Source organism: Paenibacillus planticolens (assembly GCF_013141725.1).
Taxonomy (GTDB): Bacteria; Bacillota; Bacilli; order Paenibacillales; family NBRC-103111; genus Paenibacillus_E; species Paenibacillus_E planticolens.
On record NZ_WHNZ01000017.1, the window covers coordinates 57672 to 173014 of the forward strand.

119 protein-coding genes, 1 pseudogene and 1 other annotated feature (2 of these 121 cut by a window edge) are annotated in these 115343 nt (G+C 45.6%); of the genes and pseudogenes, 35 read left to right on the plus strand and 85 right to left on the minus strand.

Going from position 1 to position 115343, the window contains the following annotated elements; all coding sequences use genetic code 11:
• The 6 genes from GC097_RS08950 to GC097_RS08975 all read left to right on the plus strand — a co-directional run.
• Positions 1–2444 carry the 3' portion of a 1,4-alpha-glucan branching protein domain-containing protein gene (locus GC097_RS08950; protein WP_171682994.1) on the plus strand. 379 nt of this gene lie to the left of the window's left edge, so 2444 of the gene's 2823 nt are visible here — the last part of the coding sequence; the start codon falls outside the window, past its left edge; it ends in the stop codon at positions 2442–2444.
• A 12-nt stretch (positions 2445–2456) separates the two neighbouring features.
• A complete protein-coding gene (locus tag GC097_RS08955) occupies positions 2457–4865 on the plus strand; it encodes a sugar phosphate nucleotidyltransferase (RefSeq protein WP_171682995.1) in 2409 nt (802 codons plus the stop codon).
• Positions 4866–4939: 74 nt separating this feature from the next.
• Complete coding sequence (locus GC097_RS08960; RefSeq protein WP_216625716.1) at positions 4940–5152, plus strand: hypothetical protein; 213 nt, start codon at positions 4940–4942, stop codon at positions 5150–5152.
• 111 nt (positions 5153–5263) lie between these two features.
• Complete coding sequence (locus GC097_RS08965; protein WP_312875638.1) at positions 5264–5821, plus strand: DUF4912 domain-containing protein; 558 nt, start codon at positions 5264–5266, stop codon at positions 5819–5821.
• Between the two features lie 53 nt (positions 5822–5874).
• Entirely contained in the window at positions 5875–8796 is a 2922-nt protein-coding gene (locus GC097_RS08970) for a 1,4-alpha-glucan branching protein domain-containing protein (RefSeq protein ID WP_312875643.1), read from the plus strand.
• Positions 8797–8947: 151 nt separating this feature from the next.
• On the plus strand, positions 8948–10912 hold the full coding sequence (locus GC097_RS08975) for a glycoside hydrolase family 15 protein (protein ID WP_171682999.1): 1965 nt from the start codon (positions 8948–8950) through the stop codon (positions 10910–10912).
• Between the two features lie 340 nt (positions 10913–11252).
• Here the strand turns inward: GC097_RS08975 and GC097_RS08980 are convergent, their stop codons facing one another.
• From GC097_RS08980 to GC097_RS34680, 14 genes are all read right to left on the minus strand, one after another.
• Complete coding sequence (locus GC097_RS08980) at positions 11253–11636, minus strand: glycine cleavage system protein H (protein WP_171683000.1); 384 nt, start codon at positions 11634–11636, stop codon at positions 11253–11255.
• 81 nt (positions 11637–11717) lie between these two features.
• Positions 11718–12266, minus strand: coding sequence for a peroxiredoxin (locus GC097_RS08985; RefSeq protein WP_047681044.1), 549 nt, complete (start codon positions 12264–12266; stop codon positions 11718–11720).
• 430 nt (positions 12267–12696) lie between these two features.
• Positions 12697–13041, minus strand: coding sequence for a hypothetical protein (locus tag GC097_RS08990; protein ID WP_216625722.1), 345 nt, complete (start codon positions 13039–13041; stop codon positions 12697–12699).
• 186 nt (positions 13042–13227) lie between these two features.
• Positions 13228–14307, minus strand: a complete 1080-nt coding sequence (leuB, locus tag GC097_RS08995) for a 3-isopropylmalate dehydrogenase (RefSeq protein WP_171683001.1) — start codon at positions 14305–14307, stop codon at positions 13228–13230.
• 650 nt (positions 14308–14957) lie between these two features.
• Positions 14958–16154 carry an aminotransferase-like domain-containing protein gene (locus GC097_RS09000; RefSeq protein WP_171683002.1) on the minus strand — a complete coding sequence of 399 codons (1197 nt, stop codon included), beginning with the start codon at positions 16152–16154 and terminating at the stop codon, positions 14958–14960.
• 92 nt (positions 16155–16246) lie between these two features.
• Complete coding sequence (locus GC097_RS09005; RefSeq protein ID WP_171683003.1) at positions 16247–17794, minus strand: 2-isopropylmalate synthase; 1548 nt, start codon at positions 17792–17794, stop codon at positions 16247–16249.
• Between the two features lie 330 nt (positions 17795–18124).
• Positions 18125–19117, minus strand: a complete 993-nt coding sequence (gene ilvC / locus GC097_RS09010; protein WP_171683004.1) for a ketol-acid reductoisomerase — start codon at positions 19115–19117, stop codon at positions 18125–18127.
• A 196-nt stretch (positions 19118–19313) separates the two neighbouring features.
• Complete coding sequence (gene ilvN, locus GC097_RS09015; protein WP_167067652.1) at positions 19314–19805, minus strand: acetolactate synthase small subunit; 492 nt, start codon at positions 19803–19805, stop codon at positions 19314–19316.
• Positions 19802–21547, minus strand: coding sequence for a biosynthetic-type acetolactate synthase large subunit (gene ilvB / locus GC097_RS09020; protein ID WP_171683005.1), 1746 nt, complete (start codon positions 21545–21547; stop codon positions 19802–19804). Before ilvB ends, ilvN begins: the two co-directional genes overlap by 4 nt.
• 654 nt (positions 21548–22201) lie before the next feature.
• A complete protein-coding gene (gene rplT, locus GC097_RS09025; RefSeq protein WP_127455519.1) occupies positions 22202–22561 on the minus strand; it encodes a 50S ribosomal protein L20 in 360 nt (119 codons plus the stop codon).
• A gap of 47 nt (positions 22562–22608) precedes the next feature.
• Entirely contained in the window at positions 22609–22812 is a 204-nt protein-coding gene (gene rpmI, locus GC097_RS09030) for a 50S ribosomal protein L35 (RefSeq protein ID WP_171683006.1), read from the minus strand.
• A 30-nt stretch (positions 22813–22842) separates the two neighbouring features.
• Positions 22843–23343 (minus strand): translation initiation factor IF-3, encoded by a 501-nt coding sequence (gene infC / locus GC097_RS09035; RefSeq protein ID WP_167067530.1) that lies wholly within the window; start codon positions 23341–23343, stop codon positions 22843–22845.
• Between the two features lie 52 nt (positions 23344–23395).
• Positions 23396–23541: a sequence feature (ribosomal protein L20 leader region), on the minus strand.
• A gap of 30 nt (positions 23542–23571) precedes the next feature.
• The gene (locus GC097_RS09040) at positions 23572–24807 is read right to left on the minus strand and encodes a glycosyltransferase family 2 protein (protein ID WP_171683007.1); all 1236 of its coding nucleotides are present in this window, start codon (positions 24805–24807) and stop codon (positions 23572–23574) included.
• Positions 24808–25105: 298 nt separating this feature from the next.
• Positions 25106–25240 (minus strand): hypothetical protein, encoded by a 135-nt coding sequence (locus GC097_RS34680; protein WP_281364270.1) that lies wholly within the window; start codon positions 25238–25240, stop codon positions 25106–25108.
• Positions 25241–25633: 393 nt separating this feature from the next.
• Between GC097_RS34680 and GC097_RS09045 the strand changes: the two genes are divergently transcribed.
• A complete protein-coding gene (locus GC097_RS09045) occupies positions 25634–26161 on the plus strand; it encodes a phosphatase PAP2 family protein (RefSeq protein ID WP_171683008.1) in 528 nt (175 codons plus the stop codon).
• A 5-nt stretch (positions 26162–26166) separates the two neighbouring features.
• Positions 26167–27294: an MGDG synthase family glycosyltransferase gene (locus GC097_RS09050; RefSeq protein ID WP_171683009.1), complete on the plus strand. Its 1128-nt coding sequence runs from the start codon at positions 26167–26169 to the stop codon at positions 27292–27294.
• Positions 27295–27361: 67 nt separating this feature from the next.
• Here GC097_RS09050 and trmB read toward each other — a convergent pair whose 3' ends face one another.
• From trmB to GC097_RS09065, 3 genes are all read right to left on the minus strand, one after another.
• Positions 27362–28093 (minus strand): tRNA (guanosine(46)-N7)-methyltransferase TrmB, encoded by a 732-nt coding sequence (gene trmB / locus GC097_RS09055; RefSeq protein WP_171683010.1) that lies wholly within the window; start codon positions 28091–28093, stop codon positions 27362–27364.
• 75 nt (positions 28094–28168) lie between these two features.
• Positions 28169–28378 carry a hypothetical protein gene (locus tag GC097_RS09060; RefSeq protein WP_171683011.1) on the minus strand — a complete coding sequence of 70 codons (210 nt, stop codon included), beginning with the start codon at positions 28376–28378 and terminating at the stop codon, positions 28169–28171.
• Between the two features lie 367 nt (positions 28379–28745).
• Entirely contained in the window at positions 28746–29393 is a 648-nt protein-coding gene (locus GC097_RS09065; RefSeq protein WP_171683012.1) for a WGxxGxxG-CTERM domain-containing protein, read from the minus strand.
• A gap of 152 nt (positions 29394–29545) precedes the next feature.
• Here GC097_RS09065 and mnmL point away from each other — a divergent pair, with 152 nt between their 5' ends.
• The 3 genes from mnmL to GC097_RS09080 all read left to right on the plus strand — a co-directional run bounded on the left by mnmL (position 29546) and on the right by GC097_RS09080 (position 32195).
• Positions 29546–30505 (plus strand): tRNA modification radical SAM protein MnmL/YtqA, encoded by a 960-nt coding sequence (mnmL, locus tag GC097_RS09070; RefSeq protein ID WP_171683013.1) that lies wholly within the window; start codon positions 29546–29548, stop codon positions 30503–30505.
• Between the two features lie 66 nt (positions 30506–30571).
• A complete protein-coding gene (gene mnmM / locus GC097_RS09075; protein WP_171683014.1) occupies positions 30572–31150 on the plus strand; it encodes a tRNA 5-(aminomethyl)-2-thiouridylate-methyltransferase MnmM in 579 nt (192 codons plus the stop codon).
• A gap of 79 nt (positions 31151–31229) precedes the next feature.
• Positions 31230–32195 carry a type I phosphomannose isomerase catalytic subunit gene (locus GC097_RS09080; protein WP_312875639.1) on the plus strand — a complete coding sequence of 322 codons (966 nt, stop codon included), beginning with the start codon at positions 31230–31232 and terminating at the stop codon, positions 32193–32195.
• A gap of 92 nt (positions 32196–32287) precedes the next feature.
• On the opposite strand, the gene GC097_RS09085 is transcribed toward GC097_RS09080, so the two are convergent.
• The 6 genes from GC097_RS09085 to GC097_RS09110 form a co-directional block, all read right to left on the minus strand.
• On the minus strand, positions 32288–33787 hold the full coding sequence (locus tag GC097_RS09085; protein ID WP_171683016.1) for an IMP dehydrogenase: 1500 nt from the start codon (positions 33785–33787) through the stop codon (positions 32288–32290).
• A 96-nt stretch (positions 33788–33883) separates the two neighbouring features.
• Positions 33884–34309, minus strand: a complete 426-nt coding sequence (locus GC097_RS09090; protein ID WP_376768378.1) for a pyridoxamine 5'-phosphate oxidase family protein — start codon at positions 34307–34309, stop codon at positions 33884–33886.
• Positions 34310–34448: 139 nt separating this feature from the next.
• Positions 34449–36212 carry a B12-binding domain-containing radical SAM protein gene (locus GC097_RS09095; RefSeq protein WP_171683017.1) on the minus strand — a complete coding sequence of 588 codons (1764 nt, stop codon included), beginning with the start codon at positions 36210–36212 and terminating at the stop codon, positions 34449–34451.
• Positions 36213–36312: 100 nt separating this feature from the next.
• Complete coding sequence (locus GC097_RS09100; RefSeq protein WP_171683018.1) at positions 36313–36537, minus strand: hypothetical protein; 225 nt, start codon at positions 36535–36537, stop codon at positions 36313–36315.
• 132 nt (positions 36538–36669) lie between these two features.
• Positions 36670–38208, minus strand: coding sequence for an alpha/beta fold hydrolase (locus tag GC097_RS09105; protein ID WP_171683019.1), 1539 nt, complete (start codon positions 38206–38208; stop codon positions 36670–36672).
• 118 nt (positions 38209–38326) lie between these two features.
• On the minus strand, positions 38327–39298 hold the full coding sequence (locus GC097_RS09110) for a hypothetical protein (RefSeq protein ID WP_171683020.1): 972 nt from the start codon (positions 39296–39298) through the stop codon (positions 38327–38329).
• Positions 39299–39522: 224 nt separating this feature from the next.
• Between GC097_RS09110 and GC097_RS09115 the strand changes: the two genes are divergently transcribed.
• Positions 39523–40533, plus strand: a complete 1011-nt coding sequence (locus tag GC097_RS09115; RefSeq protein ID WP_171683021.1) for an RluA family pseudouridine synthase — start codon at positions 39523–39525, stop codon at positions 40531–40533.
• 16 nt (positions 40534–40549) lie between these two features.
• Positions 40550–41506, plus strand: a complete 957-nt coding sequence (locus GC097_RS09120; protein WP_171683022.1) for a D-2-hydroxyacid dehydrogenase — start codon at positions 40550–40552, stop codon at positions 41504–41506.
• 403 nt (positions 41507–41909) lie between these two features.
• On the opposite strand, the gene GC097_RS09125 is transcribed toward GC097_RS09120, so the two are convergent.
• The gene (locus tag GC097_RS09125) at positions 41910–42749 is read right to left on the minus strand and encodes a 1,4-dihydroxy-6-naphtoate synthase (RefSeq protein ID WP_171683023.1); all 840 of its coding nucleotides are present in this window, start codon (positions 42747–42749) and stop codon (positions 41910–41912) included.
• A 1-nt stretch (position 42750) separates the two neighbouring features.
• The gene (locus GC097_RS09130) at positions 42751–43389 is read right to left on the minus strand and encodes a futalosine hydrolase (RefSeq protein ID WP_171683024.1); all 639 of its coding nucleotides are present in this window, start codon (positions 43387–43389) and stop codon (positions 42751–42753) included.
• Positions 43390–43577: 188 nt separating this feature from the next.
• Between GC097_RS09130 and GC097_RS09135 the strand changes: the two genes are divergently transcribed.
• The 11 genes from GC097_RS09135 (at position 43578) to GC097_RS09185 (ending at position 49097) form a co-directional block, all read left to right on the plus strand.
• A complete protein-coding gene (locus GC097_RS09135) occupies positions 43578–44186 on the plus strand; it encodes a DUF2087 domain-containing protein (protein ID WP_171683025.1) in 609 nt (202 codons plus the stop codon).
• A gap of 120 nt (positions 44187–44306) precedes the next feature.
• Positions 44307–44681, plus strand: a complete 375-nt coding sequence (locus tag GC097_RS09140; protein WP_171683026.1) for a type II toxin-antitoxin system RelE/ParE family toxin — start codon at positions 44307–44309, stop codon at positions 44679–44681.
• Positions 44682–44743: 62 nt separating this feature from the next.
• Positions 44744–45040, plus strand: coding sequence for a helix-turn-helix transcriptional regulator (locus GC097_RS09145; RefSeq protein ID WP_171683027.1), 297 nt, complete (start codon positions 44744–44746; stop codon positions 45038–45040).
• Between the two features lie 223 nt (positions 45041–45263).
• Positions 45264–45368 (plus strand): YjcZ family sporulation protein, encoded by a 105-nt coding sequence (locus GC097_RS09150; RefSeq protein WP_171683028.1) that lies wholly within the window; start codon positions 45264–45266, stop codon positions 45366–45368.
• A gap of 126 nt (positions 45369–45494) precedes the next feature.
• Positions 45495–46511, plus strand: coding sequence for a glycosyltransferase family 2 protein (locus GC097_RS09155; protein WP_312875640.1), 1017 nt, complete (start codon positions 45495–45497; stop codon positions 46509–46511).
• Position 46512: 1 nt separating this feature from the next.
• Positions 46513–46962 (plus strand): GtrA family protein, encoded by a 450-nt coding sequence (locus tag GC097_RS09160; RefSeq protein WP_246294088.1) that lies wholly within the window; start codon positions 46513–46515, stop codon positions 46960–46962.
• Positions 46963–46982: 20 nt separating this feature from the next.
• Complete coding sequence (locus tag GC097_RS09165; RefSeq protein ID WP_171683030.1) at positions 46983–47273, plus strand: alpha/beta-type small acid-soluble spore protein; 291 nt, start codon at positions 46983–46985, stop codon at positions 47271–47273.
• Positions 47274–47377: 104 nt separating this feature from the next.
• Positions 47378–47821: an Hsp20/alpha crystallin family protein gene (locus tag GC097_RS09170; protein ID WP_171683031.1), complete on the plus strand. Its 444-nt coding sequence runs from the start codon at positions 47378–47380 to the stop codon at positions 47819–47821.
• Between the two features lie 156 nt (positions 47822–47977).
• The gene (locus tag GC097_RS09175; RefSeq protein ID WP_171683032.1) at positions 47978–48196 is read left to right on the plus strand and encodes a hypothetical protein; all 219 of its coding nucleotides are present in this window, start codon (positions 47978–47980) and stop codon (positions 48194–48196) included.
• A gap of 9 nt (positions 48197–48205) precedes the next feature.
• The gene (locus GC097_RS09180) at positions 48206–48736 is read left to right on the plus strand and encodes a hypothetical protein (RefSeq protein ID WP_171683033.1); all 531 of its coding nucleotides are present in this window, start codon (positions 48206–48208) and stop codon (positions 48734–48736) included.
• A 10-nt stretch (positions 48737–48746) separates the two neighbouring features.
• Positions 48747–49097 (plus strand): hypothetical protein, encoded by a 351-nt coding sequence (locus GC097_RS09185; protein ID WP_246294089.1) that lies wholly within the window; start codon positions 48747–48749, stop codon positions 49095–49097.
• 20 nt (positions 49098–49117) lie between these two features.
• On the opposite strand, the gene GC097_RS09190 is transcribed toward GC097_RS09185, so the two are convergent.
• From GC097_RS09190 to GC097_RS09220, 7 genes are all read right to left on the minus strand, one after another.
• Positions 49118–49387, minus strand: a complete 270-nt coding sequence (locus GC097_RS09190) for a hypothetical protein (RefSeq protein ID WP_171683034.1) — start codon at positions 49385–49387, stop codon at positions 49118–49120.
• A gap of 20 nt (positions 49388–49407) precedes the next feature.
• A complete protein-coding gene (locus GC097_RS09195; RefSeq protein ID WP_281364273.1) occupies positions 49408–49650 on the minus strand; it encodes a spore germination protein in 243 nt (80 codons plus the stop codon).
• 198 nt (positions 49651–49848) lie between these two features.
• Complete coding sequence (locus tag GC097_RS09200) at positions 49849–50157, minus strand: 50S ribosomal protein L33 (RefSeq protein ID WP_171683036.1); 309 nt, start codon at positions 50155–50157, stop codon at positions 49849–49851.
• 174 nt (positions 50158–50331) lie between these two features.
• On the minus strand, positions 50332–50556 hold the full coding sequence (locus tag GC097_RS09205) for a DUF1128 domain-containing protein (protein WP_171683037.1): 225 nt from the start codon (positions 50554–50556) through the stop codon (positions 50332–50334).
• Positions 50557–50684: 128 nt separating this feature from the next.
• Positions 50685–51341, minus strand: a complete 657-nt coding sequence (locus GC097_RS09210) for a TetR/AcrR family transcriptional regulator (protein ID WP_171683038.1) — start codon at positions 51339–51341, stop codon at positions 50685–50687.
• A gap of 53 nt (positions 51342–51394) precedes the next feature.
• The gene (locus GC097_RS09215) at positions 51395–52036 is read right to left on the minus strand and encodes a YigZ family protein (RefSeq protein ID WP_171683039.1); all 642 of its coding nucleotides are present in this window, start codon (positions 52034–52036) and stop codon (positions 51395–51397) included.
• Between the two features lie 166 nt (positions 52037–52202).
• Entirely contained in the window at positions 52203–53558 is a 1356-nt protein-coding gene (locus tag GC097_RS09220; protein ID WP_171683040.1) for a glucose-6-phosphate isomerase, read from the minus strand.
• 125 nt (positions 53559–53683) lie between these two features.
• Here GC097_RS09220 and GC097_RS09225 point away from each other — a divergent pair, with 125 nt between their 5' ends.
• Positions 53684–54970: an NAD(P)-binding domain-containing protein gene (locus tag GC097_RS09225; RefSeq protein WP_171683041.1), complete on the plus strand. Its 1287-nt coding sequence runs from the start codon at positions 53684–53686 to the stop codon at positions 54968–54970.
• A gap of 52 nt (positions 54971–55022) precedes the next feature.
• A complete protein-coding gene (locus GC097_RS09230; protein WP_312875641.1) occupies positions 55023–55760 on the plus strand; it encodes a DNA-binding response regulator in 738 nt (245 codons plus the stop codon).
• 265 nt (positions 55761–56025) lie between these two features.
• Here the strand turns inward: GC097_RS09230 and GC097_RS09235 are convergent, their stop codons facing one another.
• From GC097_RS09235 to GC097_RS09255, 5 genes are all read right to left on the minus strand, one after another.
• Positions 56026–56163, minus strand: a complete 138-nt coding sequence (locus tag GC097_RS09235; protein WP_246294090.1) for an N-acetylmuramoyl-L-alanine amidase — start codon at positions 56161–56163, stop codon at positions 56026–56028.
• Positions 56163–56612: a glycoside hydrolase family 73 protein gene (locus GC097_RS09240; RefSeq protein ID WP_171683043.1), complete on the minus strand. Its 450-nt coding sequence runs from the start codon at positions 56610–56612 to the stop codon at positions 56163–56165. Before GC097_RS09240 ends, GC097_RS09235 begins: the two co-directional genes overlap by 1 nt.
• On the minus strand, positions 56609–57007 hold the full coding sequence (locus tag GC097_RS09245; protein ID WP_171683044.1) for a phage holin family protein: 399 nt from the start codon (positions 57005–57007) through the stop codon (positions 56609–56611). Before GC097_RS09245 ends, GC097_RS09240 begins: the two co-directional genes overlap by 4 nt.
• 176 nt (positions 57008–57183) lie before the next feature.
• Positions 57184–58011: a minor capsid protein gene (locus GC097_RS09250; protein WP_171683045.1), complete on the minus strand. Its 828-nt coding sequence runs from the start codon at positions 58009–58011 to the stop codon at positions 57184–57186.
• A 238-nt stretch (positions 58012–58249) separates the two neighbouring features.
• Positions 58250–58657: an ArpU family phage packaging/lysis transcriptional regulator gene (locus GC097_RS09255; RefSeq protein ID WP_171683046.1), complete on the minus strand. Its 408-nt coding sequence runs from the start codon at positions 58655–58657 to the stop codon at positions 58250–58252.
• 165 nt (positions 58658–58822) lie between these two features.
• Here GC097_RS09255 and GC097_RS09260 point away from each other — a divergent pair, with 165 nt between their 5' ends.
• The 3 genes from GC097_RS09260 (at position 58823) to GC097_RS09270 (ending at position 60298) form a co-directional block, all read left to right on the plus strand.
• Positions 58823–59227, plus strand: coding sequence for a helix-turn-helix domain-containing protein (locus tag GC097_RS09260; protein WP_171683047.1), 405 nt, complete (start codon positions 58823–58825; stop codon positions 59225–59227).
• A 74-nt stretch (positions 59228–59301) separates the two neighbouring features.
• Positions 59302–59955 carry an ImmA/IrrE family metallo-endopeptidase gene (locus GC097_RS09265; RefSeq protein WP_171683048.1) on the plus strand — a complete coding sequence of 218 codons (654 nt, stop codon included), beginning with the start codon at positions 59302–59304 and terminating at the stop codon, positions 59953–59955.
• The gene (locus GC097_RS09270) at positions 59930–60298 is read left to right on the plus strand and encodes a hypothetical protein (RefSeq protein ID WP_171683049.1); all 369 of its coding nucleotides are present in this window, start codon (positions 59930–59932) and stop codon (positions 60296–60298) included. The genes GC097_RS09265 and GC097_RS09270 overlap by 26 nt, the downstream gene beginning before the upstream one ends.
• Before the next feature lie 252 nt (positions 60299–60550).
• Here GC097_RS09270 and ppnP read toward each other — a convergent pair whose 3' ends face one another.
• The 4 genes from ppnP to GC097_RS09290 all read right to left on the minus strand — a co-directional run bounded on the left by ppnP (position 60551) and on the right by GC097_RS09290 (position 65379).
• The gene (gene ppnP / locus GC097_RS09275) at positions 60551–60868 is read right to left on the minus strand and encodes a pyrimidine/purine nucleoside phosphorylase (RefSeq protein WP_167052090.1); all 318 of its coding nucleotides are present in this window, start codon (positions 60866–60868) and stop codon (positions 60551–60553) included.
• Positions 60869–61096: 228 nt separating this feature from the next.
• A complete protein-coding gene (gene tkt / locus GC097_RS09280) occupies positions 61097–63118 on the minus strand; it encodes a transketolase (RefSeq protein WP_171683050.1) in 2022 nt (673 codons plus the stop codon).
• Positions 63119–63309: 191 nt separating this feature from the next.
• Positions 63310–64209 carry a formyltetrahydrofolate deformylase gene (purU, locus tag GC097_RS09285; RefSeq protein ID WP_171683051.1) on the minus strand — a complete coding sequence of 300 codons (900 nt, stop codon included), beginning with the start codon at positions 64207–64209 and terminating at the stop codon, positions 63310–63312.
• Between the two features lie 42 nt (positions 64210–64251).
• A complete protein-coding gene (locus GC097_RS09290) occupies positions 64252–65379 on the minus strand; it encodes a deoxyribonuclease IV (RefSeq protein ID WP_171683052.1) in 1128 nt (375 codons plus the stop codon).
• A 127-nt stretch (positions 65380–65506) separates the two neighbouring features.
• On the opposite strand from GC097_RS09290, the gene GC097_RS09295 reads away from it, so the two are divergent.
• Positions 65507–65935, plus strand: a complete 429-nt coding sequence (locus tag GC097_RS09295) for a DUF2621 domain-containing protein (protein WP_171683053.1) — start codon at positions 65507–65509, stop codon at positions 65933–65935.
• 422 nt (positions 65936–66357) lie between these two features.
• Here GC097_RS09295 and GC097_RS09300 read toward each other — a convergent pair whose 3' ends face one another.
• Positions 66358–66786 carry a hypothetical protein gene (locus GC097_RS09300; RefSeq protein ID WP_171683054.1) on the minus strand — a complete coding sequence of 143 codons (429 nt, stop codon included), beginning with the start codon at positions 66784–66786 and terminating at the stop codon, positions 66358–66360.
• 135 nt (positions 66787–66921) lie between these two features.
• On the opposite strand from GC097_RS09300, the gene GC097_RS09305 reads away from it, so the two are divergent.
• Complete coding sequence (locus tag GC097_RS09305; protein WP_171683262.1) at positions 66922–67290, plus strand: helix-turn-helix domain-containing protein; 369 nt, start codon at positions 66922–66924, stop codon at positions 67288–67290.
• Positions 67291–67508: 218 nt separating this feature from the next.
• On the opposite strand, the gene GC097_RS09310 is transcribed toward GC097_RS09305, so the two are convergent.
• Entirely contained in the window at positions 67509–68015 is a 507-nt protein-coding gene (locus GC097_RS09310) for a tyrosine-type recombinase/integrase (RefSeq protein WP_171683055.1), read from the minus strand.
• Between the two features lie 243 nt (positions 68016–68258).
• On the opposite strand from GC097_RS09310, the gene GC097_RS09315 reads away from it, so the two are divergent.
• On the plus strand, positions 68259–68633 hold the full coding sequence (locus GC097_RS09315; RefSeq protein WP_171683056.1) for a hypothetical protein: 375 nt from the start codon (positions 68259–68261) through the stop codon (positions 68631–68633).
• Positions 68634–68675: 42 nt separating this feature from the next.
• On the opposite strand, the gene GC097_RS09320 is transcribed toward GC097_RS09315, so the two are convergent.
• Complete coding sequence (locus tag GC097_RS09320; RefSeq protein WP_171683057.1) at positions 68676–69542, minus strand: metallophosphoesterase; 867 nt, start codon at positions 69540–69542, stop codon at positions 68676–68678.
• Between the two features lie 221 nt (positions 69543–69763).
• Here GC097_RS09320 and GC097_RS09325 point away from each other — a divergent pair, with 221 nt between their 5' ends.
• Complete coding sequence (locus GC097_RS09325) at positions 69764–69925, plus strand: anti-repressor SinI family protein (RefSeq protein ID WP_171683263.1); 162 nt, start codon at positions 69764–69766, stop codon at positions 69923–69925.
• A gap of 19 nt (positions 69926–69944) precedes the next feature.
• On the opposite strand, the gene GC097_RS09330 is transcribed toward GC097_RS09325, so the two are convergent.
• From GC097_RS09330 to GC097_RS09395, 15 genes and pseudogenes are all read right to left on the minus strand, one after another.
• The gene (locus tag GC097_RS09330) at positions 69945–70286 is read right to left on the minus strand and encodes a helix-turn-helix domain-containing protein (RefSeq protein WP_171683058.1); all 342 of its coding nucleotides are present in this window, start codon (positions 70284–70286) and stop codon (positions 69945–69947) included.
• 165 nt (positions 70287–70451) lie between these two features.
• Entirely contained in the window at positions 70452–70802 is a 351-nt protein-coding gene (locus GC097_RS09335) for a helix-turn-helix domain-containing protein (protein WP_312875642.1), read from the minus strand.
• 389 nt (positions 70803–71191) lie between these two features.
• Positions 71192–72277 carry an acyltransferase family protein gene (locus GC097_RS09340; protein ID WP_171683060.1) on the minus strand — a complete coding sequence of 362 codons (1086 nt, stop codon included), beginning with the start codon at positions 72275–72277 and terminating at the stop codon, positions 71192–71194.
• Between the two features lie 32 nt (positions 72278–72309).
• Positions 72310–73437: a DegT/DnrJ/EryC1/StrS family aminotransferase gene (locus GC097_RS09345; RefSeq protein ID WP_171683061.1), complete on the minus strand. Its 1128-nt coding sequence runs from the start codon at positions 73435–73437 to the stop codon at positions 72310–72312.
• 86 nt (positions 73438–73523) lie between these two features.
• Complete coding sequence (locus GC097_RS09350) at positions 73524–74162, minus strand: acetyltransferase (RefSeq protein ID WP_171683062.1); 639 nt, start codon at positions 74160–74162, stop codon at positions 73524–73526.
• 15 nt (positions 74163–74177) lie between these two features.
• On the minus strand, positions 74178–74774 hold the full coding sequence (locus tag GC097_RS09355) for a sugar transferase (protein WP_171683264.1): 597 nt from the start codon (positions 74772–74774) through the stop codon (positions 74178–74180).
• Between the two features lie 102 nt (positions 74775–74876).
• Positions 74877–75707 (minus strand): annotated as a pseudogene (locus GC097_RS35430) (glucosamine inositolphosphorylceramide transferase family protein); the annotation flags it as partial.
• A 153-nt stretch (positions 75708–75860) separates the two neighbouring features.
• Positions 75861–76895 (minus strand): UDP-glucose 4-epimerase GalE, encoded by a 1035-nt coding sequence (gene galE / locus GC097_RS09360; RefSeq protein WP_171683063.1) that lies wholly within the window; start codon positions 76893–76895, stop codon positions 75861–75863.
• A 23-nt stretch (positions 76896–76918) separates the two neighbouring features.
• Entirely contained in the window at positions 76919–77992 is a 1074-nt protein-coding gene (locus GC097_RS09365) for an EpsG family protein (protein WP_171683064.1), read from the minus strand.
• Positions 77993–78013: 21 nt separating this feature from the next.
• Positions 78014–78898 carry a glycosyltransferase family 2 protein gene (locus GC097_RS09370; RefSeq protein WP_171683065.1) on the minus strand — a complete coding sequence of 295 codons (885 nt, stop codon included), beginning with the start codon at positions 78896–78898 and terminating at the stop codon, positions 78014–78016.
• A 4-nt stretch (positions 78899–78902) separates the two neighbouring features.
• Positions 78903–80012 (minus strand): glycosyltransferase family 1 protein, encoded by a 1110-nt coding sequence (locus GC097_RS09375; protein WP_171683066.1) that lies wholly within the window; start codon positions 80010–80012, stop codon positions 78903–78905.
• On the minus strand, positions 79997–81151 hold the full coding sequence (locus GC097_RS09380; protein WP_171683067.1) for a glycosyltransferase family 4 protein: 1155 nt from the start codon (positions 81149–81151) through the stop codon (positions 79997–79999). Before GC097_RS09380 ends, GC097_RS09375 begins: the two co-directional genes overlap by 16 nt.
• A 9-nt stretch (positions 81152–81160) precedes the next feature.
• Positions 81161–82036 (minus strand): UTP--glucose-1-phosphate uridylyltransferase GalU, encoded by an 876-nt coding sequence (gene galU / locus GC097_RS09385; protein WP_171683068.1) that lies wholly within the window; start codon positions 82034–82036, stop codon positions 81161–81163.
• 17 nt (positions 82037–82053) lie between these two features.
• Positions 82054–83883: a polysaccharide biosynthesis protein gene (locus GC097_RS09390; protein WP_171683069.1), complete on the minus strand. Its 1830-nt coding sequence runs from the start codon at positions 83881–83883 to the stop codon at positions 82054–82056.
• Positions 83884–84302: 419 nt separating this feature from the next.
• On the minus strand, positions 84303–86720 hold the full coding sequence (locus GC097_RS09395; protein WP_171683070.1) for a right-handed parallel beta-helix repeat-containing protein: 2418 nt from the start codon (positions 86718–86720) through the stop codon (positions 84303–84305).
• Positions 86721–86947: 227 nt separating this feature from the next.
• Here GC097_RS09395 and GC097_RS09400 point away from each other — a divergent pair, with 227 nt between their 5' ends.
• On the plus strand, positions 86948–89107 hold the full coding sequence (locus tag GC097_RS09400; RefSeq protein ID WP_171683071.1) for a right-handed parallel beta-helix repeat-containing protein: 2160 nt from the start codon (positions 86948–86950) through the stop codon (positions 89105–89107).
• Positions 89108–89188: 81 nt separating this feature from the next.
• Here the strand turns inward: GC097_RS09400 and GC097_RS09405 are convergent, their stop codons facing one another.
• The 25 genes from GC097_RS09405 to GC097_RS34685 all read right to left on the minus strand — a co-directional run bounded on the left by GC097_RS09405 (position 89189) and on the right by GC097_RS34685 (position 112485).
• Entirely contained in the window at positions 89189–90361 is a 1173-nt protein-coding gene (locus GC097_RS09405; RefSeq protein WP_171683072.1) for an acyltransferase family protein, read from the minus strand.
• Between the two features lie 35 nt (positions 90362–90396).
• Positions 90397–91500, minus strand: a complete 1104-nt coding sequence (locus GC097_RS09410; RefSeq protein ID WP_171683073.1) for an acyltransferase — start codon at positions 91498–91500, stop codon at positions 90397–90399.
• A gap of 35 nt (positions 91501–91535) precedes the next feature.
• Positions 91536–93092, minus strand: coding sequence for a lipopolysaccharide biosynthesis protein (locus tag GC097_RS09415; protein WP_216625711.1), 1557 nt, complete (start codon positions 93090–93092; stop codon positions 91536–91538).
• 20 nt (positions 93093–93112) lie between these two features.
• Positions 93113–94297: a glycosyltransferase gene (locus tag GC097_RS09420; protein WP_171683074.1), complete on the minus strand. Its 1185-nt coding sequence runs from the start codon at positions 94295–94297 to the stop codon at positions 93113–93115.
• Between the two features lie 16 nt (positions 94298–94313).
• On the minus strand, positions 94314–95426 hold the full coding sequence (locus GC097_RS09425; RefSeq protein ID WP_171683075.1) for a polysaccharide pyruvyl transferase family protein: 1113 nt from the start codon (positions 95424–95426) through the stop codon (positions 94314–94316).
• Positions 95423–96658 carry a glycosyltransferase gene (locus GC097_RS09430; RefSeq protein ID WP_171683076.1) on the minus strand — a complete coding sequence of 412 codons (1236 nt, stop codon included), beginning with the start codon at positions 96656–96658 and terminating at the stop codon, positions 95423–95425. Before GC097_RS09430 ends, GC097_RS09425 begins: the two co-directional genes overlap by 4 nt.
• Positions 96651–97256 (minus strand): acyltransferase, encoded by a 606-nt coding sequence (locus GC097_RS09435; RefSeq protein WP_171683077.1) that lies wholly within the window; start codon positions 97254–97256, stop codon positions 96651–96653. Before GC097_RS09435 ends, GC097_RS09430 begins: the two co-directional genes overlap by 8 nt.
• Before the next feature lie 25 nt (positions 97257–97281).
• Positions 97282–98019: a glycosyltransferase family 32 protein gene (locus GC097_RS09440; protein ID WP_246294091.1), complete on the minus strand. Its 738-nt coding sequence runs from the start codon at positions 98017–98019 to the stop codon at positions 97282–97284.
• Between the two features lie 192 nt (positions 98020–98211).
• Positions 98212–100029 carry an ABC transporter ATP-binding protein gene (locus GC097_RS09445; protein WP_171683079.1) on the minus strand — a complete coding sequence of 606 codons (1818 nt, stop codon included), beginning with the start codon at positions 100027–100029 and terminating at the stop codon, positions 98212–98214.
• A complete protein-coding gene (locus tag GC097_RS09450) occupies positions 100029–101201 on the minus strand; it encodes a nucleotidyltransferase domain-containing protein (protein ID WP_171683080.1) in 1173 nt (390 codons plus the stop codon). The genes GC097_RS09445 and GC097_RS09450 overlap by 1 nt, the downstream gene beginning before the upstream one ends.
• Before the next feature lie 18 nt (positions 101202–101219).
• Complete coding sequence (locus tag GC097_RS09455) at positions 101220–101669, minus strand: lasso peptide biosynthesis B2 protein (RefSeq protein WP_312875644.1); 450 nt, start codon at positions 101667–101669, stop codon at positions 101220–101222.
• Positions 101659–101967 (minus strand): lasso peptide biosynthesis PqqD family chaperone, encoded by a 309-nt coding sequence (locus GC097_RS09460; RefSeq protein WP_171683081.1) that lies wholly within the window; start codon positions 101965–101967, stop codon positions 101659–101661. Before GC097_RS09460 ends, GC097_RS09455 begins: the two co-directional genes overlap by 11 nt.
• Positions 101960–102901, minus strand: coding sequence for a phosphoenolpyruvate carboxykinase (ATP) (locus tag GC097_RS09465; protein ID WP_171683082.1), 942 nt, complete (start codon positions 102899–102901; stop codon positions 101960–101962). Before GC097_RS09465 ends, GC097_RS09460 begins: the two co-directional genes overlap by 8 nt.
• A gap of 94 nt (positions 102902–102995) precedes the next feature.
• Positions 102996–103130 (minus strand): paeninodin family lasso peptide, encoded by a 135-nt coding sequence (locus tag GC097_RS09470; protein ID WP_171683083.1) that lies wholly within the window; start codon positions 103128–103130, stop codon positions 102996–102998.
• Positions 103131–103146: 16 nt separating this feature from the next.
• The gene (locus GC097_RS09475; protein ID WP_171683266.1) at positions 103147–105090 is read right to left on the minus strand and encodes a lasso peptide isopeptide bond-forming cyclase; all 1944 of its coding nucleotides are present in this window, start codon (positions 105088–105090) and stop codon (positions 103147–103149) included.
• 166 nt (positions 105091–105256) lie between these two features.
• Positions 105257–105703 carry a signal peptidase I gene (locus tag GC097_RS09480; protein WP_171683084.1) on the minus strand — a complete coding sequence of 149 codons (447 nt, stop codon included), beginning with the start codon at positions 105701–105703 and terminating at the stop codon, positions 105257–105259.
• A 28-nt stretch (positions 105704–105731) separates the two neighbouring features.
• Positions 105732–106001 (minus strand): PqqD family protein, encoded by a 270-nt coding sequence (locus GC097_RS09485; protein WP_171683085.1) that lies wholly within the window; start codon positions 105999–106001, stop codon positions 105732–105734.
• A gap of 73 nt (positions 106002–106074) precedes the next feature.
• Complete coding sequence (locus tag GC097_RS09490) at positions 106075–106245, minus strand: hypothetical protein (protein WP_171683086.1); 171 nt, start codon at positions 106243–106245, stop codon at positions 106075–106077.
• 12 nt (positions 106246–106257) lie between these two features.
• On the minus strand, positions 106258–107979 hold the full coding sequence (locus tag GC097_RS09495; RefSeq protein WP_171683087.1) for a hypothetical protein: 1722 nt from the start codon (positions 107977–107979) through the stop codon (positions 106258–106260).
• A 21-nt stretch (positions 107980–108000) separates the two neighbouring features.
• Entirely contained in the window at positions 108001–109284 is a 1284-nt protein-coding gene (locus GC097_RS09500) for an efflux RND transporter periplasmic adaptor subunit (protein WP_171683088.1), read from the minus strand.
• Between the two features lie 24 nt (positions 109285–109308).
• Positions 109309–109974 carry a CpsD/CapB family tyrosine-protein kinase gene (locus tag GC097_RS09505; RefSeq protein WP_171683089.1) on the minus strand — a complete coding sequence of 222 codons (666 nt, stop codon included), beginning with the start codon at positions 109972–109974 and terminating at the stop codon, positions 109309–109311.
• Positions 109955–110716 carry a YveK family protein gene (locus tag GC097_RS09510; protein WP_171683090.1) on the minus strand — a complete coding sequence of 254 codons (762 nt, stop codon included), beginning with the start codon at positions 110714–110716 and terminating at the stop codon, positions 109955–109957. The genes GC097_RS09505 and GC097_RS09510 overlap by 20 nt, the downstream gene beginning before the upstream one ends.
• 184 nt (positions 110717–110900) lie before the next feature.
• Entirely contained in the window at positions 110901–111200 is a 300-nt protein-coding gene (locus GC097_RS09515) for a response regulator transcription factor (protein ID WP_171683091.1), read from the minus strand.
• Positions 111197–112222, minus strand: a complete 1026-nt coding sequence (locus GC097_RS09520) for an HD-GYP domain-containing protein (protein WP_171683092.1) — start codon at positions 112220–112222, stop codon at positions 111197–111199. Before GC097_RS09520 ends, GC097_RS09515 begins: the two co-directional genes overlap by 4 nt.
• Before the next feature lie 137 nt (positions 112223–112359).
• Positions 112360–112485 (minus strand): hypothetical protein, encoded by a 126-nt coding sequence (locus GC097_RS34685; RefSeq protein ID WP_281364277.1) that lies wholly within the window; start codon positions 112483–112485, stop codon positions 112360–112362.
• Between the two features lie 226 nt (positions 112486–112711).
• Here GC097_RS34685 and GC097_RS09525 point away from each other — a divergent pair, with 226 nt between their 5' ends.
• Positions 112712–113137, plus strand: a complete 426-nt coding sequence (locus GC097_RS09525) for a collagen-like protein (RefSeq protein ID WP_246294118.1) — start codon at positions 112712–112714, stop codon at positions 113135–113137.
• A 157-nt stretch (positions 113138–113294) separates the two neighbouring features.
• Here GC097_RS09525 and GC097_RS09530 read toward each other — a convergent pair whose 3' ends face one another.
• A protein-coding gene (locus GC097_RS09530; RefSeq protein WP_171683093.1) for an S-layer homology domain-containing protein crosses the window boundary here: on the minus strand, positions 113295–115343 show its 3' portion. Its footprint extends 825 nt past the window's final position; the window shows 2049 of its 2874 coding nt (coding positions 826–2874); the start codon falls outside the window, past its right edge — the gene reads right to left on this strand; its stop codon occupies positions 113295–113297.

Sequence of the window (115343 nt, forward strand, 5' to 3'; positions counted from 1 at the left end):
AGAAACTGTATGAGAGCTATAACGGTAATATCATTGTTGCCTTTAAACACTATCAAGCGTTGGAACAAATTGAAATTGTACCTTCCGCCGCGACCCACGCTTATCTGCCGTTGTTGAAAACGGAGGAGTCCATCCGTGCGCAAATTTTGACGGCCGTCAAAGAATATGAGCGTTATTTCGATCGAAAGCCGCGCGGCTTCTGGCTGCCCGAATGCGGCTATACGCCAGGGATTGAGCGCGTGCTGGACGAGGCTGGAATTCAATATGTTTTCACAGATTGGACGGCTGTTGCTTTTGCTTCCCCGCAGCCCCATCGCGGGCTGTTAGCGCCTCTGATGGCAGCATCACATGGCTTGACCGCCTTTCCTTGCGATCCGGAATCCGCTCAGCAAGTAACTTCCGCCGAGCATGGCTACAGCAGCGACTTTCTTTACCGGGACTACTACGCAGGTAGCGGTACTGGCTTCAAATACGACCGGAATACAAGCAATGGCAGCCTCAAAGTGCCCTATCACCCGGCACTCGCCTTAGCGAAAGCAACCGAGCATGCCGAAGATTTTCTCCAGCATCGCCAGAAACAAGTGCAGCAGGGGCTGCGCTGGATGGACCGAAAACCGATTATCGTGTCTGCCTATCCTGCGGAGCTGTTCGGTCATTGGTGGTATGAAGGTCCCCACTTTCTGGAACAGCTCTGCCGCAACCTATTTCTCGATCAGACGACGCTCAAAATGGTCACGCCCAGCGAATACTTGGAGGAATATCCGACGTCGGGCGCCGGCCGGTTGAACGAATCCAGTTCAGGTCGCAACCATAGTTCGGAAGCATGGCTGCAAGAAAGCAATCACTGGATCTACCGCCATCTTCACGAAGCCGAAGAACGGATGATCCGGCTGGCAACAAAACAGGAGCACCCCAGCCCTTCTGACAGCATGAGCGTCGAAGTGCTCAAGCGAGCTTTGAATCAAGCGGCCAGAGAGCTTATGCTGGCGCAAAGCAGCGATTGGGCGTTCATGATGGACTCGCAGTCCTTAGCTGATTGTGCGATTCGCCGAACCAAGACGCATCTTGGCTGCTTCCATCAGCTATGCGATCAGGTGGATGCGGGAGAGGTCGATGAGATTCTTCTTGCTGACCTGGAGGAAAGAGACCGCTGCCTTCCGGATGTCACGTACGAGACGTTCATCAACTTCTCTCCCCCTTCACCCGTGCCTATTCTTCCAAGCTGGAGTGAATGGGAAACGTTGCAAGAGGAGACTAAGCACCGTCCCAACGTGTTCATGCTGGCCTGGGAATATCCGCCCAAGCAGGTCGGCGGTTTATCCAGAGCCGTCCATGAACTATCCGAGGCGCTTGCCGCTCGCGGAGAAATCGTCCATGTCATCACGACTTCGTGTGAAGGCGCGCCCGGTTTTGAGAAAAAGAACGGCGTTTATGTCCATAGATTGCCTGTTCTGCATTCCGGCGACACTTCTTTTTATCACTGGACCTTCGAAATGAATCTTGCGATGACCGACCATCTGGTCAAATGGAAAGAAAACGGCGGACGCATCGACCTTTTGCATGCGCACGATTGGATGGTCTTCCACGCCGCAAGGGAAATAAAAATGAGCTATGGCATCCCGCTCTTTGCCACAATCCATGCCACGGAGTGGGGACGAAATCAAGGAAACCTGCATACGGACTTGCAGCGGAAAATTCATCAGATCGAATGGAAGCTGACGTACGAGGCTAATCGCGTCTTTGTATGCAGCTCCTACATGAAAGATGAAGTTGTACGCATATTCAGCCTGCCTGCGGATAAAGTCGCTGTTCATCCGAACGGGATTCAGCTCCCCCCGTCATCCGGTAAGGCAGCTTCGAAACGGCCTCATGAGCTTATGAAGCAGGATAAAGTCATTTTCTATATCGGCAGGCTTGTTTTTGAAAAGGGCATTCACACGCTCATAGGCGCCATGCCGAACATCCTGTCTCTGGTGCCGCACGCCAAGCTCGTTATAGCTGGATCAGGGCCGATGGAAGCTGAACTGCGGACGCAAGCGGCTCATTTGGGAGATCGCGTCTTGTTTACCGGTTTTATTGATGACAACTACCGCGTTCAGCTCTACCAAAGCGCAGACGTTTGTGTCATTCCCAGCTTATATGAACCTTTCGGTATTGTGGCTTTGGAAGCGATGGCTTACCGCAAACCGATCGTGCTCTCTGATACAGGCGGTCTGGCCGAGATCATTCGGCATGGCGTGGATGGGTACAAGGCTTTGCCGGGACACACCGATTCACTCTCTTGGCATATTACCGAAATGCTCCTAAATCCGAAGTTGGCCGCCAAAATGGCCGAAAACGCCTACCAATGGCTTCAAACAAACTACCAATGGAGCCAAATCGCTGCACATATTCAGGAGGAGTACCGCCAGCTGACCTATGATTTATCCGACATTCACATTTAAGGAGGCCCCACTATGAAGGCTGTTATTATGGCTGGAGGCAAAGGCACGCGGCTTCGGCCCCTTACTTGCCATCTTCCCAAACCCATGGTGCCTCTCCTGGGAAGACCGTGCATGGCTTATATTATTGAACTGCTTCAAAAACACGGCATTCATGACATCGCGGTCACGATGCAGTATAAACCTGAAGTCATACGCGACTTTTTTGGCGACGGAGAAGCTTTTAACGTGAATCTTCACTATTTTGAAGAAACGAGTCCGCTCGGCACGGCCGGAAGTGTCAAACAGGCACACGATTTTCTGGACGATACCTTCGTGGTCATTAGCGGGGATGCTCTAACCGATTTCGATTTGGAGCAAGCACTTGCTTTTCATAAAGAAAAACAAGCCAAGGCCACGCTGCTCCTGACCCGTGTCCCCCACCCGCTCGAATACGGCGTTGTCATGACCGATCAGGATGGGCGGATTACCCGGTTTTTGGAGAAACCAAGCTGGGGTGAGGTGTTTAGCGACACGGTAAATACGGGTATCTATATTATGGAGCCAGAGACGCTGGAGCGAGTGCCCCTGGGACAAGAATTTGACTTCAGCCAACAGCTCTTCCCAACTTTGCTCCAAGAGAACAATGGGCTTTATGGCTACATTAGCCCCGGCTATTGGATGGACATCGGCAATTTGCAGCAGTATCGCCAAACCCAGTTTGATATGCTCGACGGCAAAGTTCGGCTCCAAATTCATGGCACCCAAATTCGACCGCACGTGTACATAGCGGATGATGTTGAGACTAGCGACACCGCCCGCGTCGTTGGGCCTGCTTACATCGGCAAGGGGAGCAAGCTCGAAGACGAGGTAGAGCTTGGGGAATACTGCATCTTGGGCGAGAATAACCGCCTAGCCAAGGGCAGCAAGCTTACGCGCAGTGTGTTATGGGACCATAATCATATCGCGCCAAACAACGAGTTGGCCGGCTCCACACTGACCAGCCGCATTGTTTGTAAAGAGGCATCGTATTTGGGAGAAGGTTCGGTCGTCGGCAATCATGTCGTTATCGGGGAGAAGAGCCGCATTGAACCTAACGTGAAAATTTGGCCTCATAAACAAATCCGCGACAAGTCCCGCCTTCATACTTCTTATATATGGGGGGAGCATGCGGCCAAAACGTTATTCAAAACTCGCGGAGTAAGCGGTCTTCCCAATCTGGAAATAACGCCCGAGATGACCGCAAAATTCGGCACAGCCTACGGAGCAACCTTGGCCGCCGGCAAAACGCTGACCGTAAGCTGCGCCCCACACGGCTTCACCCGGCTGCTAAAGCGCGCCTTGACAGCAAGTCTGCAATCTGTCGGCACGCAAGTCATCGATTTGGGCGATTGTTTGGTTCCGGCGGCTTCGTTCGCCATTCGCCGCTTAGGTGCGGCAGGAGGCATCCATCTGGAGTGGTCAGGCCAAGAGGACGAGCATTGCCACTTGGCATGTATGGACGCAGAGGGACTGCCTATCCCGAGATCCGCCGAGCGCAAAGTAGAAAACAGCTTCTGGCAGGAGGATTACGGCCGGGCATCCATGAATAAGCTTGGCGGCTATAAAGACGAAACGCACTGGTTTCAAACGTATATCAGGACGCTCGCGGAAGAAATCGCAGACGAAGGGGAAGCATTGCCACTACCGGCTTTGCGGATCGTCGTCCAAGCCAGTACATGGCTTCAGCCCTATCTCGTGCCATTCTTCGAGAAATTGGGGATCGATGCGATTCATGTGACCGCGGCAAATTGCCAGCAGCCTCTCCCCCTTTTCACATCGCTAGCCGGAGCCAGTCTTGGTATGCATATCGGGGATGACGGCCGTACGCTGCAGCTTGTGACGGAGAAGGGAGAGACCGTCGATACCGATGTGCAAACGGTTTTCCTGTATCTTTGCTACTTGCACAGCCGGCCCGGAGCAACGATCGGCGCCCCCGTCAGCGCACCTGAGCTTCTTGAAAGCATTGCGGAGGGGCTCGGCGCCACGATTGTTCGCACCAAGGAATGGGAACGCTCCATTCTCGAAGCTACGCCCCAAGCGCGGATGCATCCGTTGTTCGACTCGCTTTTTGCCGTCGGACTTGTTCTGCTTCATTTGGGCAGAACCGGCCTACCGCTCTCGGAGCTGCTCGCTCTGATTCCGAGCTTCTACCTTCACCGCGAGCAAATTGATTGTCCTTGGGACGCCAAGGGAGAAGTGATGCGCAGCATGATGGAACGGACGAAGGATACACCTGTCGACTTGGTGGACGGCATCAAGTTTTATCATGACAATGGCTGGATTTTGCTGCTGCCGGATAGCGATGATCCCGTTTTCAGGCTTGTCGCCCAGTCTCCGAATCCCATTCTTGCCCAGCAGCTTGTCCATTCCTATCGCAACCACATTCTAAATGTGCTTCAATAAGCATAACTATATGACAGATATATCCACTGCGGGTGTTTCCGAAGACTTACGATGAAGGGGAGAGCGGCGTGAATATGATTCCGAGTGTTTCCAGGCAGATCGCTTTTGTACAGTATGACGATCAATCTTCCAGTATGACGGTTCAATACCATACCGGTTTCAAGGCATCTTATACGAATATTAATCCGGATGACTATCGGTTGATTTTAAGCTCCGTCAATCGCTACGATTCTTTAATGAGACTTACGGAAACCCGATACATGGAAGGCCAGTCTCCAATCAAATAAAGCCTATACGGAGATCTCCCCTTTATGACAAGGCGGAGATTTTTCGTTTCCCGGGCGTGTATGCTACAATGTTGTCCAAAGGTCTAAAGCAGCTTATTTCCCAAAGAAAAGGTGAGTTTGATTCCTACCCAAGCCCTCTCTGCCCATCCTAATGACAGGGATACACTTCACTTGCTTGTTCAATCATGGGCACATGTTTTTGCCTATTGGCAGCTTTCCTCCAGAAAAATGAAAATGGTGCAGGACCACTTCGGCACAGACTGGCTTCTGCTGCAACCGACCTTGCGCTTTTATGAAGCGCCCGAACAAGCTGCCGGCTCTCATGGAACGGCTAACGTTTCAGAGCTGCCGCTTCCCCCAGGTCCATGCTGCTTCCTAAGCGGTTTTCTGTCCGGACGGCACTACTTCGCTGAACTCGGCATTAAGAATGATCAGGGACATTTTCTCCCGCTGCTGCGTTCTAATACGATTCTGACTCCCCATATACATACGAATCAAGAAATTCCTTCAAACGAACTCACACCGAACAACCTTGTTACTTACCGGCCTACCGCCGTTTCCATTGAGCTGGTAACATCTAAAACATATGAGCATTTCTCTGCCTACAGCGTGTACCTACCCAAGAGCGCATTCCCGGCAAATACGGAATTCGGAGGCGATATTGATTGAGCACAAACGTACACGGTTATGTTGCTTTGCTACTGCATGCCCATATCCCTTACGTGCGTCATGATGAAGCCGACATCACTTTGGAAGAACGTTGGTTTTTTGAAGCGGTCGTCGACAGCTATCTCCCTTTGATCGAAATGATGGATCGACTGCTGGAGGAGGGCGTGCCCTATGCGCTGACCTTATCCTTATCTCCTCCGCTGCTCGCCATGTTGGAGGATGCCGGCTTACAGAAGAGGCTTCGCAAGCATCTGGCCTCCCTGTGCGAGCTGGCGCAGCGCGAAGTCATCCGCTTATGGGGGCATGCCGAATTCGGCGCTACGGCGAGGCTTTACGCCGATCGCTATCATCGGCTGCTCGCTTTGTACGATCGCCTGCGTGGCGATCTGATCGGTAAATTCCGTAGTCTGAGAAGCTCAGGCTGCTTAGAACTCATCACGTGCGCCGCAACGCATGCCTTCTTGCCCCTGGTCAAGAATGACGCCGCACTGCGCGCGCAGCTTGAAGCCGCCGTCCAGGAATTCCGGCGGCACTTCGGGTCCGCTCCGGCCGGCATCTGGCTGCCCGAGTGCGGCTATACGCCTGCGGTGGAGCCCCACCTGGAGGCGCTGGGGCTTCGCTATTTCGTTGTTGATGCGCATGCGTATGCCGGAGCGCCAACAAGCGTTCCGCTGCGCACGCCAAGCGGCGCATGCGCCTTTGCCCGGGACCTTGATGCCGGCGCTCAAGTATGGAGCGCCGAAAGCGGCTACCCGGGCGACCCCGACTATCGCGAGTATTACCGCGATATCGGCTTCGACCTCGGCGCAAACGGCGGCGCCGAGTGGGAGTACTTGAAGCCCTATGTGCTGCCGGACGGCGCACGCATTCATACGGGCTTCAAGTACTACCGCGTCACCGGCACGGGTGACGCCAAAGCGCCCTACCACCCGGCGCAGGCCGCGCAGAAAGCTCAGCAGCATGCTGAGCATTTCGTCGCCAGCCGGGTGGCGCAGCTTCGCCGCCTCGCGGAGGAGCGCGAGGCGGGTGTTGGCGGCAGTGCAGCGCAGCCGCCTCAGCCGCCGGTCATCGTATGTCCATACGATGCCGAGCTGTTCGGACACTGGTGGCACGAAGGCCACCAGTGGTTGGAGGCAGTGCTGCGCGGCCTTGCGGCTGCGCGCAGCGATCGTGTCGTCGTGTCTGCGACGACACTAGGCGGCTACGCGGCCGCCCATGCGCCGACTCCGGCAGCCGTGCTGCCGGAGTCGAGCTGGGGCCGCGGCGGCTACGCCGAGGTCTGGCTGCAGCCGCGCAGCCAGTGGGTGCATCCGCTGCTGCACGCTGCGGAGGATCGGCTGGTGCTTGCTGCGCTCAAACACCGCAAAACCGAGCTGCTCAGCCCCCTGCAGATCCGTGCGCTGAATCAAGCCGCGCGGGAGCTGATGCTCGCGCAAAGCAGCGACTGGACATTTATTCTGGACGCTGAGACGGTGACCCATTATGCGGTGAAACGCATTGAGACGCATATCGCGTCTTTCCATAAATTGTTAGACACATTTGAAAACGATACGGACATTTTTTCAATCAGAAAGCTCTCTGAACTTGTGACAGCCTTAGAGCGGAAATCCCCTTTTTTGCCGGAAGTCCATTACCGTCTTTATCAGCCTGCTGCTGTAAGTTTTTTTCGTGATTCTTCAGGTGAGCTTTCGACTCCTGTTCCATCACAACCCGACACTGTACCGCCCATGCGCATTCTCATGCTTGCTTGGGAATATCCGCCCCATGTCATCGGAGGTCTTGCCAGAGCCGTCAACGACTTATCCGTACAGCTTGCCGCCGCCGGCCATGAGATTCATGTCGTTACCTGCCTTGCACCCGATTGTTCGCCTTATGAGCGGCTGGATGGTGTGCATGTTCATCGTGTTGAAGTGCTTTCCACTCCGGAGTCCCTTCATTTCCTGGACTGGGTGTTTCAGATGAATCTAGCCTTTTCCGACAAAATCCTGCGCTTATGCGCTCAAGGTGTACAATTCGATATCGTTCATGCGCACGATTGGCTTGTGTATTATGCCGCCAAAGAGTGCAAGGATGCCCTGCAGCTCCCGCTTCTGGCTACGATTCACGCGACCGAATCCGGGCGCAATATGGGTAAGCTCGACACACCTGTACAAAAACGCATACACGCTTTAGAACATAAGCTCGCAAACGAAGCCGATCACGTCGTGGTCTGCAGCCCTTACATGCAGCAAGAGGTCATGCACCTTTTTCATATTCCTTTTCATAAAATGACCCATATCCCTAATGGCGTTATGCCCTTTCGGGTACCTGCCGCTTGCGACTCGACATCTAACCGGAAGCTTTCTCAAGCGCTTTCGCTCTCTTCGGTTTCGCCTGGTGATGCGCTCCCTCCCATCCTTGCTTTCCTCGGAAGGCTAGTCTATGAGAAAGGCGTGCACATCCTTATATCCGCCATGCAGACCGTGCTCAAGGAATGTCCTGCCGCTCGTCTGGTTATTGCCGGCACAGGCCCTGAGCTAGAGGCGCTCCAGCAGCTTGCCGCTCCGTTTGGCGACCATATCCGCTTCACCGGATTTTTGGGTGAAACCGACAAAAGCCTGCTTTTGCATAGAGCAGATCTCTGTGTTTTCCCAAGCCTGTATGAACCGTTCGGCCTTGTTGCTTTGGAAGCGATGGCCAGCGGCACGCCGCTGATCGTATCGGATACGGGAGGTCTGTCGGGCATCGTGGAGCATGGCATTAACGGGTACAAGGTGCCTCCGGGGGATGTAGGCCTGCTGGCTTCGCACATCGTGCAGCTTTTACAAAATCCCGCTGCTGCCGCCGAACTCGCTGCGGACGCTTTAATCAAAGTAAGGGACCGCTTTGGGTGGGAGCAAATCGGCGCCATAACGTTATCTACTTATGCGACATTGATCAGCGCTCATGAAGAGCCATCAGGTATATTCCTGCATCAAAAGGAAATAATCAAATAATATGGGTAACTATGCCAATTGAAAGCGTGCCCAGTCGAAATTTTCAGAATTTTTTCAAAGAATCATTGATTCCTTGGTAATTATTAGGTAACCTATTGGCAGGCCTTTATCTGAAATCGACAATTAAACAACGAGTGGGGAAGTGATTGTATTGCCTAGACATCTGGTCATCGGAAACGGAAAATTTCTTATTAACCTCGATCAGCATTCCTACATGCGAGATCTGTACTATCCTTTCGTAGGCCAGCTTAATCATATTGGCGGCTATCAATGCCGTGTAGGTATTTGGGTCGACGGTGACTTTGCCTGGCTGAATTCCCCCGAGTGGCAGTTCAAACTTGGTTATGTGGAGGATTCTCTCGTCACGGAAGTGACCGCTACGCATCCCGGTCTTGGCGTCACCTTGCTTATGAATGACGGCGTACATCAGCGTGAGGATATCTACATCAAGCGCATTCAAATTACGAATCACAAATCTACCGTTCGCGAAGTGAGAATGTTCTTTAACCAAGACTTGCTCATTAATGAGACCGAGGTTGGCGATACCGCTGCCTTCTATCCGCTCACGAATACGGTATTCCACTATAAAAAAGACAGATATTTCATGTTCAACGGCAGTACGGGAACAGAAGGCATTTTTCAATACTCTACAGGTGTCAAAAGATTTTATAACGCCGAAGGCACGTGGCGCGACGCGGAAGACGGGCATTTGATGGGCAATGCCATCGCGCAGGGCTCTGTTGACAGTACGATCTCGTTTCGACTCTTCGTGCCGCCTAACGCCAACCAAACGCTCTACTACTGGATGGGAGCAGGCAAGAATCTGGAAGAAGTTAAGAAGCTTGATGCGTATGTCAAAGACAGCCACCCCGGGAAGCTTTTGGACCGCGTAACGGTCTACTGGCAGCGGTGGGCCAATAAAATTGAGCGCGATTATTACGACTTGAATGCGGATGTACAGCGCCTATTTAAACAAAGCCTGCTGCTCGTCAGGACGCAAACCGATGTGAACGGCGCCATTATCGCCGCCAACGATTCTGACATCATGCAGAGCAATCGAGATCATTACAGCTACATGTGGCCTCGCGACGGTGCTTTAATTGCTTACTCCATGTCGATGGCGGGCTACCAAGGAATGATTATTCCTTTCTTCAATTTCTGTGCGAACGTGCTGTCACCTGAAGGTTACCTCCATCATAAATACAATCCGGACGGCACCGTGGGCTCCAGCTGGCATCCTTACATCCATTCCGGACGGGTCCAGCTCCCGATTCAAGAAGATGAAACGGCCCTTGTGTTATTCGCGCTTTGGGCAGATTTCCAGAAAAATGGAAGCCTGGAATTTGCGCAATCGCTCTACCGCAACCTCATCCGCAGAGCAGCCAGATTCATGTCCACTTACATTGATCAGGAATTGAATCTGCCTAAGCCGAGCTACGATCTGTGGGAAGAGCGCTACGGGATTTACACGTTTACGGCATCAGCTGTATATGGCGGACTGATTGCGGCTTCGAACTTTAGCAATCTTTTCGGGGATGAAGAGCGCAGCAACCGATACAAGCATACAGCTGAGAAAATTAAATCCGGTATTCTCAAGCATCTATGGGACGAGAAGGAAGGCCGGTTCGTACGCGGATTGTACATGGAGGACGGCGAATGGGTCAAAGATATGACGCTGGAAAGCTCCGTTTACGGCATCTTTGAATTCGGAGTTCTGCCTGCGGACGATGAACGTGTGGTCAGCACGATGAAAGCGAATAAAGCTGGTCTTACGATCAAAACAGCCGTCGGTGGTTCCGCCCGTTATCATCATGATTATTACTTCCAACGCTCTACCGATATCGAAACTGTGCCGGGCAATCCTTGGATCATTTGTACGCTCTGGATTGCCGAGTGGGAAATCGAGTATGCCAAAACGTTGGCCGATCTCGAAGCCCCGCGCCAAACGTTGGAATGGGTCGTCAAACACGCCATGGAAAGCGGCGTCCTCTCGGAGCAATTGGATCCATTCACTGGCGATCCGGTTTCCGTCGCGCCTCTTACTTGGTCGCATGCGACTTATGTGCTCACCGTTGTGAAATACTTGAACAAGTACAAACAGCTCGCCAAGCAGTAATTATGTTGAACCGCGGAGTTGACACTTTGGGATAAAGTGCTGGCTCTGCGGTTTTTTTGCAGGCTGCCCCGGGTTCATTGGACGGGATCCATTGAGATGACCCTGCAGACGGGTAATATCTGCTTCTTGTTGGACGGAATCCAGTGAAGCCCAACGTTTGAGGCTAATATGGTACAAAATGGGCCCCTTACATTGGATTTCGTCCAGTGAGAGGGGCTTTTCAGCCCCTGAATTTGACTCTTCATTGGAAAGCGTCCAATGTAAGACTTCAGCAGGCCGCGCCAATCAAAAAACCGCAAGACCCTGTTAAAGCAGTCTTGCGGTCCTACCTGTTGTTCCCTCACTCCAATGCATAATCAGCCTCGTACGTCCCCGCGTCCAAAAGCTGCTCCATCTCCGACGGCTCGCTGCATGCCATGCGAAACAGCCAACCTTTCTCATACGGCGATTCAATTAGCATCATCGTCGCTCGTTCCAGCAGCATGTTGACGGCAATGACTTCGCCTGATAGCGGGGCTAGCAGATCATGCTCGCTTTCGGCGGTCTCCAAGGAGCCTGCATAATGGCCTTGCTCCAGCACCGCGCCGCGCTCCGGAAGCTCGATAAATAAAACCATCCCCCACGTTAGCAAGCCGGTTTCCGTCAGGCCAATGACAGCCTCATTCCCTTCTTGGCGTATCCAATAATGATCCCTCGTATACTGCAAATGCGTAGGTACGGTCATATTCATTCTCCTTCATGAAGAAAAAGCTCCCCCGCCGCATTCGCATGCCAGCTAAGAGGAGCTTCTCTATGTATGAAAAGCTTATTTTACGACAAGGTTTTTGTCGCCTGGTTTCCAGTTCATTGGGCACAATCCGCCGGATTGAAGCGCTTGAAGGACACGAAGTGTTTCTTCTACGCTGCGGCCTACGTCGTTGTGGTTAACAACTTCATATTTCAATTCGCCTTCTGGATCGATGATGAACAGACCGCGAAGCGCGATACCTTCTTCTTCGATTAGAACGCCGTAGTCACGTGCTACGGATTTCGTGATGTCAGCAGCAAGCGGGAACTCCAATTTGCCAAGACCGTTGTCGTTGATTGGTGTGTTGATCCAAGCTTTGTGCGTGTGGATGCTGTCGATAGAAACGCCAAGAATTTCAGTGTCCAATTCTTTGAATTGAGCAGCCGCATGACTAAGCGCTGTGATTTCTGTCGGACAAACGAATGTGAAGTCCAATGGGTAGAAGAACAATACTAACCATTTGCCTTTGTAATCTGACAAAGATACTTTGCCAAACTCTTTACCGTCACCTGTAGCTGTCTCCATTGTAAAATCTGGAGCTTGTTTACCAACTAAACGCTCTGCCATGTGTATGATTCCTCCTAATATCTATCTTATTCGTATAAAATGGTATCATTCGAGTAGATGAAAGTCAATAATTAGACAGCATACTACATAATAATTACTTTAAAATATGGAGGCTCCTTGAACATGCCATCTTCCGCTCACTTTTCCGCACTTTTGGACGTTCTCCTCCCCTTAACCTAGTGGCAGAAAAACCGTCATGCAACGCCGATGCGGGCTCTCTATGTTGTACTTTGTACAACATTAATGCCCTATTTAGGGCACGGCGCTCCTCTATATTGTACTTCGTACAACCATTTTGGCTTGAAACCGTTCTCCTTTGGTCTATTACGTTCAAATGATTGCACTTTGTACAATGAAGGAAGGCATTATATGGATTAGACCGCTTCTATGTTGCGCAAAATGCAATATAGACTACGGTGTTAAAAAACCTCTAGGTGAAAACGCGCCCTCCATCCGATTGCCCCTTCCTTGTAATTGGACTTGGATTGATTCTGGTTCTAGTTGTGGTATTGGCACTGTGTACTGTTTCTGGTATTGGTATTGGTTCTGGTTCTGGTTCTGGTTCTGGCTCTGGTTTTGGTTCTGGTTCTGGTTCTGGTTCTGGCACTGTGTACTGTTTCTGGTATTGGTATTGGTTCTGGTTCTGGTTCTGGTTCTGGTTCTGGTTCTGGTTCTGGCACGGGCACTGTTCTGCTTCTGCTTCTGCTTCTGCTTCTGCTTCTGCTTCTGCTTCTGCTTCTGCTTCTGCTTCTGCTTCTGCCTCTGCTTCTGGCACTGGCACTCGCACTCGCACTCGCACTAGAACTGGCCCTGGTTCCGGCCCTACTCCGACACTCTCACTGCTTCTCGCACTTCCTCCAGTCCTGGCACTGGTCCTGCCCTAAACAAACCCACCCCAGCGCCACAAAAAAAAAGCTCACCCACATAAGCATAGAATGCTTATGCGGGCAAGCTCTTATTATTATTTGCGCATAGCGTCAACAATCAGTTGGCCCATAGCCAGCGTTCCGATTGCTTTGCTCTTATCGACGGCGATGTCGCCTGTGCGGTGACCCGCATCAAGCACTTCTTTCACGGCGCGTTCGATGGAATCCGCTGCATCGTGGTAACCGAACGTCAGGCGGAACATCAAAGCAACGGAAAGGATCGTTGCGATTGGGTTAGAAATTCCTTGGCCTGCGATATCAGGCGCGGAACCGTGTACCGGCTCATACAAGCCGAAGCTGCCTTCGCCAAGGGAAGCGGATGCCAGCATCCCGATGGAGCCCGTCAGCATCGCAGCTTCGTCACTCAGGATGTCGCCGAACATGTTCTCTGTCACGATGACGTCGAAGGAGGACGGACGGCGAAGCAGCTGCATCGCACAGTTGTCTACAAGTACGTGCTCAAGCTCAACATCCGGATAATCCACAGCAATGCGGTTCACCGTTTCGCGCCATAGGCGGGATGTTTCCAGAACGTTTGCTTTATCGACGGAAGCAAGCTTTTTGCGGCGCGTGCGTGCAATATCAAACGCTTGACGAGCAATACGCTCGATTTCCGAAACATTGTATGCGCAAGTATCTACCGCTTCTTGACCGTTCGCAGTTTCACGACGGAATTTCTCACCGAAGTAGATACCGCCCGTCAATTCACGAACAACGATCAGATCCGTACCTTCAAGAACTTCCGGTTTCAATGTGGAAGCCTCTTTCAAGCAGTCGAAGATGAACGCCGGACGAATGTTGGAGAACAAGCCAAGCGCTTTGCGAATCCCGAGAAGACCAGTCTCCGGACGAGTCTCTTTCGGGTTGTTGTCCCATTTAGGTCCGCCTACTGCCCCTAGAAGAACAGCATCTGCGGATTGACAAACCTTCAATGTTTCTTCCGGAAGCGGTGTGCCTGTCTCATCAATGGCAATTCCGCCGAACAAGGCATGCTCGGTTTCAAATTGATAACCGAATAGCTCCTCGGTGCGTTTCAATACTTTTTCCGCTTCTGCAACGACTTCTGGACCAATGCCGTCTCCAGCGATTACAGCAATTTTTTTCACATCTGCCATGACTGTCATTCACTCCTTAGAATAGTAAAGCTGCTAGGTAAGCATCTCTATCGACTATATGATGCTCTCATTGTAACACAAGATAATCCTTTTCATTAGATATAAAAGCTATTGCTTTAATAGGTTTCTCCTATAACAAAAAAAGACCCATTGAACGAGCTGCTCGGCCGGAAGAGCCGCCGCCTTTTAATTGGCTGGATCGAGTACCCAACCTCCGAGTTTTTTGGTAAGGCGGAGCCTTACTCGCCGAGCCCAATCAACAGCAATCCTGTCAGCACACCCAGCGCTCCTCCAATTTTCGACTCGCTTATTTTCAACTCTGTCAACCGTGCTGCTTGCCTGATATGCCGGCGGCCGCGCACAGACCTTTTACTTAAATCATATCGCTTGTAGGAACTACAGGCCGCTATTTGAGCTAAATGGGCGGCTTTCAGACGCTAAGCGGAACTACAGGGCTTTATTTGCCCATCAAAGCGTAAATGGCACCCAACATTGATATAATAAAGGATCATAGTTCCCCTTTGCCGGAGGAAATGTGCGATACATGGAAAATAACGGATCATAGTTCCTTCTCGTTCCATCCTCACATAGAAAAAAGAAAAGAGCTGTCCACTAGGTCATTCTTAACCCGGCAAGACAGCCCTATTCTTTTAAACGCTTTGCAAGTAAGATTCCATGGCTTTCGCCAGCTTTTGCATGCCGAGAATTGTGTTCTCGCGATCTGTATGCGTGTAGTTCAGGCGCATGGTGTTGTACTGCGGATTCTCCGCATAGAAGGTGGAGCCGGGAACAAAAGCCACGCCTTCTTTTACCGCAATTTTCAGCAGATCTTCTGCGCGAATATGCGGCGGAAGCTCCACCCAAATGAACATGCCGCCCTTCGGATCTTCCCACTTCAGACCTGGCCAGTTCAATTCCTTCAAAAGGCCTGACATGAATTTCATCCGATCCAAATACTGCTCACGGATTAAAGAAATATGTGCATCGAGATCGAAGTGCTCTAGCAGATGATACAGCGTTTGCTGATCAATCGTACTGGAGTGCAGATCTGCGGATTGTTTAAAACGGGCGATTTGACGAATCAGGTTTTCGTCTCCCATCACCCAGCCCGTCCGGAAAGCAGGCGCTACCGTTTTGGAGAAGGTGCTCGTGTACACCACATTCCCGCCTTCGGCTTTACCGCCTAGCGAGAAGATGGATGGGTAGGTTTCATTTTCATCAAATTGAATTTCCCCGTACGGGTCATCCTCAAGAATAAGCACATCCGCCTCGCGGCAAATATTCAGCAAGCCTTGACGGCGTTCCAAGCTCCATGCCCGGCCTGCCGGATTCGAGAACGTAGGAATGACATAAACCAGCTTCGGATTGTGCTGCGCCACTTTGGCGGCCAGATCTTCGAGAATCATGCCGTCGTTGTCGCTGTCGACCGAATAAATTTTCGCGCCTTTGGCTTGAAATACTTGAATCGCCGCCAAATACGTCGGTCTTTCGACCAGGATGACATCGCCTTCATCAATGTATACGCGCGTCAACAAATCGATCGCTTGCTGGGAACCTGTCGTCAGCAGCATCTCGTCCGGTGTGACGATCATATTTTTGGCAGCCATGCGTTTGCATAACGACTCGCGCAGCGGCTTGTACCCTTCGGTCAATCCATACTGCAGCGCTGACTTCCCGCCGCCGACAACTCGTTTAAACGCCTCACTCACCGCGTCCAATGGGAAAAACTCTTCAGCAGGCAATCCGCCGGCAAAAGAAATGATCGAGGAGCCTTGTGTCAGCTTAAGAATTTCTCTTACTGCCGAGGATGAGAAGCCTTCTAGCGATTTAGAAAATCGATATTTCATATATGGACGCATCCTTTCGCATTTGCAGAAAGCACCCCTCCTCTAGTTTGGAGGTGAGGTGCTTATCCGGTAGTCCCTTGGACCCTGAGTAATTATATCAAAGTAACATTGCTTCTGTTGCTTGTTGGGGTTTTGCGTTTCTCAATGAGTCTGTTCACAGCGTCCAAGTAAGCCTTGGCGCTTGCTTCCAGAATATCTGTCGAGATGCCTCGTCCTTGAACGGACACATCGTTCTGTTTCAGAACGACATGCACTTCGCCGAGCGCATCTTTTCCGTGAGAAACGGACTTAATGGAATAGTCATCCAGCTCGACGTCTTCCTTCGTCGCTTTATCGATCGCGTTGTAAATGGCATCGACAGAACCGTTGCCCACAGCGCTTTCCGCCACTTCGCTGCCGTCTTGGAAGCGAACATGCACGGTTGCTGTCGGCGTCATCTGGTTGCCGTAAGCCACTTGAAGCGTGCCCAGAGCGAAAACTTCCGGCGTTTCGATCAGTTTCTCTTCGATCAGCGCGCGAATATCTTCGTCTTCCACCTGCTTCTTGCGGTCAGCCAAATCTTTGAACTTGCCGAACGCTGCGTTCACTTGCTCCTCTGCCAAATCGTAGCCGAGGTCGATCAATTTCTCGCGGAACGCATGGCGGCCGGAGTGTTTGCCCATCACGAGCTTGCTTTCCTTGACCCCAATGGTTTCCGGGGAAATAATCTCGTAGGTCGTTTTCTCTTTGAGCATCCCATCCTGATGGATGCCCGACTCATGTGCGAACGCGTTAGCGCCGACGATCGCTTTATTGCCTGGCACCACCATGCCGGTCAGCTTGCTGACCAAACGGCTGGTGCGGTAGATCTCGTTCAATACAAGCGATGTTTTCGCTTGGTAGAAGTCCTGGCGTGTTTCCAGCGCCAGCACGACTTCCTCGATCGAGGTGTTCCCTGCTCGCTCGCCAATGCCGTTGATGGTGCCTTCGATTTGGTCGGCACCATTCAATACCGCCGCTAGCGCGTTGGCTGTCGCCATGCCAAGGTCGTCATGGCAGTGTGCGCTCAGCTGGATTTTCTCAATGCCTGGGACAGTGTCCTTCAGCATTTTGAAAATATTCCCGTAGTCGTACGGCGTCATATAACCGACTGTATCTGGAATATTCACAACCGAAGCCCCGGCACGGATAGCCATTGCCGTCACTTCCGCGATGAAATCGAGCTCCGTGCGGCCGGCATCCTCGAGTGAAAACTCGATTTTGCTGAAATACTTCTTCGCATATTTAATCGCGGCTTCCGCGGTCTCCAGCACTTGGTGCTTCTCCATCTTCAGCTTATGCTTCCGATGGATCGGGGACGTTGCCAAAAATAAATGAATACATGGGTCCTGAGCGCCCTGCAGCGCTTCGCGAACGGCCTCGATGTCCGTCTCTTTCGAGCGGGACAGGCCGATCACTGAGGCGTTCTTAACGGCTCTCGCTACGGCATTAACGCCTGCCAAGTCACCAGGTGATGCAGCCGGGAAGCCGGCCTCCATCCGATCGACACCCAGCTTCTCAAGTTGAAGCGCGATTTCGACCTTCTCCTGTGTGTTCAGGTTCACGCCTGGCGATTGTTCTCCGTCTCTGAGCGTTGTATCAAAGATGTAGATTTTGCGCACCATGGTCACCTCCTAAAAGATTTCTAGCAAATGGATTAAAACCTACTTCAAACTGCCGACCGTTCCGTTCTTCAGCATTTGTCTCCGATCGTTTCTTGAAAACTTGTCCCCTCATCTAAATTAAACAAAAGGTTGGGACATGTTTTCAAATACGAACGCTTCGCTTCTCCGACAAACACTGAGCCCTCCACTGAGCAATTCCAAGAAGGTTTTAAAAATTTACAGATAAATTTTTACTCGTCTAAATAGTATTCACAGGGAGTGACTGGGAAATTCTCCTCATTCACTCCCTGTGGGATGTATAACTATATGATTCAATAAAGCGTTACATTACTTTTTGATCCAGTGCATCATTTCACGCAATTCGGCACCAACAACCTCGATCGGGTGTTGAGCTTCGTTGCGGCGAGTCGCGTTCATGAACGCGAAGTTGGATTGGTTTTCCAAGATGAAGTCGCGAGCGAATTTACCTTGTTGGATATCTGTAAGAACAGCTTTCATTTCTTTTTTCGTTTCAGCTGTAATGATGCGAGGTCCTGTTACATAGTCACCATACTCCGCTGTGTTGGAGATGGAGCTGCGCATGGAGGAGATTCCGCCTTCATACATCATGTCAACGATCAATTTCAGTTCGTGCAAGCACTCGAAATAAGCCATTTCAGGTGCATAACCAGCTTCAACCAAAGTTTCGAAACCTGCTTTAACAAGTTCAGACGCACCACCGCAAAGAACGGCTTGCTCACCGAACAAATCAGTTTCTGTCTCTTCGCGGAAGGAAGTTTCGATAACCCCTGCACGCGTACAGCCGATACCTTTTGCATAAGCAAGTCCGATTGCTTTCGCGTTGCCAGTAGCGTCTTTCTCGATCGCGATCAAGCCAGGAACGCCGAAGCCTTCAACATAAGTACGACGTACCATGTGACCTGGGGATTTAGGAGCAACCAAGAATACATCCGTACCTTCAGGAGCTACGATTTGACCGAAATGAATGTTGAAACCGTGGGAGAACATCAAGGCTGCGCCTTTTTTCATGTTCGGTTGAATGGACTCACGGTATACGCGAGCTTGTGTTTCATCCGGCATCAAGATTTGAATCACGTCAGCGCGTGCTGCTGCTTCTTCAACGGATACCACTTCGAAACCGTCATTTTTAGCTGCGTTCCAAGAACGGCCTTCACGAAGACCGATGATTACGTTCAATCCGCTGTCACGCAAGTTTTGTGCTTGTGCGTGCCCTTGGGAACCATACCCAACCACTGCGATTGTTTTACCTTTAAGTACCGCTAAGTCTGCATCTTTTTCATAGTAAGTAGTAACTGCCATTTCGTATAAATCCTCCTTTGATATGATGAATCCGTATTGTCTACCCCTTGAGTGGGTGTTTCAACGGTTACCCCTGCTGCTTGGTCGGACAGTTGACCAGGTCAACGACCAGCCTTTTAAAGCGCTAAAGAGTCCACCGCTCAAAGCCCCACTCAAGGAGGCTTGCCTACTTTTTCACATTGCTGTATTTGATGATTTATCTAACTGAGCCCCGAATCATGGCCGTTGCTCCCGTACGGGAAAGTTCACGAATGCCATAAGGACGAAGCAATTCTACCATTGCATCTATTTTATCTGAATCTCCCACAACTTGCACGATAATTGACGCTGGGCCAATATCGACAACCGCTGCACGGAATGTTTCAACAATTCCGAGAATTTCAGGACGCATGATAGGTTCTGCATTTACTTTAATGAGTGCAAGCTCTCTGGCTACCATCGGGTTTGAGCTGAGGTCGACCACTTTGATAACGTCGATCAACTTGTACAGCTGCTTGGAGATTTGCTCCAGCGTGCTGTCATCCCCCGTTGTTACGATAACCATCCGGGAAAGTCCGAGTTCTTCGGACTCCCCTACCGTAATACTTTCAATATTGAAGCCTCGGCGTCCGAACAAACCGGAAACGCGCTGCAGAACACCGGGCTGATTGTTTACGAGTACGGAAACTGTATGTTTAGTTGTCGTCATTCCGAATCCCCCATTAACATATCGCTAATTGTATCGCCCGCTTTAACCATTGGGAACACGTTCTCTCCTTTTGGTACGACGAAATCAATCAAGACCGGTCCAGGTGTATCAAGTGCTTCCTGCCATACTTTTCTTGCTTCTTCCTTCGTCGTTGCGCGCAAGCCCTTAACGCCGTATGCTTCCGCAAGTTTCACGAAATCCGGGCTGCCGGCCAGATCGATATGGCTGTAGCGGTTATCATAAATGATTTCTTGCCATTGGCGAACCATACCGAGTACTTGGTTATTCAAAATAACAATTTTCACCGGGATGTTGTTAATTGCACAGATAGCAAGCTCTTGCGCACACATTTGAACGCCGCCGTCACCGTTGATGGAAACAACCAGTTTATCCGGGTTGCCCATTTGTGCGCCGATCGCGGAAGGGAAGCCAAAGCCCATCGTACCGAGTCCGCCGGAAGTTACCAGAGAGCGCGGGTTTTTGAACTTGTAGAACTGAGCAGCCCACATTTGATGTTGACCGACGTCCGTTGTTACGATCGCTTCGCCTTTCGTCGTCTCGCTAATCATTTCAACAACGAATTGCGGTTTCAGTTCTGTTTCCGTGTCGCCGTATTTCAGCGGGAACTTCTCTTTGTTCGCTTGAACTTCAGCAATCCATGCTGCGCTCTTCGCAGGCTTAGCTTTTTGATTGGCCAAAGCCAGAACAGCTTTCACATCGCCGACGCACGGGATATCGGTTTTCACGTTTTTGCCGATTTCCGCAGGATCCACATCGATATGAGCGATTGTTTTCACCCTAGGAGCAAAACCGTTCAAGTTCATCGTCACACGGTCATCGAATCTCGAACCGATGGAAATCAGGAGGTCCGCATTCTGAATGGCAGTGTTCGCTGTATATGTTCCGTGCATCCCCGGCATGCCGAGCCATAGCTCGTGTGCGCTTGGGAAGCCGCTGAGTCCGAGCAACGTCGTTGCCACCGGAATTTGCGTAGCATTCACGAACTCGATCAATTCTTGGGATGCGTCTGCGTAAACAACGCCGCCTCCTGCAATGATCACCGGACGCTCTGCTTCTTCGATCGCTTTCAGCAGCTTGTCGACTTGCAGCTTGTTCGGCTGCACCGTTGGATTGTAGCCGCGGATGTTTACATCCGATACCGGTTTAAATATCGTTTTATGAGCGGAGACATCCTTTGGTATGTCAATGAGAACCGGACCTTTACGACCTGAGTTCGCAATATGGAACGCTTCATGAATGATGCGCGGCAGATCGTTTACGTCTCGAACCAAGTAGCTGTGTTTCGTAATGGGCATTGTAATCCCCGTAATATCTGCTTCTTGGAAAGCGTCCGTACCGATAAAGTTTGTTGCAACATTCCCTGTTATAACGACGAGCGGAACGGAATCCATATATGCGGTAGCTATCCCAGTGACGAGGTTCGTAGCCCCCGGCCCTGATGTAGCGATACATACGCCAACCTTGCCTGTGGAACGTGCATATCCATCGGCTGCGTGAATGGCTCCTTGCTCATGTCTTGTTAACAGGTGATTAAAATCGGAAAAGCCATGCATCGCATCGTAGATGTACAAAACAGCGCCGCCCGGATATCCAAAGACGCAGTCCACACCCTCCAGCAATAGGCTTCTTAGCAGAATTTCGGAGCCTGTGATCAGGTCCGGTTTCATCAGCTTGTCAATCAGTTCTTCTTTTGACCTCTTTGGTTCAGTTTGAACATTCATTGTGATCCTCCTCTCAAAAAGTAAGTTCATGTCATGCCTCGAGCTTTCTTAGACAATAAGAAAAACCCCTGTTCATCCCGCACACGCACATAGCGTGCTAAACGGGACGAAAGGGGTTTAAGCTTCCGTGGTACCACCCAAATTTGCTACGCGCCTCACAGCACATAGCCTTAGCAGGTATGTTCGAAAAGAACAATACCCTCAGCACGATAACGTGTGCTTTTCCGATTCTCCCTACGCTTGCAGCCAATGCCGTAAGTTTCAGGAAAACAGCTCCGAGGTGACTTCGTACGTAAGGGATTAAGGCGATGGTTTCAGCAAGCCCAACGCTCTCTGCGCATAAGTGCCCTTATGACTTCTTCCTCTTCATAGCCGATTCATTCGTGTAGATCATCAGATAAGATGATTTAGAGATTATTATATGCATCCCCGAAGCATTAGTCAATAGCAGAAAAAATAAAAGAAGCGGAATTGAGGGAATATATCATCAATTCAGGAAATAAAGGCTTCTGCCAGTAGGCTTAGGACATGCTCATCTTGAGCTCGCCTCGATTCAAAGGCCGCATAACCAATGGGTACGCTGCGCTCACCCCAATCCAAAATAAAAAAGCTTGCCCCCTTACGGGGACAAGCTTTCAGAACGCTAAGCGAAGCTTACGCGTTTACTTTTGCTTTTGCAGCTGTTGCCAAATCGTTGAACGCTTTAGCATCGTTTACAGCCAAATCAGCCAAGATTTTGCGGTTGATGTCGATACCAGCCAATTTCAGGCCGTGCATCAATTTGCTGTAGCTCAAGCCGTTTTGACGAGCGCCTGCATTGATACGAGTGATCCACAGTCTGCGGAAATTACGTTTCGTTTGGCGACGGTCACGGTAAGCATACACTAAAGATTTCATTACTTGCTCTTTAGCTGTTTTAAATAAACGGTGTTTAGAACCGAAATAACCTTTTGCTAGTTTCAAAATTTTCTTACGACGGTGAGCGCGAATAAATCCGCCCTTGACTCTTGCCATTGTGAACTACCTCCTGGGATATATAAATGATGTTCGAATGCTAAAAATTAACCTTTGATAAGTGTCAGTTGTTGTTGCAAACGACGTACATCGCCAGGAGCCATAACTGGGTTCGTGGACAAAACGCGTTTTGTACGTGAAGATTTACCGGAAAGCAAGTGGTTCTTACCTTGCTTGTATCTCATCACTTTGCCTGTGCCAGTAATTTTGAAACGGCCTTTCAGGCTGCTGTGTGTTTTCATTTTCGGCATGGTGTAGTTCCTCCTAATTTAGTATATCGCCTACGTTGTCGCCTTCGGCGTTAAGATCATGATCATGCTTCTTCCCTCAAGCTTAGGAGCGCGCTCCTGTGAGGAAATGTCTGCTGTTTCAGTAGCCAGACGTTCAAGCACTCTGCGACCAATCTCCGAGTGCGCTATTTCACGCCCGCGGAATCTGACGCTGGCTTTTACTTTATCGCCATCGCCAAGAAATTTAACCGCGTTGCGAAGCTTCGTTTGGAAGTCATGTTCATCGATCGTCGCGCTTAAGCGAATCTCTTTGATATCCACGATCTTCTGATTCTTACGAGCTTCTTTCTCTTTCTTCTGTGTTTCATAACGGAATTTACCGTAATCCATGATGCGGCATACAGGCGGCTTCGCCGTCGGTGCCACGTTCACTAAATCCAAGTTCGCGTCGAGTGCGATTTGAAGAGCTTCGCGAATCGGCGTAATGCCGAGTTGTTCTCCGTCCGCCCCGATCAGGCGTACTTCCTTCACACGAATCTCATCATTAATCATATGGTCTTTGCTAATAGTGTTCCACCTCCAAAAAGTATGTACCTCTCTATCCAATATAAAAAAGATGTGGGCACTGGTAACGGCCCACATCTTCATCAATAACAGGTTTAAGCAACCTATTGAGCATTCTTGATGATTCATTCAAACCAGCCAACGGGTTGTCGGTCAGGTGAGAAGCGGGCGCTTCTGCTTTTACTTGAAGTATAATATCATCTCGGCGATGAAAAGTCAACTCACTTGTTTGCTTTTCATTTCATCCAGGCGAATGACACGCGTATGCTCCGTGTGGCTCCATTGTTTGTTGTTCTGCGTGAAGAACGCATAGAACGTAATCGGCCACCAAGACAGCATAAACACGGGATATAAAATTAAATATTTATATACTTTGCGGGGCGCCTTCTCAATTAGCATCGAGAGCGGCAGCAGCACATAGATCGCGATGCTCACGGAGTTGAAGAAAATCGGGTTGATGTCAGCCAGCATTGGCGTACCCGCCCACCCCGGCGTTACGGATTTGATCCATAGCAGCACGGAGATAATCGCTCCGAAGAAAAAGTTATATACGTTGGCAGAGTAAACAGCCGCGTCGATCTTCGTCCAGCTGCCTTCTTTGATTCCTTGCCACAACAGTGGAAAGAAGTAACGCTTAGCTACGTCAAAGTGTCCTTGCATCCAGCGCAAACGCTGTTTGGCGGAAGCTTTGAACGTAAGCGGCTTCTCGTCGTAAACAATAGCTTCGTAATTGTATGTCGGTCTGATTCCCATCTTGATGCAGCGCATCGAGAACTCCAAATCCTCTACAAGACTCGTAGCTCCCCAACCGATCTGCTTCAGGAGCTTGGACTCAAAACACATGCCCGTACCACCCAAATAGTTGGCAAGGCCCAAGTTCGTGCGGGGCATCTGCCAGAAGCGGTTTGCAAAGTAGTACGAAATCGCGTAAGAACCGGTAACCCAGGAATCGTTCGGATTCTTGCTGTCCAGGTAAGCTTGAATCACTCTGGAGCCGGTGCAAAGATCATTGTTCATGTGAAGCAGGTAGTCCGGGCTGGCGAGATTGTCGGCATCGAACATAACAACCGCGTCGTACTGACGTTCACGCTTCCAAAGCTCTTTCAGCATCCATTCGATCGCATAACCCTTGCCTCTCAGGTTCGGGTTGTGCCTTTCCATAGCGTAAACACCGTGACTGCGGGTAATCTCCGCCGTATTGTCCGTACAGTTGTCACAAATCACGAAGATGTCATAAAGCTCTTTGGGGTAATCCAAAGCCTTCAGATTTTCAATCAGTGCGCCAACGACCTGCTCCTCGTTATGTGCTGCGACCAGAACAGCAAACGATTTTTGCGGCGCAAACTTCTGTTTGTTTCTAGGACGGTACCATCCAAAGAACGTTAAAAATAACTGATACGCACCGACAAGCGCCAAGCCAATCTGAAACGTAAGCACAATCTTGTCAAGCATGAAGCAAAGTCCCCCTTTTTGTTTATGCACACAAGCTATCTTTTTATATGCGTAGTGCGCAATTATGTACAGGTGAATTAACCGTTCTTGATTTTCCTCTCTTTCCCCCTATTTGTCAAAGTCTGCTTAGAACGAAAAATAGCCGGTTCTCTGAGATTTAAGGGGAACGTGCACACACTTTGCAGCAAGTGCTTGAAATCAGATCGTTAATGTCCTGTTTTCAACGTTTTTCATTTTATTGTGTACAAAAAGTTCACCATTTAGACCAACAGCAACCCCTCGTGTGATTCGGGTTTTATTATAATTCACCCGGGCTTACCCTGACAACTTTTGCCGATCCTGCCGTAAAACGGCTGATGCCGATGAAATTCAAGATGAAATTCAAGGGATCCTTCATAACATTCGTTCTGCTTTCAGGCAAAGAGTCCGTCATAAGCCAATCTCATTCTTAAGGACTGCAACTGCCCGACATAAAGCATAACGGACTCATGGATCCAGATGCCATATGACCTAAGTACTGACTTTCGTTCGGGCAGTTTCAACCAGAAACGTCTTGCATCGACAGCTTATTCAAAAAATCCCAAATTGAAAGGGCTTGCATTATGGATGCTATAGGCATTAAGGAATGGGATAACACTGCGGCATTTAGGATACAATGTAAAAGGAATACTATTCCATTGTTTCCATGATTTTATCCATCGCGAAGCAACCTGAAAAATGTAAACATCACTTTCTTAACATTTATTACTGCGTTAATCTCTTTTTAATAAATGTTCATTATAATTTGAAATAGCTGGTATCTTAAACCCGAAGGAGGCTACTGCTCATGAGCAAAGTCGTGAACTGGCTTCAGCATCATGAAACTCGCATGTTTCACTTTGTGAATCAACGTATTCAGCACTTCTTCCTGGATCATTTCTTTTCTACAATCACGCATCTGGGAGGAGCTACGGCTACGATTGTCATTTCTCTCTGCTGCGCTTTATTTGGGCAAGGACATCTGAAAACCGCAGGCATTCAAGCTCTCATCGCCCTAACAATCAGTCATATACCGGTTGCCGTAATCAAAAAGAAATATCCGCGGCTGCGGCCTTATCTGGTGCATCCCCAAGCGATAACTTACAAAAATCCATTAACGGATCATTCCTTCCCGTCCGGACATACTACCGCCATCTTTTCCATCATCATTCCAATTATGACAGCCATACCTGTTCTTGGCGTTATCCTTCTGCCGCTTGCTCTCATCGTCGGCGTATCGCGTATCTATCTAGGGCTGCACTATCCATCCGATTGTCTAGTCGGGTGTCTGATCGGTACGGCGACAGCTTTAACAACCATAGCTCTATGGGGGTAAAATGAATGAATGCTGTGCAGGGTAAAAAACGGGTGCTCATCCTCTCGGAAGGCTTCGGGGCCGGTCATACGCAAGCAGCCTATGCGCTCGCTGTCAGCTTAGAGAAGCGGTGTGCGAATATTGAAACGCGTGTATTGGAGCTGGGGGCTTTCCTGCATCCGACAATAGCGCCATGGATTTTCCATGCCTACAAAAAGACACTGACCGCAAGCCCCAAACTCTACGGCCGGTTATACCGCTCCCAATACAAGAAATCGTTAAACCGGTTGACGCAATTGGCGCTGCACCGCATTTTTTACGCGCAGACTGCAGAGATTATCCGGAATTGGGCGCCGCAGGCTATCGTCTGCACCCATCCTTTTCCGAGCGTCGTCGTTTCCCGATTGAAAAGGGCCGGCCTTGACATCCCGCTGTGCACCGTCATAACGGATTATGACGTACACGGGACTTGGGTCAGCAGTGAAGTGAACAAATATATGGTCTCGACAGAAGACGTCAAAAATAAACTGCTTGGCCGGGGCATCCCCGCCGCTCAAGTGGAAATCACAGGAATCCCCGTTCATCCGAGTTTCCGGGAGGCGCACGATAAAGCAAAGATCCGGCAGCAGTTCCAATTGGCTGCGATGCCTACGGTTCTCGTCATGGGAGGCGGCTGGGGCTTAATCGGCGGCGATTCCCTCAGTGAGCATCTCGTCACGTGGAGAGACCGTGTGCAGTTCATATTTTGCCTCGGAAATAACGCTAAAACGTTAGCCAAGCTCACCGCTGATGCCCGTTATCAGCATCCGAACATCCGGCTGCTCGGATTTACGCCGGACATCGACAAATTAATGGAAGTTTCGGATTTGCTCGTTACGAAGCCGGGTGGGATGACCTGTTCAGAAGGACTTGCCAAATCCATTCCGATGCTGTTCTATGATCCGATTCCGGGCCAGGAAGAAGAGAACGTGCTTTATTTTACCGAGCAAGGCTTCGGTGAGCCGATCCGGTCGGCAGATACCATTGCCAACTGGTTGACGATGCTCGTCAGCCGCTATACGGATGTGCAGGCCAGACGTGTTTGGAACTACCGCCAAAGAATGAATATGCCTTCGGCTGATTGTTCGGAGGTTATTCTCCAAGTGCTCGGCTAACCATAGCTTTACGCAAAAAAGGCCCCCGTTCTGCTGAAATAGAGCAGAAGGAGAGCCTTTGTATGCGTTATTCCGCTTTCGGTTTGCTTAATTGGTCTAGATGCGAAGCAAGCGCGTCCTGACCGATCACAACTTCACAGCGGTGAATGTTCATGCCTTGTGTAGCGAACTTGGTTTCATATTCCGTCATAACATGGTCCGGGTGAAACCCGTCCGCATGAAGATTTAAGGAAATATTCCGCATTCTGAGTCCCATATCGGCAAAAGAATTGAGCGAGAATTCGAAGAGCGATTGCGAATCGGTTTTCAAATGAATTTCGCCGTTTGCATTCAAAATCTGCTGATATTTGGTCACAAAGCCCGGGTGCGTCAATCGTCTGCGAGCATGCTTTTTCTTCGGCCATGGATCGCTGAAGTTCAAATAAACCCGCTCCAGTTCTCCTTCGGCAAAAGCTTCTTCAATGTGTTCAATATTGAACAGCATCAGCTTCAAGTTCGGAATGCCCGGCGCAGACTCCGTCTCTTCCTCGGACTTGATCTCATGAGCGATCTTCGCCTTCTCACTTGCTTTGCGGATAAGCTCGTCGTACATATCGACGCCAATGAAATTAACATCCGGATACTTCTTGCTCATTTCACTGATGAAACGCCCTTTCCCCATCCCAAGCTCAGCATGAATAGGGTTGTTGTTGCCAAATAACTCGGCCCATTTGCCTCTATAATCTTTAGCATTGAGAACAACGAGTTCCTTCTGACGTTCTATATCTTCTCTAATTCCTTTTCTTCCCCGTAACCGCATCTACAATTTGCCTCCTACACGTACAAGCTATCGAATACAAATCATAGACCATTCCAGGGAAAAAATCAAAGGGAATTACACTTCCAGTTTATGATATTCAATGGTTGAGGACGTAGCGGGGAATAGCTTGCGCTCTAAAGAACGAAGCACTTTTTGCCGGGCTTCCTTCGATATATTCGGATCGGCCACATACTTCACGCCACTGCATAGAACGAAAGCTTCCTTAACTGTCAGTTCAACGGACAAGGTTTCTGTTGATAAAGATGACAAGGTTGATACCGTCATGATTTGGTTCACCTGCTTTCCTTTTCAGCTTTTAATCCTAGTTTTGGTTAGGACTAAACTCTTTATGCTTGGCAGATCGTGGCTAATAAAAAACAAGACTGTCCCCAGTCATTTCAATGACTTTTGGGACAGCCTTTTGTACAGTTATGTGGTCATAATAAGGGAGAAAATTCCCTCTAATTTGGCTGCAGAAGCTTGTCAGATCCATTTAGCCGGAGAAACTCCATCTATTTGCGCAGATTTCGTGAGAACCTATTAAATCCGGTCAAATTAACGGGAGGTTTTCCTTCTACTTCCCTGAGAGGTCATCTTTTGAGCAATTTAGAAGGAGATTTCCCTGTTAAATTAGTGCCCCACACAATCGTTCTTACTTATAGCTCTCATCTCTTCGTTTATTGCTTCCCCGTAGACCAGCCAGCCCCAGCAGTCCTACCAGACCAAGCCATCCCCAATTCGTACCCGTGTTAGTAGGTGTAGTCGCATAAGTACGATAAGAGGTCGTATCATAATTGCCGCGGTTCGTTGCCGTTGTTCCTGTCGTACTCATTCGGTCCATGAGATTGTTGCCATAACCGTTAATTTGGCCCATAACTCCTGTACCGGTCGTACTTTTTCCCGTATACGTGTTTGTGGTTGTTCCGCTCGGTCTGTACGTTCCATCGTATTTGCCCGGATACGTAGTAGTTGTCGGAGCAAGTGGAGTTGCAAGCGGGGTCGCGTTATACGTATTCGTATTGGTCATCGTCCCCGTTCCGTTCAATAAACCCGTTCCCGCGCTAGTCCCCGTCGTAGCATCATAATTGCTGCCCGTATAGCCCGATGTTGTCGTAGTTCCCGTCCCCATAGTTCCAGTAGTTCCACTAGTTCCCGTAGTTCCCATAGTACCCATAGTTCCCGAAGTTCCCGTGTGCGTGTTCATTGTCGGTGTACTCATGTTTGCGTGCGCCCCAACTGCCCCAAAGCTCAATGCTGCCGTCAAAGCTACCGTTAATGACACTGTACGAAACTTTTTCACTTGTTCATTTCCCCTCTCGGCATATGATCGTCATGCAAAGTTATCATGCTCCGATAAGCCCTATTTTAACGGGGAAGTTGGTGGAAAGGCAGGGGTCGCTTTCATGTTTAATTTTCGCTACAATAGGGTGGAAGGAAAGGAGTACGAACCTGATGTCTACATTGATACAAGAATCACCCCAACTATGGGGGGATAAACGTTTCCATACATGGAATTATGAAATGCGCGAAGCTTTCGGCGGCAAAGTATTCAAAGTGATGCTCGATGCAGGCTTTACTTGTCCGAACCGCGACGGCAATATTGCGACCGGCGGTTGTACATTTTGCAGTGCGAGAGGCTCTGGGGATTTTGCCGGAAGCCGCCGCGACGACCTCGTTACCCAATTCAACAAAATCAGAGATCTCCAGCATCTGAAATGGCCCGAGGCTAAATATATCGGCTATTTCCAAGCCTATACGAATACGTATGCGCCTGTGGAGCAGCTGCGCGAATATTATGAGGTCATTTTACAGCAGCCGGGCGTTGTCGGCTTATCCATTGCCACCCGACCGGACTGCCTGCCCGATGATGTTATCGAATATTTGGCGGAGTTGAATGAACGAACCTACTTATGGGTTGAAATGGGCCTTCAGACCGTTCACGAATCTACGTCTCAGCTCATTAACCGCGCCCATGACACCCAGTGCTACCTCGATGCCGTCGCTAAGCTCCGTAAGCATAATATTCGCACGTGCGCGCACATTATTTACGGATTGCCGGGAGAAACGCACGAAATGATGCTGGATACCGGCAGAGCCGTCGCGCAGATGGATGTACAGGGGATCAAAATTCATTTGCTTCATTTAATGCGTAAAACACCGATGGTGAAACAATATGAAGCCGGCTTGCTGCAATTTCTTGAAAAAGATGAATATGTGAAACTCATCGTCGATACGCTTGAGTTTTTACCGCCGGAAATGATTGTTCACCGGCTAACAGGGGATGCTCCGCGGGATCTGCTGATCGGACCGATGTGGAGCCTCAAAAAATGGGAAGTGCTGAACAGCTTTGACAAGCTGTTGAGGGAACGAAACACTTGGCAGGGCAAGTATTGGAAAGGCAAGGCCAACTGACCAAAAGCTTTGGGATCAAACCCAAATCATTATGGCAAGCACAAACAGCACGGAGGCTATTTTCGCATGGGTTTTGTTTCTGTTTTAGGTTTTGCTCATCAACTTATCGGGCAGCGCGTTCAGCCGGGCGATACGGTCATTGACGCGACCCTCGGCAACGGCGTAGACACCGTCTTTCTCGCGAAGCTGGCAGGCCGCCGGGGCCGCGTGTACGGCTTCGACATTCAGCAGCAAGCGCTGGATCAAACCAAGATGCGTCTGGAGAAGGAGCTCCCGGACGCATCTTCTTCTGTGCACTTGAGCTTATGCAGCCATGCGCTCATGGAGACGGCTGTGCCGGAAGACCGTCATGGCAAAGTAGCCGCGGTCACATTCAACCTCGGCTACCTGCCAGGCGCCGATCCGGCAACGATCACCAAGCAGGAATCTACCCTTCCTGCTTTGGAAGCGGCTCTCCGCCTGCTCCGCAAAGGCGGCATTGTAACCATCGTGCTGTACAGCGGACACGATGGAGGCTCAGAAGAAGCAGCAGCGGTCGAAGCTTGGGCACAGCGGCTCCCGCTCGCCGCTTATCAAGTGCTGCGCTACCAATTCATGAATACAAGCGCGCATGCGCCCTATCTTTTAGCTTTAGAAAAAAGATAGACCCATGATATAATGCTAGATAGTGATTAGCACTATTTTGCCATTATACAGAAGAATTATAGAGAAAGTAGGGATAGCAGTGAAATCATACCCGCTTCAATTTCAACCTGAAATGAAAGAACGCGTCTGGGGAGGCAGAGCCCTGGAGAAGTTCGGCTTTCAACTACCGGAAGGCGCGATTGGCGAAGGCTGGATGATCGGCGATCACCCGAACGGAACAACGAAGGTCATTAACGGAGAGCTCGCAGGTCTAGGATTAGACGAAATTCGCGAGAAATTCGGTAAAACGCTATTCGGAACTAAAGGATTTTCCGAAAAAAACGGCCGTTTTCCCCTTCTCATCAAGCTTCTGGATTGTGAAGACGACCTGTCCGTGCAAGTTCACCCGAACGATAATTACGAGAATTTGGCCGCCGGTGAGCTGGGCAAAACCGAAATGTGGTACATTCTGGACGCAAAGCCCGGAGCCAAAATTATATACGGCATGAAGGAAGGCGTAACACGCGAAAGCTTAGCGCAAGCTATTAGCGAGAACCGTATTCTAGACTGTCTGCAGGAAGTTCCTGTTGAAGCAGGCGATTCTTTCTACATCCCTGCAGGAACCGTTCATGCGCTGGGCGCCGGTGTTCTGGTTGCCGAGATTCAGCAAAATTCGGACACTACCTATCGCTTATACGATTACAACCGTCCCGGGTTGGATGGCAAGCCGCGCGATCTTCATATTGAAGATTCACTGAATGTCATCGCCTATGAAGGTTCAGGCTCCACCCGGATGAAAACGAATCTGAATGAAACCGGCACATGGCTGACGCTGGCCGAGTCTCCTTTTTTCATCGTGGAAAAAGGTCTTGTAGGCCCCAAATGGGAGCTAAGCACATCCCCTGAAAGCTTCGTGATCCTCGTCATCGCAGAGGGCAGCGGAACGCTTCAGTGGGAAGATGGCAGCATCTCCACCAAACCGGGGGATTGCTTCTTGCTTCCGGCCAACCTGGGCAGCTATGCGCTTGAAGGCGGCATGACCGTTATACGCAGCTACCTGCCTTAACGCCTTATCCTTTAACCGCAGCGTTGCAAAAAAATAGCGCTCCAACCGTCATCATTACGATACGGTGGAGCGCTTTTTTTATGGCTGCTGTTCTATTCTTCCGACAAAGAGCTTTCTTTTAAAATAACATCATGCGCTCCGCCCTCTACCAAGCTGGTCGCCGAAACAAGTGCAATTCTCGCTTTGCTTCTCAGCTCTTCCAGGCTCAATGAACCGCAGTTGCACATTGTGGACTTGATTTTGCCAATCGTCTTGTCCAGATTCTCCTGCAGGCTTCCCGCATACGGCACATAGGAATCGACGCCTTCTTCAAATAAAAGCTTGCTTTTGCCGCCTGTATCGTAACGCTGCCAGTTGCGGGCACGATTGGAGCCTTCGCCCCAGTACTCTTTCACGAAGTTGTTGCCTACTTTCAGCTTTCTGGTAGGGCTCTCGTCGAAACGGGCGAAATAACGGCCCAGCATGACAAAATCAGCGCCCATAGCTAAAGCCAGCGTTACATGGTAGTCATGTACGATACCACCATCGGAACAAATCGGAATGTAAGTGCCTGTTTCTTTAAAATACTGATCTCTGGCTTCGACGACTTCCATAATGGCAGACGCTTGGCCGCGGCCAATCCCTTTCTGTTCCCGGGTGATACAAATCGAGCCTCCGCCGATCCCTACTTTCACGAAATCCGCTCCGGACTCCACTAAGTACAGGAAGCCTTCCCGGTCGACAACGTTGCCGGCTCCTATTTTCACATTGAAATTCTCTTTGACATATTGAACCGTTTCACGCTGATATTCGCTGTAGCCGTCGGATGAATCGATGACCAAAATGTCAACGCCCGCTTCAACGAGAGCAGGAACTCTGTCTTTATAATCCTTGGTATTGATTCCCGCCCCAACAATGTAGCTTTTGTTTCCGTCGAGAAGTTCCATCGGATTTTCTTTATGCTCATCATAATCTTTGCGGAAAACAAGCGTTTCCAGCCTCTGCTGATCATCCACGATCGGCAAACAATTGAGCTTGTGATCCCAAATTAAATTGTTCGCTTCCGACAAGGAAATTCCCGATTGACCGTAAATCAATTTATCGAACGGTGTCATGAACTGATGAATCGGACGATCCAGCGGATCGCGGCTTTTCCGGTAATCCCGTCCTGTTACAATACCGAGCAGTACGCCATTCGCTGTCCCATCGTCTGTAATCGCTACTGTGGAATGGCCTGTTTCTTCTTTCAATGCCAGCACATCGCTTAATGTATGATCGGGCGTCAAGTTGGAGCGGCTAACGACGAAGCCTGCCTTGTACCCTTTCACTTTCCGTACCATCTGCGCTTCCGATTCAATCGACTGCGAGCCAAAAATGAATGAAATCCCGCCACTACGTGCCAAAGCAATCGCCATTCCGTCATCGGAAACAGCCTGCATGACAGCAGATGAAAACGGGATATTGAGCGAAATAGCCGGCTCCTCACCTTGATTAAATTTCACAAGCGGGGTCTTGAGCTTTACATTCGCCGGTGTACAAGCCTTCGTTGTAAGATTAGGAATTAACAGAAACTCGCTGAATGTGCGGGATGGTTCTAAGTAATACGTGGCCACTTTACAATTTCCTCCTCATCGATCCATAGGTAAATTTTTTCAATCTTATCATTGAACCTCACCTGTGGTCAATGGTTATTTCAGGAAAGCTTATCTTTACCCCGTCCAAACCTGCGGTTCATCTTCTCCGTTCATGTATTCCATGTGGGAAGGGGTAATCTCAAGCACGACGTAATTGGGATCATGCGGCCCCTCGAACCACTTGGTCATCTCGCCCGTCCAAAGCTTTTCACGAAGGGCATTATTCTGGGTAATCGCAGCTGTCGCTTGGATCTGTACAATATCCGAAGACTTTTTCCCATCGTAACCGACCAGGATATGCACATTCGGGTTATCCTTCACCTCGTCTATTTTATCCGTCTTGCGGTTCGTAGCCAGATACAAAGTCAGTCCTTCATGGAAAAGCGCCATGTAACGGACTTTCGGTTTCGCTCCTTCTACGGTGGCAAACGAGCAAATTTTATTAGCATCCAGAACTTTCTCAATCTGATCTTCCAATTGTTTATTCTTCATTTCAATCATATCAGCACATCTCCTTTCAGGTATCAATCAGCAAACAGTCAATGGGTCAACTACCCTAGATTACCCTGAAAAGGGACGGTTTTATGCGAAAAAGCCCCGCTCCTTATCATCGTGATGATGACGGAAGCAGGGCCTTTAGTTATACGGTCGCAGTCTCGTGCAGCGGCATGCTGTAGCAGCTAGCCGGAAGCTGGGCATCCGGCGGGAAGTGCACAACGAGCAGCTCCCGGCTGGAGGTGTCCATCCTACCTGTTTGCAGATACGTCTGCAAACCGAAAGGCAGCACCTCGACCATCACATGCTTGTGAAGGTCTTTCTCGCTGATGCGGAGGCGATGGAAGTCGCCGCTTACGAGCTCCGGCTGCTCGGCCAACAGCTTGAGATAGGCATTCTGTTCGGACTTCTCCAGTGTGAAGTCCCACCAAATTTTACGCGGCTTATATTTATGTCCGAGGAAATAATCCAGCTTCATGAGACCAAGGATGATAGGCATATTCTTCGCTTCGCGATGAAGGAGAAACTCCCGCAAGCGGGTAAACAGATCCTCGAGCTGATGCCCGATTTTCTGCCAGCCGCGGCCTTCCCAGAAATCGCCGAACTCTTGAAAGAAGTCGAATGCCGACGCAAATTCGTTCGCGATCAAATATTTGACCGTGTGGTCCATACGGTGCGCGTTCCAATATTTCTCCAGCACGTCCTCCACCCGTTTGATACGAATGAGATCCGTGAACGGCAGGATGTCATTGCCCAGAATTTCATACGGCGCATGATCCATGTACACATAGCCGTACTTATGCGCGTCTTTGCGCATACCGGTGCCGCGCAGCATTTTGAGGAATCCGAGCTGCAGCTCCTCTGGTCCCAGCTCAAACACATCGTTAAATGTTTTGCGGAACGAATGATAGTCCTCTTCCGGCAAGCCGGCGATAAGATCGAGATGCTGATCGATTTTCAAGCTGTTCTTTACCTTGGAGACGGTACGGCTCAGCTTCATGAAGTTTTGTCTGCGCTGCACCAGCTCATTGGTGGTGTCATTCGTCGACTGTACGCCGATTTCAAAGCGGAACGTGCCCGGCGGCGCATTTTCAGCCAAATAATCCAGCACTTCCGGCCGCATGATGTCCGCCGTAATTTCGAACTGGAACACGACGCCGCGATGATTCGCGATCAGGAAATCGAATATTTCCATGGCATAGTCGCGCTTGATATTGAACGTCCGGTCGACGAACTTGATCAGCTTCGCGCCGGAATCAATTAAGTACATAATGTCCGACTTCGTCCGCTCCATGTCAAAGTAACGCACGCCGACTTCGATACTCGACAGGCAAAATTGACAGGAGAACGGGCAGCCTCGGCTCGTCTCGAAGTACACGACGCGGTTGGCCAGGCTCGGCAAGTCTTCTTTGAACCGGTGCGGCGACGGGATGTCGCTTAGATTCAGCTTCGGTCTGCCCGGCATAAGCACGACTTCCTCGCCTTTACGGTAAGCAAGCCCGTACACAAAGTGATATTTGCGCGTCGTCGAAATTTCCGTCAGCAGGTGGTGGAAAGTCTCTTCCCCTTCGCCCATGACGATAAAATCGACTTCCGGAATGCGTTCCATCCAGTAGTCCGTGTCATAAGAAACCTCAGGACCGCCGAGCACGATGAGGATTTCGGGCCTGATTTTCTTAATCATTTTGATAATATGAATCGTTTCTTCAATGTTCCAAATGTAACAGGAAAAGCCCAGCACGTCCGGCGCCTTTTGATACAGGTCGGAGACGACGTTCATCACTGGGTCTTTGATCGTATATTCGGTAATCTCAACATCAAAATCCTTTTCGCAGAACGCTTTCAAATAGCGCAGCGCCAAGGATGTATGAATGAATTTGGCATTCAGTGTCGTTACTAGTACCTTCATTGTAAAAAGACCTCGTTCTATTCTCGTTTATCGTTCCCTCTAATTCTACACGAAAACCGAGGAAATACAAAGAAGCGAAGAAAGGCACATTCCGGAAAGGTTACAGCACCATATCATCGTCCACGAGCGGATTCTCATAGGGGAACTGCAGATAGGAGGCTTCCTGGATGGCATTTTTCCAACGTTCGGCATGAGCGTGCAGCTGCTGCTCGACTTCTTGAATTCTTAGCTGCAAATCGCCGCCAGCCTCAGCCGTTCCGCTGTGCAGTGCGTGCTGCAGGGACGAACGTTCTTCGAACCACTGCGTTAATTGATATAAAAGCATAGGGAAAACCACCTTTCTCACACGTAGGACAGTATAGATGTAAGTATTCCCTGTGCGGTGGGCGGGCATACAGCGGGCACTAGATCCCCTGCAAAACAAACAAAAAGAACGCAGCCGCTGCCTGCGCTCTCCTCATTCATCTTCGCTTAAATAATAATTTGCCAGCTTTTTATATTCGGATGCTTTCAGGCAGTTATTCCTCTTCTCCTCCTGCTCGGACATCCAGGCTGCCAGAACACCCAACCTTAATTCCGTGCTTGCTTTTTTCTCAATAAACCATTGGTCAAAAATTTCAGGCATAATTTCTTTCTGACGCATGGATGCAAACAGTCGCTCGCAACTGTCGTACTTTGCCCCTCCGTTGTCATCTAGAAGCATAGTCCGTCTTATATGATCAAAAAAATCGAGCAGATCGCATTCGATATTACACTGGAGATACAGATTTTGCCGATCTGTTTTCAAGATGGAATCTTGATGATAGGTAACCAGCTTTTTCAAATAATTAATATACACTTTCAAGTTTTTTAGAGCGGTGGGTAACGGAACCATTGGAAAAACCGCATCGCACAGATCTTCTCTTGTTGAAGAAGGCTGCACAACCAGATGCGCAAATATGTTTTTGGCATACCGTTTGTTCCAGCCATCCAAAATCTCCCGGCCATTCAAGGTTACGCGAAAACCATGCAGCAGTTCTACTTTCAGCACGGGTTCCGTATTTCTTTTACTAATGAATATGGTTTGTAAAAATGAATCCTTCAAGTGTTGGATCGAATTCATAAAGTGTTGGATCGAATTCATATTTTCCGATTGGTACGTGATTCTCGCTCCCGCCTGGGTGTGCATCTCTCTTTGGATAAAGCTCTTGATCCACTGAACCGTCACAGCAGGCTGATCGATGAATACCGCATTCCCGGCATTTGGAACGACATAAAACGTAGAATGCGGAATAAGCCCGGACGTCATATTTTGGAAAGAAGGCGGATAAACTGTATCACACTCCCCTGCAAGCAGCAAAGTGGGACTTTGGATAGCTGCTAGTTCGTTTATTGGCCGTTGTTGGTTTTGAAGCTTAAACATTTTTGCGTACATCTCGGCAGACACATTCAAATACATGTTGTACAAATGCTGGGCTTCCTCATGCTCAAAGGCGAAGACCGTTAAGGAAGGCACGAGAAAATTTTGGAGTATGTAGGGAATTCCATATTTTTCAACTAGGGCAATATAGTTCTCGACGACGACGTTCCCATCCTCCGGAAACAGCACATTAATCGAGATGAGGACGAGGCACTTCACTAAATTCGGATACCGGGCAGCAAAGCAAACCGCCAAGGACCCTCCAAAGCTATGTCCCAGCAGGTGAAAAGCCTCTATGTTCAAATGCTCGATCAGCGCATAAAGATCATCGGTATAGAGATCCCATGAAACTTCGCCAGGGATTGATTCGCTTTGTCCGCATCCACGCAGGTCAACGAGCAGAAGATGATAATCCTCTTTTAACCCGTCAATTATGTGTCCCCATCGTGAGGAGTTAAAACCGTTTCCATGCAAAAAAACGATCGTTTCATCGGAGCTGCGTGCAGATGGGATAAGTTCGTAGTAAAGGCTAACTCCATTGACGTGCGCAAAAGACACCCAGTCACCGCCCTTCCATACTATGTTAGGTTCTATCATATAAGGAAAGGGATATTTAAACAATATGACTAGCTGTACAAAAATATTTGGAGGTTTCAACCTTTCAAAACTAAAAAGCGCAATCCGCAGATTGCACTTCACAAGGAAACTTCCTACTTTAATTGGCGATGCGCAGCGATGTTTTAACAATGACCATGGCATTGGCAATCGTGACTCTGTAGCCTAATTTAACCGCCTCGGACACAAGTGTCAGAGCTTGATCCTGATTCAGTCGGGAGGCCGGAAAAAAGGTTCGGTAGATGGCAAGCACATCCTCATGCACCTTGTCCAAAATTTCAAATGGAGGAAGCACAGCCTTATAATACTCATCAATGAAAGCATCGCTATCAATGAAAACATCCTCTGCGGGCAGCATGTAGCCCCTTGCTTCCAGCACCATTTTGGCAATACGATTGCCTTTAATCGCTGCATAACAAACAATATTGTCTCTCAGCAACCGAGCCTCGGCCTGGTCTAACGCGCGCAGCTGCGGCATTTCTCCTGTGAGGAAAACCTCCCACATTGTTTCCAGCATAACCTGTGTATTTTGTAAAAGCGTGTCTGCTTTGTCATCTATCGCGACTTTGGCTTTTAATAATATCGTTTCGCTGTTATCATTTAACGTCGTATTCACAATCGCCATATACGAGTCCAGCTTGGCTTGGTTGCGTTTGAATGCCGCTCTTTCTTGAGCCACCGCGCCCTTCTCCAACTGCTCGTTTACAGTCTGAATGATTTCTTTCTGCTTGCTTACATACCAAGAGAAACGGCCCGCACCTTGCTCAAAGGATCCTTCAATCCAAAAAACAGGACGCCTGTCGATCGTGTCGATCCCCCAGTCCGTTATACTTAGCAGCGGAAAAAGCGTCATCGCTTTTTTATTTTGGTGAAGGAATGCGATATAATGATTCGTCACCGCAAGATTGCCCTGTCCTTGCTCAAGGAAATAAGCATCTGTAAGGAAATGCGGCGTTTGTTTGGTTTGCTCCCGAACATTCGTGACTGCTCTCGTTCTATGCAAAAATTGAATGCCTTGCAAGAAGATCCTGCGTGTGTATCGAAACGTTAAGAACTCCCATGAATTTCCCATTTTGAAAAGCACCCGCTTTCATCTGTGTGAGAAGCATCATCTTGATGTAATTGCTTTTATCATACCTTTTTGGGGGTTACACAAAAGTTACAGGGAGGCGCCTTCTGCTTAGGCGCAAGGGAAATTAACCGGCTACGTTTCTTTTGTTTTTGCTAACATGATATATTGATAGAAATACACGATTAGATCGGCATGCGTATGTATTGAAAAAGGAGGTCATTGCTATGAACAAAAAACAAAGCAATCATCAAAGTCCAAGAAAAAACCAAAATCATAACCCCAAGCTCAAAATCAGCAAGAACCAAACGCATAAACCTGTTACAACCAAAGCAGCCACGGAGGGAAACACACGCCAATATACGGTTAAGGAGCCTACGGAGCTGCTGCCCTTTTTATTAGAAAAGCTTTCCGGCGTAGGTCGTAATTCGGTGAAAGCTACCTTGGCCCGTGGGCAGGTTTCCGTGAACGGAAAAGCCGTCACCGCCTATAATCACCCGCTGAAGCCCGAGCAAACAGTAACCATCAGCAAAGAGAAAATCGTAGAAAATATTCCGCTGGCCGGAATGTCCATTCTGCATGAAGACGAGGATGTCATCGTCATTCAAAAGGATTCGGGGCTTCTATCGATCGCCACCAACCCGGAGGAAAACCAAATTACCGCCTATCGCCAGCTCACGGCGCATGTGCGGAACCATGATCCGAAGGCCCGGATTTTTGTCGTGCACCGGCTCGACCGGGATACGTCCGGCGTCATGATGTTCGCTAAGAACGAAAAGGCCCAGCAGCACCTGCAAAATACATGGCAAGAGAGCGTGAAAGAGCGCACTTATGTAGCCTTGGTAGAAGGCATGGTCAAAAAGCAAGAAGGAACCATTTCTTCCTGGTTGAAGGAGCATGCAAAATCTCTCAAAATGTATTCGACGTCTTATCCGAATGACGGCCAGCATGCCGTTACGCATTACAAAACGTTGCAAGCGAACCGCAGCTTCTCCCTGCTTGAAGTCAATTTGGAAACGGGACGAAAAAATCAAATCCGCGTCCATATGCAGGACATCGGGCACCCTGTAGTCGGCGATAAAAAATATGGCTCGAAAACAAAAGAAATCGGCCGTCTCGGGCTCCATGCGCGCGTGCTTGCCTTTTTGCATCCGACAACAGGCCAACTGCTGCGTTTTGAAACGAACATTCCGAAGGTATTCATGAACCCTTTCCGTGAAATGCCGGCAAAAAAATAATAGGAGACGGTAGAAGATGCGAATTGTTGTGCTAGACGGTTATACATTAAATCCCGGCGATTTGGATTGGGATGGCTTACATGCACTTGGAGAAGTAGTTATCTATGACCGTACGGCTGAAGATCAAATTGTAGACCGTGCGGCGGACGCTGACATCGTGTTAACGAACAAGACGCCGCTCTCCGCAGCCACGCTTGAGCGGCTGCCGAAGCTCCGTTATATCGGCGTCCTTGCGACGGGCTATAACATCATTGACTTGCAAGCGGCTAAGGAGCGCGGCATCCTTGTGACGAATGTTCCTGCTTACAGCACGCAATCAGTAGCTCAGTTAGTATTTGCTCTACTGTTGGAGTTTTGCCATCGGGTACAGCAGCATAGCGACAGCGTCGTGAACGGGGAATGGTCCAGCTCGGTCGATTTCAGCTACACGGTATCTCCGCTCATGGAGCTAAGCGGCAAAACCATAGGGCTCATCGGGCTAGGCCAAATCGGCAAGCAAACCGCGTTGATCGCACAGGCGATGGGGATGAAGGTGCTTGCGACAGGCAGCGGCAGACGGACGCCTGAGCCGGTCGAGGGTCTTACTTGGGTGGAGCTGGATGAGCTTCTCCGGCATTCCGATGTGATCTCTCTCCATTGTCCTTTGACACCGGAGACCAAAGAACTTATACAAGCTGAGCGAATTGCACTTATGAAGCCTACGGCAATATTGTTGAATACGGCAAGAGGCGGCCTTCTGAATGAAGCCGATGTAGCGCAGGCTCTGAACGAAGGGCGTCTGGGCGGAGCCGGGCTTGACGTGTTGACGTTAGAGCCTCCGGCGCCGGACAATCCTTTGCTGCATGCGCGCAATGTGCTTATCACCCCGCACATTGCCTGGGCTACGAAAGAAGCACGAGCTAGGCTGATGGCCACTGCCGTCGGCAATGTGCGCGCTTATATTGACGGGCAGCCTCAGAATTTGATTGGGTAAATAGAAAGGGGACCGAGATTCCATGGTTGTTGGAATTTCGGTCCCCTTTTGTGTGCCTTGTGGGAACTACAGGGCGTTATTTGGCCTGGACTGGGGGAAATAGGGGACAAGACGGAACTAGAGGGCGCTATTTCCACTTTGTAGGCTGCATTCCGCCTGTAAAAGGCCACATAGCGGACTTCAGTTCCCATTGACGGCGATGCGCCCGGCTTTTCGCCTAAATAAGGGATCGTAGGGGCCGCATCAGCTGCTCAATCTCCGGGGCTGAGGCTTTTTCTCTGGCTTAAGCTTGTTTTACAGCGTTAACGTGGCACTTTTCCGCATCTGCGACACTTTAACGCTGTTTTTCGGCGTCTCAGCTGCTTGAACCTTCGGATTTGGGACTCTCCGTCTCGAAACGTTGCTATTTCAATAATGCCGCATAATCCATCTGCGGCACTATTCCTGCCTCTGCCGCCCGCTGAAGCAAGGTCAAGACAGCGCCATAGCCGTCATCGCCGAGATTAGCGGTGAACTCGTTCACATAAAGGTCGATGTGCGCTTGCGCGACCTGAGGGTCCATCTCCTGCGCGTGCTGCATCACGTAGTCGCGCGAAGCTTCCGGATGCGCCCACGCGTATTCGACAGAGGCGCTTGCCCAGCCCGCAAGCGCCTCCAGATCCATCGAGCGCCGCGCGACAATGGCGCCGAGCGGAATCGGCAAGTTGGTATCCTCTTCCCACCAACTGCCCAAATCTTTGAGAAGCGCTAACCCGTACGACGGGTATGTAAAACGCGCTTCATGAATCACGAGGCCGGCGTCGATAAGGCCGTCACGTACGGCTGGCATGATCTCGTGAAACGGCATGACCACGATTTCACCGACGCCGCCGGGGACGTTCTGTGCCGCCCACAGGCGGAACAGCAAGTACGCGGTCGAGCGCTCGCTTGGCACGGCGACCCGGCGGCCGCTGAGCTGGGCCGGGTCAGGCGTTTTGCCGCCGGACTGAGTCAGCACCAGCGGACCGCAGCCTCTGCCCAAAGCGCCGCCGCAAGGCAGCAGGGCATACTCCTCCAGCACCCATGGGAGTGCGGCGTAAGAGATTTTGAGCACATCGGGGCCAGTGCCCTCTGCGGCCAGCCGATTCGTAATGTCGATATCGGCATATAAGACATCCAGTTCTGGTGCGCCGGGAATTAAGCCATGCGCCCATGCATGGAAAACAAAAGTATCATTTGGACAAGGTGAATACGCAATTTTCATCTTAAAGCACCTCCGCTAGGACTGAACTTGCTGCTTCTAAAGCTTTTAAAGCATCGCCGATGCGCCAGGCATCGCGATCACGGGGACCTACCGCGTTGGAAATCGCGCGGATTTCGATCACAGGCACGCCGCGCAGCGCTGCGGCTGTCGCAATGCCGAAGCCTTCCATGGCTTCGGCTGCGGCTCCCGGCACGCGTGCCGCTAGCAGAGCCTGCGTAGCGGCCGTCCCGGTGGCTGTCGCTACCGTGAGCACCGGCGCAGTGCGCGCGCTAAGGCCGGCGGCTGCGAGCGCCGCCGTCAACCGCTCGGCTATGTCCGCGGCGACGCTGATGCGCGTCGACCCGAAGCCGAGATCATCCAGGGAGCTGAAGCCGTCCAGCAGCTCCACGCCAAGATCCGCGGCGATGATCTCGCTCGCGACCACAAGCGATCCGATCTCCGCTTGTCCGGGGAATCCGCCGGCAATACCGGCGATAACTACCAAATCATATTGTGCCGCGGCGAGCATCATTGCGCCATTAGCGGCTGCTGCCGCAAGTCCTACGCCGGCCAAGGCGAATTCAAACCGGCTGTCATGGCCAAGTCCACGCTGTACGGCGTCTCTTTCAGGCGCTACTGCCGTCATAATTAGTACACGCATTGTTAGGCCTATCCCCTTTTTAATCAATCACCATGATGAACGCTATATAGATTATTTTACATGACCAGGACCAAATAAGAAACTTTTTGAACATTTCCGCCATAGCCGTATTGACTTCCCCATCTAATTTAATTATCATCTAATTAGATTAATGTCTAATTAGATAGAGACAAGGAAGTGCTGCCGCCATGCAGTTAGATAAAATTATCACCTACCACAAAGCGCTCTCCGACGCGACGCGTATACGCATGCTCATTTTGCTGGGAGAAGGAGAGTTGAACGGTCAAGTGCTTGCCGATAAGTTGGGGGTTACGCCCGCTACCATCACCCATCATGCCGCTAAGCTTCGCGAGGCCAGTCTCATTCATGAACGCCGAGAAAAGAACACGATTTACTTTGCCTTGAACGAATATTTTATTCGCAGCAACGCCAGCGCTACATCTGATCTCATTTTCAAACATCAGAAAGGAGAGTCATCGCTACCCATGAAAGATACAGACGCCAATCATAACCTCAAGCAGTCCGTCATTCGCAACTTTATCACGCAAGACGGCAAACTTAAACATATCCCTGCACAGCTCAAAAAGAAGCTGATCGTGCTGGAGCACTTCATCGGACAGCTCGAAAAGGGGCGCACGTATACCGAGAAGGAACTTAACGAATGGATTAAAAACTACCATCCCGATTTCGCAACGATTCGCAGGGAATTTATCATGCATCAATTTATGTTCCGGGAAAACGAAGTGTATGAATTGAATCCGCCTGAGATGTGGGCCAAGTGGGAAACCTTATCTTGATCGGCTAGGCAACAATACACATGAGCATTTTAAAGCACTTGAACAATTATAACGCAAATGTTATAATATAACAAAAACGTTATATTCGAAACGTGAAAACAAAATAAACGAGGTGCATTCATGTATAAGATTATTCTTTACGAGGATGCCCGCGGCTACTGTCCATTTCTTGATTTCCTTAATACTCTCGATATTCAAGCAAAATCAGATAAAAAAGCAGCTGGTCTAAGAAAAAAGATTAACTACTGCATTGATTTGATTCAGTTCGGGGGTACTCGCGTCGGAGAAAAGTTTACCAAACAAATTGACGGCAAACTATGGGAACTTCGCCCGGACGATCATAGAGTTTTCTTCTTCATGTGGAATGGGAATCATATTGTACTGTTACATAGCTTCCGCAAGGAAACTCAAATAACTCCACAGCATGAGATCGAAAAGGCGATAAAAGAAATGAATGATTGGACAAAGCGCATGGGGCTTGGAGGAGATAGATAAGTGCCTCCCGTCTCCATTGATACCTTTTTTATTTTATAAATATAGAAAGGGGTGATATACACATGCGTAATTGGGACGATGTTAAGTTTAACAGCTCGTCTGTCCCAGAGGAGGAGCTTCGGGCCTTAGAATTTACAGCCATGCTCGTAGCGAAGATAATTCTGAGAAGAAAAGAGCTCGGTATGACCCAAACACAATTAGCTGAAGCGACAGGTCTAAAACAGTCTGCAATCGCGAGAATAGAAAGTGCAAAAAGTATCCCGCGTATCGATACAATTCAAATATTAGCTAAAACTCTGGGAATGAAACTAGACCTGATCATTGATGAAGAAGCTGCCACAGCAATGGCTTATGCTTAAGCGTCATTTATCATCAAATCGTTATACCAAAGCATAGCCTAAATTCCCAAGCGCGTCGGAATTTGGGCTTTATGCTTTGGCGGGCAGTATCCTGTCTCAGTAACGCCACCCGCTCGAACACTAAAATGGACACGTCCCCAATTAAAAAAGGCGAATCAGGACATTCATCCATACGCCCTCTAGATGAATGACATATATTGATTTTGTGAAGGCAGGGATAGACATGAGTTGTGGAATTGTAACACCCTATTACAATGGCGCGGCTGTAGTCCTCGTTTTATTCATCCTCTTGGTTATCGTTCTTAGTACTTTTGGTTTTGGCTGGTAAAACAGGATAGCGGCTGAGACGATGAATTCGTTTCGGCCGCTTACTTTTTTGTGAGCTTTTACGCTATAATGAAAGCCTACAGCATGCTTTGCATGTATGACCTATTTAGGATGGAGACGAGGATTTGTGGCTACTCCGATTTTGACCATTGTGGTCCCTTGTTATAACGAAGAAGAAGTTCTTCCGGAAACGGTATTCCGGCTTAGCGGCGTGCTTGACGCCCTCATCTCGGATCAACTGGTTGCAAGCACCAGCACTATGCTCTTGGTTGATGATGGCAGCAAGGACGCTACTTGGTCGCTTATCGAACGTTTTCACGCCTCCAACTCCTTCGTTACCGGGCTTAAGCTGGCCCGCAATGCCGGCCATCAAAGCGCCTTGCTTGCCGGTCTCATGCAAGCCAAAACTTATTCCGATTGCGTCGTATCCATCGATGCCGATCTGCAAGACGACACCGACGCTATTCGCGAGTTTGTCCTCAAATTCCGCGAAGGCTACGATATTGTATACGGTATCCGTCAGGACCGATCCGCAGATACCTTTTTCAAACGGGCGACTGCGCAAGGCTTCTATAAGCTGATGACTTCCCTTGGGGTGAAAATTCATTACAACCATGCGGATTTTCGCTTAATGAGCAAGCGCACTCTCGACAATTTGGAGAAATTTCAAGAGGTTAACTTATTCCTGCGCGGCATGGTGCCCTTGCTGGGCTTCCCGTCCACTCAGGTGTACTATGACCGGAAAGAACGATTCGCCGGAGAATCCAAGTATCCGCTGCGCAAAATGCTGGCCTTCGCTTTCGACGGCATCACCTCCTTCAGCGTGACACCGATCCGCTTCGTAACCGTCATGGGTTTCGTCCTGTTCCTACTCAGTGTGTGTGCCGGCATATACGCCATTATCGGGAAAATGCTGGGAGCCAATGTCACCGGTTGGACTTCGCTAATCCTGTCTGTCTGGTTCATCGGCGGGGTACAGCTTCTGGCGCTCGGCTTAATTGGCGAATACATAGGAAAAATATATAAAGAAGTGAAGCAGCGGCCGCTTTTTGTCATTGAAAAAGAATTGAAAGGGAGCGCACAGGAACAAGCGGAGATGCCTGTAACAGCCCCGTCCATCCCTGCTGCTACGGTCCGTCGATAACATGGTACAACGTTTACGGGCTTTGTTGTCAGGCAGCTTCATCCGTTTTCTACTTGTCGGCGTGTTCAATACGCTGGTAGGTCTCTCCGCCAGCTTCGCTTTCTTTAATTTGCTGCATCTGAATTACTGGATCTCGACGTTTGCAGGTAATACCATCGGAGCCGTCGTCAGCTATACGCTCAACCGTACGTTTACGTTTCGCTCGAGGGCAAGTCTCGGCAGCAGTTGGTGGAAATTTGCCATCGTTATTTTCAGCTGTTATGGCTTGTCTTATGGCAGTAGTCTATTATTAGTTAAAGCCGCAGCTTCCTTATGGCCTGACCTGCCGGCTGATTTGGCGCACAATACGGCCATCTTGCTTGGAAATGGCTTGTACACCATTGGCAATTATTTGGGGCATAAATATTTTACATTTCGGACTAATGGCCTTTCGGGCAGCGGGGTATCCTAATCACCAAGAGGTGATGCCTAATGGCACGTAGAAGAAGCAACCGGGCCATCGTGCCCGGTTCGGAGCATGGACTGGGAATGCTCAAGGCTCAGGTGATGCAAAATCAAGGCTATACAGTTAATCCGGAGCGTCCTGACTTAGTCAAGTACGAGGTCGCCCGAACGCTCGGTGTCCCCCTTCAGCAAGGCTACAACGGCCAATTGAGCTCGGAAGACGCCGGCAGAGTCGGCGGACCGATCGGCGGGGCTATGGTGAGGGAACTCGTGCGAATGGCGCAGCAGAAATTGGCGGAGCAGCGTCCCCCCCAATAACCCGCTTTGGGATAGATTGCCATAATCCGCCGCTGGTTCACATAAACTAATAGCAAGCTGCTTGCAGCGCTATTTTCTATGTAAAAGTCAGGTGATGATGGCCAATGAATCCTCCAGGCAACCGTCCGCCAAAGCCCGATTGGAAAGGGCTCTCGGCGCAAGCCGGCGATGTGCTTGGCCCCGAATTTTGGCAGGACATTGCCAGTATCATCCCGTTAACCGGGCCAAGAATCGATATGTATGAGACTCCGCAGGAGATGGTGGTTGTCGCTGAAGTTCCCGGGTTGTCCTCACCCGAGCAGATTCAGCTCTCTTTCCGGGATCAATCGCTTTTAATGCGTGGAATGCTTGTTCGCCCCTACCAGGTGCTTGATGAGCAGATGAGACTTTCCGAGCGTTTCTTTGGCGCCTTTGAGCGCGTGATTCGCTTGCCCGGCAGAGCTCTGACCGAGCAAATGAGGGCCCAGTATCATAACGGGCTGCTCATTATTCGAATTCCTCTGACACCACCCGATGGGGAAAAAGTAATTCCTATTCAGTTCACATAACGCTCGACCGCCCTGTGCCTGCCGGTGACGCCGTCACCTGCCCGCTAAGAGGTAAGGTTGAGCGTTATTTGTTATGGATTTTGGGAAAAGAGATATGAATCTCCGTTTGTCCCCATATAAATAAAAAATAGAAATGCGGATATGGAGGGGATTATTGTGGTACGCATCCAATTTCAATCAATTCATATCGACAACCTCGAGAATTCATCCAGTGTGAACAAGGGCACAAATCGGATCGTCGGTAAGCGGGACTTCTCCAAGAACAATCAGGGGCTCGGAGCCGTACATGGCGAACGCAATGTCATTATAGGCGGTAAGCATGCAGTTGACGATGGCGATCACTTTGATTATAAACCCTTTATACGAAAGAGCTGAGAAACGATCATGTGGTTTCAAAAGAAAAAACCGCCGCCTCCCAAAGCGCAAGAAGCGAAACCAGCGAAACCAATGACACCACCGCCGGCTGAGGCAGCCGCTCCTGTTAGAACGGAGCCTGTCTCAGCTTCCGCCTCTTCCTTAACCATTCAGCAGTTCGAGAAACGCCTGAAGAAATTAGAAGAGGAATTAGCCAACCTGACCGCCAAACATCCGCAGATTCATATAGATACTCTGCATGTTCATCAGCCTGTTTTAGAAAATTTAACTTTTCGTTTAGATCATTTGGATATCAAGGAATTGAGCGGCTCCTTTAACTTGGGGAACAATTTTGGAGCCAAGCCGAACGAGAAGAAAAGCCCTCTCGATGAAGCTTTTAAACACGCTCAAGTGTCAAAAGAGCCTGCGGCTGCCGCTTCCCGATCAACCCGTAACGATAAGCCGCCCGTTGCCGCAGAGTCCGGCCGTGACAGCGCCGCACCTGCACCGGAAAGAACCTCAACCGGCTACCGGTACACACCACCATCCAAAACGAAATGAGGTGTTCCCCTTGTCATCGTTCATGTCACCGACGTTTATTATCGGCTCCATCCGGATCGGATCGGTTGAAAGTGCTTCTTGCATCAATATGGGTAACAATTGGCCAACCGATTTCCAAAGTAATCAAAAGACCGTACAAGGGTTTGGCGCTGTTGAAGGCGACAACAATCAGTTAGTCGGAACCCGCTCCATGCTCAATGATTCCGATTTTCTGGATATGCTCAATGTCGGCGATAACGAAACACCCGAATGGCTGCAGGAGATGATTACTGCGCAGGCGGCAGCCTCCGGATTTACCCCGGCTGCAGTCGCAGGCAAGTCTCCGGAGGAAGCGGCCAATACGCCGCAGTCTTCGGACTAAGACCGCTGGAAGCCCGCCTTTCAGACCCGGCCAATAATAAGATCCCCTTTGGTGTAAGGCGCATCAATAATGTCATTATCATGAACAGTGTTGAAATTGTTAACCACGTAATTGTTCTCGCCTTTTACTTCGCCAAGACCGGAATTTTCCTTGCTGCTTGTCGTCCAGTACATTTGTGCATTCGTACCGATAAAAATACCGGAACAATCCGATATCGCATTCACATGGATGGCATCAAATTGAATGAGCGGCGGGTCTAGAGGAAGCGCCGGAAAAGCGACTTTCTGCATATGGCTCACCTCTTTTTCTACTAGACTTGATTCGTGACGGCCGGTTTGAAATCCTGATCGTTAATCGGAGCATCGATAAAGTCGTTGTCGAAGATTACATTCAGGACATTGACCGATATGACATTGCCCACGAACTCTCCTGTTCCGTAATTGTTTTTACTGTGCGAATCCCAGCTCGACTGCGCATTCTCACCGATTCCGATGGTGGCATTTGTATTCTGATTATTGATATTAATCATGTTAAAAACAATGGAACTCGGCATACTGCTCACTCCTATCTTGGGTTGACAAGGCTATGGGATGAATCTTGTATGCTAGCCTATTCAATCGTCACCGGATTGGTGTACGAATCGCCAGATGATCGTGAATTCGAGATGGTCATTCATCCGTTTAGGTCCCTTTACACAAAAAAAAGGACTGCAGCGAAAGCAATCTTTCGCGTGCAGTCCTCTTAATTGATCTTACCAGAAGAATCCAGGGCCACCAAAGCCACCATAGCCAAACCCAGGACCAAAGCCACCACCAAAGCCACCATAGCCAAAGCCGCCACCGAATCCAAAAGGCGAAGTACCAATAGCTAACAGGTCAAACAGTACCAATGGGATGAAAGCTTTAACTTGAGCTTTTTTGCCTTTTTGTTGAGCGACAATCAACGTGTTTCCACTGACTCTCACCAGTTTACCGGACACGCTTGTTCCATCTTTCTTAAGAGCCACAATCTGTTTACCGACCAATTTAAGAACGTCCTCTTTACGAATTTGGGATGTCATGAACGTCCACCTCCTTTTATCCATCAGGGATACATTGCTCTACAGTGTACTCCTGTGTAGGTAAGATCGCTTGGATAGCTGTCCACCCCTCGTAAAAATGGTCGATTGTCCGTAAAAAAACACCGCATTTCCAGGCCATACGGCTAGAAAAGCGGCATTTTATCCATCATGTGCTTACCCTTTGCGAATTTTTCCAAGCTCTGTCGTAATCGCGTCGATCTCGCTGATACTGAATCTATCTTTGCTAATGACCATGTCGTACAAGTCTTTCAGATCCTCATACACGTCTTCCTTCACATTCGAGGCCTTAATGGAGCCTCCCGTCGCCATGCGCAGCTTCTTCTTTATTTCTTCAAACATAAATTCCACGTTTTCTTCCGACCAAGTGTTCAAATTCATTGTAAAACCCCTCATCCTTCCCAGCTGTTCTTTTCCCTATATTAATGCACATGGGGGCTAATGTAAAATACAAGCTTCTTAACGGACAAAAAAAAGAAGAAAGACCGTCGCCTTTCTTCCTTACCTGTTTATATGGCATTCGTGAACGGTACATGCGGACTTACCATTTTGACAAGCGGGCGCTGCTGCTGATAAGAATCGAATTCCAGGCTTACACAGATGAGGCGAATATGCTCTTCAGCCAGCTTCCGGGCATCTTCATAAGTAAGTTTAAACTGAATGCAATACGATATGAGACCGTGTAAAGACATAAACAAATTCCAAGGAAGCGTAAACTTTCTGCTTTCGAAGCCTGGCTGGTCAGCCACGACCTGACGAACGACGATGGAAAACATTTCGAGGCATTGTGCTTGCTCGGTACGGGAATACTGCTGCAGTTCAGGTTCATTCAGCATGAACATCATTTCATAGTGATTCGGATTGCTAAGGCCAAACCAGACGAACTCCATCATTAACTTTTGAAGCAAATTCACGCTAAATCCATGTTCGCGAACGATCATTTCCCGCTGACGCTGCATCAGCATGGAGAAGTCGTCTTTAATTAACGCGTAAAACAGTTCCGCTTTTTCAGTAAAATGATAATATAGCGCTCCATGACTGTAACCCATTGCTTTTGCGATGCTGCGCATCGTTAAAGCGCGATAGCCAAAAGTAGCGAATAATACCCGCGCCTCGGCAAGTATTCGTTCTCTGCTAAGCTCTTGTGCGACTGCTTTCCTAGCCATTCCTATCCCTCCGCATCCTTAGCCTATTTAATTTTGTCTAGTCTCGAACCTGCCTATCCGGGCAGGTTCTTGTGAACAATGTACTCGTTCTCTCCAGCGATAATAATGCCTTGACCTTGCGTAAGATCTGTAGCCCAGTTGATAAATGCCGCCGCTTCCGCTGCCAAAGGATAGCAAGTTACCGTTACCTTATCGGTAAACGCAATATCCCCAAGAAGCATTCCCTGATTTCTCAGCTCGTTCTCGATTTTGCCATACCACGTATAATCAACCTCAATCATCACTTTCTGGTGATTAACTTTATATATCGGTTGTGCGGCTTCAATGCCCACCACGGCTCCATCCGTATATGCCCGAATGAGTCCGCCCGCGCCGAGCATGATGCCGCCGAAATAACGGGTTACGACAACTGCGATATTCTTGAGCCCTTGATGCTTGATCACTTCCAGAATCGGCTTGCCTGCCGTGCCGCTCGGTTCCCCGTCATCCGATTGCTTCTGAATCTGGTCTCTGTCCCCGATGACATAGGCACTGCAATTGTGCGTAGCCGCTTTGTGTTCCTTCTTGATCGCTTCAATAAATTGGGCAGCAGCTTCTTCTGACTCCACGGGTTTGGCATGACCGATGAAACGCGACTTCTTGATGATGATTTCCGACGATCCGTACGATTGGATAGTTTTGAAATGTGCTAGCATAGCCGACCTTTCTTGGTAGAAGGAAACAACTGTTTCATTACATTCTACACACATCTTTTGACTTCGACAATATAGAAAGAAAATTTACCACATAAATAATGGAAATTATCCGATAGAAAAAACGACCTATCCGATTGGATGGATCGTTTTCTCTTCCCTGCTTGAATTACTGCTGCAAGCGTGCTTCCAGCTCCGCTTTTTCTTTCTCATAACCCGGTTTGCCCAAGAGCGCAAACATATTCTTTTTATAAGCTTCAACGCCTGGTTGGTCAAAAGGATTCACACCCATCAGGTAACCGCTGATGCCGCAAGCTTTTTCGAAGAAATACACCATGTACCCGAAGGAGTAAGGCGTCATATCCGGCAGAGTGACGATCAGATTCGGTACGTGTCCGTCCGTGTGGGCGAGCATCGTGCCCTGGAACGCTTTTTTGTTCACAAAATCCATCGTTTTTCCGCTAAGGAAGTTAAGACCGTCCAAATCATCGGCATCCGTACCGATCGTAATATGATCAGCCACTTGGTCAACTTGAATCACCGTTTCAAACAAAATGCGGTTGCCGTCTTGAACGAATTGGCCCATCGAGTGAAGATCCGTCGAGAAGTCTACCGAAGCCGGATAGATGCCTTTGTAGTCTTTCCCTTCGCTTTCCCCGAACAATTGCTTCCACCATTCGGATACGAAATGCAGGGACGGCTCGTAGTTCACGAGTATTTCAATCGTCTTGCCTTTGCGGTAAAGCGCGTTGCGAACAGCAGCGTACTGATACGCCTGGTTCTCGCTAAGCTTCGGATTCGCATACTCGCGCTGAGCGTCGGCAGCACCTTTCATGATCGCTTCTACGTCAATGCCGGCTGTTGCGATTGGCAGCAAGCCAACAGCCGTCAGAACGGAATAACGTCCGCCTACATCATCCGGAATGACGAAAGATTCGTAACCTTCTTCATTCGCCAGCGTTTTCAAAGCGCCTCTCGCTTGATCCGTTGTTGCGTAGATACGTTTGCGGGCAGCTTCTTTGCCGTATTTTTTCTCCAGAAGCTCACGGAAAATACGGAAAGCAATCGCCGGCTCCGTTGTCGTACCGGATTTCGAGATGACGTTCACGGAGAAATCTTTGCCTTCCAATAGTTGAAGAAGGTGTGTCACATATGTAGAGGAAATGTTATTTCCTACGAAATAAATCTCAGGCGTTTTCCTTTTATCTTTAGGCAAAATGTTATAGAACGAATGAGACAGCATTTCAAGCGCAGCGCGCGCTCCCAAATAAGAACCGCCAATTCCGATAACGACAAGCGCTTCGGAGTCGGACTGAATCTGTTTAGCCGCCGCTTGAATGCGAGCAAACTCCTCACGGTCATATTTCTCCGGCAGATCCACCCATCCTAAATAATCAGCCCCTGCACCTGTTTTGTTGTGCAGCTGTTCATGCGCCAGTTCTACCTGTGCAGACAAATAGTCAACCTCATGTTGGGATAAAAAGGATAATGCCTTGCTGTAGTCAAATTGTAACTTAGAGCTCAATATGCTCGCCTCCATCTCTATATTTTTCCTGTTCCTAGCATACTTATTTGCTTGTACAAAAGCAAGTAAGAAGGCATTCACAGGCAAGATTTCCCATGATAAAATGAATTCAGAGGTGAATGATCATGAAACGTATCGGCTTTATCGGACTTGGCACAATGGGTAAACCCATGGCTGCTAACCTTATCCAAAAAGGTTTTATGGTAACTGTTTATAATCGTACTGCTGAAAAAGCGGACGAGCTGGCTCGTCTTGGCGCTGAAGTTGCTTTCACACCTGCCGAGGCTGCCCGCCATTCGGATGTGCTTTTCACCATGCTTAGCAATGATGCCGCTTTGTTGGATACATTTTACAGCGAACATGGCATTCTGAGCGGTATTCATCCGTCTCTCACGATTATTGATTCCAGCACAGTTTCTCCCCAAACAAGCCAAAAGCTGGCCGAGGAGCTCGCAGGCCATTTCGTCGACTTCCTCGACGCGCCCGTTACAGGCAGTAAGCCTGCAGCCGAGGAAGGCTCGCTAACGTTCATGGTCGGCGGCAACCAGGAAGTGTTCGAAGAACATCAGCAATTGTTCCTCGCGCTGGGCCGCAAAGCGCTTTACTTAGGCCCCTCCGGCTCTGGTTCCTATGCCAAGCTTGCCCACAATACGATGGTCGGCATTAACTTGGTCGGTCTTGCCGAAGGCTTATCCATCGCCTCCAAAGCAGGGGTTGACCTTGAGCAATTCTTGGAAATCGTCCGCTCTGGCGGTGCGAACAGCAAAATGGTCGACCTCAAAGGCGATAAAATATTGAATCGCGATTTCAGCAACCAATTTTCCTTGAAGCTGATGCTCAAGGATCTCTTAATCGCTCAGGGACTGGCCAGCGAGTTTCAATTGCCCGCTCCCCTGCTGCAAACAACCGCAACCTTATTCCAGATGGGATTAAGCAAAGGCCTCGGCGATGAGGATATGAGTTCCGTCATCCAGTGCTACGAGGACTGGATCGGACAGCAGGTCGCTAAACCTAGCAAGCCTGCTGCCCTAGTTGAAGAGAAGCCGGCCTCGGCGCTCTCCGGTCGCGAACGCCGCCGGAATACGCGCGTGAAGCTGGACATCAACTTGAAGCTGTCCATCTATCAATGGGAGCAGGAAGGCTCCTTCTCCGGCCAAAACATCGACGGCACCCTCTTCGACCTGTCGGAGAGCGGACTGCAAATCACAACCGAAGCGCCGCTTGCCCCGGATATGTTCATCGTCATCCACTTCCCGCAGGAAGCGGAACTTCCGCCAATTACCGCTCGCGTGATCCGGATCGAGTCCGAAGGCCGCAAGTTCCGGTATGGCTGTATGCTCTCCGGTCTTCCGCCTTATGTGCGGATTAAGCTGGAGAAGTATATTGATGAGCATATTGGGAATGTGGTTTAGGTCTTGCACAGTGAGTTCGATGACGCAGCCACATTTGATAATAAATTGACGCGTGAAGAACACCGTCTTTCCCATTTGGGAGAGGCGGTTATTTTTTTGTTTGGAGGGGATTTGGATGAGCTTTGAAAACGAATATAAAGCTTGGGTAGGCTTCCATGAGAAGAAGCGTTCTGGGGAGCGGCTGCGCAGAATGCGGGAAGGTCTCGGGCACGCCGAGCATTTATTTTTGCAGCAGGTATGGTGGCCCGTGATCAGGCATTTTCGCCAACTGCACCCGGAATACGAGGTGAAGGATTATCTGGATGGCACCCGCTTCATTGATTTCGCCTATCTCCGGCCGCCTTATTGTATATGCATCGAGATGGATGGTTTTGGCCCCCATGCCCGAGATATAGACCGAACTCGCTTCGGCGATAACCTCATGCGGCAGAATCAGTTGATGCTGAATGGCTGGAAAGTTTTTCGTTTTGCCGTTGATGATATCACTGGGCATCAACGACGCTGTCAGCAGGTTATTTTGAGTATGATGGGAAGGTGGTATGGAGATGATTGCGGTCGTGAGATGTGTTCGCTCACCTATCGAGAGAAAGAGATCGCTCGGCTAGCTGCTAGCGCCGTTGACCCGCTTAAACCGCAAGCCGTTGCGGCACATCTGGGTATCCGCGTGGAACATGCGCGCAAATGGCTTCACAGCTTGCATCGAAAAGGGATTATCAAGCCTGCTAGCGGCGGGCAGCGGGTCAGATCTTATGTGCTCGACCCTTCGGGTTCAGACTGGTCGGTATTTTGATAGAGTTGGCGCTGGTAGATAGGGACGGTTGGCGATGGATGGGGGGCGTTCGGAGGCTAGCTGAGAAAGCAGTCTTTAGAGACTTCTATTTGGGAGAATATGCGGTTTGAAGTGAGAATAGAAGCTTCTGGAGACTTCTATTTGTTAAAATACTGGCTGAATCTAGGGAATCCGCACCAATAAGAGTCCCTTACGTCTTCTATTCACCTCTAATGAAGAGAATTCGCGCAAATAAGAGCCTGCAAAGGCTCTTATTTGTGTTGTCTTACGCTTCCAGTTGGCCCGAAGCCTTGCGCAGCTCATTAGCGAGTCGATGGAATTCTTCTCTAGCTTCTGCATCCTCCGTACTCATCCAAGCGGCCGATAGAAAACGAATAATCTTGTTCGCATCCTCAATGCTCATCATGTACCCCCTTTTTCCTCCAGCTGATCAAAACGAGTGAGATCACTTCCCTCTATGATTTGAATAAGCTTATCCGCATACTTGGGATCAGTGGCGTAACCTGCACACTGTATCTCCTTGCTTGCAATTTGGTAATTGCGTTCATTCAAAGCATTCTTATAGCGCTGATTCTGCGCAAGCAAAAGAGAATGATCGCGTATGCTGTCCGCCCAGCTTTCGTACACTCTAAAACCGTCTACAATTTGTATCCACTTGCCATAAATGAACTCCTGCGTTGCTTGCTGCTGCCCGCTCCCTTTGATTCCGAACAAATTGTTGCCTGGCGCGTGACTTCCCCAACCGCTTTCCAAGATCGCCTGGGCTAATGTCACGCTGGCCAAAATGCCAAACTCCCGCATATTCACCTGTGCCGCAGATGCAATTTGCCGGGTAAAGCTTTCCTTGCTCATAGCCCTTCACCTTTGCTGCGAAGTACCTGAATCATCTGTTTCAAAAAGCTGGGCAGCGGCAGCCCTAACCGCCCGTAATTTTCAGTGATTGAAATAAACTCATTTGCCAAGTAAAAATAAATCGCACCTGTCATCATTAAATCTATGTTCAATAACAGGTCCATGCGGTGCGCCAACATGATGACGAGCAGCATCATTCCTTTGCGGGTAAGGCCCCAGAAGCCGACCTGACTGTTCAAACCGCGCTGCTCCTTCATAGAGGCGGCAATGCCTGTAACATAATCTACGCCGATTGCCATCAGAAAGAGGCCAAGCAATTCGGTCCACCCGCCGAAGGCATATGTCACGCACGCGCCAAGCGCGGCCAAAATCGAACTGAACATGAATTGGCTCATCGGTTTCGCTCCTTTCATTTGAGATGGGAGAGAGAATGGTAGTCAGACGCCAGTACTTGCTGATGTTAGCGTTTTGGTGGGTGAGTCCGTCTGCGAAAAGCGACTTGAATTGTTCAATCGTATGAGGATGGGGCGTGCCGGATGCTTTTCAAGTGATAGGTTCTGTTCGGCTATTTTCATTTGTTGCGAATTTGCGTATCTGTGTGCAACTTAGCCATAAGCGGCATTGAAACTTGCGGAGCAGCAGCACCGCCCGTTAACGTCACGGTCATCACTCCCGTGGACAAATCGCCTGAGCGCGTCGCAGCTTGCGCATCGAGCACCGTCAACCACCTGCCGCCCAGCCCTCCCAGGGGCAATTTCGCCTGCTCCGCCAATCCCAGCATCAGCAGCTGCGCTGCCAACTGGTATTCGCTTGCCGATCTGGCGGCAATTTGTCCGACGAACTGCTTGGACAGCTGAGGTGCGCCTCTCGACACTGCTGCGCTGTGCCAGCCTGTACACTGCCACGAGACCGACGGGCGGCAGGTTCCGTTAAATCCGCGATAGACGCGCCACTGCAAGCTAAGTGCGGATTCTGTGTATTGCGAAATGGCTTCGAGCCACGATTCGGCGACAGGCATCACCTGCTTAAGCAGAAGGACGGCTTTCATGGAACATCTGCCCTCTGCATCCAAAGCCTGGACGGCAGGCAACGCTGTAATTTGCGCCGTATACAGACCGCCATCCACGTCAATAATGCCTTCTTCCGGCTCCAATAACTTGCCAATGATGCGCCAAATCCTTTCTTGCGCTCCTTCGGAAGTCTCACTCCTGATCAGCAAACTCAGCTTGCGCCAGCTGCCCGGCGCGTCGAGCTTAAATTCGGCGCTGCCTCCTGCGTGACAAAGTGCAATAGACTCATCAAGATACTGCGATTCGCTATCCACGAACAGATCGGTGCCGAGTATTCCCTCTCCTTTTCCTTGCAAAAACAACGCCAATTGTTTGGCCATGTTACTCATTCACTCTTCTCACCTCCTTTCCAACACTGATCAGTAAATGTTTTGAAATTCAAAACATTTTTTTCTTTATCAAAATCACTCCCTCGCCTCTGTTCTCCATAAGCCTTGCTTGAGGGCCTTCGGAGCTTAATCACTCCTCCGTTTTTCCAGCAGCATCACCGCCTTCTTGGTTTATGCAACGATCTTACCACGTCTTTTTATAATCGAACTGCCAATAAACGGCCAACTTTCGGACACGCTAGCCTATCGTTCGTATGACCTCCGTTCGCAGCATGTAAGCTAGTTTATCGATTGCTCTTCCTTTCGCCCTTCGATAAGTCCTTTCACTTAAATTGAGTTCATGACAAAGCAGACAATCCAACATTTTCTCCTTCTGCAAATAACGTCTCCGTATAATCTCCTGCTCCTGCTCGTCCAGCCGCGTCAGCGCCTGCTCAACCTCGGCACATAAGAGAGCAGCCTGCTCTTCAGAAGCAGAAACGGCTCTATATTCAGCCGGGTTCTCCGTCACGCAGTGCGCATGCAGCCTGCTGTTCTCTCTCCGCGCACCTCCGAGCGTTTGATACAAACGAACCGTTTCGAGCAGACCTTCCACCTTTTTTCGAGTAGCCCGTTTGTCCATCTGTTCCCCCTCTATGTGTAACATTTGTTCCAGCATCCTGATCATCTCCCAAAATTTATTGTTTTGAAACACTAAACAAATCATACCTCAATCTTGTTTCGTATTTCAACACAAAAGTTTTGAGAGACAAAAAAACCTCTTGTTTTTTGTACCTCTAAGCATTTACAATAAGTAGCAGGTGATGAATCGATGAAAGATATGGTCCAGTTCGGCCTTCGAATCCGGCAGCTGCGTAAACAGAACCATTTTACCCTTAGAGAGCTTGGAGAACGGTCCGGTGTTAGTTACTCGTTTATTAACTCCATAGAAAATAACCGCTTCAGCCCATCGAGGGATACGGTCATTGCGCTGGCCGATGCGTTGAATCGCTCAGACAAGGACGAGCTCTTGCTGCTCGCTGGCTTTGCGCCGACGGAAGAAGAGTCGCTGGATATCTCCTCCGAACCGGGGATTGATCGCATCGATGATCCTGAGGTTAGTTTATTTTTTAAAGACTTCCAAAGTGCGCCCAAGGAACGGCGGGATGAAATGCTCCGCTTCTGGCACTTCATCAAGGAGCAGCAGATCAATCGTATGCCGGATAGCGAGCAATAATATATTTTACATGAAAAAGCAGAGCCCCTCGGGCTTTTCTTTATCCCTTACAAGCGAACATACATTCCTATATTTTGAATATCGAGGTGTTTACCCTGTTTACTCACTATCAAACTACCCCTCTGGAACAGTGGGTCGAAGCTTTATATGAGCAGCATGAGATTACAACGCCGGCTCAGCTCTGCATGACCCATTTGGCGGCTAAGCTGCGCATTTGGGTGTATACGATGGATATGAACAGTATGGCCGTCGAAAATAACGGGCAGTTCAGCATCAACGTTGACCGCCGGCTGTCCCCCAAGGAGCAGTGGGAAGACTTTTTGCACGAGCTGTGCCATGTTCTTCGCCACTCCGGCAACCAGATGGCCATGCCTGACCGTTATGTGAACTGGCAGGAGCAGGACGCATCCGCCTTCCAGCTCTACGCGGCGATCCCTCTCTCCATGCTGAAAAAACTGCCGCTGCCCGAACACAAAAATGAAATGATCGCCTACCTGTCCGAAGAGTTCCAAGTCACTTTCCGTCTGGCCAAAGCGCGCATCGACCAAATTCAAAGGCGTGTTCTACAGGGAATTTTGGATTATGAGTATCAACAATATACACAAAGCCAGGTGGGGAAATACGATCCGTCCAAATGGTCCGACGCAACTCGCCTCATGATGGACAAGCTGGGACAATTGAAGTCAAAAGGAGTGCTGGCAGATGGCGATGCTAACCGTATTCTATGATTATCATGAGGAGGGGATCGTGCCGGTTCTCTTATCTTTGCGTTTTAGCCTGGGGGAGCTGGATTTCAGCCAAGACTCGCTGTACGTGCCGCTGGAGGCGCCTTTTCAGCAGTTGGCAATGGAAGACATCTGCGACCTCGATGCCGGTATTACAGTACTCATGGAGGATCTCATCGTCCATCCTGAACGCCCTCACGCCGTTGGCATCTCCCTGTCTCGCCTAAGACAGCGGCATGCGGCGTACCTGGAGCAGCTCACTGATATCCAGCAGCTGTGGCTGCGGATGCATGACATCGAGGAGGTACTGCAGATGGATATGCGCTCTTTGTATCGTTGGAGCTGATGGCGCGGCTGCAGCGTTGCTTAGTGAGACGGCCTTTTCGGACGTCTCACTGCGTTCCTCGGCCGTTTCCGCTACTGAGACGGCCTTTTTCGCCCTCTCACGCCGCAAACTTCCTTCTCTTGCGGCTTTTCTCCCGCAGCGTGGGATTCCGGCATCATCCTATCCGCGCGACTAAGCCGATACAAAAAAATCCCACACACCAGTGAACGAAGTTCACAAAGTGTATGGGATTCTCACGATTTCCGCGCCTTATTACTCACTAATATAAGAACAAATATAATCGCTGACTGTTTTCACGTCGAGCTTGAATTTCGCATTCGCCGGCACGGTGAACTCACCTTGACCGTTGATGCTGATCCATTCGCTGCTGCCTGGAAGAAGTACTTTCAGCTCACCAGCTTGGATTTCCATGATTTCTTTGACATCTGTGCCGAACTCGTACTCGCCCGGAAGCAGGATGCCCAGCGTTTTTTTCGTACCGTCGGCGAATTGTACCGTGCGGCTTGTTACTTTTCCATCAAAATAAACGTTAGCTTTCGTTAATACTGTTACATTTTCAAAGCTGGACATAATGATTAGTTCCCCCTCTAAAATGGCAATCAAGGATAAACGATTTCGTCGTCCTTTTAGGACGGGCGCGTTTGTCTAGGTAGATGCGAAGCAAAAGTATAAAACTTATACTTTCTTATCTATAAATAAAGACCAAGCCCACGCAGGGTGGGCTATGGCGCTGTTAACTAACGCGCAAGTGTGCGTACGCACGCGATGCGATGTTTCACTTGATGTCTCACTCTTGTATTAAGCCAACAATGCTTTCACTCTAGCTGCAACGTTCTCCGGAGAGAAGCCGTACTCTTTCAGCACGAGGTCGCCAGGCGCGGATGCGCCGAACGTGTTGATGCCGAGCACGGAACCTTCGTCGCCGACATAACGCTCCCAACCGAGCGGGAACGCCATCTCAACCGCAAGACGTTTTTTCACGCCAGGCAGGATGACGGAGTCTTTGTATTCTTTGGACTGTTTCTCGAACAGTTCCAAACTTGGCAAGCTAACGACGCGTACGTTGATTCCTTCAGCTTGAAGCAGTTTTTGCGCCGCGACAGCCAATTGTACTTCAGACCCTGTTGCAAGGATCTGAGCATCCGGATTACCGTTCGCAGCATCGGATACCACGTATCCGCCTTTGCTCAGGTTCGCTTTCGCGCCTTCAACCGTTCCTTCGAGAATCGGCAGATTTTGACGAGTCAATACGAGCGCAACTGGTCCTTTAGCCTCAGCAATCGCATAGCGCCATGCTTCGGATGTTTCGTTCCCGTCAGCTGGACGAATCACTGTGATGCCCGGAATAACGCGAAGCGCAGGAAGCTGCTCAACCGGCTCATGCGTCGGTCCGTCTTCGCCAACCGCAATACTGTCATGTGTCAGCACATAGATAACCGGAAGCTGCATAAGAGCTGCCAGACGGATGGAGGCACGCAGGTAGTCGGAGAATACGAAGAATGTCGCACCGTATACTTTCACGCCGCCATGCAAAGCCATACCGTTCATGGCTGTACCCATACCGAACTCGCGAACTCCAAACCATACATTGCGGCCCGCATAGTTGCTTGCCGTGAAGTTAGCTTCGCCTTTGATCATCGTGTTGTTAGAGCTCGCAAGGTCCGCGGAACCGCCGATCAGTTGCGGAAGCAAAGGAGCAATCGCGTTGATCGCATTACCGGAAGCTGCACGAGTAGCCATTGGCTTGTCTGATAGGCTGTAAACCGGAAGGTTCGCATCCCAACCAGCAGGCAATTCGTTATTAACAGCGGCGCTGAACTGGCTGCCCAATTCAGGATAAGCTTTGATGTAATCATTCAAAAGGTTGCTCCAAGCTTGTTCAGCTTCAGCGCCTTCTTTGCCGATTTCCGCATAGTGGGCACGAACTTCATCGGGAACCAAGAAGTCCGGCTCTTCCGGCCAACCATAGGCTTGCTTCGTCAATTTCACTTCGTCGCCGCCAAGCGGGGAGCCGTGAGGTCCAACGTGACCGCCTTTACCGCCTTTATTCGGGCTTCCGAAACCGATTGTCGTTTTCACTTCGATCAACGTCGGACGAGTCGTGTCAGCTTTCGCTTCAGCAATCGCGTTGGAGATCGCAGCCAGATCATTCTGCTCTTCTACGCGCAGCACCTGCCAGCCGTAAGCTTCGAAACGTGCTTGAACGTTCTCGGAGAATGCCATATTCAGCTCGCCATCGAGCGAGATATCATTTGAATCGTACAGCATGATCAATTTGCCCAATTTCAGATGAGCAGCCAAGGAAACGGCTTCAGAGGAAACCCCTTCCATCATGTCGCCATCGCCGCAAATCGCATATGTATAATGGTCGATCACTGGGAAATTCTCTTTATTGTAAGTCTCTCTCAGATGAGCTTCAGCCATGGCCATACCAACCGCCATACCGATCCCTTGTCCGAGCGGACCCGTCGTTGCATCAACACCTGCCGTGTGACCGTATTCCGGATGTCCTGGCGTTTTGCTTCCCCATTGGCGGAAGTTTTTGATTTCTTCCATCGGCAGATCGTATCCGCACAGGTGAAGAAGGCTGTATAGGAGCATGGATCCATGACCCGCAGAAAGTACAAAGCGGTCACGATTGACCCATTTCGGATTAGCTGGGTTGTGCTTCATATGCTGTTTCCACAGCACGTAGGCCATTGGGGCTGCGCCCATAACCATACCTGGGTGACCCGAGTTGGCTTTCTCAATGGCGTCGATGCCCAAAGTACGAATCGTGTTGACTGCCAATTGTTCAATTGTTTTGTTTGTTGCTGTCATTTCGAAAATTCCCTCCTATATGTCTATACTTACGTGAGTCTTAAACTTGTACATACAAGTGACTTTTCTCGCTTGCATTATTGTACCATTTGCTTTGAGGCTTTGCCACAATAAACCGCTAAAACTCGTCGGATATCCGGCTCTCTGCCAAAAAAGACTGCATCCTTATCGGATACAGCCTAGCTTTCCCATCAATTGAAGACGACAGTCTTATTGTTGTGAACAATGATGCGATCTTCGACATGCCATGCAACAGCTCTGGCGAGAACGATCCGTTCGATATGACGGCCGATTCTTTTCAAATCTTCCACATTATCGCGGTGGCTAACCCGTTGAACGTCTTGTTCGATAATCGGTCCGCCGTCTAACTCCTCTGTCACATAGTGCGCGGTTGCGCCAATAATTTTCACGCCGCGGTTATGCGCTTGGGCATACGGCTTACCGCCTACGAAAGCAGGCAGGAACGAATGATGAATATTAATGATGCGATTCGCGTAATGCTGAATGAAAGATGGCGAGACAATCTGCATATAGCGCGCCAAAACAATCGCATCCACTTTGTCTCCCACCACTTCAAGCTGACGGCGCTCAGCCTCTGCCTTCGTATCTGCCGTAACCGGAATATGGTAATACGGAATGCCGAAAGGCTCGACCAACGATTGCATATCGGGATGATTCGAAATAACCATGGCAATATCGGCGTTCAAATCCCCAGCGCGCCAGTGCCAAAGAAGCTCAAGCAACGCATGATCTTCCTTCGATACGAAGATCGCGATGCGCTTCTTCTGACTAGCCAGAGACAGGCTCCAGTCCATGGAGAACTTGTCCGCAACGGCGGAGAATGCCTCTTTCAATTGCTGGACGCGGCTCTCCAACTGGTCCAAGTCAAACTCGATCCGGATGAAGAACATGCCGCCCTCCGGGTCCATGGTGTACTGATCGGATTGCACGATGTTCGCGCCGTAGTCAAACAAAAACTGTGAAACTGCCGCTACAATGCCCGGCTGATCCGGACAAGAGATCAACATTCTTGCTCTGTTCGCCCATTCGCTCTCCCTGCGAGCTGAGCTGTTCGTACTTCCCCGTTCCATGTGAATCCCCCTCTATGCTATCTGGACAAAAAGCTATCTGTGTTAGACCTTCTTAAGAATATCCTGACCGGCAAGCCAAACGATCAGACGTTGGTTAAGCTGCTCTTCGCTAAGGTCGGACAACAGTCTTTCCTCGTGCAAAATATCATACAAACGCTCTAACGGCTCGCGTCCGTCCGCTTTTTTCGCTTTCGCGTCATTTTTCAAAATGTCCCAAGTTTTCAGAACATAGTCGCGGAAATGAATATCTTTCTTGCCAAACAAATGGTCGATACGCTCGACATGATCCAGGAACTCATCGCCGAAACGGCCTTTAAGATTACCGGATAAAAGGGCAATCTCCGCTTCGTACATCGGGCGCTGCGTCTTGTCTTCTTTACCGATCCACGGCGTCTCCAGAATCATAGGCAAATGCTGCAGCTTCTCATGGTTAGCGACATTGTTCATCGCCTCAAAGCCAATCCAGCCCGAGCCTAGCGGCGCATGGCGGTCCTTAGCGGCTCCGCGGGGATTTTTACTGTCGTTTAAATGAACGACGCCCAGCTTGTCTAAGCCGACAACTTTGTCGAAATGATGCAGCACACCATCTAGATCGTTCACGATATCATAGCCGGCATCATGAATATGGCAAGTGTCCATACAGACTGTAAGTTTGTTGTTAAACTCAACGCGCTCCATAATTTCCGCGATTTCTTCGAAGCTGCGGCCGATTTCGGTCCCTTTGCCAGCCATCGTTTCCAGCGCGATATTCACGTCCGTGTCCTTGACGCCAGCCAATACTTCGTTCAAACCCTCGGCGATACGGGCAATCCCGTAGTCCGCATCTTTGTCTGTGTAAGCCCCTGGATGAAGCACGATGTTGCGCACCCCGATGTAGGCTGTCCGGCGAATCTCTTCTTGAAGGAAACGCACAGCTAATTCGAAGGTATCCTCTTTATAGGAGCCAAGGTTAATGATATACGGAGCGTGCACGACGATTTCATTGATCGCATGCTTGTCCATCAAAGCTTTGCCTTCTTCGATATATTGATCTTCGATCGGTTTGCGGCGCGTATTTTGCGGTGCGCCAGTGTATATCATAAACGTAGAAGAACCGTATGAAACTGCTTCTTCTGCTGCATTTAACAAGCCTTTATCCGAGAACGAAACGTGTGAGCCGATTTTGGGCATGATTCATTGCTCCTTTACTGAAAATCTGTCTACTACCTTCCTATTTTACTCGGATTGTCGCAAGAAATCTAGAAATAAGGTATAATTCTTATCAGAAATGATTGGATGGTAGTGAGGTGACAAATAAATGGTTAACAATTATTTCATGTGGTTCATTATTTTCTGGGTATTTGTCCTGCTCTTCTTTATGTCAGTAGGCGGGTTCTTCATGTTTCGCAAGTTCTTGAAAGTTCTCCCCAAGGAAGACGGAAAGTCTAAGCTTGATTGGCAAAATCATTATGTCGACAATTCCCGCCATCTATGGACAGAGGACTCCAAAGCTTTTCTCGATCAGTTGGTTTCTCCTGTGCCGACAGCTTTCAGAGATATTGCCAAGCATTCTATTGCCGCTCGAATCGGACAGGTTGCATTGGAGGCAAATGCGAATGAAGTAACGAGGGAGCACTGCATCGAGGGATATATTCTTGCGACGCCGCGCAGAGATTATCGAAGTTTGACCAGCTTTCTGGAAAAAGAGCAGATTGACTATAGCGCTTATAAACATTTGTTGAATTAAAATGAAAAAGCCACTCATTTCTTATTTATAAGAAGAGAGTGGCTTAATTGTTATGACAGCTAAAGTTCCGGCATCCCGAACAATTCCAATCCAACGTTAGCATGCAGATCCCGCCTTATTCATTCAAATCCAAGTCTCAGTTGTCATTTCTTCATACCTGTGTCTGTGTATGCACACGCTGCGCAACGAATCGCACTTTTGGCAATGAGCCAGAGGAATTGTTGTCTGATAGAAACCCGTTTTAAAAATCTTTTTTGCATAACATTTGGCCATGGTTGAATTGCATTCTACACAATATACCGTATCCGAATTGCCCATTATTTTTCTCCCCTTACTGATCAAAATGTCGTTTATTGTTACAATATGTATATATAAAACATTATAAGATACATTTCGTAACTTAACAAGGGGGTCTATTCATTTCAACACATGTAATCGACAATAATGTCATCAAAAATTCGGTCTGGATCATAGCTTTTTGTTAATTTTACAAATTCTTTATTTTGCAACGTGGCAAGTTGGTTTATTTCATAAAGCATTTCAGATTCTACATAGTCATTAGGTTGAATAACCGCTTTATAAATACAGCTGTCCTCTTTTTCATTTAACAGCTCTATGCGGCCTACGCTATGAAACATGCGGCTCGAAACCATAACCCCAAAGCCATAAATGACTTCATCACCGGTAGGCAAAATCAATGGACTCTCAAACGTAAATTGAGACTTCTCCAGTTCCAAAATATCGATCATGGCATATTTCGTATGAATCGGTCTTTTGTTAATTTGAACAATCGTTAGCTTGCCTTGCAGAGGTGAAACCAGCGATAACTTGCTTCTTTTCGTCAACATCATACGACCTTCACACCACCTTAATACATTTTGTATCTAGTCAAATGAATCTCTGCTTTGATATAATGGTTTTCTGGTATATTTCGTTAAACATAGTGGATATAATGGTAGAAAAATAAACTGTGAGGAATGATCAAGCTGAAGTATGGAGATCGTATTGCCCTCTTACGTGAAAAAAGAGGACTAACCCAAGAAGAATTATCCAACAAAATAGGAATTTCTAGGGCATCCCTTTCTCACTATGAAACAAGTCGCCGTGAACCTGATTACGAAACCATTAATAAGATTGCAACCTTTTTTAATGTTTCTATTGACTATTTGCTTGGCCGTACCAATCTTCAGCATACGATTCTTGATAACGATGTTCGGGACTTCGTAGAAAATCTTGATTTAACGGACGAGAATATTTTGCAAAAGTTTTCACTGACCGTTGACGGCAGAAAACTTTCCCCGGACGAAGCGAAACGATTCATTGCTTTTGTAAGGGCTGAGCGTTCATTGGAGTAGTTTGTAAAGGAAATATTACATCCTGCGTCTGAAACTTATGTTTGTCGATGCCCAGGTAGAGAAGAATCTGATGAATATCAATTGAAATGCTATGTTCTTGATTCATATGTAGACCTACTCCCAACGCTCAGCTTTTCTCAAAAGCAAGGAAACCGTATTCACGAAATGAGATACATTATGTATCTTTGGCGAGACAGTCTTACGAGGGGCAACCGCTTTTATTTATTTACACCGATATACTTCAAAGTCACTGATGGGGCAGATTGATTAAAGAGGTCTCTAAGGACTGAGACGTTTTTTGTTTTTAAGTAGTAATGATAGCCATATGTTTTTCGAAGAGTATGAGTGCCAATGTCGGTTAAGCCAACCTGCTTGGCCGCTTGATTTAAAATTCTGTAAACTCGAATTCTCTTGATTGGATTGCCTGTTCGTTGGGACGGAAATAAGTAATTATCTTCGTCCATATATTGTATATATTCCTTGATATAGGCTTTTAACTGTGAAGAAAGCTGAAAAGTCTTTAATTTACCCGTCTTTTCCTCCCGTACGCTTACAACATTCCGATCCATCACATCCTTGACTTTCAAAGACAGAAGATCGCTTAGATGGAGTCCGGAATTAATTCCAATCGTGAAAAGAAGCCAATCTCGAATCGATTGTTCTTTCAAAACCTCTTGCAATTGTTCAATTTTCTCTTGATCTCTTATAGGCTGCACAACTTGCATGAATAGCACCTCACATAACCTTTATCAAATTTCATTGTATGCTACTAATTGATTTTCGCTATTACATGTAATCTCAATCTTTACTCTATCAATCCTCCCAAATGCTCTATGTTACATATTGTATCACAAATTTGATAAATGATCTATGCCTTTTCCTGTTCTCAAACGCTAATCTGCGCCCTATAATTCTTAATAAAGAACGTTTTTCGCACGCTAAAATATCATGGATGGAGGCCGCCTGCATTGTTAAAAATCGTTAGGTTTCTTTTTATTATGCTGCTCCTCAGTGCAATTACGTTTCCTGTATCAGCCTATGCCTCAGGTAATGAAAAAGGAAGTTCTCAGAAGAACAGTTTACTGTCTCAGATCACTTCGATCTTTAATCTAAGTAAATTATGGAGTGCAAGTACATACCAGGATAATAGCAACAATGCTAGCAACAACAAGAACAATAGTAAAGACAATGATCATAATAATAACAGCAAAAATAACAATAATAACGACAAAAATAATAACAAATGGGACGATTACGACTGGTATGATATCAGCTGGAATGACAAATATTGGAATGAACGTGCAGATTCGTATGACATATGGAAGAAGTGGTTTTGTTATTAAACAATAAAACTCCGTCCGGATCAGCCGGCGGAGTTTTTGTCGTTATGGCAGCTTCGTTTCAAGGACGAATACCGTAATTTCAGGTCGACAATTAAATCGGATTGGAAACAATGTTGTTCCGATCCCGCGGTTCGTATACACCTGAAACTCACTTTTCTCAAAGCCGTAAAGCCCTATTTGGTACTTTTGGCCTAGGTCCGGTGTAAAGAGACTCCCGTAAAAGGGAATTCGAATTTGTCCGCCATGGCTGTGACCCGAGAGCTGCAGATCGATTGGATGGGCGACAGCCGTATCGGCGAAATCCGGTTCATGTGCGAGCAGCAGGACAAATTCGTCCTCCTTGGCACCTTGTAAGGCATGCGGCAAATCGGGTTTTCCATGAAATATTTCATCCAGCCCGGCCACTCTTATGCGTCCATTCCCTCGTTCAATCGTTCTGTTGTCGTTGACCAGTACAGTGAATCCGGATCGTTCAAGCACATCCCTCACCCGCTCGGATGAAAGACGCATATCATGGTTGCCAAGCACCGCGAATTTTCCCATCCCGGCTTGAAGCCGCGATAGAACAGGGATCACATCATCCGTTACTTCACCGTATTGAGAATCAAATAAATCTCCCGTAAAACAAATAATGTCGGGCTTCTGCCGCTGAATCAGAGCAACCACCCGGGCCACATGTCCGATACTGTAATGCTTGCCAATGTGTGTATCGCTGAACTGTACAATCCGTACTCCCGCAAACGCTGGTGGATAACGGCGGTACGAAAGTCGAACCGTTCTCAACTGAATCCAATAACGCTCTCCAAAAATGCCATACAATCCGCTAAATCCCGCCAAAATCCCTAAGGATCCGGCAACAGATAAACTATGCTTGAGAAACGTCCTGCGATTGATACGTCTATTGTTCATGGTCTGTTCCCCTAACCTATTCAGCGTATATGGGGCTAAATATTCAGTGGCTCATGCAAAATTTGTCGAGGGGAGGCACAAAAGTCTTGATACACTTTGTATAATTTTAATATTATCGGGATTGATTTCGCTGAACAAACGTGCGATAATAAACTACGAGATACGATTTGTATCACAAAAGAAATGTTTTGGAGGGGTCACTTGTGAACAATATAAATCAGATGGATTTCGAAGAGTATGATACGGAATGGATCGATCTCATTTTGAGTGCACGTAAGATGGGTCTTACTATGGATGATATTCGCGCATTCCTAAGAAGCCCTTTCCAGACTACTCAAAAATCGCAAAATTCAACTGAAAACGATCCTTGTATGTCCCCATAAATTCCGAAAACACTCATCGCTATTCATCGTTTGGTCGTTTCATTCTCCATTTGTTGAAATCCAGAAACTCCCGAAACTGCTGCTTATCAACCCCGGATGTCATAGCTTCTTTAATAATCTCATACCATTCCTGATCTAGTTCAAGCCCATTGTCTGTCGTCTGTTCCTGTTCATCAATTAACCGCTCGACAGGTACCTTCAAAACAGTTGCAATTTTCTCAAGAAACTGAATTGAAGGATTCTTTTGAATGTCCCGTTCGAGGCTGCTAATATAAGACTTCGCAACACCTGCACGTTCAGCTAGTTCTGTCAGTGACAGGCCCTTCTCTTTCCTCAACTGTTGGACACGTTTTCCAATCATCCTGTATCTTCCCTCGTAATAAAGTTATAGTTGCTCTTCTAATTATACCAGAATTTCTTCCAAAGAACAAATCTGTTTCTTATTAAGAACAAAAAAAGCCCCGCAAGGGGCTTTTGGATTTGTGTCTCTCATCATCTGGCTAGCCTTACCATAACCAATCACATTTCACTTCATTTTATCATTATGCCATTTCATAAACTCAATCAATATTTTAAACTCATGAATTCGTTCCTTATCAATCCCTGATTGCTTCAAATCAATGATAAAGTCCATCCACTCTTGATCAAGCTGGTGACTGGTCTCTGCATCTACGGCAATTTTCAGCAATAGTTTGAGATCTACCTTGAGCACCTCTGCGATTTTCTCCATTACATGAATAGATGGGTTCTGCTTGAGATTTCTTTCAATATTGCTTAAATAGGATTTGGAAATACCTGTCCGTTCCGAAAGTTCGGACAACGTATACCCCCTTTGTTTACGAAGACTTGAAATATTTTGACCAATCATGGTTATCATCACTCCACAGTGACACTTTTGGCAAGATTTCTTTGCTTGTTAACATGTCAACACCTCGACCTCGCATAGCGGTTGCATAACTTGTTCAGGTCCAGCCCTATATTTTCTCCTATCATCTCCTTCCTGTTAATCATCATTTTCCTTCATACAGCATACATTCGGCATTTCACTCATAAGGTTTACAAAAGGGAGGGATTATGTCATGTATTTACTTTCGGCAAGTGTGTGGAAAAAGGCTCAGCGTACTTATCATAAGGTCATGCATGTATACAATTCAATACTCTATAGGGACTGCCTTGACATGGAACTGAAAATAGCTTTATTTGAAAAGGTTCAGCACCATAAGCAAAAAATGTCTGGTGAACAATTATTACAATAGGTAACCGTATTCATCCTCTCGGCAAAACTACCGTTGACGTCTTTGTATTCGATTTTTTTTGCATATATCTGATTTTCTTCCTTAATGGCTCCTCATAAAAGCGATACAAGATTGAACTCAATAAAATTGTTGCCAAAAGACTTCCTGTTATGGTAAGCGGTGTAATACTCAATTTCAATAAGCTCCAGAATGTGTACGATAGAACCAAGTTATGTATCATATAAAACGAAAAACTTATTTCACCCAAATAAATAAATATTTTATTAGATAGAAAATTTGATATATACCCTTTTTGGAAAGCAAAAGTAAAAATAAGCAAACTAAGAAAAGGTGTAAAGAATAAATCATATCTAATATTTTGAATCATATTGGGTGAAAAATAAATACTTACAAATAGCAACACAATAGCTAAAATCTCAAAAATAGTAAAAGTCATTTTCGTAAGTTTTAAAATTATTATGTCTTTTATTTCTATAAATAGTAGACCTAAAGTAACACCAACTAAAAAATCGAAAGCTCGAGTTATAGGAAAAACAAAGAATAGCCAATTATTAATTGCATCATTCTTATAGTAAGAAAACAGGAAAGATACCATTAACAGTATCAACCACAAAATACTTATGGTAGATATTTTTTTTCGACCACTTCCTAATTTTTTTATGCTTAGTACTATCATAAATGGAAAAATCGCGTAAAAAAAGAACTCGTCTGAAATACTCCACGATGGTCCATTAAAGGAAAAATTACCAACAGGAAGAAAGCTATGCACTAATAAGACGTTTGTAAATGCTTGTAGTAGATAAAGAATAAATGAATGTTTAAGTGGAATTAAAAAATAATAGGGTATTGCTAATAAAAAGGTCAATAAGTGAGTAGGGTATATCTTTGCGAATCTAGCTAGGTAAAATTTCTTGATTTCATGAACATCTATTTTTTCAAATTTGTCTCGATAATTTATACATAAAATAAACCCAGAAAGAATGAAAAAAAATGAAACCCCAATATATCCTGTCTGATAGGCTTTCCAAATACCAACATGATAGAAAAACACCATTAAAGCTGCAATGAAGCGAAAAGATGTTAAAGGTTTTATCATAAAATTACCACTCCCTAGTTAATCAATAACCTTTAAGCGCTAAAGCTCTTAGTCTTCGTTAATGACTTTTTAATACACCCAATAACCCTCGATTGCTCGTCTTCCGTTAAGTTAGATCCGGATGGCAAGCAAAGTCCCGTTTTAAACAATTGCTCGGATACACTCTCATTGTCATTATGTGCGTAATATCTAACCCCTTCAAAAAGAGGCTGCAAGTGAAGCGGTTTCCAAACCGGACGAGCTTCGATATTTTCTTCTGCCAAGACATCTAACAACCACTCGACAGATATCCCTGCCTCTTTTTCCTCTAGCACAAGAACAGTCAACCATCTATTTGATCGGGTATTTGCTAGTTCCGGCATAAATCGGACACCCGGCAGATCAGCTAATTCTTGGTAATACCGCTCAAAGACAGCTCTTCTTGCAAGTATTCTCTCCTCCAAAACTTCTAACTGAGCCCTGCCGATTCCTGCCAATACATTACTCATTCGGTAATTATAACCCGTCTGGCTATGTTGATAGTGGGCAGCATAGTCACGCGCTTGCGTTGCAAGGAAACGTGCTCGATTCAATGCCTCTACATCATCGGAAACCAGCATCCCCCCGCCTGAAGTCGAAAGAATTTTATTCCCATTGAAAGAATAAATGCCAAATTTCCCGAATGAACCGCTTGCTCTCCCTTTGTAGGTGGACCCCAATGATTCGGCTGCGTCTTCAATGACCGGAATATGAAAAGTATGGCATATTTCCAAGATTTCATCCATCTTCGCGCTTTGACCATATAAATTAACCACGATGACCGCTTTCGGCAATTTCCCTTCTTGAACAGCATCGAACAGGGCATGCTCTAACGCTTGAGGGGACATGTTCCAAGAATCCGGTTCCGAATCAATAAACACCGGTGCAGCTCCCAAATAAACAATCGGATTGGCACTCGCGACAAAAGTAAGACTTGAACAAAAGACCGTATCCCCTTCTTTTACATCAAGCAACCGCAACGCCAAATGAATAGCGGCCGTCCCCGAACTGACCGCCGCTGCATCGTTTACCCCAACGCGGGAGGCAAGCTCCTTCTCAAATGCATCGACATGCGGACCCAACGGAGCGATCCAATTTGTATCAAATGCATTTTGGATATAGGTAAGTTCATTCCCGCTCATGTGCGGAGGGGAAAGATATATTCTTTTATTATTCGAAAACACTACGCCACATCCTTTTTATGGTTTTTTAAAAAAAGCGCTGGGTACTAGGCGAACTTCCGGCTGCTTAAGATTCTTGCAGGGGTTCCTACTGCAGTACTATTGGGTGGAATATCGCTGATTACTGTGGCACCTGCACCAATAACTACCCATTCACCGATATTCTTTCCCGGAATTACCGTAGCTCCCGCTCCAATCATTGTCCCTTCTTTTACAATCACTGAGCCAGTAAGCGTAGCTTTGGGAGCAATGTGAACATAATTCCCAATGATATTGTCATGCTCTACGATTGCACCTGAGTTAATAATGCTATAGTCGCCTACAACTGTATCGGCACTAACAATTGTATTAGCCATGATAACCGTACCAATCCCTATAGAAGCGCTTGCACTTATGATAGCGGTACCGTGAATGAGTGAAATATATGTTTCCTTGGATAAGCCAAGTTTCTCAACAATCGCTTTCCGAATCATATTATCCCCGATAGCAATAACAAATTTAAGATGGTTCATTTGATTCAATAAAAGATGTGCAGAGGAAGTAGGCCCTAGGTAGATGTCATTGCTTAGAGTTAACTTCTCGTACTTGTCATCCAAAATGGCTATGATTTTGTAGTCACTACTGGAACTAATTAAGTCCCTTATGACTTTACTATGGCCACCCTCACCGATAACAACTAAATCCAATCTGCATCACATCTTTCATGAGAGATTTGAGCCAGAAAATTTCTCCATCGTCACATGATTACCATGACTGATCCCATCTGACTTGATTACTTTAACAAAAGTTAAAGCTAGAATTTTCATATCGAGGAAGAAGCTTTGATTTTCCACATACCACACATCAAGCCTAAACTTTTCTTCCCAAGAGATTGCGTTCCTGCCGTTAACTTGAGCCCATCCCGTAATTCCGGGGCGTACTTGGTGACGTTTTGCCTGTTCTTCTGTGTACAGAGTCAAATAATCCATTAACAGCGGCCTTGGCCCTACTAAGCTTAAATCTCCCTTGATGACATTAACCAATTGCAGTAATTCATCTAGGCTATATTTGCGGAGGAATTCCCCAAAAGGAGTTAATCTTATTGAATCAGGTAATAAATCCCCTTCGTTGTCCCTTGCATCTGTCATGGTTCGGAATTTATAAATATTTATAGGCATACCATGCAATCCTGGTCTTAACTGCTTGAATATGATTGGTGATCCCAGTTTTAATCTAACCAGTACAGCAACAATTCCGATAATCGGAGAAAACAGTAATATCAAAGGAATTGATATTACTAGGTCGAAAAGTCGTTTCATAAATGATCTACTCCTACTGATCTTAACTAAAAATCTTGATTTCATACGATCAATCTTCCATGCAAAGTAATTGGTTTTCACAGTACTATGACCATCTACAGCTACTAACCACTGATTATGATCAATCATTAGCTGGTCGATATGGTGCATACCGTCTTTTCTCCAATCACCATTTTTGTTCGAACCGCATAAGACTAAGGAAATTTCCTCTTCCTCATATTCGGTTTCTGTTAGTTTGTTTACTTTGAAGACTCTTATTGAATCACCATAATGCGGATAATCCGCTTGCGTATACCTGTAGATGCTTCCTTCTGAGATAATTATTCTGCCTCCAGGTCTGCTAATCATCATATTGCTTGTAATCACCGGGCTTTGGGTATGTTCAATCCATGGACCCTCTAGTTTTTCAGACGAGAATAGATGTAGATTTCCCCCTTCCGTCGAGGCAAATATCCACCATTTCTCTTTATACTGAACAATTGAAGGATCCAAGAAGTTACCTTTAAACAGTTCACACACAATTTCCCATTGAAATGGAAACTGTTTCGCTTTGTACAATAAAACAGAATTGGCTTCTGTAGTTTCAGGCAGCATAAAGATGTCGTCTCCAACCTTAAATACTTGAGGATAAGATAAATGGAAGTTTTCACGCAGGACGACTTGCTGATAATCCCATTTAACCCCATCTGTACTTGTGGCTAAGCCGATTTGCCCACGTTCCAGTTCTTTATTTAAAATCTCAAAAAATAAATAAAACTTCGAATCGTGCTTGATGATAAAAGGATCTGCTACAAATTCAGCTTGCACATCCGTTACATCTGAAGCTTGCATAGAAGGTGTATCCATGTCGGCTTCATTCAATGACTTTGTTATCATAACAGCGGAACCGAAAACCTTGATAGACCATATCTGAGCAATAATTCCCGTCTTCATGAGAGATAATAAAATCGTTATTCTTTGTAGCAACTTCCTAGTTATAGGGAACAAGTAGTAATCCTCCTTTGAAAGGAGGTACTCTGATCTTGCAAGATTATTTGGTTTAACTGCTGCTCAGTCAGCACCGACATGGTCATGGATACAACCCCACTATACAGTTATTTCTTCTTCCTCTTTTTGAAATCCATTCGGATTATGGGATTGCCATCTCCATGAGTCCAGACACATCTCATCTATGCCTCTCTGCGCGATCCACCCCAGCTCACGTTCAGCCTTGTTTGGATCAGAAAAACAGATGCCTATGTCGCCTGGTCTTCGATCTGCTATCGTATAAGGTATTTGTTGTCCGGTTATTCTTTCAAAAGTAGACACCATTTCCAGAACACTATAGCCCTGTCCCGTTCCAAGGTTGTACGCTTCTACCCCTGTGCTTGCCATTATCTTCTCCAACGCTTTGACGTGCCCCAACGCCAGATCAACTACATGGATGTAGTCCCTTACACCCGTGCCATCTAAGGTGGGATAATCATTTCCATGAATCTTTAACTCCTTTAATCTGCCAATCGCCACCTGTGTAATAAATGGCATTAAATTATTAGGTGTGCCGTTTGGACTCTCTCCTAATCTTCCACTGCCATGGGCTCCAATAGGGTTAAAGTAGCGTAAAAGTGCAATACTCCATGTTGGATCCGACACATATAAGTCCCTCATGATTTCTTCGATCATAAGTTTAGTTCGACCGTATGCATTCGTGGCACCTAGTGGAGAATTTTCGTTAATCGGTACTTGTTCAGACATACCATATACAGTAGCCGACGAGCTGAAAACGATCCTTTGCACCGCATATTTCTGCATGAGCTCACAAAGTATAAGCGTGCCGGTAATATTATTGTGATAATATTGAAGTGGTAAACGAACCGATTCACCTACTGATTTAAGTCCTGCAAAATGAATCACCGCTTCAATGTTGTTTTGCTTAAAAACAATCTCAAGATCCTGCCGGTTTAATAGATCAATTTGATAAAACTCAAAATCTTTACCTGTTAATTTCCTTACCCACCTTAACGATTCCGGGCTGCTATTACTAAGGTTATCTACAACCACGATCTCATGTCCTGCATTCAATAATTCTACGCAGGTGTGACTACCTATATAACCCGCTCCTCCGGTTACGAGGATTTTCATTCAGATACCCTCCCAATTCTTTATTAAAATTTCAAGTAATTACTTCTGTAGATAACATTCAAAGTAATCACGTTCTCGTAATAAAAATAAATCAAATATAAAACCAATATGATATAATACATAAATTTCTGATGTCTTTTCACAACTAAGCTAATGATCCAAGACATAAGAATGACATTGTACAAACCAAAATAAATTGAAAACCTTGCAAATATCCAATTTTGAGTAGCAACAGCCATAACAAAAAAATTAAGCAATGACATATTTACTACGTAGTCACCATATGGGAAGATTTCTCGTAGTTTATTTCTACCCAAGTAAGCAAATATCAGGGGAACGCACCAAACAATCACCCTTATAATATTAGCTCCACCTTCTTGGAAATTCTTATACTCGCTATAATGACTATCCGCTATAGCTGCGAACAAAGCATTCGATAGCACGTTATAACCTAATATTATAAAAATCGCCATAAAAAGAATTATTATTGTAGAGGATGTCCATGCCTTCCTTCTGACAATAAAATAAATAGGAATTAATATTAAAGCGCTCTGATGAAAGGTAGACGCGATTGTCACCACGAGAAAATACTTTTTCCAGTTTCCAGCAAATAAATATTTGGTTGCAGCGAAAGCAATAGCCGATGCAAGAAACTGTCTAACCCCATTCATTGAAACAATGTAGAGTCCAGATGTTATGTATACGTATATGCTCATTTCAAATAACCTTGAATACTTATATAACACGTAAACAATAAGTACATTGGTAACTAGGGCAGTCAAAAATATCAACAACTGAGGATTATCGGTGTATGATTTCAATATCATTTGCAAGATACCGAAGCCAATATCTTTTTCAGCTTTAACTTGTTCCCATGTGAAATCATTCAGCCTGTAAGAATGCATATAAAAGAACGTATCACCGATGTTATTGCGAAGTCCGGCTATTAATACAAAAGTTGCCATAACAATAGCTGCCATCCACTTATCTGGCTTCAACGATAGAGGTTCAGAGCTGAATGTTGCAGGTTTTGCAAAATACCTCGAAAAGCATGAAGCGATATAGACGACAATCAGATTAACCCAAAGTATGGCCATAGTTGATTTCCTTTCGAGTACTTATGTGAGACTCGTTTTTCTCCTTACATACCAATAGAGCATGACGCCAAGCGGAATAGCGAGAAAGGTGAGGACTTTCGAGGGAGATTCCCTCAAGAACTTATGATTACCGGAAGTCATGCAGCTGGACACATAGTGGATGGATTGTCTGAACTTGAAGAATAAGCTAGCTGACGGCAGCTTCATAAGCTCTTTACGGTAAAAGGCAAACCCTTTTGGGTTCTTGCGGTACTGATGCAGCATATTCATGGATGAGCCATCCGGCAAATACTCCACGCAGCAAAGCACTTCATTCATGAGAAGCATTTCATACTGCTCATCTAACTTATAGTATTTATAGGCCAAGCCTACATACTTTTCATTTTCAAAAATGGGATAAGGGTAGTTCCGAGATAATTCGGTTCGATAAACCAGCTTCTTATCCCCGGTTACGCGGTGTTTGCTGTATAGCTGAAAAAGAGTTGAACGTTTGATGCCCTCAGGCAGTTTTGTGCCAATAATGCGGCCATCCGTATAAGAATCAAGTCCAATGATTCCACTTACTTGCTCATTACCGTACAGCTCCCAAAAAGTGTTTATTTGTTCCACAGCATGATCTGGCATATAGTCGTCAGAGTCAATACAGACGTTTAGCTCCGTATCGATTAACCTGTAGGCCGTATTATGAGCTCCATGCATGCCTTGATTGTCCTGGCGGTAATAACGAATTTGGATCTCATTCTCAGCCATCCAACCGGCCACCAATTGTTCCGTATGGTCTGTCGAACCATCGTCGATAATCAACCAAACGAAATCTTTGGACGTTTGCCGTTTAAGACTGCTATAACAAACAGGAAGACAATACGCTCTATTATATGTAGGTGTAAAAACAGTCAGTTTCTTCATACGATCACCTCGATAAGCCTAAATAAAACCCCTCAGTCCATAGAGCGGTATTCTTAATATCGTATCCCTTATTTGATAAAGAGAACTCCGGTATATGCCTTGTTACATTTCTTGAAATAACATGATTCATTCGATCTATCCAAACCGATTTATTCCCAAGCGATATCCGCTCTACGAGTTGAATGCCCATATCCACTTCTTGGGTAATCTCATCAGATACAAGACAAGGCAGCCCAGCCCCCTGCGCTTCAATGAGTGTAACAGGAAGCCCTTCATGCAAGGAGGGGAATACAAACATATCAAAAGCTTGCAGTAGTCGTGTAATGTCACTTCGTACCCCAAGGAATTTCACCTTATCCTGTAGGTGCAGAGCCTCCACTTTCTTCTCAACCTCTGCACGCAGCGGTCCATCTCCGACTAAAATAAGGACAGTATTCGGCTTCTCTTGGTGCAGCTGCGCGAATAGATCAACGAGGAACAAATGATTTTTTTGATGTGCAAATCTCCCGACATGTCCTAAGACATAGCTTTCTGAAGGCAACTCCAGTTCTTGCCTGACTTGCTCTCTAATCCCGGGTGAGAACGCAAACTTATCACTCTCAATCCCGTTCTTTAAAATCAACGCTTTATTCACCTTGTTCGCAAATAACCATTTGGCTGCTTTATTGGAGCAGGCTACAAAGTGAGTGGCACACGATGGTATAAATGTTCCCGCAACCCATTTATATGTTCTGGCTGCAACTCCGCCCTCACTGCTTGTATTATGACTGTGCGCAATTCGTATGGGTGCTCCCACTTTCTTAGCGGCTCGCAATACGAATCCACTCATTTTGTCCATGTGGGCATGCACAATTTTGTAATTGGGATGTGTCACAAAGAAATGATCCAGAGCTTCGATATATTTCGTATGACCAATATCCGATACGTAAGGAATTCGATGAATAGTTCCACCCATCTCTTCAATTTCCGAATCAAAGACCCCGGCTTTACAGGTTAGAAAATCAAACTGAACCTTGGAGCGATCGATATTGCGATATAAATTCATGAGAAGGGTCTCCGCTCCACCGCGATTCATATTAACGACTACGTGTAAAATTCTTATTGGATCGCCCACACGACATCCACCTTTTCGTCCATGTATAGGGAGTAAATATTTCTTTTTTCATTCAATACGGTTTGGATTGCATATTTTCTTTCAATCATCTCTCGGCCCAGCTCGCCTAGCTTTGACCGCAGATCCTTATTTTGCGCCAGCTGTTTGATCCTCACTGCCATTGCCTTATAATCATTTGGCTCTATAATCCAGCCATTACAATCATCGTGAACCAATTCTCTATGTCCTCTATTACTGCTCGCGATAATTGGGAGGGCACAAGCCATAGCTTCCATGATATTTACCGGCAATCCTTCGCGCAGGCTCGAAGCAACAGCAACATCACATATTGGCATTAAGCGGTCAATATCATTTCGATACCCCAGAAAATCGACCCGGTTTGATACACCTAATTCCCTGGCAAGATCAAGACATTGCTCTTTCAAGGGTCCCTCACCTGCCAGCAGAAGCTTGACATTAGGTTCCTCATCTTTAAGTAATGCCAATGCATGAACGAGCATTTGCTGATTCTTGTTCCGGTTAAATTCTGCGGCATAAAACAGAAGGATATCCTCTGGTTCATAACCCATCGTTTTTTTCAACTCATACTTATGTATTTCATTCATAGGAAGGTATTTTTCAGTATCTACGCCTACACCGTGCACGTGCTCAATTCGACCTGCTCGGAAACGCCGATTAAGGGCTAGATTGTAATCTTCCTTATTTATGGTGATTAGACAATCCGTATAGTAAGAAAGGACTTTCTCGAGGGGATAATAAACCATCCAATTTATGAATGGAGCGCCTTTGCAAAAGTGAAAACCATGTGCGGTGTAAATGACTTTAGCTCCGTTCCTACGCGCTTCCCGCGCTGCTAAACGAGCGAGCAAACCGCCCATCGGCGTATGACAATGGATGAGATCATATTTGTTTTCATCGATAATTGACTTTAATGCTCCATATGCCTTCAAGTTGATTCCTCTGAAAGGTGATCTTTGAATCGGAATGTTAAATTTTGCGTCGACATAAGGAAGGTCCATCTCACCGTTAGCGGCAATATGGACCTCCCATCCCTGCTCTTTGAACCACTTCATGTAAGGTAAGTGAAATGCTTTAAAATGATAATCAACAGTGGCACACAATAGCACTTTTTTAGGCATCTGTTTCCCCTACTTAATTAGTTCTTTCTCCAATATTGAAGAAAAATATTTGAGTAACTCGTATTTTAAATCCTCACGCTGCAATGCGTAATCAATTGTTGTCTGTATAAACCCCAACTTCTCGCCTACATCGAATCGCTTGCCTTCAAATTCGTATGCATACACGGATTCAAGAGTATTTAATTCCTCGATGGCATCCGTAAGCTGAATTTCTCCTCCAGCACCTGGCTTTTGATCGTTCAAAATGTCAAAAATTCTCGGCGTCAGAATATAGCGGCCCATGATGGCAAGATTCGATGGGGCTTCTTCTTTCCTTGGCTTCTCAACTAAATGATTGATGCTAAATAAGTGTTCTTCTATTTGTTTACCGTCAACAATTCCATATCTAGACACTTCATCATCCGTTACATGCTTCACGCCAATGATGGAAGAGTGACGATACTCATACTGATCCATCAATTGCTTGAGACAAGGCTTATTTGCCCGAACGATGTCATCCCCTAACAACACTGCGAACGGTTCATTTCCAATGAACTTACGCGCACACCAAATCGCATGCCCCAGACCTCTAGGCTCCTTTTGGCGGATATAATGAATATCTACTTTGGACGACTTCTGAACTTCAGTTAATAAATCAAACTTTTGTTTTTCAAATAAATTTTGTTCAAGTTCAAAAGAGTTATCAAAATGATCCTCAATCGCTCTTTTCCCTTTGCCCGTCACAATAATGATATCTTCAATTCCCGATTCCACAGCTTCTTCTACGATATATTGAATGGTTGGCTTGTCGACAATGGGAAGCATTTCTTTGGGCATTGCTTTCGTTGCAGGCAGGAATCTTGTACCCAAACCAGCTGCTGGAATAATGGCTTTACGTACTTTCATTGTGCTAAAGCTCCTTTTCAAACGATTGAAATTAATTTTTTAGGTATTGGAATTACATTGTTATTGGCTAAATTCAACAATTGAGCCCTTAAGTTCTCTTTATCTAATGTGGTATAGGTGGATATCATTTCTTTTATTTCTTCCATGTACAGATCGGATGTTTTACCGATATAAATCTTAGGATAAACCTGTTTTTCATTGATTTCATCGCTATTCAACAGCTCTTCAAACAGTTTTTCCCCCGGCCTCATGCCGGTAAATTCAATACCTATATCTTCTAGCGTGTTTCCTGAAAGCTTGATCAGGTTCTTTGCCAAATCAACAATTTTCACCGGTTCCCCCATATCAAGGACGAATATCTCCCCGCCTCTGGCTAAGGCACCTGCTTGAATGACTAATCTGGAGGCTTCGGGTATGGTCATAAAGTAGCGAATCATGTCAGGATGAGTAACAGACACCGGTCCGCCTTTGACAATTTGCTGTTTAAACCGAGGAATTACGCTGCCACGACTCCCTAACACATTTCCGAAACGCACAGCTACGAACTTCGTGTCACTGTTTTTATCCATATCCTGAATAATCATTTCAGCCATTCTTTTGGTGGCTCCCATGACACTTGTTGGATTAACAGCTTTATCCGTAGAGATCATGACAAACGTATCCACATTACTTTGACTTGCCGCTATAGCTACATTCATCGTGCCTATGACATTGTTTTTAAATGCTTCTTCAGGATTTCGTTCCATTAGCGGAACATGCTTATGTGCAGCGGCATGATAAACGACATCCGGACGATATTTATTCATGATCGACATCATCTTCTTAACATCTTGGATATCGGCTATTTCCGTTATGAACTCAATCGAAGTAGATCCGGACAAGTCCTTCAGTTCCATTTCAATTGAATAAATGCTGTTTTCTCCGTGACCTAACAAAATGAGCTTCTTGGGCGTAAAGTTCGTGACTTGACGGCAAATTTCAGAGCCAATCGATCCGCCGGCACCGGTTACCAATACGACTTTATCCGTGATATATCCTGAAATACTTTCAATATCCAAATCGATGGGATCTCGGCCCAATAGATCTTCTACCTGTACGTCCATAAAGTGACTAACCGAAAGTTTTCCCGAGACCAGGTCCTCTAACTTAGGCAGAGTTTGCGTCTTTGCTTTTGTTTTCGTGCATGCTTGAAAAATGTGATTTAAATCCTTTTTACTAAGAGATGGAATGGCAATAATAATGTTATCGATGTTTAATCTTTTCACCGCACTTTCTATTTGCCCAACCCCACCCATTACGGGAATTCCCAAAATATCAAGATGATGAATTTTCACATTATCATCGATAAATCCAACAGGAACTAACTCGGATTCGTTATTTTTAATCAGTTGTCTGGCAACCATCGTCCCCGCGGATCCTGCGCCAACGATCAAGGTCCTTTTTTTAATCACGGTCTTATTGATATATGTATTCCGAAGCAGGCGCCAGCAGAAACGGGAACCTCCAATTAACAACATATGCAGCATCCATGTCACAGTGAGCAAACGAAAATAAATGTCTTGAACGGTGATTTGTTGAATGCAAGCGACGGTAATAATAGAAAAAGTTATTGCTTTGATGATAAATAACAATTCCCCAATACTAGCGTGCTCCCAAGCTTTCTTATACAGCTTATACACAAAGGAAAACGCGTGATGACTAAGAAACAAGGTGATTGAACTAACGACCAAGGGCAGCGTTATGACATTCAGATCTGCGCTCAATAAATAGCGGCTAAAAAAAATGGACGTTAATACAATAAAGGAGTCTATGAAGAATAATAACGATAACCTTTGTCGGTATGACAAATAAATCCACCCTCTCTACTTAAAGTTCTTAAGTATAGGGCCTTTGTGAAAAGACCATATAATTAAATCCTTTAATTTTTGGGGGCATCTAACCCCACCTCGCACCACACTCTTGACGACTCGCGTCTAAGGTTGATTCAACCCACAGCATGGCCGAGTGCCTCCATTGATATTGGTTAGGAGGCATCACCGAACGTTGTATGTTATTAAGAACGACGACATAAAATTTTTTAGGAAATGTCCCTGCCTACACCCACAAAATATTCTCAATAAAGAACGATAGGCTCATTTTCATTTTAGTTCTTTATAGAGAACGTGTCAACACAGTTTTCAATATTTCCTGAAGTGTACCCTATCCCATTTATAGAACCAAAATAGGCCACGCGCAGTTTTATGGTGGCCTCACATATACAAATTATTTAGCTTATTAATCCAAAGGGCTTGAATTGTGCTAACGCATCAACGAATTCCCATACCAGGCTTCCATCCGTTGAAGTTCCGCTTGTTTGCGATGGAGGAACTTTACTGCTTTTACCTGCCGCATTGGATTTATAAACATTGCCGTTCGCATATACAAAGGCGTTCAGTGGATATGAAGTATCCGCTGACCAAGCCGTACCCGCTGCTGTTCCAGGCACCGTGACTACCCATCCGATATAACCGCCAGAAGCCGGGCTGGTGTTGTTTATGATTTGGCCGCGTCTATAATTTCCAGAAGTAGGCGGGCTGGACAGCTTATAATATGGATCCACAATGCCATCGATGTAGTTGTTTATTTTCACATGATTTTGATACTCAAGTATTTCTGCCGTTGCCACTTTTACCACATTGTTACTGAACAAGATTTCGATTGATGCTGATTTGGGATCGCTTGCATTTATCGCTTTCATGGCTTTGGTTGACTTAAATATATTCCCGTCCATGGTAAAAGATGCTGCGACAAATGTAGGCCACCAGAAGTCAATCATGGTTGCCGCGTTCGTTGGATTGTAGCTAAAGGTATTCTGTTTAAATACAACCTCACCGCCGACATCCCTAAATAGGAAGGCCGTACTTTCTTTACTGGCAAAAGAACTACCGCTTATATGAAGCAAGGCATTCTTCTTGTTCTGATCGAATGTAAGCTGCGTATAACCGTCCCACTCAAACGTGCAGTTCTTAAGTTGATATTCCGCTTGAGGATTGTTTATTGTAGAAATCGGTCCTGAGTTCTTAAACGAACAGCCCGAATAGTTCCCCGGAGGCAGCCCAGTCACAATATTCTGAGCATGCTTAGTGTTGATAAAAGAAACGTTGTTGAATAACCATCCGTTCTTGGTTGAGTTCGACACCCACGTCAAACTGCTGCCTTTCGCTCCTCCCCCCTCAATTGTACAATTCGAGATTTCCTGCGGTTCTGTAGAAAAAAAGAGCGTAGAGCCTAAACCTTGGAACGTACTATAATAATCAATATCGTTAAAAAACCTGCAATTATCCAGTTGTACGCAGTATGCTTTCGTTCTGCTTATATTCAGAGGACTATTGTGAAATAGGCAATTGCTGACTAGAGCTTCCTCACTGCTTTGGGTTAGAATGATTCTTGAGCCATAAAAGTGATTATTTGATAGGATAACTTCACCTGCAATTAACCCCGACATATCCCTGAGATCATTTGCATGTATGACTGCCTTGTCCACGTTTTCATTAATTGCAAGAGTGCCACCTCTTATTGCATTGTTAGTAATACTTATATGTCTTCCTGCAACTGCAATAATATTATAGGACGTATTATCATGGAAATTATTACTGTCAATATATATATATTGATTAAACTCATACATATCTTCAATATCTATTGCTCCCTGTGGAGCTGTTCCTTTAATATGATGAATTTTGCATTCTGTAATGTAAACATGTTTTGCACCAGTAATACTCACTCCCAGCCTTCTACAATCATGTATATTGCATTTATCGATATAAAGTTGTTTACCAAACTCTACGACTTTTAAGGTGATTGAGCTTTGCCCGGCTGGGGGCACTGTATTCTGATGGATAATAAATTTGGCATAACTAGCACCTGGAGGAACTTCTACTTCGTCAAAAAACTGTATGTTCGTTTTGGCCGAAAGGAAGGTGTCATCTTTTTTATAAAATACAAGGTCGTACAAATTAGAAGTTATTCCTGCACCTACCCCACCATAACTACTTCCATACAATCCAAAATAGCCCCATTTTGCGATATTTGCTTGATTCATATCTATTTTTATCGTGTTTCTAATTCTTGTATCATCAGCTACAAGCGTACCATCCGTTAAGCTAATTCCGCCCGCCTCAAAATTTCCATCAAAATTATAACCTGAAATTTGACCATATAAGCTTTCCAGAGAAATACCGTCCCCTGTACAATTATAAATCTCCAGGTTGTCAATTGTTAAAAACTTAACATTAGAGCCAACTAGCGGGGTGTTGCTGATCCTGATTCCATGTCCCCATTCATGAGTACCTGGTACGGTGGTATAGTCATGCGCATTTCTATCACCTTCAATCTTACCGTTCGTAATTCGGCAATACTTCTGATTTCTTTGAAATAAAACAATCGCATAATTTGGCAATCCATTTGGATTTATTTTCAAAGTAGCACCGTTCAGATTGAAGGCCATAAAGCTTTGAGGTTCTATGGGATTTTTTTCATCGACTAAATATATTCCCTTAGGCAATGTCGCCTCTGAATAACCTTGGTCAAAGGCATATTGCAATGCATCATTAATCCCTTTACTTGTATTTACCGCATCCGTTCCATCGCTCTTAATCCCCCAACGTGACAGTTCAATCAAATAAGCACATCCTATATCCGCCATCTCTTAAACACCTCCATATCAAATCGTATTCAATAGAGAAGCAGATGGTTACAAAATCCCAATATTTGGTTTAAAGCACATGCGATTAAATAGAAAAGGAGTCTAGACGACGCGGCGCACGGACAAAAAAAATTTAAAATACATTTTATGACTTCTTACGACATTTTTTCCGGTTTAAAGTGTACAATGATACCTGTATTTAAATAACTCACAAGGATGGTAAGATAATGATTAAAAAGGCAATAATTCTTCTAACATTTTTCATGCTTTCTTTTCAATCTTTACTTGTTGAGGCTGTGACACTAGAAAATTCCACACAAGCGATAGGAGCCAGAACTTACAACTTAGAACTTTCCCGATGGAATGTATATAATGACGGAACACATCCGGTTGAAACGACCAATGGGATCAACAAAGCGTTACAGTGGGCAAGTGAACAAGGATATCAAATCTTTAAAGTACCCGCGGGCAGATATCTAATTAGTAAAGGGACTAAACCGGACGATTCACAAGCACGAATTAATATGGTCAGCAATATGACTTTCTTACTTGATGATTTATCCATTATTCAAAAAGAAACGAATAGTTATGAGAATTATCGAACCTTATACGTCGGCTATGGAGTAAATAATGCAACAATCAAAGGCGGTACTTATCAAGGAGATAAAGAAACTCATAATTATAGTAGCAGAGACAACGCTGACAGTGCAGGGACACATGAGTTTGGCAGCGGAATATCCTCGGAAGGATCGTACAATTTAACAATAGACGATGTTAAAATTATTAACTTTACAGGTGATGGCATTACAATTGCCGGATCAAATATTGGAATCTCAGGTACCTACGGGAAAGACTATCTTTATGGCGATATAGATGGCTCAGGCAAATTTATTAATTCCACTTCCAAGATTAGACCTAAGAATGCAATGGACTTCACAAGCCCCAGTTATAAGGGGAGAAAGTATTTTGCCTTTGAACAGCCTCAAGGTGTTACGAACAATAGATATGATGTCTATTTCTATAAAAACGATGGAACGTACTTATCTTCAGTTAAGCAAGTCAGATTTGGTATGGATCTAGTGCAGATTCCGCAAGATGCTAAAAGCTTTTATCCTGTTTTTAGTTCTAATGCCATTGCTAATTTTTTTGTTAAATTGTTTAGTAATGATGTTTCTAGAAATATAACGATCAGAAATTCAGAATTAGCGTTTAATCGAAGGCAAGGGATTTCAATATTTGGGGTAGATGGAATCGAAATTAGCAATAATAAAATTCATGACATCAAAGGTACTGCGCCAGGGTTTGGAATTGATTCAGAGGCTGAAGGTTTTTTCCCCAACAATAACCTAAATATTATGAATAATCACTTTTATAACAATAGAGGCGGAGACATTGTATTTGCTGATGGAGACACTGCTTTAATAAGTAATAACAAATTTGAGAGCAGTATAGGCGTATATATTTATAGCGCATTTCCAAATACAACGGTTAAAAGCAATACCTTTACTAGTGGTGGACTGACCATGGGAGGTACTGGGGTTGCGGACTTAAACACCTTCATAAACGCCGAAGTTAATTTAAGCGCAACAAGCAACACACTAACCAATTCAACTTTTCTTAATAGTCGCTTAACCTTGAAAAACACGGACTCTTTTGGCTCTAAAGTAGAGAATATCACCATGACCAACACGGATTCCTCCGTTTTTACTTCTTTAAATGTAGGGGATCGTCCTGTCCAACTCTCGAATATTACGATCCAAGGGGTAACCAAGCTTTCAACGTTAGGTGGAAAAGGTACGGATCAAAACGTATATAATAATCTCCGTATCGAAGATTATAATGCGTACAACGGTACTTCACTTCCAGCTGGCACTTATAATAATTGCCAGTTTTCGTCGGCAACTAACGAGCTTGTTGGCTTAGCTATTAATCAAACAGGTACATATGCTTTTAATAATTGTTCTTTTCATGCTTTAGGTAAGATATTTACAATATATAGTTTATTTGGAGAAGCAGATATTACGATTAGCAATTCGAATTTTAACATTTCCAAAGACGTTGGCTACGCGGCTGCATTATATGTACAGGGAGCAAAGCAGTTATCTATTCTAAACAGCACCTTAACTGCTAATAATCTTACGCTGAATAATACGCCTTATATCAAAATTGGATCATTAGGTGGTTCAACTAAACCGACTGAAGTCAATTCTTTTACATTCAAAAATAACTCAATTACAACAAGTAAAGCTTTATATGGCATAGATTCCATGGATGCCGGAACTGGAGCGCCAGCCTATACGATTTCTAACAACATTTTTAATATAGCCTTATTAAAATTAAAAACGAACGACTTGAAACAAAACAATGAGGAGTTGTCTCCGTACTAAAATAAAAAATCCCCCGCCAGCTAATACGGCTAAATGGGGGATTTTTTTATGGGATTAAAAAGCTTATATCCTCATTCCAACTTAATTAAATCGCTTTTCAAATTCATTATTAAATTGAGGTTTTGATCTTCTGAATATTCTTTTTGTTAGTGCCTTACCCAATTGGATGGATGGCCTTTCTATCAGATGATACATGCCAACTGAAATAATTAAACTAATAATCAATGTAAGGAGGAAAATACACCATAATGGGAGTATATTGTGCAACCTGTGAACGGCTGAAAATAAAACGACGACATGTATCAAATATAGGCTATACGATATTTTACCTAAGTAGTTAATCAGATAATTCCTCAGCAATCTAGAAAAAAGACTTGAATTAAGGGCAAATATGATTAGAATAACGCCTCCGCCTGTTACTGCCCAAGAGTCAATAACCGTTCTATAAAATGGTGATATCTCTGGATATAAAAACAGTTTAATTCCAAAAGAGGGATGTAAAAATAAATAGATTATAAGGCCAATTACGAATAATATGACCTTAGACTTTTTAGTTAAAAGGGAAAATTTATTTGCAATAGTCATCCTGTATTTAGCAAGCAATGCACCTATTACAAACATAGCAATATAATTAATTGTGGCTACCAGCTCTGTCCCAGTATTAGTAGGTTTCGATAGCTGATAGATGATCATTCCAATCAAGCTAAATAATAGACTTAGTGCTAATCCTTGTTTCCAGTTCAATCTGACTATTAGTATCATTAAAACTGGAAAAATGATTGAAATTCTCATTTCATGTAGTAGAGACCATACAACAGGGTCTAGATTGCTAAGAAATGTCCCTATCAAGATGACATGATCTTCAATCACTTCCATGCTTATCGAAGATATCCAAATTGTATTGAACCATTCACTATAGCCTTTTAATTGCCCACTATAAAATAGTTCTCTACAAATAATTGCAACTATTACCGTAAATAAGTATGGCAAATAAATACGACAGATTCTTTTTACAACAAATGAAAAGTAACTTGACTGTTTATTATTAAAATATGGCAATGATAACACGAATCCACTTAACACGAAAAATAATACGACTGATTCTCCACCTGAGGTAAATAAACGAAACGGGCTATACTCAAAGATGATTTTTAAAAACTTATCTCCTGGCACCATCAGATACATATGCAAGAAAACTACGAAAATTGCAGCAAAACCTCTCAATGAATCCAACTCTTCCAACCGCGTTTTCATCTAACACCTCAATTATAAATTTTCTAGGTACCATACTAGCTCTCCACTCTGCTAGTTAGAGACTCCACAGGAACATGTTTCTTACTATTATTATTTTTTCCGAGCAACAATGAGGAGATACGAGTCCTCTTTATAAGTTCAACGCACCAGTAAGAGACAATTAGTGTTAGCAGCGTGCTTAACATAATAAATAAAAGATTAGAGAAAAAAATGGATGACACCATAAAAATAACCTTTATCACTGCAACATGAATAAGATATATACCAAAGGAATTTCGATAAAGCGACGTTATAGGCTTCAACTTATATGTCATACCTAATTTTACGAGAAGTGCCATTGTCGCAAAAGAATAGATCAAGACGGTTATTCTGAAATAACCCATTATTTCCATTTGCTTTGCATATCCAAAGCTTATAAAGGCATCCGTGATTAAAGCGATAGCAGACAACACATAAATAGCAATAACGACAGCAATAGGTTTTGATTTAATAAATTCAAGCAATTTGGAGTAATTTTGTGTTGCATACACGCCCATGCAGAAGTAACTCATCCAAATAACAAATGTAGATTGCAAAATTGTACTCGCTGATCCAACGAGATCTTTACTTAAAAGCGTCCCTACTAATAAAGTTTGATATCCAACGTACATTAAAATATTTATAAGCAATATACTAATCACCATTTTTTTACTTCCTGCCAGTTTGATTATCCATGGCAAGAAAACAAACATTTGAAACAGAAGAGGGATATAATAAAGCTGGTAGAAGGGTCCATTACCTGTTAGATAAATCATAATGATGCCTTTATAATTACTGGAGAAAGACAGGAACAAGACTAAGCCCAAACTAGTCCAAACTAGATAAGGAACAATTAAGTCCCTGATCTTCCCTTTAATTACTTGCAAATAGCTGTTCCGCTTGTAGCTTTGAAAGGCTAACACGCCAGAAACAAATAAAAACGCCGGTACGCAAAACCGACTCAGCTGATTTAAAATGACACTTGCATTAAATGTGAATCGATCTGCTGGCATTTTTGTCAGAGTTATACTAGTTACATGTATAATAATAACTGCAACCACCGCCGTTGCTCGGATAAAATCTAATTCTGGAAACCGATTGCTCTTTACTGATGTCTCCATTATCATTCACCCCCGATATCGGTGCTTGACAACTATCAGAAATCTTTTTGTTTTAACCGTACTACTATTGTGCTAATTTTGAATTTGCCAATCAGCGCGCCGAGCAAACCCTTAAAATAAATAAATTCTTCGTTCTTCCTAAATATGAAATAATACATCACATTAATCAGTACGATATTGATCACGCAGTTACCCATAAGAGCGTATACGCTTTTCGTTTCTTTCAAAGGCATTGTTGCAAAGTAAGTTAATACTAACGGAATACAACCGATGAGCAGGTATTTTGCATACATTTTGAAGTATTCGATTAAGCCAACTTTGAATATATACTTATAAACCATCTTAGGTTTCACCCAAAATATAACTGTCACATTGCTTAATAATGTCCCTAAAAGTACACCGGGCAAGCCAATTAACTTAACCAAAATGATTGATGCGCCCAAATTGATAGCCGCTTCGGCTAACGGTGCATATCGATCTTGAACGTAGATTCCTCCCCCCTCTTTAAAGCGCTCAACAGATCCTCGCATCAAAAAGAAATAGAAATTTATGACTAACAAGATAATGCTCAGCCGATCCAGTACTTGACCGTCTCCTAGCCATAGCAACACGAATTGCCCAATCGTATTAAGCAATGAAATCGTTGCAAAAGAAACGAGCCAGAAACTTAAGAAGAACAGCCGCTTATGGACCTTATAGGCCGCACTTTTATCGTCTTCCGCCAATAAATTTCCTACACTGGCTGAAACACCTGAAAGCGAACTGGAAATCAGCCCTTGAGCAGCACCGAGAATCATACTATAGCTATTAAAAATGCCTACAACCGTCAGATTGATAAACGCAGAAATGACTATATTACTTGTCCCTAATACTAGAATACCGCCAATTTTATGCATGAACAGGGCTTTGACATTTTTAATTAATGATGATCGTTCTTCTGAGCTTATCTTGCCTGATGTGACTTTAATCCAGGGATATTTGCTCTTAATGTACAAATCCATAAATAAAAAGTAGAGTAAACTTACCGCGATCTGAATAATTAAAAAGACATATAAACTCGGATAAAACTTCAGCATTGCCAGTTGTAAAATAGATACTAATAGTTTGCTGGCCGTGGTGCCTATTGCTACTTTATATCCATCTTGTGCCACATTCAGAATACATATCTTATATGAAAAAAAGTAGGTAATTATGGTATTGACTAAAAATAACAGAAAATAAAGCTGAGCATCCAGTAAGTTAATTTGATCTTTGATGAAAAACTGTAAGAAGAAAGAGACGATGATACCAAGTACCAAAATGATACATCCGACCGCATTATAGAATTTGGAATAAAACTGCAAATACCCCTTAACCTTTACCTGGTCATTCTCTGCAAAGGGTTTATATAAGGAGTAAATAATTGCACTCCCTATGCCAAGTTCAACGATGGAGAGTAAACCAATGATATTGGTATATAGCGAGGTTAGGCCTAATAACTCATTCCCCAGAGAATCTAAAAAAGCTTTTCTCACAATAAACGAGGGCAATAAACCTAGCGCAAAAGTTAATAAATTTACGATGACGTTAATACTTGCCTTACGTACTCTCATTCGTAGCTCACCATCTTTTTTTATGACTCAATCAAGGCGTACACTTTATGGATTTCCTCTTCTGTTCCTACATTTTCTTTCTTTAAATTTGAGCTTATCTTTTGTCTCAGGCTGCCATCTTCCATCATATTTTTAATTCCCATATAAATATCTTCAGAATTCATATTCACAATTAGTCCATTTTCTCGGTCTGTAATTTGATTATGGACAACAGTAAAGTTGGTAGTCACGATTGGTATATGTAATATTCTCGCCTCTGCTATGGCTAACCCATATCCTTCAAATCTCGAGGGTTGAACATATACATCGCTTTGTTTTAAGTAGGTATATGGATTTTGATGCGTCCCCAAAAAAATAAAAGTGTCTTCTAAGCCCAGCCTTTTTACAGTTTCCTCTAGTTTCGTCTTTAATTCACCTTCTCCAATAGCAAACCATTTGAATTTAAAGCCTTCTTCTTTTAGTTTATGACATGCCTCAATAGCCCATTCATACCCCTTTTGATGAACAAGCCTGCCGATCGTTAATATTCTCATTCCTTCAAATTCTTCGGTAAAGCCTCCGTTTTCATTGGACATGGATCTGATCAGTATGGGTGAAATAATATCGTATATGACCGTTACTTTGGACTTCATACTTGGTAGTTCACTCACCAATACATCTTTACATAATTCAGACACAGCAATGATTTGATTAAATTTCTCATAATAATTTATATCAAACTCTTTGTTGTATCCAGCAATTTTATAATCGATATTGACCCATGAGAGTTTCTTTACTGCACTTACTTTTTCTGCAACAAAGTAGGTAGGCATCCCTTGACTGTATGCAATGGCTACATCATATTTCTTATCTAGCTTCTCTATCTCCTTACTTATCCATCCCCAGTTTATTTGTGCTCCGTGCATATTCTTCTTCAAATGCGGAATTCTGAGCGAAGTGGATACTCCAAGTCTTACGAATATTTGTTTGAAATTCCTTTGTCTAATTAAGTGCTTAAATCCTCTCATTTGATTTCTCATATAAACCGGCACTTCGATTACATTCACTTCTTTGGGTAATAACGGTAAATATAACCCATTAGGGGAAAACATTAATAAATCCACTTCATATTTTTGAAAATCAAATAACGTTAATAAGGATATTAAACTTTTCTCGGCCCCTCCGCTATGTAAAGAATCTATGACAAATAGTATCTTCTTTTTCATAAGTACTCCTTTCGTCCTATTTCTTTATAGAAAGTACATCCTGTAAATATTTTTTTGAATGTCTGATCTTTTCATGCAAGATCGAATTGCTTTCTTTATAATCAATTCCCGTCAGGATCTGATCTAAGTTGTAGTTTTGATCGACTAATCTTTCCTTTAACTGTAGATCGTGCAACAGGTCTCTCATTCTCGTATTTATGGCTTCATTCCTGTTCACAATAACGAACATTTTCTCGTAGAGAACTGAAAAAACAGCCGCATGAAACGAATTCGATATAACGAATTGTGCATCTCTGACAAGCGATACAAAGGTCTCAGGTCCATCTAATGTAAAATACTTATCGGCATATTTGAGCTTCCCTGAATAAATCGTGTAAATCTTATACCCCTTTGCCTTAGCAATTTCTAAAGCTATTTTCTTTATTAGCTCACTGTTATCAAAATCGTATACCAGTATGTAATTTTCATGAAATTCCTTTGTGCAAATATCGTTCCAATCATCCTTATCTAACAAGAACACAGGATCAACAACATGATTTGCTTTCAGGATGTTCAACTTATTTAAGATTTCAACGCCGCTCTTCTCTCTCACACCAACAGCATCTAACATCTCAACTCTTTGTTTTACAACCGGTTGATATTCAGACGGAATTGTTTCTGTGGCGAAACTTGCCGCATAGGATGCCTTTATTTTTTTATCAGGGACAAAGTCCAAATAAAACGCTGGATCCTTGCCATTTTTATGGAGGCAATTCCAAATTTGATCACTGCCACATAGGTAAGCATCGGCTACGGGGGGATTATTCTTCAATTCCTCATTTGATTTATATCTCTTATCTGTGATTTGCAAGAATTCAGACTTGAACTGATCAAATGCCCTTTTTCTTGCGCGCTCGCGTAATCTTGTCGGTATTTTTAGCGTTAAATAGAGAGCCTTAGTGATAACATTCTTCTCCCACCTAGGGTTATTTATGCTCCACAGATTATAATGATTACTTAAATAATCAGGTTTATAATCTATGATTTCTGCCTCATGGCCGCTATTCTTTAGGTGTTTCAATAATCCATAGGCCTGCAATGAAGCACCATGATTATATACGTCATGGCAAGTTATTGTACAAACCTTCATACTGTCACTTCCTTCATTACATAGTTCTGCTCTGGAACATCCACTATGCTGTATAGTTTATTCAACTCATTGCTATTGCTATAATTTATTTGCAAACATGTGTTAGCAAATTTGCTTCGCAACTCGCTATCTACAAGTAGCCTCTCTATCCCAGCTGCTATGCCTTCAACACTTAACCCGCAAATTAAACCTTCCTCACCGTCCACAATCTGGCTGCTCGCAGTAGGATAATTAGTAATTAGTATCGGCTTGCCTAATATTTTCGCTTCTGTTACGGTCACCGCTTTGCCCTCATACCTGGAGGGCTGGACATAGATGTCACATGCTTTCATATAGGGATATGGATTCACTTGCTTACCTAATAGCACAAAGCTGTCTTCTAATTTGTTCTCTGCGATTAACTGCTTAAGTTCAGCCTCGTAACCGCCGTATCCTACAACTAACCATTTTATTTGAGTGAGTCCTTTATCATGCAGCAGTCTCAACGCCTTAACGGCCATATCGAATCCTTTGACATAGGACAGTCTTCCAACGGATACAATCGTAAAAGCATCCTGATCACTATCATTTAATTCAACTGGCTCATCAGCCATTTTTCTAATGAAGTTTGGCGAAGTGATATTCTCAATTAATTTGATTTTGTCTCGTAATGAGGGGTATGTCTTTATAAATGCTTCTGTACATGCCTCCGAAATAGAAGCTATGACGTCGTATTTCTTCCAAACAGCCAGGTCCATCTTATTATCTATTTCCAATTCGCTGTAGTCAGTATGAATCCAGGCTATCTTCTTCGCCGCGGTCACCTTATTCGCCACAATATCATGAGGCCAAGCGTAACTAATGGCTAGATCATAGTTTTTCTTAAATTTCGGCAGTACATAAGATGTGTATTTGAGATCAAGCTGCATTTGAATATATCCTGGGCCTTCTTTTAGATGTCTAAACCTAGCTTTCGTAGCTGCAATGGTTTTACTTAGCAATCTAATAATTAAAGCCGAGATATGCCCTTCTTTTAAGCATTGGACCATTGATTTTCTGAATACGGTGTAATGAGGTATTTGCGGCAAAAGATTTACTTGCTTCGGAATCAATCCTAAAAAATCACCTGAATGATTGCATATGAATAAATCCACTTCATAATTATCGTAATCGAAGCTTTCGAGCATATTGATTAAGCTTCTTTCGATCCCGCCAATTTCCATGTCGTAAACAGTAATTAAGATTTTATGCATATTGAATGTAGCTCTTTTCCCTTTTATTTAAGAAAACCGTATTAGCAGGAACGTTCCCCTTGACAACACTTCCAGCAGCGATTACCGCATTATCTCCGATGACCGTATCCCTTAAAATCACAACATTCGAACCAATCCAGACGTTCTGCCCGATTAGGACTTCTCCCTTCAGTAGATGTCCTTCTATTGAGTTCCTAAAATTGTGATCATGGTCATTGATACATACGTTCGGAGCGATTTTGGTATATTTGCCTATTGAAATCTTATGAGCGCAATTGATGTTGCAGTTATCGTTAATAAATACTTTATCGTCAATGTGGAGCTCTCCATAATGATCCACTCTAATACTCGTGTTTTTCCTAATAAACACGAACTTCCCGATATGAATCTTTGCATGTTTGCTAAATGCCTCTATTTTGCTATTTGCTTGAAGGGAGAACACCGTTGATTTAATATTTTTGAAATAAATAAGTTTGTTCACGTAAGCCCTCAAAATACCGCCAAGATGTGATAGATTCATAATCACTGTATAATAAAGTCCCCTGCCGCGACTCTCCGCAATGATTGTAGTCATGATTTTCCGCAAAATAAGTATCATACCGTTTCTCCCAAAAAGATTTATTTTAACTCATGAGCTTTCGTAATCTGGCAATATTGTTACCACCAATAATTTTGGCCAGTATGACCTTTAGATTACCCTTGAGTCTAACGCTAGGCGGCAGCCAGCTCTTATAGAAATGATGCATCGCATAAGTGTTATTTGTTATAAATTTGCGGCAGTTAATATAGTCGTATGGCGAGAAATAAGTCTGAGGATAGAATACCGCATCGCCGTCAATGACTTGATACTCCCCGTTCATTTTAAGTCCCTTGTTCTGCAAAATCTGTGTGATCATCGCTACATTGGTTAAATCATTATAAGTGCCATCCTCTTTAATAAACTTAATGCCTGTATAGGAGGCTAAAAATTCTTCTATGAGCTTGTTTCCTTTAGCCGCTCCGATCGTGCTTGTCGCGATATAGTTTTCCTGCTCAAATCCCCAGAACGAATGGTGGTGCAGTAAATCGTCAAAGGATTTAAACACTTCAACATCCGTATCCAAGTAAATTCCGCCAAAATGATAAAGCGCATATACCCTTACATAGTCGCTTACAAATGCAAATTTTCCGGATTTATAAGCTTCGCTTACATAGGGGGTACAATTAATATCGAAGTTGTCCTCATTCCATTCGATGAGTTGATACTCCGGACATTTTGCTTTCCAACTGCTAATGCACGTTTTAACGATATCCGGCTGTTCATTTTTTCCGAACCAACAGTAATGGATAATTTTTGGAATGATATTGCTTCTATGATTCAAAGATTTTGCCCCCCAGCTCATACAAATAGTCCAGAGCATATTCCTAACACTTCATTAACGTTCTTTATAGTGAACCGCGACTTATGGGAAATTCAAAATATCGAAGGATAGTTCTTCCATACAGTCCTCTTCCTCTTTAATTTTAGTTCTTTATAAAGAACATGTCAATGTTTTGGAATATTTAATTTACGTTTACGTCGCAGCCATCGCTTTCGAGTCTGCGAATTGATTACTTAAAAATGTTGAAAACAATCCATCTTTTTCTCTCGCCAATTGGATAAATTCCCCGCTTTGTACAATTCTTCCTTGATCCATGACGATGACCTGATCGGCATTTCTAATCGTCGACAACCGGTGAGCGATGACAATGATGGTCAGTTTTCCTTGAAGCCGGTCCAGCGCTTCTTGAATCTTCGCCTCATTCTCCGTGTCTAACGAACTGGTCGCTTCATCCAAAATCAGGATGGAAGGTTTGCGTAATATCGCTCGCGCCAATACAAGTCTCTGCCTTTCTCCACCGGAAAGCCGGATACCGCGGTCTCCAATCAGCGTATCGAGCCCCTGAGGAAGCTTTCTGACAAATTCGGCCGATGCTGCGAACTCTAGAGCATCCCAGATTTGCACTTCCGTTGCATCCGGATCGATCATTAGCAGGTTTTCCCGTATACTGCCGTTAAAAAGGAACGGATCCTGAGGCACATAGCTGATCGATTTTCTCAGAGATAACAGATTCGTTCCTGTAAGAGGAACTCCATCCACGAGCACTTGCCCTTTCTCCGGCTGCAGCATCCCCATCAGGATATCAATTAAGGTGCTTTTACCCGCGCCCGATCTGCCGACGACGGCTGTCATTTGATTAGAGCGAATTCGCAAGTTAATATCCTGGAGCGAACAGACCTCTTCATTGCGATTATAACGAAAAGACACATCACGGCATTCGAGATATTCCTCGATATGAATCGGCTTTACATGATTATTGCCGCGACTCTCTTCTTTAACTTCCCTGGATGCCCTACATGCATTTTGCAGCTCCTTCAAAGATTTAAAGGCAGGAATCGCCGTGGCGATTTGTTCCAGGTTCGTCTGAATGCCTTGAAAGCGAGGCCAAAGTCTAAAAAATACGAGAATGATCAGCATCAGTTGCTGTCCTTGTGTATGGAAGAGCATGACGGATGCGTAAATAAAAACGGCAATAATCAGCGATGAAGATACCTTGTAATACAACTGTGAATTTGCACTTATTTTAGCCGCTTCAAATCGTTCCCGGGCGAATTGTTTACTCCAGTCTATCAGCCAATTGCGCCGGGATTCCTCCAACATATTGCTTTTGATGTCCTTGATCCCATTGAAATGATCTGTGATTCCACCAATATAGTTTCGCCCGATCTCTAGCGACTGATTTCCGACCTTGCTGGCTCTCTTAATAAACGTACGAGAAAAGAAGGATACGGCCAGCCCGCAGCCTATGACAAAGAGCGTCAATTTAACGGATAACCATAAGGCAATTCCCACTTGAATCAGGGTAAATATCATGGATGTCATGAATTGCAGAAAGACATAGGATCCCGTAGTTACATGTCCCAATTCGCCAGTCAGTGAATTAATGAGGTCCGATTTTCTTTTCTTGATAAAAAACCCCCAGTTCGCATGCAGCAAGGCGTTATAAGTCTCTAATCTTACATGACTAATAAATCCTGTATGAATTTTGATATCTCGAAGGCTGAGATTCCGCTGGATCAAACTTTGACCTGTTATAAGTACAACGTATGCGCCCATGATTACAAGCAGCGATACTGACTTTGGAAGCTCATTCAATAATTCAATGATGCCTAGATGGGAGCTCCATCCTGTGTTGATGTCCATGATGCCGCTAATGCCGAGCAATGGGAGCAATAAGAATATCCCCATACCTTCAAGGAAGCTGATCAGCATCATTCCCAGAAGATTCACGTATAAAATTTTACCCGCGTAGCCGTGCAGCTGTTTAACAAAATACAAGAGATGTTCCATTATGCTTCTCCCTGCGATAAGTTACGCTTCAATGTTTTTCGCCAAACCCATAAGACAGGACGTAATGGGAAGTAGAGCAGCTGCAACGGTTTGGGCAATGGCAGCGTCTCGGCATCTTCCGGGTATGGATATAAGAAACTCACTACGAAAAGTATTTTATGCGGAGTCGGCATCAGTGAAAACAAGTGGCGTTTATGATACTTAGACACATGCTCCGGTAATGGAGGGGTATGCAGATTGACCATTTGACCAATATAAAAAATTGCATCAGATGCTAATCGTTTAGCACGCTTAGATACAGTTATAGATTCCAAATCCACTGTTAACGGAGTATGTAGAAGCTGTTGAGACAAAATTAGCGCTTGTGCTCCAAGGTGGAGCTGGCGGTTTTTCTTTAACAGCTGATGAAGTCTGGGGAAGTCGAAATGTTGTCTGGCAATCCGATCTATATCTGCCAACCAGCGAAGTCGGGACCAACCGTGGCGTGCCCCATGTGAAGCAAGAAATAAAAATAAATCCTCTCTCCCTAAATAATAGACAGGATTGCTCGTTAGCGTGCTTATCCGTTTCCGATCCCACAATTCATCGAAACCGGGCTCTTTTCCGGGACCAGGACCTAATCTCCAATGAATTTCGAGTGTAACTCCCGTGTTCTTGTGGATATAGGTGACATGATGATGTCTCCATTTCCAGTCATTCAATATCGTCTTGTATTCCTCTTCCTTCACATAGCCTTGCCCTTTGAGCAACTCCTCTGCTTGGTCCAAATCTTGTATCGGTATCAGAATGTCTAGATCACGTGAAGTTCGAAGGGATAGATCGCCATAAAGATCAGCTGCAAGAACCGGTCCTTTCAAAACAATGGCGCGGATATCGGTATCGGAAAACAGCTTACAAAGCTCTTCCATCTGTGCGCTCAAGCGCAGCATATCGAAGGTGTTGCTTTGATATTCCTTTTTCAAAGTTTGCCTGACCTGTGGAGGTATCCGTACATGATCAACTTTCCGAAGATAGTTATAAAGGATAGAGTAAACCCGGTGATGTCTTGCAAGCTCAAGGAATTTGTCCCAATCGATTTCAGTTATTTCAGCAGGATCGTTTCTCATGAAGGATAACAGTAAACTCAATTCTTTAGAAAAGGGTCCTTCATCCAAACGGAAATCATTGTCCATCTTAATCTCCTTCATTTTCTATCCACTGATATATTTTGCGAATTTGCCAACCACCGCGTAGCGTTCCATTCCGTCAGCTCCGGTAATATAGTAGGGGCCGCTGCGGAGCCAGGCGTGAGCCACCATTTTTCCTGATTCGTCCCTACCGGTCCCGAGGTAAAGCGTGCTTTCGATTTGGCGCCTTTCAAGCATTTTCAAAGCAGCGATAGCCTTAACCAAACACTTGCTTTCCCAGAACGTATGCCGACTCATAACCTGAATTGCATCGTGAATTCTAAGCAGTGTAGCAGTATTCATTTGGGTCTGTGCATTTGTCGTTTCCTCCATCTGAGCGCCTAACGAGGGGGCAACCTTAGAAAAAGGAATAAAGAGCAGGAAACGTGCCCACCCCAAATACATATAAGCTTCTATAAATAAAAGCACGGTTCTCGCATCTAATGAGAATAAAATTCTTACTTTATTCACGATGCCCCTCGACTCCAATTTGAACTAAACCTTCTTCCGCCATATGCGCAATAAAGGATATCACATGCTGCTGGCATTCGGTTTGATCCACATCATATTCCAACATCAATGTTGTAACTAACTGCCCGATGGAAACCGGTGCTTCCATACAATCCCATATTTTACCGCCAATTTCTCCCAGGTTGTAATACTTTCCGTTCTGAACGTTTAACATGACTTTTTCTCCGCCCATATCGCTTACGATGTTCCCTTTTCCTTGAACTACACAATCTTGCAGTGAAATGGATTCATTCTTAATCATGGTTGATCCCCCCCAAATTTAAAGTTTCCAAGATAGTTGATACTAATTGAGGAGCCGTAAAGCCCGAAACCGGACGGCTTAATTGGAACATATGAATATGCTGCAAGATGCTCGCGGATGTTTTAAAATGCCAATCGGTTAATCCCAGACCCTGGATAAAGATATTACGATAGGTATGATAGAAAAGGGGGTAAAACCGGTCAAGTTTTTCAATTCTGCGGATTGCTATGGCATCATTTTCTGTTTTCACCAGTTCAATCACGCCGGCAAGAGGTAAGGATTCCGTAAAGTAGTTCGTGGATACCGGGACATAATATTTATCCACTCTGCCATATAAGGATTGGTAGTTGCTTGACTCCATGCCAAATTTGGTAAGACTATCCTGCCAAAGCTTCTGTTGGGGGTAGGATGGAGTCACGTATGGAATATTGTCCTGCGACAGTGAGACTGCAATCACATCATCACTCAGAAGCTGATAGCCTTGGTTTAAGAACGCTGATGCCAGCGTCGACTTCCCCGCACCGGAATCTCCAACAATCGCATATGCCTTGCCATGGATAGCGAGAGCACTCCCGTGCAGAGGAAATATCTTTCTCTGCATCAAGATCGCGCCCATGCAAGTTCCCAGAACAAGAAGCCGAATCTCGCCTTGTTCTGCCTCTTTCATCGGGGCAAACGCGATCCTTTTACCTTCTTGAATGGAGAAGGTTGCAAGGCCAGGGATATGAAACATAATTAAATTCTCTTTGACCAAAAATTGGTTGGGATTATCGGATAGTTCAAAAAATAGTCTGGTGATATCCTCATCCATACATATTTCAATGTCCGCTGCTTCTTGTTGCTCGCTCATCTTGATCAATTCCGGCAAATCCATATCGCTAGATATGGTTAAGCCGAAGGCTTTATAGATCAGTTTTTGTTTGATTTCTAACATTTCTTCACTCCAATGTTTCAATGTTTATATTAAAGCCCTTATACTGTCTTGCTGTATAAGGGCTTTAATATATGTACGAATTCCAGCAAGACTCTTAGCTCCAAGTCAATTCTGGTCTTGGTGTTCCAGTAGGATAGGAATGATCAAGGTTATTTCCATTGTTTGGATCAAGCATGGTCATATTTACATCCAACACTTCTAATTCAGGTTTTTGCCATTCTTTTTTCATATCTAATCACCTCCTTTCAAGCAAATCTTTTCAAATATCGGTATAAAATTAAACTTCGCATTAAAATCCTGTAATCAGCATCAGTCGCATATTCCGATATAGCCCCTGCTTCAACCTTTACTAACGCAGCTTTTAACACTTCACCATCTATATAACCCATAAAGCTATCATCCTTACTAAGCTGCTTCAGCTCATCCTTAAATGCATCCCAATGCGGAGTCATCCGATGAACCCAATCAGCACCTTGAACCCCTCGATAATGCAGGTTTAACCTAACCTTATCCGGTAACAATTTTTCAGTGGACCTTCGAATAAGAGCCCGATCCATCCCATTTTGAACATATTGGTCTTCGGGTACAGAAAGGCAGAAACGAATTACACGTAAATCGTTGGTTGGATCCCGCTGCCATAATGAGTATCGTAAAGACAGTTTCGTCAACAGTGTATTCGTAGTATTCCAGTGAAAGACATCTTCGAAATGTTTTCTTCTTAGTTCATACAGATCAGTACTGGAGAACCATCCCGTTTGACCTATGCCGTATTCTCTTAATTTATTGAAAACATTCGTTCTTTTAGCTAAACTTTGATTAATTATTCTAGGAAATATATAGGGTATATTATCTGACGGAAAAATTCGATTAATCAACGGAAACGCAATTTTGGCCACTTCAGGGAGCCTCCGCAGTCTTGGCCCTCCCATCTTATTACTGTAGTGATGCAGTTCATGTATAAGGCGAAGCCACTTCATTTTTTTTAAAAGAAGGGCGTAATGCTCATACGCGGATCCCCAAGATATGCTCAAGTTTCCTCTCGCACCGCTTAGCAGCACGCCGATACCTTCTTCATGGGCTTTCTCGAATATTCCCTTAATCCAGAATGAGTTCTCAAAATATTTATATGGCAGCTCTGTTATTTCCAGAAAGTCATCAATTTCGGAATACGAATTTTTCCCCTCAAGGTCTAAATAATGGTCGTGAATTCCCCCCACGTGCTGGACCGTTGATTGAATAAAGGGCCTTTCATCCGGCATTAAATGCCTGGGTGTATAATCTTGAAAATCTTTCGGAGGGATATAACTGAATGTATGCAAACGTTTGTCTTCCTTGCTCAGTGCGTTAGCAGCAAAACTAACAACGGAGCCGGAATCTAATCCGCCGCTCAATTGAGCCCCAATCCCACGGTAAGTCCGCAGACGTGATTGTACAGCTGTTCGAAAGACATCTTGAAACGCTTCTACGTACTCATCATCCGACTTAAGTTTTAACCGCTCTCCGGCAGTTAGTGTACAGTATCTTGTAAGCTTTATTTGCCCGCCCGTTATTGAAATACTATGAGATGGAAGCACTTGTTCAATATGTTGATACGGCGTTATAGAAGCATCTGCCGTTTCAACCACTGCCGATATGGCCAAATATTCAGCCATCCAGTGTTCATTAAGTTCCTTCTTTACATAGGGTAATGACAGCAGCGGCTCAATGACTGTGCAAAACGCAAAGCGCTGAGGATTACGATGAAAGTAAAGCGTACGACTCCCCGAAAAATCCCGAGCCCCAAACAACAGCTGCTTCCGCTCATCCCAAATCATAAAGGCAAAATCACCGATCAAATACTTAGGAGCATCTTCCCCCCACTTATGGTAGGCAAGCAAGATCAGCTCGCTATCTGGCATCCCGGCTCTCCGGTCTCGCTCTATTTGTAATTTCTCGAATAATTCATCTCGATTATCTATGATCGCATCAGCTGTAATAGCTAATTTTCGATTATGGTCATAGTAGGGCAAACGCTCGCCAACTGATTCAGGTGTGATCCACTGTGCATGACAACCCAGGAAGATTTGCTCTTGGTGCCATATTTGAACATCATCGGCTGGATATTTCGCTAAATCGAACATCATTCGATGACCATGTTCCATATTTACGGGCTCTTGATCATAATGGAATATTCCGGCTATGGCACTCATTTTGTACCCCACAGTGTTATTAGTTAAAGGTTGATTGGCTTGCATTTTTGTTCTTTTTAAAGAACGTATGTATATTCAGACATATGAACATGCACCATCAATCACAGCACTGGCTTTCATTTTTACTCGTTTATGTTTGTTCTTTATCGAGAACAATTTCAGGATATCATCTTACAAGTTCACTGTCAACTGCTTCCAAAAACTTTTTATCTCGCTTAAAGATACTCAAATAAAGTCTTAATAGCCGCGATGTCACCGGGATTGTGAGGACGATTTGCCCCCAGACATACGCGGTCATGTCCGTTGCATGAATGATGCGCCCATTCCTCTCAAGCAGGGTCATTTTGCCAATCATCTGATCCATCGCAATGACTTCGTCATGCGCTAAATTAGCGTCGCCTTTACAGAGAAAATATAATTGCTTATTTCTCCTGACCAAACGACAAAAACGGTGAGCAACTAATTTTCCGCTTGAAGCCTGAAATAAGAGGATATCACCTTTTTTTACGTGGCCAGCCTCTGTAAGTACAAAACGGCAAATATCGCCCCTTTTAATAAAAGGATACATACTCGTTCCTCGTGCCGGAAGTTCAATCCAGCCTCTTTTTGCCATAACACGCGTAAGAAGCTGAATGGATTCCTTATGAAACTGCATACTGAACCAGACCTCGCCCAACCATATCTTTCAGAAATGCTTCCACATCTTCCTCAACCGTCTCGCAGGCGGATTCGTACTCCTTACGAACCGCTTCGCTAATGGAACTTACCGTCTGAGGTATGCCGAGCAATGACCAGCAGTATCCGCCTACTTCGTTTAATTTCGTTAAGGTAAATTCATCTGTGTTCAGAATGATCCATTCCATTTCCAGTTGAATAGACTCATAATCATTCATCCGAACATATTCCGTCATCTGGATAGCAACTCCCTCTATAGAAATTTTGAGGTCAACGGCAGCAGTTTACCATTGACCTCATCGACGAATTTTACTTATCCTTGCCGTTTCCGCTGCTGTCCTCGCTGCCATTGTGCCCTGGGTGATTCAGATTATCATAACCTTGATTCGAACTTTGGGCTGTCTCAAAACGAACCGGTTGTTGGCTTAGAACCATCGGACGTGTATATACTTTTTGTTCCCTTTTCGCGTCTTCTTTCATCGGCTCACTCTCCTACCGTTTCACTGTTTGGATAAGGCGCCTTGCCTCTCCGAAAGGAGTGTCAATGATTTCATACATCCGAAGATAGATCGTAGTTTCAAATCGATCCAAATTAAAATCAAGGGTCTGGGTTCCACTAACCAGCTTGTTCTCGCCCGTAAATGAAAGGACCTTGGAAGCCATGATTTTGTTTTTATCATCGACGAATTCCAGCCTCATTTTGGAAAAGCTTTGATCGACGACGATTTCATCCTGCAGTTTAATATCGAAATCCAAATTCATCTTATACGAGTAGGGTAAGCTTCCCGCTCCCATACTGTAGTTGGTCGCCATGGTCCAATTATTCAAAGCGACTTGAAAAGGATAGAAGGCAGAGGATTTATCATCCGTATCTTCGATGACTTTCGTCTTAAAGGCTGCGAGAGGCAGGTTGTAGGGCTCTACGCTTTTCCCATCCGTAATCTCCATGGCCAGTTGCTCGCCGGTTTCTGCGTTCGGAATAATAAAGGAGTAATAGATGACGTAACTGATGTTCGGGATGAGCGTATCTACCTGCGTATTTTGTCTTGTGCCCAAGTATTTATTACCGCTAACACTGGTCAGCACGGTCTGAAAATGCGGAACCTGCTGTGGACTCTCACTCTTATTGAGCAGTTTGAACTTTGCAACGGCTGCTTTAAAGCCGCCTCCGGCACTTTCATAAATGCGCAGATCCGACATGGACACATTGATCTCTGGCCGAATCAGCTTCGTTAGCGGGTCAAACTGAATCGGCTTATTCCACTCATACGTTGATAATTGATTCATAAAGGTTCGTGCATTGCTGGCTCCCGGTGGCGTGATCGTCAATCGGCCAATTAAATAGCTGGTATGTGTTTTGTCATCGCCTACAAAGTCTTCCGGCGTCAGGACCGACAAGCTTTTCAATTCCAACTTATTTCTGACAGGAACCGCATAATGGACATAGTTCTTCTCACCCGGTTCGAGGGTGACCGCATCCTTCTCAATTCTGCTGCCATTATATATCTTATTCTCTGTTTTTCCGTTTATCCGAAAATCAGGTATTGTCGTCTTCTTGTCCCCCGTATTCGTAGCAAGCAATGCCACGATCGTCATAGGTCCGTCCGGCGTATTTTGTTCGGTAAGGCTGACCGGTTGGTACGTCAGTGTGCTTGACAGCACGGGGATCGTAAACGTATCTTCCCATTTCTTCATCGTTGCGGGATCGGTAAGGACAGCCTTTTCACCTTTCCATTCTATGTCTGAAATAGGCAGCGATATGATTTTCTTTTCTGTTTTCGGATAGACGAATTCATCTACATCATAGAAAGAAAGCTCAGTTAACGCGAAGACGTCATAACGCTCGACGGTATTCAAATAGCTAAGCTCTACCTTCTCTTTGGGCTGAATATTTTTGGCGTTAGCTTGGCTTGGACGCATGATATACTCCAAACCTTCTTGCGTCTTAGCTCTAACTTCATATTCAGGTACGCCAATTAAACGATCTCCATTGTTAAACAGGCGTACCACTGTGCCGATTCTTGTCCCATCAGAGGTTGATTCGTTAATAATACTCTTTACTTCCACTTTGATATCGTCCGTCAATGAATAGCTTTTCACCGTTGTCGTAAGTGCATATTTTTCATCGGCCGCTGCATGGAAAGCCGCTGATGGAATCACCAGGGAGACAGATAAGATGAAGGCAACCATCGTATGTTTCCATTTTATTTTCAATTCAAGTCACTCCAATTTTAATTATTGCTCTTCGACAGCCGACATTTGAACTTTTTCTTTGTTGCTTAACTGGCTTGGGCTTGTTTTAACGACCAGCTCTCCCTCTTTGAGGCCAGACAGCACTTCTTGATTAGGCTCGTTCAATCTGCCTAATTGGATGCTGCGCTTCTCTAACGTATCTCCTGTAAGTACGAAAACAAAAGCAGCGTCACCCTCTTTAACAATGCTGTATGTAGGAACTGTCACTACAATTTGGTCCTGTTGATCCGTCAACTGAACCTTTAGCTTCGTGCCAGGCTTTAAGGACAAATCTTTGTTCGGCACCTCAAGATTGACTTCATACGCTTTCGTTTCCGGATCGATCACCTTGGAAAGATAGCTGATCGCCCCTTTGTACATCTCTTTGGTTCCTGTCACGTAGTAAGACAGCTCAGTTTTATTGCTAATCTGATTCGTTTCCGCTTCCGTTAACTGTGCTTTGATTTTAATCGGGTCCAGCCTTTGAATTATACCGACCTTGGCACCGGGCTGCAGCGCCATTCCTGCTTCCATCGGCATCTCCGTCAATAGACCGCTCACTGTGGCTCTCACTTCAAGGTTTTTAATCGCTTGCTCCAACTGCTGCAGCGCAATTTGGGCACTCTTGAGCTGTGTTTCCAATTCAGGAGGAGCATCCAGCGGTTCTAAAGCGCCCAGTTTCTGTTTGAGTTGATCCAGGTCCATACGGGCACTCATCATTTGAGTTTCCATTTGATAAAGCTGAGCTTTAGTAACCAAGCCGATATCATAATCGTTTTTCATTTTATTGTAATTGCGCATTAAGCCGGTCATCCCCAGCTCCATCTTTTGAATCGAGTTGCTCATATCCATTCTTTGGTTTTCCGTTTCTTTCTTAGCCTTCACTTTTGCTTTATCTAACGCCTCTTGGGCCATTTGAACGGCAAGTGCCGCTGCATCTCTTTGCGTCTGGAGCTCGCCTGACTTCAACCGAAGGATGACATCGCCCTCCTGAACCATATCTCCGCGCTTTTTCAAAATTTGATCAATATCCCCGGAAGCCTTTGACGTAATACCAAATTGAGCGGAAGACTGCGCTTCTGCGGAACGTTCCATCGGATCACCGATTTTTTGCTTAATGACTTTGAATACTTTAACGCTTTTCGGCGCTTGATCCTTATAAATGGAGTTGCCCTCCGAATTATTAACCACTGTATCTGAGCACCCTGCCAAAATACCAATGCTTAACGTCAGAATACCAAGGGTTCTCACGACTTTCGGTTGCTGCTTTCGTCGTTTTTTTCTCATTAGATATGAACTCTCTCCCCATAATCAAAGATACGAAGCCGCATGTTCGCTTTTCATTTCATTCATGACAACGCCAATTAAGTTCACTTTCGCCAAAAGCAGTTCCTCTTTCACTTTCTTGGCTATGCCGCGCTTCATTTTGCCGAATTTAACGATGAGCAGCGTACCGTCGCACTTCGTCGCCATAATCTTGGCATCGGTTAAGGATAAGACCGAGGTTGTGTCCACGATGACCATGTCGTAGTTCGCTCTAAGCTCTTCCAGCAAGATATCCATTTGATTCGAAGCCAATAAGCCGGAAGGATTTTGCGGTAACGGTCCCGATGTTAGAATAGAAAGATTTTCAATAATCGATTGATGTACGATCTCGTTCAATGTGTTTTGTTTCACAAGATAATTCGTTAATCCCCTTGCGTTATCTTGACCAAGTGAAAGGTGGATCGAGGGATTTCGCAGGTCAGCATCTACCAAAATCACTTTCTTTCCAGTCTGCGCATACGCCACAGCCAAATTAATGGCCGTCGTCGTTTTCCCTTCACCTCTGCTTGACGAAGTGACCGTAACGATCTTAGCTTCGCGGCCGAAAACCGAACAATCGATATTAAATCTTAAAGATCTATAAGCTTCCGAGGAAGGAGAATTGGGGTTCTTGTGCATCATAATGGCCGAATTAGTGGATAGTTTTGGCATAGGCAATATCCTCTACTTTTTTTCTGGATTTACTTTTCTGTTTGATTCGTTTTTCTTTAATTTTTACTTTCGGTATGTACGCTAAGGTCGGCAGTTCAAAAGCTTCACGAACATCCTCATCCGTCTTCAATGTATCATCTAAAGCATCGAGCAGGAGTATGATACCAATCGTAGCAGCCAGCGAGGCAACAAAGCTTAGAATGATGTATTGGTTGGATTTTTGATTGATCGGTATGGGATTGTCCTGAACTTTGGCCCGGTTCAGAATCGTGATATTATCGACCTTCATAATTTTGGGGATCTCAGTCTGAAAGACATCCGATACCGCGTTCGCAATCTTCACGGCTCTTTCGTGTGAAACATGCCGGGCAGTAATCGACATGACTTGTGTTTCATTGAGATTCGAAACATTGACGATGGAAATCAACTGGTCTGTGGATACGTTTAATTCGGGGTATCGTTGGACGACTTTATCCATAATGGCCGGAGTTTTAATAATTTCCTTATATGTGTTGATGAGGGCCATATTAACACCGATCGCTCCATAATCGATTTGTTCTGTGCCAAGTTGACCCTGTTCAGACGTTTTATTGACGATCAATTTGGTAGAAGCCTGATAAATGGGAACATAATTTGATGTCGTATACATGGCTGTAAGGATTGTACAAACAAGTACAACAAAGACAATTAGCCACCATCGCCTCTTTATGATCATCAAATATTCTTTTAAATTAATTTCCATGTTTCCCCTCCGCGCGAAGTCTACTTGTCAACAAAATGATACTATTTGTATCTTATTCCTACTCTTACTTTAAGATACTTTTCGTATCATGTCAACAAAATATTCCATTTCTAAGTTCCAAATCGTATCAATAAAAATGCGCATAAAAAAAAGAAAAGAACCCCAAAAGGCCTTCTCTTTTTGTTTAGTTAATCCCTACGGATGATACGATATTCTTCTCATGTGTAAGCCCTGAAACTTTAAGCGCTTGCTGCAAAAGCAGGGCCAGCAACCGGCGCATCGAGCCGATCCCGATTTTGCTCATAATGTTAGCTAAATGAATCTTTACTGTTTTCTCACTGATACAGCAGCTTTCCGCAATTTCCTTATTCGTGTACCCGTGGGTAGCGATCAGGAAGAGAATTTCCGATTCACGCTGTGTCAGCCCATAGTTGTTGAAAAATTGTTGCAAAACTGTGTTCTCTGCCATTGGATTATGTCTCATACAACAACTTCCTTTATATGAATATGTCGTTCTCGACTAAGATCTACGAATGTATCATCAATTTTCACAAGAGGGTTCGTATCATCCGTGGGATTAATATACACGACGTCTGCCCAGCGGCCATCCGTCAGCTTGACTTTCCTGCCGACTAAGCCACGAATCATATTGGTCAGAAAGACCGATACGATATGCGGGTCCAATTCACCGAAGAGTCCTTCCCTCATCTGTCGGACAACTTCGTAAAATGGCATCATGTCTTGGTGCGGCCTTTTCGAAGACATGGCATGGAAAACGTCGGCAACAGCGACAATACGGCTAAATCGATCGATTTGGCTATCCTTTAACCCCATAGGATATCCGCTGCCATCCAATCTTTCATGGTGCTGCAAGGCTACAAGAGACACTTTGTAGTTAAGGCCTTTGGTCTCTCTAAGCAAGTTATAGCCTCGAACCGTATGCTGTTTCATTTCATCGAACTCTTCTTTTGTCAGCTTCCCCGGTTTTCGAAGAATGTCTTGGGGGATTTTCACTTTTCCAATATCATGCAGTGTAGCCGCGAGCGTTAGCAAAGCTACCTCTTGATCGTTCATTTGGAGCCACTTTCCAATCAGCGTCGATAAAATGCCTACGCCGACATTGTGCTGGTGCGTGTATTCGTCTTTCGCCTTAATCGCTTCAAATATTTCAAATAAATCCGAATGTTCAGCCGCCTGCTGCACGATAGGAATGAGTTGGTTCTTGATTTCAAACAATGGGATCTTCTTCTGCGTCTCCACCAGCTCGAATAAATCTTTGGCGAATTGAGTTGCTTTGCGTACTAAGAGTCCTGACGGATTCTGGGACTGGACATCTTCCAGTTCTTGTTCCTGGAGGCTTGTGGCAATAATGTCCATGAAGTCAATACGATGCTGTCGAAATAAATCCAAATGCTCTTCCATGAGTACAGTTTGAGCTGTTGCCAGTACAAGCCCATAGCTCGTTGTTACATCGTATTTCAACATCTTCCCCGCTAGATCTCTCAATAAACCCCACTCCAATGTTTCAAAATATAACCAATTTCTATTATATACGACAAAATAGGCTCAAACCATGGGAGGTAAATCCCGTATTTTTCCTATTCGAATAGGATAAAAAGCCTACAGTTTCCATAATTTCTATTCTAATTAGGACTATTGGTATAGTTTGGTAAAAAGAACGTAATCACACGCTCCAATCGTGACATCCGTCTAGCCCCCTGCATATAGTAAGTATCGACTAATCCGCTTTTACCCAAGGAGGTATTCACATCCATGACTTCGAACAAAAAAAAAGAGACCCGGAATTTGGAACCGAAAAATGAAGTTTTGCAGCAGCCGGAAACCGATCCTGCGTATGCTGCTTCCTATTCGCAAACCGCGCCTTATGCATACGACTATCCTGTGCCGCAAGCTTACGCTTGGGTTCCTATTTATGATGCACGCAGCTTAGGCATGTTCCCAGGCATGCCCGGCGGAGGCATGCCTGGTGGCGCGATGCCAGGCTTCCAAGGGCAGCCTGGTTTCCAAGGGCAGCCTGGTTTCCAAGGGCAGCCTGGTTTTCCGGGGCAGCCTGGCTTCCCGGGACAGCCCGGTTTCCAAGGGCAGCCCGGTTTCCCGGGGCAGCCTGGTCTCCCGGGCCCTGGAATGCCGCCAGGAGGCGCTGAGCAAGCACCGACATCGGCTCCTCCTACCTACACCCCGCAAAAGCCGTTTGCAGCTCCCGGCGCATTCGCCGTAGATCCGGGCTCCATTAGACGCTGTATGTTCCGTTTCACTTATGTTTGGCTGAGCAATGGCCAGCAGTTCTGGTATTTCCCGACTTTTGTCGGCCGTAACTCGATTGCCGGCTTCCGTTGGAACGGCTTCTCCTGGATGTATTTCGGTATCGATTTGCGCTTTATTGATTCTTTTACTTGTTAAAATGTTAAACACACTCAACTGCCATAAAACAAGAAAAGCCTAGCGGACATCCGCCAGGCTCTTCTTGTTATTGTGAGAGGGAACTAGAGTCCTCTATTCGGACGAAGACAGGCTGCTTCCCTTTCTTTGCGGAACTACAGGGTCTTATCTGCTCCACTTAAGTTCGCAGATCATCGAGATACCACATACCGTTTCGCTTCACTAACACATATTCGTAGTGTATTTCTTTCACATTGCCAATTGGTTTCTTTAGCGTGAGCACAACATTCACATAGCTTTTACCGTCTTCTTCACGTATCGAAGCCGAATAGCCCGGATTACTCTTCTCTGCTTCTGTGAGCGGATATAAGAAATTTGGTTCCAAGTACCATTTCGGATCATGCTCGAAAACTTTTCTCCAAATCTTATCGATATATCCATCGGAATAATAAGCCAGTAGCTCACCTTTAAAATTCTGTGGCTTCGAACGGCTCACATTCGCCTGCATGAGATGATTCACAAAAGCTTCTGCTTGCCGAACAATATCGCGGGGATCTTGCTTCACGCTGACGTAGACCTTAGCTGATCTGCTGCGGTATGTGATATTGACCGGCACCGTATCTTCCAGCAATGTTGCTGCCGCTTGGACCAAGCCTGCATTGCTGACACTTAGTAGCGCTGAATTACCTGCTTCATACAGGATTCCCGTCTCATGCGTTACGTCTTGCCATTCGTTAGGCCTGATTTGCGCTTTTACGACGAGCTGCTCCGACTGACCCGGTTTTAGCCTGATCATGCTAGGTTCCACTTTAAGCGGTCCAATATCAACAGTAACCTTCACATTCGCTTCCTTGTTCCTGTTCTTAACCGTAATATCTACTTGATCTCCAATCTGCGCAGCGTCCTTCACATAAATCGTACCATACTCATCGACACTGACAAGATCAGGGTTGCTGCTGATGTATTCGGAATCACCGGAGACATCCACCTCTTCACCTTCTAATGTCTTCGCTTTAACGGAAATATTTTCACGGTCACCAATCGCTAAGGAGGTCGCAACATGATCGACAGAAATGCTTGCGATCGCTAAACACGTGTCTACTTTCCAGAAAGGCGGTGTTACACTATCATAAATTTCTAATTCAACATCCAGCAGCTTCTTTAGATCATCGCCTGTTTTAACGTTTATTCGAGCAACGCCGCTGATTTGCATTTTTGCGCAGCCTCCCGTATCCGCCGAGTATTTTCCTGATAGCTCAGACTGAATACCCGCTTGAAGCTCTAGAGTGATGAGATCAAAATTAGCAGCTTCAAGATTTACTTCCGTCGATAAAAGTATTTCCTGCTTAATTTTCCCTTCCAATGAGACCTTTGTCGGCTTTTTCGATTCCTTGTCCGGAAGAGCAATTTCTTTAAATCCGTCTTCTTTCGTGTAGATAAACCCCATGACGGATTCTTCTGACTTCGAGTACTCTACAGCTAAACTGGCCTCACCCGTTAAATTCATAACGATAAATAATTGCATTTTTAAGCTGAACGGTGTGGTGCCTAGCTGAATTCTGGGGATTGTACCGACCAGTACTTTGGGCATTTCACTTTTATCTTCCATTTTAAACTTCGCTGTTCCGGCAACAGATGCTGCAAGCTCACGCTTTGTTTCAAGCGATGCTGTCATACTCTTAACACCGGAGAAAATGTCCCAGTCAATATCAAAGTTTGCCGAATTGGCTAGCGTAAATTCGCCGTTGAAAGAGAGATTATACGATAATTCATCGTCCAACGGACCCACTTTTTTGGTCTTTTCGAATATCTTAGACACTTTAAATTTAAGCCCCGTCTCGATGGAGGCAGCATACTGCAGCATGCCCGGATCTATTTTCAAACTTGCATACCGAGCGGGAGCTTTCGGTTCAAGCATCACTTTCTCGAGGGTAACGCCTTCCTCCAGAATAAAATCTTCAGGGCTAATGGGGACGTTTTGGTTAATTTGAATGACCTTGAATACTTCCTCGAGCTGTGCCTTTTTTACATGTAGTACTGTCTTCTGATTATCGGTTTGTACGGAAACAATTTTAACAGCGTTTCCGGTAGGAAAAGTACTCGATGCTGGCAGTATAAGAATTTGATCTGGCCTCAGAGCCGCCAGTTCAGGTGAGTCACCTTGAAACTCCAGCACTGTGCCATCTCCAGAAACGTGATCTAACGTACGCGCAGTCGAATCAGAAAC

Bases quoted from the DNA above. Each gene is read 5' to 3' on its own strand.
- GC097_RS09480 (WP_171683084.1), bottom strand. From the start codon at position 105,703: ATGGCAAAAAGAGGCTGGATTGAACTTCCGGCACGAGGAACGAGTATG.
- GC097_RS09300 (WP_171683054.1), bottom strand. From the start codon at position 66,786: ATGATGTTGACGAAAAGAAGCAAGTTATCGCTGGTTTCACCTCTGCAA.
- GC097_RS09130 (WP_171683024.1), bottom strand. From the start codon at position 43,389: ATGCGTGTACTAATTATGACGGCAGTAGCGCCTGAAAGAGACGCCGTA.
- trmB (WP_171683010.1), bottom strand. From the start codon at position 28,093: ATGCGGTTACGGGGAAGAAAAGGAATTAGAGAAGATATAGAACGTCAG.
- GC097_RS09190 (WP_171683034.1), bottom strand. From the start codon at position 49,387: ATGCAGAAAGTCGCTTTTCCGGCGCTTCCTCTAGACCCGCCGCTCATT.
- GC097_RS09410 (WP_171683073.1), bottom strand. From the start codon at position 91,500: ATGGAGACATCAGTAAAGAGCAATCGGTTTCCAGAATTAGATTTTATC.
- GC097_RS09405 (WP_171683072.1), bottom strand. From the start codon at position 90,361: ATGAAAACGCGGTTGGAAGAGTTGGATTCATTGAGAGGTTTTGCTGCA.
- GC097_RS09425 (WP_171683075.1), bottom strand. From the start codon at position 95,426: ATGAAGGTTTGTACAATAACTTGCCATGACGTATATAATCATGGTGCT.
- GC097_RS09295 (WP_171683053.1), top strand. From the start codon at position 65,507: ATGGTTAACAATTATTTCATGTGGTTCATTATTTTCTGGGTATTTGTC.
- GC097_RS09505 (WP_171683089.1), bottom strand. From the start codon at position 109,974: ATGCCAAAACTATCCACTAATTCGGCCATTATGATGCACAAGAACCCC.
- GC097_RS09415 (WP_216625711.1), bottom strand. From the start codon at position 93,092: ATGAGAGTACGTAAGGCAAGTATTAACGTCATCGTAAATTTATTAACT.
- GC097_RS09135 (WP_171683025.1), top strand. From the start codon at position 43,578: ATGCAGTTAGATAAAATTATCACCTACCACAAAGCGCTCTCCGACGCG.
- GC097_RS09435 (WP_171683077.1), bottom strand. From the start codon at position 97,256: ATGATACTTATTTTGCGGAAAATCATGACTACAATCATTGCGGAGAGT.
- GC097_RS09515 (WP_171683091.1), bottom strand. From the start codon at position 111,200: ATGAGACATAATCCAATGGCAGAGAACACAGTTTTGCAACAATTTTTC.
- leuB (WP_171683001.1), bottom strand. From the start codon at position 14,307: ATGGCAGATGTGAAAAAAATTGCTGTAATCGCTGGAGACGGCATTGGT.
- GC097_RS09490 (WP_171683086.1), bottom strand. From the start codon at position 106,245: ATGAAAGAAGACGCGAAAAGGGAACAAAAAGTATATACACGTCCGATG.
- galE (WP_171683063.1), bottom strand. From the start codon at position 76,895: ATGAAAATCCTCGTAACCGGAGGAGCGGGTTATATAGGTAGTCACACC.
- GC097_RS09145 (WP_171683027.1), top strand. From the start codon at position 44,744: ATGCGTAATTGGGACGATGTTAAGTTTAACAGCTCGTCTGTCCCAGAG.
- GC097_RS09430 (WP_171683076.1), bottom strand. From the start codon at position 96,658: ATGCATAAAATCTTAATTACTGTTTACGACATGGAAATTGGCGGGATC.
- GC097_RS34680 (WP_281364270.1), bottom strand. From the start codon at position 25,240: ATGACGGACTCTTTGCCTGAAAGCAGAACGAATGTTATGAAGGATCCC.
- GC097_RS09160 (WP_246294088.1), top strand. From the start codon at position 46,513: ATGGTACAACGTTTACGGGCTTTGTTGTCAGGCAGCTTCATCCGTTTT.
- GC097_RS09210 (WP_171683038.1), bottom strand. From the start codon at position 51,341: ATGGCTAGGAAAGCAGTCGCACAAGAGCTTAGCAGAGAACGAATACTT.
- GC097_RS09400 (WP_171683071.1), top strand. From the start codon at position 86,948: ATGATTAAAAAGGCAATAATTCTTCTAACATTTTTCATGCTTTCTTTT.
- GC097_RS09255 (WP_171683046.1), bottom strand. From the start codon at position 58,657: ATGTTACACATAGAGGGGGAACAGATGGACAAACGGGCTACTCGAAAA.
- GC097_RS09340 (WP_171683060.1), bottom strand. From the start codon at position 72,277: ATGATAAAACCTTTAACATCTTTTCGCTTCATTGCAGCTTTAATGGTG.
- GC097_RS09325 (WP_171683263.1), top strand. From the start codon at position 69,764: ATGGATTTCGAAGAGTATGATACGGAATGGATCGATCTCATTTTGAGT.
- GC097_RS09365 (WP_171683064.1), bottom strand. From the start codon at position 77,992: ATGGCCATACTTTGGGTTAATCTGATTGTCGTCTATATCGCTTCATGC.
- GC097_RS09105 (WP_171683019.1), bottom strand. From the start codon at position 38,208: ATGATAGAACCTAACATAGTATGGAAGGGCGGTGACTGGGTGTCTTTT.
- GC097_RS09240 (WP_171683043.1), bottom strand. From the start codon at position 56,612: ATGAGCAAGGAAAGCTTTACCCGGCAAATTGCATCTGCGGCACAGGTG.
- GC097_RS09200 (WP_171683036.1), bottom strand. From the start codon at position 50,157: ATGACATCCCAAATTCGTAAAGAGGACGTTCTTAAATTGGTCGGTAAA.
- GC097_RS09095 (WP_171683017.1), bottom strand. From the start codon at position 36,212: ATGAAGGTACTAGTAACGACACTGAATGCCAAATTCATTCATACATCC.
- mnmM (WP_171683014.1), top strand. From the start codon at position 30,572: ATGGGTTTTGTTTCTGTTTTAGGTTTTGCTCATCAACTTATCGGGCAG.
- GC097_RS09150 (WP_171683028.1), top strand. From the start codon at position 45,264: ATGAGTTGTGGAATTGTAACACCCTATTACAATGGCGCGGCTGTAGTC.
- GC097_RS09330 (WP_171683058.1), bottom strand. From the start codon at position 70,286: ATGATTGGAAAACGTGTCCAACAGTTGAGGAAAGAGAAGGGCCTGTCA.
- ilvN (WP_167067652.1), bottom strand. From the start codon at position 19,805: ATGACGACAACTAAACATACAGTTTCCGTACTCGTAAACAATCAGCCC.
- GC097_RS09100 (WP_171683018.1), bottom strand. From the start codon at position 36,537: ATGCTTTTATATCAATTAACGCAGTGGTTCGAAGAACGTTCGTCCCTG.
- GC097_RS09290 (WP_171683052.1), bottom strand. From the start codon at position 65,379: ATGCCCAAAATCGGCTCACACGTTTCGTTCTCGGATAAAGGCTTGTTA.
- GC097_RS09470 (WP_171683083.1), bottom strand. From the start codon at position 103,130: ATGAAAAAAGAATGGCAAAAACCTGAATTAGAAGTGTTGGATGTAAAT.
- GC097_RS08985 (WP_047681044.1), bottom strand. From the start codon at position 12,266: ATGGCAGAGCGTTTAGTTGGTAAACAAGCTCCAGATTTTACAATGGAG.
- GC097_RS09040 (WP_171683007.1), bottom strand. From the start codon at position 24,807: ATGCTTGACAAGATTGTGCTTACGTTTCAGATTGGCTTGGCGCTTGTC.
- GC097_RS09335 (WP_312875642.1), bottom strand. From the start codon at position 70,802: ATGATAACCATGATTGGTCAAAATATTTCAAGTCTTCGTAAACAAAGG.
- GC097_RS09270 (WP_171683049.1), top strand. From the start codon at position 59,930: ATGGCGATGCTAACCGTATTCTATGATTATCATGAGGAGGGGATCGTG.
- GC097_RS09205 (WP_171683037.1), bottom strand. From the start codon at position 50,556: ATGAATTTGAACACTTGGTCGGAAGAAAACGTGGAATTTATGTTTGAA.
- GC097_RS09320 (WP_171683057.1), bottom strand. From the start codon at position 69,542: ATGAACAATAGACGTATCAATCGCAGGACGTTTCTCAAGCATAGTTTA.
- GC097_RS09310 (WP_171683055.1), bottom strand. From the start codon at position 68,015: ATGCAAGTTGTGCAGCCTATAAGAGATCAAGAGAAAATTGAACAATTG.
- GC097_RS09460 (WP_171683081.1), bottom strand. From the start codon at position 101,967: ATGATTAAGAATGAATCCATTTCACTGCAAGATTGTGTAGTTCAAGGA.
- GC097_RS09465 (WP_171683082.1), bottom strand. From the start codon at position 102,901: ATGTTAGAAATCAAACAAAAACTGATCTATAAAGCCTTCGGCTTAACC.
- GC097_RS09420 (WP_171683074.1), bottom strand. From the start codon at position 94,297: ATGAAAAAGAAGATACTATTTGTCATAGATTCTTTACATAGCGGAGGG.
- ppnP (WP_167052090.1), bottom strand. From the start codon at position 60,868: ATGTCCAGCTTTGAAAATGTAACAGTATTAACGAAAGCTAACGTTTAT.
- GC097_RS09525 (WP_246294118.1), top strand. From the start codon at position 112,712: ATGCCAGGCTTCCAAGGGCAGCCTGGTTTCCAAGGGCAGCCTGGTTTC.
- GC097_RS08960 (WP_216625716.1), top strand. From the start codon at position 4,940: ATGATTCCGAGTGTTTCCAGGCAGATCGCTTTTGTACAGTATGACGAT.
- GC097_RS09090 (WP_376768378.1), bottom strand. From the start codon at position 34,309: ATGATTGAAATGAAGAATAAACAATTGGAAGATCAGATTGAGAAAGTT.
- GC097_RS09450 (WP_171683080.1), bottom strand. From the start codon at position 101,201: ATGGACAATGATTTCCGTTTGGATGAAGGACCCTTTTCTAAAGAATTG.
- GC097_RS09235 (WP_246294090.1), bottom strand. From the start codon at position 56,163: ATGAGCATTGAGGATGCGAACAAGATTATTCGTTTTCTATCGGCCGCT.
- GC097_RS09510 (WP_171683090.1), bottom strand. From the start codon at position 110,716: ATGGAAATTAATTTAAAAGAATATTTGATGATCATAAAGAGGCGATGG.
- GC097_RS09050 (WP_171683009.1), top strand. From the start codon at position 26,167: ATGAATGCTGTGCAGGGTAAAAAACGGGTGCTCATCCTCTCGGAAGGC.
- GC097_RS09345 (WP_171683061.1), bottom strand. From the start codon at position 73,437: ATGAGCGGGAATGAACTTACCTATATCCAAAATGCATTTGATACAAAT.
- GC097_RS08955 (WP_171682995.1), top strand. From the start codon at position 2,457: ATGAAGGCTGTTATTATGGCTGGAGGCAAAGGCACGCGGCTTCGGCCC.
- GC097_RS09445 (WP_171683079.1), bottom strand. From the start codon at position 100,029: ATGGAACATCTCTTGTATTTTGTTAAACAGCTGCACGGCTACGCGGGT.
- GC097_RS09380 (WP_171683067.1), bottom strand. From the start codon at position 81,151: ATGCCTAAAAAAGTGCTATTGTGTGCCACTGTTGATTATCATTTTAAA.
- GC097_RS09475 (WP_171683266.1), bottom strand. From the start codon at position 105,090: ATGAGTGCCATAGCCGGAATATTCCATTATGATCAAGAGCCCGTAAAT.
- GC097_RS09485 (WP_171683085.1), bottom strand. From the start codon at position 106,001: ATGACGGAATATGTTCGGATGAATGATTATGAGTCTATTCAACTGGAA.
- infC (WP_167067530.1), bottom strand. From the start codon at position 23,343: ATGATTAATGATGAGATTCGTGTGAAGGAAGTACGCCTGATCGGGGCG.
- GC097_RS09115 (WP_171683021.1), top strand. From the start codon at position 39,523: ATGAACAAAAAACAAAGCAATCATCAAAGTCCAAGAAAAAACCAAAAT.
- ilvB (WP_171683005.1), bottom strand. From the start codon at position 21,547: ATGAATGTTCAAACTGAACCAAAGAGGTCAAAAGAAGAACTGATTGAC.
- GC097_RS09225 (WP_171683041.1), top strand. From the start codon at position 53,684: ATGAAACGTATCGGCTTTATCGGACTTGGCACAATGGGTAAACCCATG.
- GC097_RS09250 (WP_171683045.1), bottom strand. From the start codon at position 58,011: ATGAGTAACATGGCCAAACAATTGGCGTTGTTTTTGCAAGGAAAAGGA.
- GC097_RS09000 (WP_171683002.1), bottom strand. From the start codon at position 16,154: ATGAAATATCGATTTTCTAAATCGCTAGAAGGCTTCTCATCCTCGGCA.
- GC097_RS09060 (WP_171683011.1), bottom strand. From the start codon at position 28,378: ATGACGGTATCAACCTTGTCATCTTTATCAACAGAAACCTTGTCCGTT.
- GC097_RS09195 (WP_281364273.1), bottom strand. From the start codon at position 49,650: ATGCCGAGTTCCATTGTTTTTAACATGATTAATATCAATAATCAGAAT.
- rpmI (WP_171683006.1), bottom strand. From the start codon at position 22,812: ATGCCGAAAATGAAAACACACAGCAGCCTGAAAGGCCGTTTCAAAATT.
- mnmL (WP_171683013.1), top strand. From the start codon at position 29,546: ATGTCTACATTGATACAAGAATCACCCCAACTATGGGGGGATAAACGT.
- ilvC (WP_171683004.1), bottom strand. From the start codon at position 19,117: ATGGCAGTTACTACTTACTATGAAAAAGATGCAGACTTAGCGGTACTT.
- GC097_RS09355 (WP_171683264.1), bottom strand. From the start codon at position 74,774: ATGAAACGACTTTTCGACCTAGTAATATCAATTCCTTTGATATTACTG.
- rplT (WP_127455519.1), bottom strand. From the start codon at position 22,561: ATGGCAAGAGTCAAGGGCGGATTTATTCGCGCTCACCGTCGTAAGAAA.
- GC097_RS09370 (WP_171683065.1), bottom strand. From the start codon at position 78,898: ATGAAGAAACTGACTGTTTTTACACCTACATATAATAGAGCGTATTGT.
- GC097_RS09170 (WP_171683031.1), top strand. From the start codon at position 47,378: ATGAATCCTCCAGGCAACCGTCCGCCAAAGCCCGATTGGAAAGGGCTC.
- GC097_RS08980 (WP_171683000.1), bottom strand. From the start codon at position 11,636: ATGACCGTACCTACGCATTTGCAGTATACGAGGGATCATTATTGGATA.
- GC097_RS09180 (WP_171683033.1), top strand. From the start codon at position 48,206: ATGTGGTTTCAAAAGAAAAAACCGCCGCCTCCCAAAGCGCAAGAAGCG.
- GC097_RS09110 (WP_171683020.1), bottom strand. From the start codon at position 39,298: ATGGGAAATTCATGGGAGTTCTTAACGTTTCGATACACACGCAGGATC.
- GC097_RS09260 (WP_171683047.1), top strand. From the start codon at position 58,823: ATGAAAGATATGGTCCAGTTCGGCCTTCGAATCCGGCAGCTGCGTAAA.
- GC097_RS09045 (WP_171683008.1), top strand. From the start codon at position 25,634: ATGAGCAAAGTCGTGAACTGGCTTCAGCATCATGAAACTCGCATGTTT.
- purU (WP_171683051.1), bottom strand. From the start codon at position 64,209: ATGGAACGGGGAAGTACGAACAGCTCAGCTCGCAGGGAGAGCGAATGG.
- GC097_RS09125 (WP_171683023.1), bottom strand. From the start codon at position 42,749: ATGAAAATTGCGTATTCACCTTGTCCAAATGATACTTTTGTTTTCCAT.
- galU (WP_171683068.1), bottom strand. From the start codon at position 82,036: ATGAAAGTACGTAAAGCCATTATTCCAGCAGCTGGTTTGGGTACAAGA.
- tkt (WP_171683050.1), bottom strand. From the start codon at position 63,118: ATGACAGCAACAAACAAAACAATTGAACAATTGGCAGTCAACACGATT.
- GC097_RS09245 (WP_171683044.1), bottom strand. From the start codon at position 57,007: ATGAGCCAATTCATGTTCAGTTCGATTTTGGCCGCGCTTGGCGCGTGC.
- GC097_RS09500 (WP_171683088.1), bottom strand. From the start codon at position 109,284: ATGAGAAAAAAACGACGAAAGCAGCAACCGAAAGTCGTGAGAACCCTT.
- GC097_RS09140 (WP_171683026.1), top strand. From the start codon at position 44,307: ATGTATAAGATTATTCTTTACGAGGATGCCCGCGGCTACTGTCCATTT.
- GC097_RS09120 (WP_171683022.1), top strand. From the start codon at position 40,550: ATGCGAATTGTTGTGCTAGACGGTTATACATTAAATCCCGGCGATTTG.
- GC097_RS09215 (WP_171683039.1), bottom strand. From the start codon at position 52,036: ATGCTAGCACATTTCAAAACTATCCAATCGTACGGATCGTCGGAAATC.
- GC097_RS09395 (WP_171683070.1), bottom strand. From the start codon at position 86,720: ATGGCGGATATAGGATGTGCTTATTTGATTGAACTGTCACGTTGGGGG.
- GC097_RS09165 (WP_171683030.1), top strand. From the start codon at position 46,983: ATGGCACGTAGAAGAAGCAACCGGGCCATCGTGCCCGGTTCGGAGCAT.